The 111,011-nt window shown below is 69.7% G+C and carries 108 protein-coding genes, 1 tRNA gene, 1 pseudogene and 2 riboswitches (2 of these 112 cut by a window edge); of the genes and pseudogenes, 43 read left to right on the forward strand and 67 right to left on the reverse strand.

Going from position 1 to position 111,011, the window contains the following annotated elements; all coding sequences use genetic code 11:
* The 3 genes in view from ACVFYP_RS25825 to ACVFYP_RS25835 are tightly spaced (at most 9 nt apart) and all read right to left on the reverse strand, a layout consistent with a single transcriptional unit that may run on beyond the window.
* Positions 1-647 carry the 5' portion of an ABC transporter ATP-binding protein gene (locus ACVFYP_RS25825; RefSeq protein ID WP_499203055.1) on the reverse strand. The gene continues 136 nt to the left of window position 1, outside the view, so 647 of the gene's 783 nt are visible here — the first part of the coding sequence; it begins with the start codon at positions 645-647; its stop codon lies off the left edge, out of view.
* Positions 644-2,497 (reverse strand): ABC transporter permease, encoded by a 1,854-nt coding sequence (locus tag ACVFYP_RS25830; protein ID WP_499203056.1) that lies wholly within the window; start codon positions 2,495-2,497, stop codon positions 644-646. The genes ACVFYP_RS25825 and ACVFYP_RS25830 overlap by 4 nt, the downstream gene beginning before the upstream one ends.
* Before the next feature lie 9 nt (positions 2,498-2,506).
* The gene (locus ACVFYP_RS25835) at positions 2,507-3,730 is read right to left on the reverse strand and encodes an ABC transporter substrate-binding protein (RefSeq protein WP_499203057.1); all 1,224 of its coding nucleotides are present in this window, start codon (positions 3,728-3,730) and stop codon (positions 2,507-2,509) included.
* Positions 3,731-3,918: 188 nt separating this feature from the next.
* On the opposite strand from ACVFYP_RS25835, the gene ACVFYP_RS25840 reads away from it, so the two are divergent.
* A complete protein-coding gene (locus tag ACVFYP_RS25840; protein WP_499203058.1) occupies positions 3,919-4,395 on the forward strand; it encodes a DUF3830 family protein in 477 nt (158 codons plus the stop codon).
* A 22-nt stretch (positions 4,396-4,417) separates the two neighbouring features.
* On the opposite strand, the gene ACVFYP_RS25845 is transcribed toward ACVFYP_RS25840, so the two are convergent.
* From ACVFYP_RS25845 to ACVFYP_RS25870, 6 genes are all read right to left on the reverse strand, one after another.
* Complete coding sequence (locus tag ACVFYP_RS25845; RefSeq protein WP_499203059.1) at positions 4,418-5,386, reverse strand: succinylglutamate desuccinylase/aspartoacylase family protein; 969 nt, start codon at positions 5,384-5,386, stop codon at positions 4,418-4,420.
* Between the two features lie 143 nt (positions 5,387-5,529).
* Positions 5,530-6,558, reverse strand: a complete 1,029-nt coding sequence (locus ACVFYP_RS25850) for an ABC transporter ATP-binding protein (RefSeq protein ID WP_499203060.1) — start codon at positions 6,556-6,558, stop codon at positions 5,530-5,532.
* On the reverse strand, positions 6,555-7,340 hold the full coding sequence (locus ACVFYP_RS25855; RefSeq protein WP_499203061.1) for an ABC transporter permease: 786 nt from the start codon (positions 7,338-7,340) through the stop codon (positions 6,555-6,557). Before ACVFYP_RS25855 ends, ACVFYP_RS25850 begins: the two co-directional genes overlap by 4 nt.
* Entirely contained in the window at positions 7,337-8,155 is an 819-nt protein-coding gene (locus ACVFYP_RS25860; RefSeq protein ID WP_499203062.1) for an ABC transporter permease, read from the reverse strand. Before ACVFYP_RS25860 ends, ACVFYP_RS25855 begins: the two co-directional genes overlap by 4 nt.
* 4 nt (positions 8,156-8,159) lie before the next feature.
* On the reverse strand, positions 8,160-9,206 hold the full coding sequence (locus ACVFYP_RS25865) for an extracellular solute-binding protein (RefSeq protein WP_499203063.1): 1,047 nt from the start codon (positions 9,204-9,206) through the stop codon (positions 8,160-8,162).
* A gap of 86 nt (positions 9,207-9,292) precedes the next feature.
* Positions 9,293-10,330: an aromatic ring-hydroxylating dioxygenase subunit alpha gene (locus ACVFYP_RS25870; protein ID WP_499203064.1), complete on the reverse strand. Its 1,038-nt coding sequence runs from the start codon at positions 10,328-10,330 to the stop codon at positions 9,293-9,295.
* Positions 10,331-10,579: 249 nt separating this feature from the next.
* Here ACVFYP_RS25870 and ACVFYP_RS25875 point away from each other — a divergent pair, with 249 nt between their 5' ends.
* The gene (locus tag ACVFYP_RS25875) at positions 10,580-11,605 is read left to right on the forward strand and encodes an ABC transporter substrate-binding protein (protein WP_499203065.1); all 1,026 of its coding nucleotides are present in this window, start codon (positions 10,580-10,582) and stop codon (positions 11,603-11,605) included.
* A 114-nt stretch (positions 11,606-11,719) separates the two neighbouring features.
* Positions 11,720-11,926: a hypothetical protein gene (locus ACVFYP_RS25880; RefSeq protein ID WP_499203066.1), complete on the forward strand. Its 207-nt coding sequence runs from the start codon at positions 11,720-11,722 to the stop codon at positions 11,924-11,926.
* On the opposite strand, the gene ACVFYP_RS25885 is transcribed toward ACVFYP_RS25880, so the two are convergent.
* Positions 11,913-12,338: a hypothetical protein gene (locus ACVFYP_RS25885; RefSeq protein WP_499203067.1), complete on the reverse strand. Its 426-nt coding sequence runs from the start codon at positions 12,336-12,338 to the stop codon at positions 11,913-11,915. The two genes, ACVFYP_RS25880 and ACVFYP_RS25885, sit on opposite strands and share 14 nt — an antisense overlap.
* A 111-nt stretch (positions 12,339-12,449) precedes the next feature.
* Entirely contained in the window at positions 12,450-13,325 is an 876-nt protein-coding gene (locus tag ACVFYP_RS25890; protein ID WP_499203068.1) for a diacylglycerol/lipid kinase family protein, read from the reverse strand.
* A 216-nt stretch (positions 13,326-13,541) separates the two neighbouring features.
* Between ACVFYP_RS25890 and ACVFYP_RS25895 the strand changes: the two genes are divergently transcribed.
* From ACVFYP_RS25895 to ACVFYP_RS25925, 7 genes are all read left to right on the forward strand, one after another.
* Positions 13,542-14,390 carry a UDP-2,3-diacylglucosamine diphosphatase gene (locus ACVFYP_RS25895; protein ID WP_499203069.1) on the forward strand — a complete coding sequence of 283 codons (849 nt, stop codon included), beginning with the start codon at positions 13,542-13,544 and terminating at the stop codon, positions 14,388-14,390.
* A 127-nt stretch (positions 14,391-14,517) separates the two neighbouring features.
* Positions 14,518-15,552 carry a glycosyltransferase family 4 protein gene (locus tag ACVFYP_RS25900; protein WP_499203070.1) on the forward strand — a complete coding sequence of 345 codons (1,035 nt, stop codon included), beginning with the start codon at positions 14,518-14,520 and terminating at the stop codon, positions 15,550-15,552.
* Positions 15,553-15,643: 91 nt separating this feature from the next.
* The gene (locus ACVFYP_RS25905; protein ID WP_499203071.1) at positions 15,644-16,348 is read left to right on the forward strand and encodes a lysophospholipid acyltransferase family protein; all 705 of its coding nucleotides are present in this window, start codon (positions 15,644-15,646) and stop codon (positions 16,346-16,348) included.
* Positions 16,345-17,688, forward strand: a complete 1,344-nt coding sequence (locus ACVFYP_RS25910; RefSeq protein ID WP_499203072.1) for a 3-deoxy-D-manno-octulosonic acid transferase — start codon at positions 16,345-16,347, stop codon at positions 17,686-17,688. Before ACVFYP_RS25905 ends, ACVFYP_RS25910 begins: the two co-directional genes overlap by 4 nt.
* 97 nt (positions 17,689-17,785) lie before the next feature.
* Positions 17,786-18,772 (forward strand): tetraacyldisaccharide 4'-kinase, encoded by a 987-nt coding sequence (gene lpxK, locus ACVFYP_RS25915; RefSeq protein ID WP_499203073.1) that lies wholly within the window; start codon positions 17,786-17,788, stop codon positions 18,770-18,772.
* A gap of 64 nt (positions 18,773-18,836) precedes the next feature.
* Positions 18,837-19,865: an aromatic ring-hydroxylating dioxygenase subunit alpha gene (locus ACVFYP_RS25920; protein WP_499203074.1), complete on the forward strand. Its 1,029-nt coding sequence runs from the start codon at positions 18,837-18,839 to the stop codon at positions 19,863-19,865.
* A 17-nt stretch (positions 19,866-19,882) separates the two neighbouring features.
* The gene (locus ACVFYP_RS25925) at positions 19,883-20,905 is read left to right on the forward strand and encodes an ABC transporter substrate-binding protein (RefSeq protein ID WP_499203075.1); all 1,023 of its coding nucleotides are present in this window, start codon (positions 19,883-19,885) and stop codon (positions 20,903-20,905) included.
* A gap of 61 nt (positions 20,906-20,966) precedes the next feature.
* Here ACVFYP_RS25925 and ACVFYP_RS25930 read toward each other — a convergent pair whose 3' ends face one another.
* The 5 genes from ACVFYP_RS25930 to gcvT form a co-directional block, all read right to left on the reverse strand.
* Positions 20,967-21,980, reverse strand: coding sequence for an alpha/beta hydrolase (locus ACVFYP_RS25930; protein ID WP_499203076.1), 1,014 nt, complete (start codon positions 21,978-21,980; stop codon positions 20,967-20,969).
* A 68-nt stretch (positions 21,981-22,048) separates the two neighbouring features.
* Positions 22,049-22,534 carry a CinA family protein gene (locus tag ACVFYP_RS25935; protein WP_499203077.1) on the reverse strand — a complete coding sequence of 162 codons (486 nt, stop codon included), beginning with the start codon at positions 22,532-22,534 and terminating at the stop codon, positions 22,049-22,051.
* Positions 22,535-25,441: an aminomethyl-transferring glycine dehydrogenase gene (gene gcvP / locus ACVFYP_RS25940; protein ID WP_499203078.1), complete on the reverse strand. Its 2,907-nt coding sequence runs from the start codon at positions 25,439-25,441 to the stop codon at positions 22,535-22,537.
* A complete protein-coding gene (gene gcvH, locus ACVFYP_RS25945) occupies positions 25,438-25,815 on the reverse strand; it encodes a glycine cleavage system protein GcvH (protein ID WP_499203079.1) in 378 nt (125 codons plus the stop codon). Before gcvH ends, gcvP begins: the two co-directional genes overlap by 4 nt.
* A 14-nt stretch (positions 25,816-25,829) precedes the next feature.
* Positions 25,830-26,930 carry a glycine cleavage system aminomethyltransferase GcvT gene (gene gcvT / locus ACVFYP_RS25950; protein WP_499203080.1) on the reverse strand — a complete coding sequence of 367 codons (1,101 nt, stop codon included), beginning with the start codon at positions 26,928-26,930 and terminating at the stop codon, positions 25,830-25,832.
* A 47-nt stretch (positions 26,931-26,977) separates the two neighbouring features.
* Positions 26,978-27,090, reverse strand: a riboswitch (glycine riboswitch).
* A gap of 13 nt (positions 27,091-27,103) precedes the next feature.
* Positions 27,104-27,214: riboswitch (glycine riboswitch) on the reverse strand.
* A 105-nt stretch (positions 27,215-27,319) separates the two neighbouring features.
* On the opposite strand from gcvT, the gene ACVFYP_RS25955 reads away from it, so the two are divergent.
* Positions 27,320-28,456: a M20 family metallopeptidase gene (locus ACVFYP_RS25955; RefSeq protein ID WP_499203081.1), complete on the forward strand. Its 1,137-nt coding sequence runs from the start codon at positions 27,320-27,322 to the stop codon at positions 28,454-28,456.
* Positions 28,457-28,463: 7 nt separating this feature from the next.
* On the opposite strand, the gene ACVFYP_RS25960 is transcribed toward ACVFYP_RS25955, so the two are convergent.
* The 9 genes from ACVFYP_RS25960 to ACVFYP_RS26000 all read right to left on the reverse strand — a co-directional run bounded on the left by ACVFYP_RS25960 (position 28,464) and on the right by ACVFYP_RS26000 (position 38,496).
* Complete coding sequence (locus ACVFYP_RS25960) at positions 28,464-29,432, reverse strand: Bug family tripartite tricarboxylate transporter substrate binding protein (RefSeq protein ID WP_499203082.1); 969 nt, start codon at positions 29,430-29,432, stop codon at positions 28,464-28,466.
* A 147-nt stretch (positions 29,433-29,579) separates the two neighbouring features.
* Positions 29,580-31,058, reverse strand: a complete 1,479-nt coding sequence (locus ACVFYP_RS25965) for a mannitol dehydrogenase family protein (RefSeq protein ID WP_499203083.1) — start codon at positions 31,056-31,058, stop codon at positions 29,580-29,582.
* The gene (gene uxuA, locus ACVFYP_RS25970) at positions 31,055-32,233 is read right to left on the reverse strand and encodes a mannonate dehydratase (RefSeq protein WP_499203084.1); all 1,179 of its coding nucleotides are present in this window, start codon (positions 32,231-32,233) and stop codon (positions 31,055-31,057) included. Before uxuA ends, ACVFYP_RS25965 begins: the two co-directional genes overlap by 4 nt.
* A gap of 12 nt (positions 32,234-32,245) precedes the next feature.
* Positions 32,246-33,523 (reverse strand): TRAP transporter large permease, encoded by a 1,278-nt coding sequence (locus tag ACVFYP_RS25975; protein WP_499203085.1) that lies wholly within the window; start codon positions 33,521-33,523, stop codon positions 32,246-32,248.
* Positions 33,520-34,008, reverse strand: coding sequence for a TRAP transporter small permease (locus ACVFYP_RS25980; RefSeq protein ID WP_499203086.1), 489 nt, complete (start codon positions 34,006-34,008; stop codon positions 33,520-33,522). Before ACVFYP_RS25980 ends, ACVFYP_RS25975 begins: the two co-directional genes overlap by 4 nt.
* A gap of 4 nt (positions 34,009-34,012) precedes the next feature.
* Positions 34,013-34,987 carry a C4-dicarboxylate TRAP transporter substrate-binding protein gene (locus ACVFYP_RS25985; RefSeq protein ID WP_499203087.1) on the reverse strand — a complete coding sequence of 325 codons (975 nt, stop codon included), beginning with the start codon at positions 34,985-34,987 and terminating at the stop codon, positions 34,013-34,015.
* Positions 34,988-35,012: 25 nt separating this feature from the next.
* On the reverse strand, positions 35,013-35,729 hold the full coding sequence (locus tag ACVFYP_RS25990; protein WP_499203088.1) for a ribonuclease activity regulator RraA: 717 nt from the start codon (positions 35,727-35,729) through the stop codon (positions 35,013-35,015).
* A 13-nt stretch (positions 35,730-35,742) separates the two neighbouring features.
* Positions 35,743-37,485, reverse strand: a complete 1,743-nt coding sequence (araD, locus tag ACVFYP_RS25995; protein WP_499203089.1) for an L-arabinonate dehydratase — start codon at positions 37,483-37,485, stop codon at positions 35,743-35,745.
* 36 nt (positions 37,486-37,521) lie between these two features.
* Complete coding sequence (locus ACVFYP_RS26000) at positions 37,522-38,496, reverse strand: Bug family tripartite tricarboxylate transporter substrate binding protein (RefSeq protein WP_499203090.1); 975 nt, start codon at positions 38,494-38,496, stop codon at positions 37,522-37,524.
* 136 nt (positions 38,497-38,632) lie between these two features.
* On the opposite strand from ACVFYP_RS26000, the gene ACVFYP_RS26005 reads away from it, so the two are divergent.
* Positions 38,633-39,364 carry a GntR family transcriptional regulator gene (locus ACVFYP_RS26005; protein WP_499203091.1) on the forward strand — a complete coding sequence of 244 codons (732 nt, stop codon included), beginning with the start codon at positions 38,633-38,635 and terminating at the stop codon, positions 39,362-39,364.
* Positions 39,365-39,649: 285 nt separating this feature from the next.
* Here ACVFYP_RS26005 and ACVFYP_RS26010 read toward each other — a convergent pair whose 3' ends face one another.
* A complete protein-coding gene (locus tag ACVFYP_RS26010; RefSeq protein ID WP_499203092.1) occupies positions 39,650-40,558 on the reverse strand; it encodes a LysR family transcriptional regulator in 909 nt (302 codons plus the stop codon).
* A 181-nt stretch (positions 40,559-40,739) separates the two neighbouring features.
* A complete protein-coding gene (gene trxB, locus ACVFYP_RS26015) occupies positions 40,740-41,711 on the reverse strand; it encodes a thioredoxin-disulfide reductase (RefSeq protein ID WP_499203093.1) in 972 nt (323 codons plus the stop codon).
* A 189-nt stretch (positions 41,712-41,900) separates the two neighbouring features.
* Between trxB and ACVFYP_RS26020 the strand changes: the two genes are divergently transcribed.
* From ACVFYP_RS26020 to ACVFYP_RS26035, 4 genes are all read left to right on the forward strand, one after another.
* Positions 41,901-42,389 (forward strand): Lrp/AsnC family transcriptional regulator, encoded by a 489-nt coding sequence (locus ACVFYP_RS26020; RefSeq protein WP_499203094.1) that lies wholly within the window; start codon positions 41,901-41,903, stop codon positions 42,387-42,389.
* Entirely contained in the window at positions 42,389-43,711 is a 1,323-nt protein-coding gene (locus ACVFYP_RS26025) for a hypothetical protein (protein ID WP_499203095.1), read from the forward strand. Before ACVFYP_RS26020 ends, ACVFYP_RS26025 begins: the two co-directional genes overlap by 1 nt.
* Positions 43,712-43,819: 108 nt before the next feature.
* Positions 43,820-45,937, forward strand: a complete 2,118-nt coding sequence (locus ACVFYP_RS26030) for a TonB-dependent siderophore receptor (RefSeq protein ID WP_499203096.1) — start codon at positions 43,820-43,822, stop codon at positions 45,935-45,937.
* Positions 45,937-46,866 carry an alpha/beta hydrolase gene (locus ACVFYP_RS26035; protein WP_499203097.1) on the forward strand — a complete coding sequence of 310 codons (930 nt, stop codon included), beginning with the start codon at positions 45,937-45,939 and terminating at the stop codon, positions 46,864-46,866. Before ACVFYP_RS26030 ends, ACVFYP_RS26035 begins: the two co-directional genes overlap by 1 nt.
* Here ACVFYP_RS26035 and ACVFYP_RS26040 read toward each other — a convergent pair.
* From ACVFYP_RS26040 to ACVFYP_RS26055, 4 genes are read right to left on the reverse strand one after another with little or no spacing between them, the layout of a single operon-like run.
* Positions 46,861-47,223, reverse strand: coding sequence for a Rieske (2Fe-2S) protein (locus ACVFYP_RS26040; RefSeq protein ID WP_499203098.1), 363 nt, complete (start codon positions 47,221-47,223; stop codon positions 46,861-46,863). The two genes, ACVFYP_RS26035 and ACVFYP_RS26040, sit on opposite strands and share 6 nt — an antisense overlap.
* Positions 47,223-47,708, reverse strand: coding sequence for a GFA family protein (locus tag ACVFYP_RS26045; protein ID WP_499203099.1), 486 nt, complete (start codon positions 47,706-47,708; stop codon positions 47,223-47,225). Before ACVFYP_RS26045 ends, ACVFYP_RS26040 begins: the two co-directional genes overlap by 1 nt.
* Before the next feature lie 3 nt (positions 47,709-47,711).
* The gene (locus ACVFYP_RS26050) at positions 47,712-48,149 is read right to left on the reverse strand and encodes an EVE domain-containing protein (protein WP_499203100.1); all 438 of its coding nucleotides are present in this window, start codon (positions 48,147-48,149) and stop codon (positions 47,712-47,714) included.
* Positions 48,149-48,439: a YciI family protein gene (locus tag ACVFYP_RS26055; RefSeq protein ID WP_499203101.1), complete on the reverse strand. Its 291-nt coding sequence runs from the start codon at positions 48,437-48,439 to the stop codon at positions 48,149-48,151. The genes ACVFYP_RS26050 and ACVFYP_RS26055 overlap by 1 nt, the downstream gene beginning before the upstream one ends.
* A 168-nt stretch (positions 48,440-48,607) precedes the next feature.
* On the opposite strand from ACVFYP_RS26055, the gene ACVFYP_RS26060 reads away from it, so the two are divergent.
* From ACVFYP_RS26060 to ccmI, 7 genes are read left to right on the forward strand one after another with little or no spacing between them, the layout of a single operon-like run.
* A complete protein-coding gene (locus ACVFYP_RS26060; protein WP_499203238.1) occupies positions 48,608-49,342 on the forward strand; it encodes a heme ABC transporter permease in 735 nt (244 codons plus the stop codon).
* An 11-nt stretch (positions 49,343-49,353) separates the two neighbouring features.
* A complete protein-coding gene (gene ccmD, locus ACVFYP_RS26065; RefSeq protein ID WP_499203102.1) occupies positions 49,354-49,500 on the forward strand; it encodes a heme exporter protein CcmD in 147 nt (48 codons plus the stop codon).
* Complete coding sequence (gene ccmE, locus ACVFYP_RS26070) at positions 49,497-50,012, forward strand: cytochrome c maturation protein CcmE (RefSeq protein ID WP_499203103.1); 516 nt, start codon at positions 49,497-49,499, stop codon at positions 50,010-50,012. Before ccmD ends, ccmE begins: the two co-directional genes overlap by 4 nt.
* Entirely contained in the window at positions 50,009-51,982 is a 1,974-nt protein-coding gene (locus ACVFYP_RS26075; protein ID WP_499203104.1) for a heme lyase CcmF/NrfE family subunit, read from the forward strand. The genes ccmE and ACVFYP_RS26075 overlap by 4 nt, the downstream gene beginning before the upstream one ends.
* A complete protein-coding gene (locus ACVFYP_RS26080; protein ID WP_499203105.1) occupies positions 51,979-52,542 on the forward strand; it encodes a DsbE family thiol:disulfide interchange protein in 564 nt (187 codons plus the stop codon). Before ACVFYP_RS26075 ends, ACVFYP_RS26080 begins: the two co-directional genes overlap by 4 nt.
* On the forward strand, positions 52,539-53,024 hold the full coding sequence (locus ACVFYP_RS26085) for a cytochrome c-type biogenesis protein (protein WP_499203106.1): 486 nt from the start codon (positions 52,539-52,541) through the stop codon (positions 53,022-53,024). The genes ACVFYP_RS26080 and ACVFYP_RS26085 overlap by 4 nt, the downstream gene beginning before the upstream one ends.
* Positions 53,021-53,821 carry a c-type cytochrome biogenesis protein CcmI gene (gene ccmI / locus ACVFYP_RS26090; protein WP_499203107.1) on the forward strand — a complete coding sequence of 267 codons (801 nt, stop codon included), beginning with the start codon at positions 53,021-53,023 and terminating at the stop codon, positions 53,819-53,821. The genes ACVFYP_RS26085 and ccmI overlap by 4 nt, the downstream gene beginning before the upstream one ends.
* Before the next feature lie 271 nt (positions 53,822-54,092).
* Here the strand turns inward: ccmI and ACVFYP_RS26095 are convergent, their stop codons facing one another.
* Both ACVFYP_RS26095 and ACVFYP_RS26100 read right to left on the reverse strand, forming a co-directional pair.
* Positions 54,093-54,443: a DUF6968 family protein gene (locus ACVFYP_RS26095; RefSeq protein ID WP_216873967.1), complete on the reverse strand. Its 351-nt coding sequence runs from the start codon at positions 54,441-54,443 to the stop codon at positions 54,093-54,095.
* Positions 54,444-55,227: 784 nt separating this feature from the next.
* A tRNA-Ser gene (locus ACVFYP_RS26100) sits at positions 55,228-55,317 on the reverse strand.
* Between the two features lie 135 nt (positions 55,318-55,452).
* On the opposite strand from ACVFYP_RS26100, the gene ACVFYP_RS26105 reads away from it, so the two are divergent.
* Positions 55,453-55,776, forward strand: a complete 324-nt coding sequence (locus ACVFYP_RS26105; RefSeq protein WP_499203108.1) for a hypothetical protein — start codon at positions 55,453-55,455, stop codon at positions 55,774-55,776.
* Positions 55,777-55,810: 34 nt separating this feature from the next.
* Here ACVFYP_RS26105 and ACVFYP_RS26110 read toward each other — a convergent pair whose 3' ends face one another.
* The 22 genes from ACVFYP_RS26110 to ACVFYP_RS26215 all read right to left on the reverse strand — a co-directional run bounded on the left by ACVFYP_RS26110 (position 55,811) and on the right by ACVFYP_RS26215 (position 78,989).
* Entirely contained in the window at positions 55,811-57,523 is a 1,713-nt protein-coding gene (locus ACVFYP_RS26110; protein WP_499203109.1) for a hypothetical protein, read from the reverse strand.
* A complete protein-coding gene (locus tag ACVFYP_RS26115) occupies positions 57,514-58,605 on the reverse strand; it encodes a protein-glutamate methylesterase/protein-glutamine glutaminase (RefSeq protein WP_499203110.1) in 1,092 nt (363 codons plus the stop codon). The genes ACVFYP_RS26110 and ACVFYP_RS26115 overlap by 10 nt, the downstream gene beginning before the upstream one ends.
* Positions 58,602-59,450, reverse strand: coding sequence for a CheR family methyltransferase (locus ACVFYP_RS26120; RefSeq protein ID WP_499203111.1), 849 nt, complete (start codon positions 59,448-59,450; stop codon positions 58,602-58,604). The genes ACVFYP_RS26115 and ACVFYP_RS26120 overlap by 4 nt, the downstream gene beginning before the upstream one ends.
* 7 nt (positions 59,451-59,457) lie before the next feature.
* The gene (locus tag ACVFYP_RS26125) at positions 59,458-59,940 is read right to left on the reverse strand and encodes a chemotaxis protein CheW (protein WP_499203112.1); all 483 of its coding nucleotides are present in this window, start codon (positions 59,938-59,940) and stop codon (positions 59,458-59,460) included.
* 15 nt (positions 59,941-59,955) lie between these two features.
* A complete protein-coding gene (locus ACVFYP_RS26130) occupies positions 59,956-61,770 on the reverse strand; it encodes a methyl-accepting chemotaxis protein (RefSeq protein WP_499203113.1) in 1,815 nt (604 codons plus the stop codon).
* Between the two features lie 46 nt (positions 61,771-61,816).
* Entirely contained in the window at positions 61,817-63,514 is a 1,698-nt protein-coding gene (locus tag ACVFYP_RS26135) for a methyl-accepting chemotaxis protein (RefSeq protein WP_499203114.1), read from the reverse strand.
* A gap of 27 nt (positions 63,515-63,541) precedes the next feature.
* Positions 63,542-63,994 (reverse strand): chemotaxis protein CheW, encoded by a 453-nt coding sequence (locus ACVFYP_RS26140; protein ID WP_499203115.1) that lies wholly within the window; start codon positions 63,992-63,994, stop codon positions 63,542-63,544.
* Positions 63,991-65,973, reverse strand: coding sequence for a chemotaxis protein CheA (locus tag ACVFYP_RS26145; RefSeq protein WP_499203116.1), 1,983 nt, complete (start codon positions 65,971-65,973; stop codon positions 63,991-63,993). The genes ACVFYP_RS26140 and ACVFYP_RS26145 overlap by 4 nt, the downstream gene beginning before the upstream one ends.
* Positions 65,970-66,332 (reverse strand): response regulator, encoded by a 363-nt coding sequence (locus ACVFYP_RS26150; RefSeq protein ID WP_499203117.1) that lies wholly within the window; start codon positions 66,330-66,332, stop codon positions 65,970-65,972. Before ACVFYP_RS26150 ends, ACVFYP_RS26145 begins: the two co-directional genes overlap by 4 nt.
* Positions 66,329-66,643, reverse strand: a complete 315-nt coding sequence (locus ACVFYP_RS26155) for an STAS domain-containing protein (RefSeq protein ID WP_499203118.1) — start codon at positions 66,641-66,643, stop codon at positions 66,329-66,331. The genes ACVFYP_RS26150 and ACVFYP_RS26155 overlap by 4 nt, the downstream gene beginning before the upstream one ends.
* Before the next feature lie 134 nt (positions 66,644-66,777).
* A complete protein-coding gene (locus ACVFYP_RS26160; RefSeq protein ID WP_499203119.1) occupies positions 66,778-67,905 on the reverse strand; it encodes a patatin-like phospholipase family protein in 1,128 nt (375 codons plus the stop codon).
* Positions 67,906-68,057: 152 nt separating this feature from the next.
* On the reverse strand, positions 68,058-68,738 hold the full coding sequence (locus tag ACVFYP_RS26165) for a DUF2939 domain-containing protein (protein WP_499203120.1): 681 nt from the start codon (positions 68,736-68,738) through the stop codon (positions 68,058-68,060).
* 362 nt (positions 68,739-69,100) lie between these two features.
* Positions 69,101-69,718, reverse strand: a complete 618-nt coding sequence (locus ACVFYP_RS26170; protein ID WP_499203121.1) for an ABC-type transport auxiliary lipoprotein family protein — start codon at positions 69,716-69,718, stop codon at positions 69,101-69,103.
* Positions 69,715-70,731, reverse strand: coding sequence for an MlaD family protein (locus ACVFYP_RS26175; protein ID WP_499203122.1), 1,017 nt, complete (start codon positions 70,729-70,731; stop codon positions 69,715-69,717). The genes ACVFYP_RS26170 and ACVFYP_RS26175 overlap by 4 nt, the downstream gene beginning before the upstream one ends.
* Positions 70,731-71,465: an ABC transporter ATP-binding protein gene (locus ACVFYP_RS26180; protein WP_329959395.1), complete on the reverse strand. Its 735-nt coding sequence runs from the start codon at positions 71,463-71,465 to the stop codon at positions 70,731-70,733. Before ACVFYP_RS26180 ends, ACVFYP_RS26175 begins: the two co-directional genes overlap by 1 nt.
* A 53-nt stretch (positions 71,466-71,518) precedes the next feature.
* Entirely contained in the window at positions 71,519-72,610 is a 1,092-nt protein-coding gene (locus ACVFYP_RS26185; RefSeq protein ID WP_499203123.1) for an ABC transporter permease, read from the reverse strand.
* 99 nt (positions 72,611-72,709) lie between these two features.
* Positions 72,710-73,969: a flavin monoamine oxidase family protein gene (locus ACVFYP_RS26190; RefSeq protein WP_499203124.1), complete on the reverse strand. Its 1,260-nt coding sequence runs from the start codon at positions 73,967-73,969 to the stop codon at positions 72,710-72,712.
* Positions 73,970-73,995: 26 nt separating this feature from the next.
* Positions 73,996-74,742, reverse strand: coding sequence for a TrmH family RNA methyltransferase (locus ACVFYP_RS26195; RefSeq protein WP_499203125.1), 747 nt, complete (start codon positions 74,740-74,742; stop codon positions 73,996-73,998).
* A gap of 277 nt (positions 74,743-75,019) precedes the next feature.
* A complete protein-coding gene (locus ACVFYP_RS26200) occupies positions 75,020-76,030 on the reverse strand; it encodes an Ldh family oxidoreductase (protein WP_499203126.1) in 1,011 nt (336 codons plus the stop codon).
* A 20-nt stretch (positions 76,031-76,050) separates the two neighbouring features.
* Complete coding sequence (locus ACVFYP_RS26205) at positions 76,051-77,022, reverse strand: Bug family tripartite tricarboxylate transporter substrate binding protein (protein ID WP_499203127.1); 972 nt, start codon at positions 77,020-77,022, stop codon at positions 76,051-76,053.
* Between the two features lie 69 nt (positions 77,023-77,091).
* Positions 77,092-78,066, reverse strand: coding sequence for a Bug family tripartite tricarboxylate transporter substrate binding protein (locus ACVFYP_RS26210; protein ID WP_499203128.1), 975 nt, complete (start codon positions 78,064-78,066; stop codon positions 77,092-77,094).
* Positions 78,063-78,989 carry a methyltransferase domain-containing protein gene (locus tag ACVFYP_RS26215; protein WP_499203129.1) on the reverse strand — a complete coding sequence of 309 codons (927 nt, stop codon included), beginning with the start codon at positions 78,987-78,989 and terminating at the stop codon, positions 78,063-78,065. Before ACVFYP_RS26215 ends, ACVFYP_RS26210 begins: the two co-directional genes overlap by 4 nt.
* A 138-nt stretch (positions 78,990-79,127) precedes the next feature.
* On the opposite strand from ACVFYP_RS26215, the gene ACVFYP_RS26220 reads away from it, so the two are divergent.
* A complete protein-coding gene (locus tag ACVFYP_RS26220; protein WP_499203130.1) occupies positions 79,128-81,005 on the forward strand; it encodes an AI-2E family transporter in 1,878 nt (625 codons plus the stop codon).
* Between the two features lie 34 nt (positions 81,006-81,039).
* Here ACVFYP_RS26220 and ACVFYP_RS26225 read toward each other — a convergent pair whose 3' ends face one another.
* The 3 genes from ACVFYP_RS26225 to ACVFYP_RS26235 form a co-directional block, all read right to left on the reverse strand.
* A complete protein-coding gene (locus tag ACVFYP_RS26225; RefSeq protein ID WP_499203131.1) occupies positions 81,040-82,272 on the reverse strand; it encodes a hypothetical protein in 1,233 nt (410 codons plus the stop codon).
* On the reverse strand, positions 82,269-83,237 hold the full coding sequence (locus tag ACVFYP_RS26230; protein ID WP_499203132.1) for a metal ABC transporter solute-binding protein, Zn/Mn family: 969 nt from the start codon (positions 83,235-83,237) through the stop codon (positions 82,269-82,271). The genes ACVFYP_RS26225 and ACVFYP_RS26230 overlap by 4 nt, the downstream gene beginning before the upstream one ends.
* An 85-nt stretch (positions 83,238-83,322) precedes the next feature.
* Entirely contained in the window at positions 83,323-84,075 is a 753-nt protein-coding gene (locus tag ACVFYP_RS26235; RefSeq protein WP_499203133.1) for a hypothetical protein, read from the reverse strand.
* A 116-nt stretch (positions 84,076-84,191) separates the two neighbouring features.
* Between ACVFYP_RS26235 and pip the strand changes: the two genes are divergently transcribed.
* Positions 84,192-85,142 (forward strand): prolyl aminopeptidase, encoded by a 951-nt coding sequence (gene pip / locus ACVFYP_RS26240; RefSeq protein ID WP_499203134.1) that lies wholly within the window; start codon positions 84,192-84,194, stop codon positions 85,140-85,142.
* A 112-nt stretch (positions 85,143-85,254) separates the two neighbouring features.
* Here pip and ACVFYP_RS26245 read toward each other — a convergent pair whose 3' ends face one another.
* Complete coding sequence (locus tag ACVFYP_RS26245) at positions 85,255-85,881, reverse strand: HAD-IA family hydrolase (RefSeq protein WP_499203135.1); 627 nt, start codon at positions 85,879-85,881, stop codon at positions 85,255-85,257.
* Between the two features lie 108 nt (positions 85,882-85,989).
* On the opposite strand from ACVFYP_RS26245, the gene zapE reads away from it, so the two are divergent.
* Positions 85,990-87,153, forward strand: coding sequence for a cell division protein ZapE (gene zapE, locus ACVFYP_RS26250; RefSeq protein WP_499203136.1), 1,164 nt, complete (start codon positions 85,990-85,992; stop codon positions 87,151-87,153).
* A gap of 181 nt (positions 87,154-87,334) precedes the next feature.
* On the opposite strand, the gene ACVFYP_RS26255 is transcribed toward zapE, so the two are convergent.
* Positions 87,335-87,658, reverse strand: a complete 324-nt coding sequence (locus ACVFYP_RS26255) for a hypothetical protein (protein ID WP_499203137.1) — start codon at positions 87,656-87,658, stop codon at positions 87,335-87,337.
* Here ACVFYP_RS26255 and ACVFYP_RS26260 point away from each other — a divergent pair.
* The 9 genes and pseudogenes from ACVFYP_RS26260 (at position 87,645) to ACVFYP_RS26300 (ending at position 97,696) form a co-directional block, all read left to right on the forward strand.
* Complete coding sequence (locus ACVFYP_RS26260; RefSeq protein ID WP_499203138.1) at positions 87,645-87,848, forward strand: hypothetical protein; 204 nt, start codon at positions 87,645-87,647, stop codon at positions 87,846-87,848. The two genes, ACVFYP_RS26255 and ACVFYP_RS26260, sit on opposite strands and share 14 nt — an antisense overlap.
* 129 nt (positions 87,849-87,977) lie before the next feature.
* On the forward strand, positions 87,978-88,940 hold the full coding sequence (locus ACVFYP_RS26265; RefSeq protein ID WP_499203139.1) for a Bug family tripartite tricarboxylate transporter substrate binding protein: 963 nt from the start codon (positions 87,978-87,980) through the stop codon (positions 88,938-88,940).
* Positions 88,940-89,677, forward strand: coding sequence for a hypothetical protein (locus ACVFYP_RS26270; RefSeq protein ID WP_499203140.1), 738 nt, complete (start codon positions 88,940-88,942; stop codon positions 89,675-89,677). The genes ACVFYP_RS26265 and ACVFYP_RS26270 overlap by 1 nt, the downstream gene beginning before the upstream one ends.
* A 192-nt stretch (positions 89,678-89,869) precedes the next feature.
* Positions 89,870-90,823, forward strand: a complete 954-nt coding sequence (gene mdh / locus ACVFYP_RS26275; RefSeq protein ID WP_499203141.1) for a malate dehydrogenase — start codon at positions 89,870-89,872, stop codon at positions 90,821-90,823.
* 89 nt (positions 90,824-90,912) lie between these two features.
* A pseudogene (sucC, locus tag ACVFYP_RS26280) lies at positions 90,913-92,109 on the forward strand (ADP-forming succinate--CoA ligase subunit beta); the annotation flags it as partial.
* A gap of 4 nt (positions 92,110-92,113) precedes the next feature.
* On the forward strand, positions 92,114-93,010 hold the full coding sequence (gene sucD, locus ACVFYP_RS26285) for a succinate--CoA ligase subunit alpha (RefSeq protein WP_499203142.1): 897 nt from the start codon (positions 92,114-92,116) through the stop codon (positions 93,008-93,010).
* 115 nt (positions 93,011-93,125) lie between these two features.
* On the forward strand, positions 93,126-96,017 hold the full coding sequence (locus tag ACVFYP_RS26290) for a 2-oxoglutarate dehydrogenase E1 component (protein ID WP_499203143.1): 2,892 nt from the start codon (positions 93,126-93,128) through the stop codon (positions 96,015-96,017).
* Positions 96,018-96,048: 31 nt separating this feature from the next.
* Positions 96,049-97,287, forward strand: a complete 1,239-nt coding sequence (gene odhB, locus ACVFYP_RS26295) for a 2-oxoglutarate dehydrogenase complex dihydrolipoyllysine-residue succinyltransferase (RefSeq protein ID WP_499203144.1) — start codon at positions 96,049-96,051, stop codon at positions 97,285-97,287.
* 91 nt (positions 97,288-97,378) lie between these two features.
* Positions 97,379-97,696 (forward strand): hypothetical protein, encoded by a 318-nt coding sequence (locus ACVFYP_RS26300; RefSeq protein WP_499203145.1) that lies wholly within the window; start codon positions 97,379-97,381, stop codon positions 97,694-97,696.
* Positions 97,697-97,698: 2 nt separating this feature from the next.
* Here ACVFYP_RS26300 and ACVFYP_RS26305 read toward each other — a convergent pair whose 3' ends face one another.
* Entirely contained in the window at positions 97,699-98,670 is a 972-nt protein-coding gene (locus ACVFYP_RS26305; RefSeq protein ID WP_499203146.1) for a Bug family tripartite tricarboxylate transporter substrate binding protein, read from the reverse strand.
* 59 nt (positions 98,671-98,729) lie between these two features.
* Here ACVFYP_RS26305 and ACVFYP_RS26310 point away from each other — a divergent pair, with 59 nt between their 5' ends.
* Entirely contained in the window at positions 98,730-99,191 is a 462-nt protein-coding gene (locus ACVFYP_RS26310) for a DUF3237 domain-containing protein (protein ID WP_499203147.1), read from the forward strand.
* On the opposite strand, the gene ACVFYP_RS26315 is transcribed toward ACVFYP_RS26310, so the two are convergent.
* Positions 99,188-99,814 (reverse strand): TetR/AcrR family transcriptional regulator, encoded by a 627-nt coding sequence (locus tag ACVFYP_RS26315; protein ID WP_499203148.1) that lies wholly within the window; start codon positions 99,812-99,814, stop codon positions 99,188-99,190. The genes ACVFYP_RS26310 and ACVFYP_RS26315 overlap by 4 nt on opposite strands.
* A gap of 97 nt (positions 99,815-99,911) precedes the next feature.
* On the opposite strand from ACVFYP_RS26315, the gene ACVFYP_RS26320 reads away from it, so the two are divergent.
* Entirely contained in the window at positions 99,912-100,304 is a 393-nt protein-coding gene (locus ACVFYP_RS26320; RefSeq protein ID WP_499203149.1) for a RidA family protein, read from the forward strand.
* Between the two features lie 9 nt (positions 100,305-100,313).
* Here ACVFYP_RS26320 and ACVFYP_RS26325 read toward each other — a convergent pair whose 3' ends face one another.
* Both ACVFYP_RS26325 and ACVFYP_RS26330 read right to left on the reverse strand, forming a co-directional pair.
* Complete coding sequence (locus ACVFYP_RS26325) at positions 100,314-101,408, reverse strand: serine hydrolase domain-containing protein (protein WP_499203150.1); 1,095 nt, start codon at positions 101,406-101,408, stop codon at positions 100,314-100,316.
* An 8-nt stretch (positions 101,409-101,416) separates the two neighbouring features.
* Positions 101,417-102,304 carry an AraC family transcriptional regulator gene (locus ACVFYP_RS26330; protein ID WP_499203151.1) on the reverse strand — a complete coding sequence of 296 codons (888 nt, stop codon included), beginning with the start codon at positions 102,302-102,304 and terminating at the stop codon, positions 101,417-101,419.
* Positions 102,305-102,427: 123 nt separating this feature from the next.
* On the opposite strand from ACVFYP_RS26330, the gene lpdA reads away from it, so the two are divergent.
* Complete coding sequence (gene lpdA / locus ACVFYP_RS26335) at positions 102,428-103,819, forward strand: dihydrolipoyl dehydrogenase (protein ID WP_499203152.1); 1,392 nt, start codon at positions 102,428-102,430, stop codon at positions 103,817-103,819.
* 213 nt (positions 103,820-104,032) lie between these two features.
* Positions 104,033-105,091, forward strand: a complete 1,059-nt coding sequence (locus ACVFYP_RS26340; protein ID WP_499203239.1) for a DNA adenine methylase — start codon at positions 104,033-104,035, stop codon at positions 105,089-105,091.
* Here ACVFYP_RS26340 and ACVFYP_RS26345 read toward each other — a convergent pair.
* The 3 genes from ACVFYP_RS26345 to ACVFYP_RS26355 are packed head-to-tail and all read right to left on the reverse strand — an operon-like array spanning position 105,081 to position 108,120.
* Positions 105,081-106,556: an FGGY-family carbohydrate kinase gene (locus tag ACVFYP_RS26345; protein ID WP_499203153.1), complete on the reverse strand. Its 1,476-nt coding sequence runs from the start codon at positions 106,554-106,556 to the stop codon at positions 105,081-105,083. The two genes, ACVFYP_RS26340 and ACVFYP_RS26345, sit on opposite strands and share 11 nt — an antisense overlap.
* Complete coding sequence (locus tag ACVFYP_RS26350; RefSeq protein ID WP_499203154.1) at positions 106,553-107,341, reverse strand: BtpA/SgcQ family protein; 789 nt, start codon at positions 107,339-107,341, stop codon at positions 106,553-106,555. The genes ACVFYP_RS26345 and ACVFYP_RS26350 overlap by 4 nt, the downstream gene beginning before the upstream one ends.
* Before the next feature lie 11 nt (positions 107,342-107,352).
* Positions 107,353-108,120, reverse strand: a complete 768-nt coding sequence (locus tag ACVFYP_RS26355; protein ID WP_499203155.1) for an SDR family NAD(P)-dependent oxidoreductase — start codon at positions 108,118-108,120, stop codon at positions 107,353-107,355.
* Positions 108,121-108,206: 86 nt separating this feature from the next.
* Between ACVFYP_RS26355 and ACVFYP_RS26360 the strand changes: the two genes are divergently transcribed.
* The 3 genes from ACVFYP_RS26360 to ACVFYP_RS26370 form a co-directional block, all read left to right on the forward strand.
* Positions 108,207-109,241: a questin oxidase family protein gene (locus tag ACVFYP_RS26360; RefSeq protein ID WP_499203156.1), complete on the forward strand. Its 1,035-nt coding sequence runs from the start codon at positions 108,207-108,209 to the stop codon at positions 109,239-109,241.
* Between the two features lie 132 nt (positions 109,242-109,373).
* Positions 109,374-110,345, forward strand: coding sequence for a Bug family tripartite tricarboxylate transporter substrate binding protein (locus ACVFYP_RS26365; protein ID WP_499203157.1), 972 nt, complete (start codon positions 109,374-109,376; stop codon positions 110,343-110,345).
* A gap of 20 nt (positions 110,346-110,365) precedes the next feature.
* On the forward strand, positions 110,366-111,011 hold the 5' portion of the coding sequence (locus ACVFYP_RS26370; protein ID WP_499203158.1) for a class II aldolase/adducin family protein. The gene runs 149 nt beyond the window's last position; the window shows 646 of its 795 coding nt (coding positions 1-646); the start codon lies at positions 110,366-110,368; its stop codon lies beyond the right edge, outside the window.

Here is a 111,011-nt window from a genome sequence, read left to right on the forward strand (position 1 = left end):
AGGATGCGGTCGGCATGGGCGAAGACCGCGTCCATGTCATGTTCCGTGAACAGCACGCCGATGCCCTGGCCGCGGGCGATATCGGCGGTGAGCTGCATTAGGCTGGCGCGTTCGCGCGGCGCCATGCCGGCCGTGGGCTCATCCATCAGCAGCAGTTTCGGCGCTGCCGCGAGCGCGATGGCCAGTTCCACGCGCTTCACATCGCCATAGGCCAGTTCCCCGATCGGGCGATCCGCCGCCTCCGCCATGCCGACACGGTCGAGCAGCGCCACGGCCTGTTCGCGATACAGCGCTTCGGCGCGGGCCAGCACGTCTCGTGTGCGACCGTGATGCGCGATCAGCGCCATCTGCACATTGCCCGCCACGGTCATGGACAGGAAGGTCTGCGCCACTTGGAAGGTGCGGCCCACGCCCAGCTTGCAGACCAGCCGTGGCGGTTGGCCGGTGATATCCTGCCCGGCCAGCAGCACCCGCCCCGTATCCGGCCGCAGCTGGCCGCCCACCATGTTGAAGGTGGTGGATTTGCCGGCGCCATTCGGACCGATGATCGCCAGCATCTCCCCGGCCGCCAGCGCGAAGGAAACATCCTTCGCCGCGACGACGCCGCCGAACCGCTTGTTCAGCCCCTCCGCCGCCAGCAGCGTCATGCGCGCCTCCGCAGCGCGCCATAGGCGCCGGACAGGCCGCGCGGGAAGATCAGCACCAGGGCGATGATGGAGGCGCCGAGGAAGAACCGCCAATGGTCCGTCAGCGGCATGAAGAAGTCCTTGATCGTGTGGAAGGCCGCGGCGCCGGCGACGGCACCCATCACCGTCTGCATGCCACCCAGCAGCAGCATCGCCAGGAAGTCGATGGACATGGGGATGGAGAGCAGCGTCGGGTCGATCGAGCCCTTGGAGAAGGCATAGAGACCGCCCGCCAGCCCCGCCGCCGCGCCGGCCAGCGTGAAGGCCAGCCAGCGATGCATACGCACATCGATGCCGATGGCGTCCGACCGCTGTTCCGAATCCCGCGCCGCCCGCAGCGTGGCGCCGAAGGGCGCGTAGATCACATGGCGCAGCGCGGCGATGCCGAGGATGGCGCACGCGGCGACGAGATAATGAAACACCTCCCGCGAGCGCGCCCAGGCGCTGGGCCAGACGCCGACCACGCCATTGTCGCCGCCCGTCACCTCGACCCATTGGAAGCAGACGGCATAGGCGATCTGCGCGAAGGCCAGCGTCAGCATGGCCAGGTAGATGCCGGTCAGCCGCACGATGAAGAAGCCGAACAGCGCGGCGAAGGCGGCGCCAGCGAGTGGGGCCGCGATCAGCGCCGGTTCCATGGAAAACCCGCCGCGCGTCACCAGCAGCCCGGCCGCATAGGCGCCGAGGCCGAAATAGGCGGCATGGCCGAAGGAGACGATGCCGCCATTGCCGACAAGAAAATTCAGCGAGAAGGCTGCCAGCGCGAAGATCAGCACCTCCGTCACCACCTTCACCGTATAGGCGTCGCCGAAGACCGGCACGGCCAGAGTGGCGGCCAGCACCACGGCGAGGATCGCCTTCTCCCACACACCAAAGCGGGGCGTGGCCAGGATGCCCTCCGGCAGCGCCGCGCGGCCGGCCGCCGCTTCCGGCCGGCCGAGCAGCCCCCAGGGCTTCACCACCAGCACCACCGCCATCAGCAGGAACACCAGCACCAGCGTGATTTTTGGGAAGATCAGCACGCCGAAGGAATTCAACTGTCCGATCAGCACCGCCGCCAGGAAGGCACCGGGCACGCTGCCCATGCCGCCGATGACGGTGACGACGAAGGCCTCCGTGATGATCGACAGGTCCATCTGCGAATTGGCCGAGACACGCGGAATCTGCAAAGCGCCACCCAGGCCCGCGAGAAACGCGCCGAGGAACAGCGTGCCGGTGAAGAGCATCGCCTGGTTCACCCCCAGCGCGCCCACCATTTCCCGGTCCCGCGTCGCCGCGCGGATCAGGATGCCGAAGCGCGTCTTGTGCATCAGCAGCCAGAGCAGGCCGAGCACGGCCGGACCGACGCAGATCAGGAACAACTCATAGGCCGGAAAACGCTGGCCGAGAATCTCCACCCCATGCCGCAGGCCCGGCGCGCGCGGTCCGGGGATTTCCACCGGTCCCCACAGCCACAACACCGCATCCTGCACCATCAGCACCACGCCGAATGTGGCCAGAAGCTGGAACAACTCCGGCACCTTGTAGAGCCGCCGCAGCAGCAGCACCTCCATCACCACGCCCAGCACGCCCACCACCGCCGCCGAAATCAGCACGCCGCAAAAGAACAGCAGCGGCGAACGATCGAAGTCCAGAAGCCAGGGCACCACGGTCACCGCCATATAGGCGCCGAGCATGTAGAAGCTGCCATGCGCGAAATTGACGATGCGGGTGACGCCGAAAACCAGCGTCAGCCCTGATGCGATGACGAAAAGCGAGGAGGCGCTGGCCAGTCCCGACAGGGACTGGACCACAAGGAAACCGAAATCCATGCGCCGCGATCAGCTCCGCGGGCGCGCGGCGCGCACTTCGTCCTCGGGGAACAGGTAGTTGGCGCCATCGGCGTAGCGGGCATTGCGCATGGTGCCGGTGCGGCCACGCAGCGCCGTCTCGCCCACCCAGGTGCCCATGGTGCCCTGGTGGTCCAGCGCGCGCATGGTGACATTGCCGACGATGGTCTGCGTCGGCAGGTCGGCCAGCGCATCGACCAGCGCCTCCGTCTCCGTTGAATTCGCCTTGTTCAACAGGCTGGCGACCACCTGCGCGGTGACGTAGCCCAGCACGCTGCCCTTGCGCGGCGTGTCGTTGAAGCGGGCGCGATAGGCGGCGATGAAGGCTTTGTGCGACGCCTCCTCCACCTGTTCCCACGGATAGCCCGTGGTGATCCAGCCATCGGGGCATTCATCGCCCAGCGGCAGCATGTATTCCGGCTCCCCGGTCAGCAGGGACAGCACCAGGCGACGCTCGAACAGGCCGCGGGTATTGCCCTCCCGCACGAAGGCGGTCAGGTCCGGTCCGAAGAGCACGTTGAAGATGCCGTCCGGGCGCGCCTGCGCCAGCGCGCCCACCGTGGCGCCGGCATCGACGCGGCCGAGCGCCGGATATTGTTCCGCGACGATCTCGGCGCCCGGAATCGCGCTGCCGATCAGCTTCTTGAAGTTCGCCGCCGCCGACTGCCCGTATTCGTAGTTGGGCGCGACGATGGCCCAGCGCTTCGCGGTCTTGCCGCGCGCCGCCTCCACCACCATGCGGGTTTGCATGTAGGTGCCCGGCCGCAGCCGCCAAGTGTAGCGATTGCCCTGCGCCATGGTCAGCGCATCGGTCAGCGGCTCCGTCGCCAGGAACAGCTTTTTCCGTTGATTGGCGAAGTCGGACACCGCGAGGCCGACATTGGAGAGGAAGGTGCCGGCGAGGAAGGTGCAGCCCTCCCGGGTCAGCAGATCCTCCGCCACGCGCACCGCATCGCCAGGGGTCGATCCGTCGTCACGAAACACGAATTCCAGCGGTCGCCCGCCCATCACGCCGCCGGCCTGGTTGATCGCATCGGCCGCCAGCTGGATGGCGTTGCGATAGGGCACCGCGAAGGCGGCCATGCGGGAGTAGGAGTTCAGCTCCCCGATCTTGATCGGTGCGCCCTGCGCCGGCGCGGTGCCGGGCCGCAGGCCGGCGATCAGGCCCGTGCCCGCTGCCAGCGCCGTGCGCCGTGTGAACTTGAAATCAACCATACCAGGGACCCCCATCTCGTTGTCCGGCGGCATCCTCTCCCGGGTCGTCGTCCGGGTCCAGCGGCTTTCGCGCCCTAAGCCTGTGGCGGGTGGGTCCGGCGTTGCGCCACGATCCAAGGCGGCGCCCCGCAGTTGACCGACGCGGCGCGGCCGGATGATCCTGCGCCCCTGATCAGGAGTCCGCCCCGATGCCCCGCATGCTGCGTTTCACCTTCGTCGATGCCGGGGTTTCCGGCCGTGTCGAGCTGCACGAGACGCTCGCCGCCCGCACGGTCGAGGCCATCTGGGGCGCGCTCGCGACCCCGGTGCGCCAGCTGTCCTTCCACGCCATGTTCGCCGGCCCCGAAATCATGATCGGCCTGCCGCCGGAGAACCAGACCTTCGACCCGCGCAGCCTGCCGCCGGAGAACCAGACGGTTATCCCGACGCCGGGCGATGTGCTGTGGTTCTACCAGGCGCCGAACATGATGAAGGGCCTGGCCGACGAGTTCTGGGAGATCGGCATGTTCTACGGCGATGGCGGCCGCGTGTTTGGCCCGCTGGGCTGGACCCCGGTGACCATGTTCGGCCGCATGCTGCCGGAGGATCTGCCCCTGTTTGCCAAGGAATGCGCCGATATCCGGCTGCATGGTGCGAAGATGCTGGAGATCAAGCGGGAGGAATAGCGCCTCCCGCTCTGGGGGAGCGCTACTTGCGCTCCACTACCTCCACCACCTGGTCGCCGGCATAGAGCGGCATCCAGGGGCGACGGATGGAGCCGACCCAGGCGGATTTCGCGGGGCAGGTGATGGTCTCCACCACCTGGCCGGTCATGTCGACCATGTGGCCCATAACATCGCCCGCCGCCATGTCCTGGCCAGGCTCTACGCGGCAATCCCAGTAGCCGCCCTGGCTGCACTTCACATGCACCGCATTGCCGCCGTAGCGGATGTCTGTGGCCGTCGGCGGTGTGCCCGGGATCATGCCCAGCGCCTGCGCCGTGCCGGTCAGGGCGATGGCGAAATTGTCCAGATCCTCCTCCCGCACCCGCGCACCGCCGCCGGATTCCACGATCAGTGCCGGAATATTGTGGCGACGTGTGACGTTGGTGAGGAAGGTGCCCTCCATCCAGTCCTCCGTCGCGCCCCACTGATAGCGGCTGCCGACCTGCGCCGAGAGCTTTTGGGAGGCGAGCTGCGCGGGCGACGTGCCCTTCGCGTCGTGGATGACGTAGAAGGCGGTGATGGTCAGCTCCCCGCCGCTGTGCAGGTCGAGCACCGCGTCGCCGCCATGTTCCCCGGCCAGGGCCAGCAGCCGGTCGGCAAGCTGCTCGCCGACGCTGCCCTTGGGATTGCCCGGGAAGATGCGGTTGAGGTTGGTGCCGTCCTGCGGGATCAGCCGGCTGTGCATGCGCTGGCCGAGCGGATTGGCCACCATCAGCGCGGCGATGCTGCCCTTGAAGGTCTTGAGGTCCAGCCCGCGGATGAAGCGCGCCGCCGCGATCGGCCCGACATTCTCACCGCCATGGATCAGGCACTGGATGTACAGCCGCGGCCCCGGCAGCGCGCCGCGCGCGAGCATGACGGGCGACAGCAGCGGGCCGATCGGGTCGCTGGTGAGGGCGATGGTGCCGGTGGCGAGTTCGCCGGGGGCGGCTTCAGCGGTGCCGAACTTCATGGTGGGTCTCCTGGTCGTTGCCCCCACCCCGACCCTCCTCCGCAGAGCGGGGGAGGGGGAAGCGGCGGTCTGCTCTCTCCCCCGCACTTGCGGGGGGTTGCGGCACTGCCGCAACGCCGAAGGCTGGTCGGGGTGGGGGTTCTCTACTCCGCCGGCAGCGCCACCAAATCGCCGCGCGTCCAGCGCGCCGTCGCCCGCCCGCCCGTGCGAAACCGGTCGGCCAGCGCGGCCGGGCCTTCGACCAGCAATTGCCGCCCGCCGGCCAGCCGCAGCACGGCCTGGGTGCCGGTGCCCAGAAAACTCAGCAGCTCCACGGTACCGGAGACGGCATTCGGCCCCTCGGCCGGCGCGTCATCCAGCGTCACCCGCTCCGGCCGCAGCACCAGCGTGCCATCTGCCGCATCCAGCGGAATCCCATCCTCCGACCGCCCGTCGCGACTGACAAAGATGTTCGCGCGGCCGATGAAGGTGGCGACGAAACGGGTGGCCGGGCGCTCATAGACCTCGCGCGGCGTGCCGAGCTGTTCCAGCCTTCCCTTGTTCATCACCGCGATGCGGTCGGAGATCGCCATGGCCTCCGCCTGGTCATGGGTGACGAACAGCGTCGTCAGGCCGAGTTCCGTCTGCAAACGCCGCAGCTCGATCCGCGTGCCCTCCCGCAGCAGGGCGTCGAGATTGGAGAAGGGCTCGTCCAGCAGCACCACGGCCGGGTTGATGACCAAGGCGCGGCCGACGGCGACGCGCTGCTGCTGGCCGCCGGAAAGCTGTTTGGGAAGCCGCCCTTCCAGCCCCTGCAATTGCAGTAGGGAGACCATGCGGGCGACGCGCTCCGCGATCTCCGCCTTGCCGACGCCGCGCCGCTTCAGACCGAAGGCGATGTTCTCGGCGACGCTCAGATGCGGGAACAGGGCGTAGGATTGGAAGACCATGCCGGTGTCGCGCTGATGGGCGGGCATGGTGGTGATGTCCTTGCCGCGCAGCAGGATGCGGCCTTCGCTGGGCTCGATGAAGCCCGCCACCATGCGCAGGGTCGTTGTCTTGCCGCAGCCGGAGGGGCCGAGCAGCGCCACCAGCTCTCCGGCCGCGACGGTCAGGTCCATCCGCGCCACGGCGGTGGTGCTGCCGTAGCGGCGCGCCAGCCCGTCCAGCACCAGTTCCGCGCTGTTCGTCATCGGTTCGCATACATCTGTTGAGCCACCATCAGCAGCAGGGCCAGCAGGATGAGCATGGAGGAGACGGCTGCGACCGTCGGGTCCATCTGCATCTGCGCGGCGCCATAGAGAACGACAGTCAGCGGCGCGTCCCGGACCGAGCCCAGGAACAACGCCATCTCGACTTCGTCGAAGGAGAAGATGAAGGCCAGCGCGGCGGCGGCGATCAGCCCCGGTCGCAGCACCGGCAACGTCACCAGGAAGAACGCCTTGATGGGCGAAGCCCCCAGGTTGCGCGCCGCTTCCTCGATGGCCGGATCGACGCGCCGCAGAACAGGCAGCATGACCCGCAACACCATGGGGACGCCGACCAGCAGGTGGGAAATGACGAGGCGCATCATGCCCGGGGGCGCGATCGGGTTGGCGGCGAAGAACAGCGTCAGCGCCACCGCCAGCACCAGCGCCGGCAGCACCAGCGGGGACAGGAACAGCGCCTCCAGCAAGGTCGATCCGGGGAAGGCGAAGCGTGTCAGCGCCACGGCGGCGGCGGTGCCGATCACCAGGGACAGAGCGGCGACCATCAGCCCCAGCCGCATGCTGACGAAGAAGCCGTTCAGGTAGCGAGCGTCGTTCAGCGCCGCATGATACCAGCGCAGCGAAAAGCCCTGCGGCGGAAAGGCCAGGTAGCCGGTATCGCTGAAGGAGGCCGCGACGATCACCAGCAACGGCCCCAGCAGATAGATGAAGCCGAGCACCGCCATGCCCCGCAGCACCCAGCCGAGCGGTGTGCGCAGGCTGGTCATCGGTTCTTCTCCCCCAGCAGCTTGCCGTAGGTCAGCGCCACCGACAGCGAGATCACCAGCAGGATGGCGGCGATCGCCGCGGCGAAGGGCCAGTCCAGCAATTCCAGCGTCTGCTCATAGATCGTCACCGCCATGAAATGCGCCCGCGCGCCACCGATCAGGGAGGGCGTCGCGAAGGCGGAAACCGACAGCGAGAAGACCAGCAGCGACCCCGCCAGCACGCCGCCCCGCGCCAGCCGCAGCGTCACCAGCCACAGAGCCACGGCGGGCGAGGCGCCGAGATTCATCGCCGCATGTTCCAGGTCCCGGTCGACGCCGCGGATCACCGCATAGAGCGTGACGATCATGATCGGCAGCAGCACCTGCGCCAGCGCGATGACCACGCCCGCAAATGTGCCGATGAGCTGAAAATCCGGCGGCACCAGCCCCGTGCCCTGCAACAGGCGGGAGGCGACGCCGGAGCGGAAGAACAGCACCATCCAGGCGAAGCTGCGCACCACCGCACTCACCCAGAGCGGGAAGGTGGTCAGCAACAGCAAAAGCCCGGCCCAGCGCGTCTCCGCCCGCGCCAGCAGGAAGGCCAGCGGAAAGCCCAGCACCAGCGTCACCAACGTGACGCAGACGCCCAGCAGCAGGCTGTTGCCCAGCACGCCGAGGTAATAACTGTCGCCCAGGAAGCGCGAGAAGGTCGGCGGTCCGCCGAGGGATTGCAGGAACAGCCCGAGCTGCGGCCAGATGAACAGGGTGGCGAAGATCAGCGCCGCCGGGGCCAGCAGCCCGGCGGCGATCAACCCCCGCCGGGCGGTGTGCATCATTGGGTTAGCGCGCGATCTCGCGGTTGAAACGGTCGGTCCAGGCCGGACGGCTGGCATTGATGACATCCCGGTTCAGATCCGCCAGCTTGTCGGTCGGCGCCATGAAGGGCGCGACATCCGGCGGCAGTTGCGTCGCCGGGTTTACCGGCGCCCAGCCGATCTCCCGCGCGATGGCGGTTTGCACCTCCGGGTCCAGATGCCGGTTCAGAACGGCGGCCGCGATGTCGGCATTGCGCGACCGCTTGGCCACCGCGCCGGTCAGCAGCACGAAGGGCGCGCCTTCCTCCGGCACCGAATAGGCCACCGGAATGCCCATGGCGGAGCTGCGCATGGCGGAGGCGCCGTCATAGGGCATGATCCAGATATCGCCGGAGGCGAACAGCGTCTGCACCTCCGCCGCGGAGCGGAAGATATTGGCGCGGCCGGAGATGCGCTTCAGCGCGTCGAAGCCCGGGCCGATATTGCTCTCGCTGCCGCCAAAGGCGCGGGCCAGCATCACCAGGAAGTCGGTGCCATAGCCGTTGGTGATATGCGGGAAGGCGATATGACCCTCGAATTCCGGGCGGAAGAAGTCCTTGTAGCTGCGCGGCGGGTTCGCGACCTTGTCCGGGCGGTAGAGGATACCCTCCGTCACCAGGCCCCAGGCGATCCAATGCCCATCGGCATCCTTCAGACTGGCGGGCACATTGGCGAAATTCGACGCATCCGGCAGTTTCTGGGTCAGGTCGCCGGCCTTGGCCGCCACCTGCTGCCCGCCGGAGAACATGAACAGGTCGATCTGCGGCGCCTGAGCCTCGGCCCGCATGCGGGCGAAGGCATTGGCGGAGAGCAGCGGCGTCTGCGTGCCGCGCGCGCCGGTCTCCCGCGTCACCACGTCGAAGACCATGCGCTGGATCAGGTCCTGGCTCGGCCCGCCAAAGGCCGTCGCCACGATCTCCCGCCCCGCGAAGCGCTGCTGCGCCCGCGCCTGGCCGGCCAGCAGTGGCAGGGCGGCGGCCGCCAGAGCGGAACGCCGCGTCAGCGGGCGCGACAAATATCCATCACGCGGCATGGGCTGGTATCCTTGGATTGCGGATGTTGAATTGTCAGGACTATGCCGCCGCGACGCCGCGGCTCGCAAGCCCCGCGGAGGCGCCGTTAAACGGTCTCCGGCAGGCGCATTTCGGTCTCATGATGCTCCGCCAGCAGGGCGGACAGCCGGCGGCGCATTTCGATGCCGGGCTTGTCGGCGGGCATGTGCAGCTCCGCCCCCATCTCCAGCGGCACGTCGAAGGTCGTGGTTTCCAGCACCCCGCGATCCTCCTCCGTCACCGCGCGGTCGAAGGCGATCACCTTCTCCGCCGGCGCCTCGGCTTCCGTGTCGTTTCGAAGAACCCATTGACAGATCATGCTGTGCTGGTCGTCGGTCGGTGTCGCCCCGGTGCACAGGATGTGGGTCAGCCCGGTCGGGTAGTCGATGCGGCTGGCGCGGAAGAAGGGCAGGAACCAGCGGCCCTCGATCACCCGCACCGTGCGGTCGCTGTCGGACTTCACCAGCTCCTTGCTGATGCCGCGATTCGAGACCGGCGCCTCCGACCGCATGATGAAGCCCCAATCGGTGTGCTCGATGGTGGAAGGCGCCGGCTTCGGGTCCTCAGGGATGCCGAAGGTGGCCGCATGGACATAGGAGAAATGCGCCGTGTCAAAACTGTTTTCCATGATCCGCAGGCCGGAGACGGCCCAGGGTTCGTGGAATTCGTCGATGCGGCGGAAGGCGGGATCGGCGGCTTCCGGGATCTCCGGAATCGCCATCAGCGGCTCCTCCAGACAGACCCAGATCCAGCCATAGCGGCTGGCGGCATGATGCGCCTTCGCGCCGCCCTTCAGCCCGCGCAGCGGATCATGCGCCTGCGGCACCTTCACGCAGCGGCCATCGGCGCCATAGGCCCAGCCGTGATAGCCGCAGGCCAGCGCCGGGCCTTCCGGCACATCCCGGTCGAGGAAGCCGGTGGAGAGTTTTGCGCCGCGATGCGGGCAGCGATCCGCCAGCGCGGCCGGGGCTCCGCCCTTGCCGCGCCACAGCACGATGTCCTGGCCGAGCAGGCGGAAGGGCACCGGCTTGGCGGTATCCAGCGACGCCTCCGGCATCACCGGATACCAGAAACGACGCAGCACTTTTTGGCGCGTGGCCAGCATGGAGAAAGTCCGTGGGCATGCCTCGCCGGGGATGGCGGCGCGCCGGGCTTCGCAACCACTGTGCCAGGCGCTTTCGCAGGCGATCTGGGATCAATCCGGGAATTGCGCCCAAGAATGGGGCGGGGGCGCCCTCCAAAGCGGCAGAATCCCACGGCCAAAGCTCCCCAGGGCCGGCACAGCGGTTGCTTGGTGCGCTCGGCGAAGAAACAGCCGCGCTGAAGCGCGCGCGCGACAGGAGACTTCACCGATATGCCGACCCCCCGCCGTACCCTGCTCGCCGCCGCCGGAGGCCTGCTGGCCGCGCCGCGCCTCGCGCGCGCCCAGGCCGCGCTGACGCCGATCAAGTTCTCCCTGGACTGGGCCTTCCAGGGGCCGCAGGCGCCCTATCTGCTGGCGCTGGAGCGCGGCTATTTCCGCGAGGAAGGGCTGGACGTCACCATGGATCGCGGCTTTGGCGCCGGCGACGTGCCGGTGAAGGTGGCCAGCGGCGCCTATCAGTTCGGCGTCGGCGACGTCTCCGCCGTGATGCGCCTGCGCCTGACCCAGCCTGGCACGGACCTGATCTGCCCCTTCATGCTGGCCCAGGGCAGCCCGCTTTCCGCCATCACCCTCCGCCGCACCGGCATCCGCACGCCGAAGGACCTGGAGGGCAAGAAGCTCGCGGCGCCGGAAACCGATGGCGGCCGGCAGTTCTTCCCCGCTTTTGCCCGCGCCACCGGCATCGACCTGTCCAAGATCACCTGGATCACCGTCACGCCGCCGCTGCGGGAGCCCATGCTGGCGCGCGGCGATGCGGATGCCATCACGGGTTTCGAGACCTCCGGCGTGTTCAGCCTGCGCGCGCTGAACATTCCGCAGGCCGATATCGTGGTGATGCGCTATTCGAATTTCGGCGTGGCGCTACTCTCCACCGGCCTCCAGGTGCGCAAGTCCTACGCCGAGGCCAATCCGGCCATCGTCACCGGCATGATCCGGGCCATCATCCGCGGCCATGCCGATGCCTGGCGGGAGCCGGATGCGGCCATCGCCGCCCTGGTGAAGCGCGATCCGACCGCGCCGGCGGCGCTGGAGAAGGAGCGGCTGATCGCCAATTTCGAGTTCATCCGCACGCCGGAGGTGCTTTCGGGCGGCTATGGCAACCTGCCGACCGCGCGGGTCCAGGCCAGCATCGAGACCATCCGCACCGCCTTCAGCATCCCCGCGACGCTGGCGGCTGGCGATTTCTACACCCCGGCCTATCTGCCGCCCAGCGAGCAACTGCGCCTGCCGGCCTGACCCCGCGATCACTGGCGAAGGGGGGGCGGCGCGGCCGCCTCCCGTCTTCGTGCATGGATCATGGCGAAAAAGTGGCGCATCCTGCCTCATGACGCCACGATCGGGGGATCCGCCATGTTGATCGGCCTCAGCCTGTTGGCCGGTATCGCCGCCCTGTTTGCCATGGCCAGTGTCGCGCTGAGCCTGTTGCCGGCGCTCGGAATCGGATTGGCCGGGCTTGGCGCCGCGGCCGGCTTCGGCCTTCTGTCCCTGGTCGCCGGGCTTGGCGCCACCGGCATGGCTCTCGGCCAGGAACGGACGGATCGCCTCAGCCGGAGCTGAGGCGGCGCGCCAGCAAGGGTGCCAGCGCCGGGTCCAGGTAGCGAATTTCCTTTGGTGAGACCTCCGGCTCCGTCGCCACATCGCCGATCGTGATGGTCAGGCACAGGCTGGTGCCGACCAGTTCCAGCCGCTTGAGGCCACGTCGCGGCAGCGGGATTCGCCGCCGCCGGCAGGTCTGCAACAAGGTCGCCAGCAGATCCGGTGCCGGGAAGGTCCAGCCCAGCTGGGTCCCACGGCGCGGCGGATGCGGCATCAGCCGGCCCACCACCTCGCCGGAGCTGGCGGTCGCCATGTCCAGCCGCAGCCGCACAATGCCGGCCGTCCAGGCCGGATCGGCCAGGGTCATGCTGTCGCACAACGCCTCCAGCACCTCTTCCGGCGTGAACAGGATGTGACGGACTTCCTTGGGCATGGCGGTCCTGGGGTCCGAAAGGGGGATCGCCTCGGGCTGACCTTTGCGTGCCAGCCCGGTCCGCGCACCGCCAGGGTGACGGGTCGCTCCTGAAGGAAACGATAACGTCGGCTATCGCGGCAGCAGGATGCGCAGCGGGGCGGCCGCGTCCTCCACCCGCACCGGTAACAGGCCGACCGGGTCGCCATCCGCCTGCACCGGCACCGCCATACCCTGCAGCACCACTTGCCGCGCCGGGTGGATCACCACCCCTGGCAGGCGCGGCACCAGGCCCAGCGGTAGGGCGGCACCCGCCAGCAACGCCGCCGCCGCCCCGCCCTGGCGGAACAAAACCACCTGAAAGCCCGGCGCCGCGGGCTGCGCCTGGGGGGCCAGCAGGTGGCGCCCGGCATAGAGCCGACCCTTGGTGACGATGACGCTCGCCGCCGCCGCCGCCGTCTTGCCATCCAGCGCGGCCATGATCGGCGGGTAGGGATAGCGCGGTGCCTCCCGCAGCGCCTGCCAGACATAGGCCGCGCGGCCCAGCTGGCGCTTCAGCCGCAGATCCAGCGCGGTGACCACGGCCGCGTCGAACCCCGCGCCCAGCATCTGCACGAACAGGATCTGCCGCCCATCGGGGAAATGCGCCAGCCCGGGCCAGACCAGCCCGGCACGCCCCTGCGCCAGCACCTGGGCCGCGGCTTCCGGCGCGCGGTTCAGGCCGAGTTCCCAGGCCAGCACATTGGCGGTGCCGAGTGGCAGCAGGCCCAACGCGGCGGCGCTGCCCGAAATCCCCGCCGCCACCTCCGCGATCGTGCCATCGCCGCCGGCCGCGACCACCAGCGCGATGCCGCGCGCGGCCGCCTCGGCGGCGATCCGGCGCGCATCGCCGGGTCCCGCGGTTTCCGCCACCTCGGGCCGCACTCCAAGTCGGAGAAGGGCATCGAGCGCGCGCGAAAGGCGCCGTCGGCGGCCGGCACCGGCGGTGGGGTTGAAGACGATGAGCATGCGCCGCCCCTACCGCGCGCATGATGACACCACGCCGACACAACGCTGACGGTCGCGTGACATGCGCGCAGCGCATTCCCCGTCTACCTGCCACGCCGCAGAAGTCATTCAAGATTCACGTCGTGCGACGCCATCCCGCGTTACTGCGCGCTCGCGCAACGGAAACGTCGGCAACGCGTTCGCGGCGCGCGATGGATGAGGACGGGGCACAGACGGATGCACAACACAGAAACCCGGCGTCGCTACCGCACGGTCTTCCTCTCCGACATGCATCTCGGCACGCGCGGTTGCCGCGCCGATTTCCTGGCGGACTTCCTGCGCCGTGTGGAGTGCGACCAGCTCTATCTGGTTGGCGACATCATCGATGGCTGGCGCCTGCGCAAATCCTGGTACTGGGACGCGGATCATGACGAGGTGATCCGCCTGGTGCTGCGCCTGGCGCGCAACGGCACGGATGTCATCTACATCCCAGGCAACCACGACGAAATGTTCCGCGACTGGCTGGGGTTGGAGGTCGCCGGTGTGCGCCTGGCGAAGGAGGCGGTGCACCAGGCCGCGGATGGCCGTCGCTTCCTGGTCATCCATGGCGATGAATTCGACAGCGTGGTGCGCTACGCCAAGTTCCTCGCCCATCTCGGCGACTGGGCCTATGACACCGCGCTCGCCGCCAATCGCTGGTTCAACGCGCTGCGCCGCCGCTTCGGCTATCCCTATTGGTCGCTGTCGCAATGGCTGAAGCGCCAAGTGAAGGAAGCGGTGAAGGCGATCGACCGCTTCGAGGTGGCGCTGGCCCAGGAAGCCCGCCGGCGCGGGCTGGACGGCGTGGTCTGCGGCCATATCCACCATGCCGAGATGCGCGAAGTGCAGGGCGTGCTGTACATGAATGACGGCGACTGGGTGGAAAGCTGCACCGCGCTGGTCGAGCATGAGAATGGCCAGTTCGAACTGGTGGACTGGGCGCGGGAGAACCGGCTGAGCTTCTTCCGCGACGCGGCTTCGGCGACCGCCGCCACCCCCGCATCCGCTGTCGCGCCCGCCCCGGCGCCGGCACCGGAAACCGCGTGAACGCTTTTTCCACCTTCCGCCACGCGGCCATCTCAGGCATCGGGGGGACGCATGAGGTGCCTGCGGCGAAGGGGAACCATTGGACGCGCAGTCGGTTTGGGGGATGGGTGCGCTCGAGGAGACGGAGATGACGGCCGCGGCGGGTCCGCTACGCATCCTCGTCGTGTCCGACGCCTGGTTTCCGCAGGTGAATGGCGTGGTCCGGACCATGGCCACGGTGGTGGAGGAATTGACGCGCCTCGGTGACGTGGTGGAGGTGATCGGTCCCGACCGCTTCGCCACCATCCCGACCCCGGGCTATGCGGAAATCCGCCTGGCACTGGCGCCACGCCGCAAGTTGGCCCGCATGGCCGAGGCCTTCCGGCCGGATTCCGTGCATATCGCGACGGAGGGGCCGCTGGGCTGGGCGATGCGCGCCATCTGCCGGTCGCGAGGTTGGCGCTTCACCACCTCCTTCCACACCAAGTTTCCGGATTATCTCCACGCCCGCACCCGGATCCCGAAGGCCTGGTCCTGGGCGCTGATGCGGCATTTTCACGCGGCCGGCGCCGGTACGCTCTGCGCAACGCCGACCCTGGCGACGGAGCTGCGTCAGCGGGGTTTTGCCCATGTCGTGCCATGGTCACGCGGCGTCGATCTCGCGCGCTTCCAGCCGGCGGCGGCGGAGAATGGCGTGGCGGAGGACTGGGAGAACCTGCCGCGCCCCATCTTCCTCTGCGCCGGTCGTGTGGCGGTAGAGAAGAACCTCGAAGCCTTCCTCGCCCTCGACCTGCCCGGCAGCAAGGTGGTGGTGGGGGATGGGCCGCAGCGCGCCGCGCTGATGCGGCGCTTCCCCGACACGCATTTCACCGGATGGCGGGAGAATGGCGCGCTGGCACGGGCCTATGCGCGGGCCGATGTCTTCGTCTTCCCCTCGCTGACCGACACCTTCGGACTGGTACTGCTGGAGGCGCTGGCCAGCGGCACGCCGGTGGCGGCCTTCCCGGTGACCGGGCCACTGGATGTCATCGGCGACCATCCCGTGGGTGCGCTGGATGCCGATCTGCGCGCGGCCTGCCTGCGGGCGATGGCGTTGGACCGTGCTGCCTGCCGTGCCTATGCCGCGCAATTCTCCTGGGCCGCCTGCGCCCGGCGCTTTCGCGACAGCCTGGTCTTCTGTTGACGTCGGGCGGCTGAGCCCGAGGGAGCGGTGGTTTCCCGATTGCGTCAGGGCGTGCTACCGGCCTTGGCATGGCGTGTCTCCGACTCCGCCCATGATGCGCAAGCTGATCCGGCATCCGGCGGTCCAGGGGGGCCTGGCGCGGCTGCTCGGGCTGTACCTGTCTCTGGTGGTGCGGACCACGCGCTGGCAGCTTCTGGGTGCGGAGCCCGCCATGGCATTGGTGGCGCAAGGCCAGCCGCTGATCCTCGCCTTCTGGCATGAACGCCTGCCGCTGGTGCCGGCCCTGTTCCCGCTGGCGCGGGCCGCCGAGCCGCGCGCGGCGGCGCTGCGGCCGCGGGTGCTGGTCAGCCGGCACCGGGATGGCCGCTTCATCGGTGCTGCCGTCGCTCGCTTCGGCGTGGAGATGATCTACGGCTCCTCTCGTCGTGGCGGCGCGCCGGCGCTGGTCGGGCTGCTGCGGGCGCTGCGCCAGGGGCATCCCGTCATCATCACGCCGGACGGCCCGCGCGGGCCGCGCCGGCAGGCCGCGCCGGGCGTGGCGCAGCTTGCCGCCGTCTCTGGCGTGGCGGTGGTGCCAGTGGGCGCGGCCAGCACGGCGCATCGCCGCCTCGGCTCCTGGGACCGCATGATGCTGCCGCTGCCCTTCGGCCGTGGCGTCCTGGTCTGCGGCGCGCCTATCACCGTGCCGCGCGACGCGGCGGAGGCGGCGCTGCCCGCTATAGCCGCCGCACTGACCGCGGCTTGCGCCGAGGCCGATCGCATCTGCGGCGTCACGGAGCCGGCGGCGCGCCGATGACCCTGCCGATCCTGGCCTGGCGCCTCGCCACCCTGCTGGCCGCGCCGCTGCTGAACGGCCACCTCGCCCGCCGCGCCAAGCGTGGCAAGGAGGTGCCGGCCCGGCTGCCGGAACGCCGCGGCCTGGGCGCCGCCCGCCCGTCCGGCCCGCTGCTGTGGCTACACGCGGCCAGCGTGGGGGAGGCGCTGTCTACCTTGCCCTTGCTGGAGGCGCTGCTGGCCCGCCAGCCGGGTCTACGCCTGCTGGTCACCACCGGCACGGTGACGGGGGCGGAGGCGCTGCGCCGCCGCCTGCCGCCGGCCCTGACCCGGCCGGATGCAGAGGGCTTCCCGCGCATCGCCCATCGCTTCCTGCCGCTGGACGTGCCGGGCTGGGTGGCGCGCTTCCTGGATGATTGGCGCCCGGATGCCGGGGCGCTGGTGGAAAGCGAGCTCTGGCCCAATCTGCTCGGCGCCGCCCGAGCCCGCCGCCTGCCGCTGGCGCTGCTGAACGGGCGGATGAGCCCGCGATCCTTCGCCCGCTGGCGCCATTTTCCGCGCAGCGCCGCCTGGATCCTGGGCAGCTTCGGCCTGGTGCTGGCGCGGTCGGAGGGGGATCGGGCGCGGCTGGCGGCGCTGGGGGCGAGGGATGCGCTGTGCTGGGGCGACCTGAAGGCCTTCGCGCCGCCGCTGCCGGCGGATGATGCGGTGCTGGCGGAGTTGCGCGAGGCCATGGGCGACCGCCCCGTCTTCCTCGCCGCCTCGACCCATCCGGGGGAGGAGGCGCTGGTGCTGGCCGCCCATGCGCTGCTGGCGCCGGCCTGGCCGGACCTGCTGACGGTGCTGGTGCCCCGCCACCCGGAACGCGGCGCGGCCATGGCCGATCAGGCGGCGCGGCAGGGGCTGGGCGTGGCGCGCCGGGCGGCGGGCGGGGCGCCGACGGCGGATGTCGCCGTCTACGTGGCGGATACGCTCGGCGAGCTGGGCCTGTTCTACCGGCTGGCCGATGTCGCGCTGATCGGCGGCAGCCTGGTGCCGCATGGCGGCCAGAACCCGCTGGAGGCGGCGCGGCTCGGCTGCCCGATCCTGCTCGGCCCGCACACCTTCAACTTCGAGGAGCCGGTGGCGCGGCTGCTGGCGGCGGGCGGCGCGGCCCAGATGGCCGCCACGGCGGGGGCGCTGGCGGAGCAGGTGGCGGCCATGCTATCCGATAGGCCCCGGCGCCAGGCGATGGCCGCCGCCGCCGCCCAGGTGGCGGCCGGCCAGGAAGGTCTGCCAGGGGAAGTGGCCGCGGCTTTGCTGAAGCTGCTGCCGGATGGCAAGGGGTCCCCGCCCGGTCCGGGTGGACAGGATCCGGCATAGAAGTGGGGCCGCCCCTGCGGGCGGTCCTTGGCGCGGGGGCTGCTTCGCGACCCCCGCATCGGCGAACGGGTGAACGGAACCGGATGGTCAAGGCCTGATGCGAGCACCCGCCTTCTGGGCGGGCGGCGGCGGTGTGATGCCGCTGCTGCTGTCCCCCTTCTCCGCGCTCTATGCGCAGGCCACGGCGCGGCGCATGGCGCGGCCCGGCTGGCAGGCGCCCGTGCCGGTGATCTGCTGCGGCAATGCCACCGCCGGCGGCGCGGGCAAGACCACCGTGGCGCTGGATCTCGGCCGGCGGCTGGCGGATCGCGGTGTCGCGGCGCATTTCCTGCTGCGCGGCTATGGCGGCACCACCAAGGGGACGCTGCGGGTCGACCCCGCCACGCATGACAGCACCATGGTGGGGGATGAGGCGCTGCTGCTGGCGGATGTGCGCCCCACCTGGGTCTCCGCCGATCGTGTCGCCGGCGCCCAGGCCGCCGTGGCCGCCAATGCCCGCTGCATCGTCATGGATGACGGGCTGCAGAATCCGGGCCTGGCCAAGGACCTGTCGCTGCTGGTGATCGATGGCGGCTTCGGCTTCGGCAATGGCCGCATCATTCCCGCCGGCCCGCTGCGCGAACCGGTGGCTGCCGCCGCCGCGCGCTGCCAGGCCGCGGTGCTGATCGGCGAGGATGAGACCGGCGCGCTGGACATGCTGCCGCCGGGGCTGCGCGTGCTGCATGCCAAGCTGGTGCCGGGGCCGGAGGCGGCGATGCTGCGCGGCCAGCCGGTCTACGCCTTCTGCGGCATCGCCAACCCCCGGAAATTCTTCACCACCTTGCAGGAAGCCGGCGCCGTGCTGGCGGGCCGCGAGGCCTTCGGCGACCACTACCAATACGATGCCGAGGAAATCCAGGACCTGCTGAAGCAGGCGGAGGCCGCCCGCGCCTTGCCGGTGACCACGCGCAAGGATTTCGTGCGCATCCCGCCGCAATTCCGCTCCCGCGTCACGGTGGTGACGGTGGGGCTGGAATGGGCCGAGTCGGCGCAGATCGAGAGCCTGCTGGACCCGATCGCGGGGCGCGTGCCGATCCCCGCCTAGGCTGCGTCAACCACTGGCATGCAGGTTGCATCTCCCTGACCCGGTAACGGGCTGGGAGACCCCCATGAAGATCGGTGATGCCGCCGTGTTCCGCCGCTTCTGGTACGTGGCGATGCCTGTCGAAAAGCTGGATGAGGGACCGCAGCCCTTCGCCCTGTTCGGGGAGGAGATGGTGCTGTGGCGCGCGGCCGATGGAACCGTCTCCGCACTGGAGGATGCCTGCTGCCATCGCTCTGCGCGGTTGTCGCTGGGCGAGCTGCACGGCGATTCCCTCGCCTGCCCCTATCACGGCTGGGAATTCAACGCCGCCGGCCAGTGCACGCTGATCCCGCAGCGGCCGGAAGTGGCGCCGCCCGCCAGCGCGCGGGTGAAATCCTACCACGTCGCGGAGCGCTACGGCTTCGTCTGGGTGGCGGTGGAGGACCCGCTGATGGGCATCCCGGAACTGCCGGAGGCCGATGACGGTGGCTACCGCGTCATCCAGGAATTCCACGAGGCCTGGGACATGTCGCTGTTCCGCCTCGTCGACAACTGGTTCGACCTCGCCCATGTCGCCTTCGTCCATCGCGGCACCCAGGGCGACATCAAGCAGCCGGTGCCGCCGCCGGAGGATATCGAGGAATTCGACTTCGGCCTGATCTCCCGCGCCACCGTGCCCATCGCCAATCGCAGCGAGGGCAAGAGCTACACGGGCATCGACAGCGACACGACGGTGCGGAAGCGCGTCGCCACCTGGTGGGCGCCGAACTGCCGCAAGCTGCACATCACCTATCCCAACGGGCTGCAGCACATCATCTTCACCACGGCGACGCCGCTGGGCGACAAGCGCATCCTGTTCACCCAGTTCTGCATCAGGAATGACAGCGAGGCGGATATCCCCGCCGCCGCCGCCATCGCCTTCGACCGCCGCGTGACCACCGAGGACAAGATCATCCTCGAAGCCACGCGCGCCGATGTGCCGATCATGCCGGGCGAGACGCCCGAACAGGGCATGCCGCAGGACCGCGCCGGCAACCTCGCGCGCAAGAAGCTGCGCGCCATCGTCGAGACCTATTCCGCCCCGGCGCGCATGCCGGAACTCGCAACCACCTGAGACAGGGACATCCGCATATGCTCACGCGACGTGGCGCCCTCGGCGCCGGCCTGGCCACCGCGGCCCTGATCTCGGGGCGCGATGCCCGGGCCCAGGGCCGCATCTGCCGCTTCAGCCTGGACTGGGCGATCAGCGGCTCCACCGCCTTCGCCCAGGTGGCGGAACGCGGCGGCTTCTTTCGCGAGGAGGGGGTGGATATCCGCCTCTCGCGCGGCTTCGGCTCCGGCCGCGTGCCGATCGATGTCGGCGGCGGCGCCTATGACATGGGCTTTGGCGATTTTTCCTCCATGGCGAAGTTCGCGGCGGAGAATCTCTCGGTCGGCATGATGTGCGTGCTGATGGTCTTTGACGGGCTGCCGCTGGTCGCCGTCTCCCGTGCCGATGGGCCGATCCGCACGCCGAAGGATCTGGAGGGCAAGCGCATCGCCGCGCCGGAGGGTGATGCGGGCCGGCAGATCTTCCCAGTGTTTGCCGAGGCCGCCGGCTTCGATGCGGCCAAGGTGCAATGGATCAGCGTGACGCCGCCGCTGCGCGAGCCGATGCTGATCCGCGGCCAGGCCGATGCCATCACCGGCTTCGTCAGCTCCACCGTCATCAGCCTGAAGGGGCTCGGCATGACGGAGGCGCAGCAGCGCATCATGCGCTACCGGGACTACGGCGTGCCGCTCTATTCCAACTGCATCATGACGACGCGCGCCTATGCCGAGGCCAACCCGGCTGTGGTGCGCGGCGTGGTGCGCGCCATGGCGCGCGGCGTGCAATCCATGGTCGCCGATCCGGCCGGCTCCGCCGTCGCGGTGAAGGCGACGGAGCCCCTGGTGGACCAGGCGCTGGAGGAGGAGCGGGCGCGGCTGGTGAATGCCGAGCTCATCATGACCGACCATGTGAAGCAGCACGGCCTGTCCGCCATGGACCCGACCCGCCTGGCCCGGTCCCTCGACATCCTGGAGAAGGTTTATGCGTTTCCGCGCCGGCCCTCGCCGGAGGAGCTCTACACCAGCGCCTATCTGCCGGGCGCCGCCGACTTGAAGCTGAGCTGACCACTTCTCCCTCCCCCGCTTTCGCGGGGGAGGGTCGGGGTTGGGGCCAGGCGGCCCAGCGCTACCGCCAAAGCCCCTTCGCCGCCAGCCAATCCTGCACCAGCGCCGCCACCTGGTCGCTGTTGCGGTCCATCATCAGCATGTGGCTGTTGCCCGGAATGCCGCGGCTCGGCAGGTCCACATCCTCCACCGCGCCACCGGCGGCCTGGATCGCTGTGGCGAAGGCGCGGGCGTTGCGGCGAATGACGGACCAGCGCGGGTCCTGCTCGACATAATCGCCATAGACCAGCAACTGCGGCACATCCTTCAGCTTCGCCGCCTCCGCCACATCGCCGGTGCCGGCGGGCTCGATCAGGACCAGCGCGCGGAACAGGTCCGGCCGCCGCTGTGCCACCTGCCAGGCGAAAGCGCCGCCCTGGCTGTGCGCGATGACCACCGAAGGCCCAACGCGCTCCAGCAGCGCGATATAGGCCGCGATCACATCGTCATCGGTGCCGAGGTAACGCGCGACGACCTGCCGCGTGAAGGCCTCGTAGTGGTCGGTTGGGAACTGGTTGCCCGCCAAAACGCTGCGCGTGGCGTAGGACCCGGCGCCGGTGCCGATGCGAAAGCGCTCCCAGGGGTTTTGCGCCGGCAGGTGCAGCGGCGGGGCGTAGATTTCGGGCACCATGGCGGCGCCGCTGCGGCCGCGTTCTACCGCATCCGTCACATAGGTGGCCCAGCCGCGTCGCAGGAAGAACTCGTCCCAGCCTGGCCGGCCATCCGGCGTGGTTTCCCAGGTGACGCCGGTCAGGTAGGCGCCGTGCCACAGCATCAGCGGCGCCGCGCCGCGCTGCGGGGCGGGCACCATGAAGCGGGCATACATCTGCCCCACCATGTGAACGCCGTTCGGGTCGATGCGCAGCGGCGCGCTGCCCACGGTCGGCAGGTATTCGCGGACGGGGCGGCCCGAAAGCTCCACCTGGCGTCCACCGACATGGAAGGAGCCGAAACGCTCCAGCGCGATCGGCTGCGCCTGGGCGACGCCGCCGAGGCCGAGACAGGCCGCGACCAGCGCGGCACCCCATTTGGTCATGACATTTCCTCCTGCCGGGACCAGCGCCCGGCCTGGAGGCAATCCTATATCGCGGGACGCCGTCGCGCCTACCGCCCCTCAAGTGTCTTTTCGAACAGGTCGAGCAGCGCCGCGCCGAAAGCCCGCATATTGGCGGCACGGTCACCATGCCCGGTTTCCAGCGTCGCCACGGCTTCCACCGGTCCGCTGACGGCCAGGCAGCTATGCCCCGCCGCATCGCCATAGCGATTGCCCGTGGGGCCGGAGGCGCCGGTCTCCGCGATGCCCCAGACCGTGCCGAAGCGCGCACGCAGCGTGCGCGCCAGCAGCATCGCATAGGGCTCGGAGGAGGAGCGCATCCCCGCCATGTCGGCGGCGGTGATCCCCAAAAGCTGTTCCCGCGCGGTCGCCGTATAGACCACGGCGCCGCCGAGGAAATACGCGCTGGCCCCCGGCACCGCGAGCAGGCTGGCCGAGACCAGCCCGCCGGCGGAGCTTTCGGCCACCGCCACGGTCTCGCGGCGCGCCTTCAACAGCGCGCCGACCGCCTCGCCCTTGGCGAAGAGATCGTCCACCTACTCGGCCGCCTGGGCGTAGGCTTCCAGCGGCGCGCAGGTGCAGACCAGGTTGCGGTCGCCATGCACATTGTCCACCCGCTTCACCGGGGGCCAGTATTTCTGGCGCGCCACATAGGGCAGGGGGAAGGCGGCCTGTTCGCGCGTGTAGGGGTGCGACCAGTCGCTGGCCATCACCTCGGCGGCGGTGTGCGGCGCGTTCTTCAGCGGGTTGTCGGCGCGGTCCATGCGGCCCTGCTCGATGGCGCGGATTTCGCCGCGGATCGCGACCATGGCGGCGATGAAGCGATCCAACTCGCCCGTCGTCTCCGACTCGGTCGGCTCCACCATCAGCGTGCCCGTCACCGGCCAGGACATGGTAGGCGCGTGGAAGCCGTAATCCTGCAGACGCTTGGCGATATCCTCGACCGAGGCGCCACCATTCTGCTGAAAGCCGCGGCAATCCAGGATGCATTCATGGGCGACCATGCCCTGGCTGCCACGATACAGCACCGGGTAATGCTCGGACAATCTGGTCGCGATGTAGTTGGCGTTGAGGATCGCCACCTGCGTCGCGCGCTTCAGCCCATCCGGCCCCATCATGCGGATATAGGCATAGGAGATCGGCAGGATCGATGCGCTGCCGAAGGGCGCCGCCGCCACCGGCCCATGCGACGTGGCCCCTGGCCCCGCCTCCGCCAGCATCGGATGCGCCGGAAGATAGGGCGCCAGATGCGCGGCGACGCCGATCGGGCCGACGCCCGGGCCGCCGCCGCCATGCGGGATGCAGAAGGTCTTGTGCAGGTTCAGGTGGCAGACATCGGCGCCGATGGCGGCCGGGCTGGTCAGCCCGACCTGCGCATTCATATTGGCGCCGTCCATATAGACTTGCCCGCCCTTCTCATGGATCAGGGCGCAGATTTCCCGGATGGCTTCCTCGAAGACGCCATGCGTGGACGGGTAGGTGACCATCAGCGCGGCGAGCTTCTCCGCATGCTGCTCCGCCTTGGCGCGCAGGTCATCCAGATCGACATTGCCGTCCCGGTCGCAGCCCACCACCACCACCTTCATGCCCGCCATCACGGCGGAGGCCGGGTTGGTGCCATGGGCGGAGGACGGGATCAGGCAGATGTCGCGATGCAGGTCGCCACGCGCCCGGTGCCAGGACCGGATCGCCAGCAGGCCCGCATATTCACCCGCGCTGCCCGCATTCGGCTGCAAGGACACGGCCGCGAAGCCGGTGACGGCGCAGAGCCAGCTCTCCAGCCGCCGGATCATCTCCAGATAGCCGGTCGCCTGATCCACCGGCACGAAGGGGTGGATGTTGCCGAAACCGGGGAAGGTGACGGGGATCATCTCCGCCGTCGCGTTCAGCTTCATCGTGCAGGACCCCAGCGGGATCATGCTGCGGTTCAGCGCGACGTCCTTGTCCTCCAGCCGCTTCAGGTAGCGCAGCATGGCGTGTTCCGCGTGATGGCTGCGGAACACCTCCGCCGTCAGCACCGCGCTGCTGCGCGCCAGGGCGGCGGGGAAGCCACCCTCGGGCATGATGCCATCCAGCTTCGGCGCGGCCTGGCCGCCGGCCTCCGCGATGGCATCGACCAGCGCCAGCAGATCCTCGCGCGTGACCGTCTCGTCCAGCGCGATGCCGACGCCGCCACCCTCATGCCGGGCGAGGTTGAAGCCGCGCTTCAAGGCGCCGGCGATCAGCGCCTCCGCCTTGCCGCCGGCCTCGATGCAGATGGTGTCGAAGAAGTCGGCATGGCGCAGCGCGAAGCCGGCGCGCTTCGCCGCCCCCGCCAGCAGCCGCGCCTGCAGCGCCACGCGCTTGGCGATTCGGGCAAGGCCTTCCGGCCCGTGCCACACGGCATACATGCTGGCCATGACGGCCAGCAGCACCTGGGCTGTGCAGATATTGCTCGTCGCCTTCTCGCGCCGGATATGCTGTTCGCGCGTCTGCAAGGCGAGGCGCATGGCCGGCTGGCCGGCGGCATCCAGCGAGACGCCGACGAGGCGCCCGGGCATCAGCCGCTTATGCGCATCCTTCACCGCCATATAGCCGGCATGCGGCCCGCCAAAGCCCATCGGCACGCCAAAGCGCTGCGTGGAGCCGACGACGACATCGGCGCCCATCTCGCCCGGCGGCGTCAGCAGCACCAGCGACAGCGGATCGGCGGCGACGATGGCCAGGCCACCGGCTTCATGCACCGCCGCGATTTCCCGCGTCAGGTCGCGGATTTCGCCGGTGGTGCCGGGATAGTTCAGCAGCAGCGCGAAGGGCTTCTGGGCCCGCACCGTCGCGATGATCTCGGCGGGCTTCGTCACCAGCACGCGGAAGCCCAGCGGCTCCGCACGGCCCGCCACCACGGCGCGCGTCTGCGGATGCACATCGGCTGCGATGACGATGGTGTCGGACTTGCCGCGCGTCGCGGCATGGGCCAGCGCCATCGCCTCCGCCGCCGCCGTGCCCTCATCGAGCAGGGAGGCATTGGCCACCGGCAGGCCGGCGAGGTCGGTCACCATGGTCTGGAAGTTCAGCAGCGCTTCCAGCCGGCCCTGCGCCAGTTCGGCCTGATACGGCGTATAGGCCGTGTACCAGCCAGGATTCTCCAGCACGTTCCGCAAAATGACCGGCGGCGTCAGCGTGCCGTGATAGCCGATGCCGATCAGCGACTTGATGTCGGCGCGGTTCTTCGCAGCCAGGGCGCGCAGCTCACCAATGGTCTCCGCTTCCGTCGCCGCGGGCGGCAGCGGCAAGGGCGCGCTGCTGCGGATGGCGGCGGGCACGGTGCGGGCGGCCAGCGCTTCCAGACTCTCGGCGCCCACCACCTTCAGCATGGTGGTGATTTCCGAGTCGGAGGGGCCGATGTGGCGGCGGGCGAATTCGCCCTTGTCCTCCAGCGCGGCGAGGTCGGCGATGGCGCTCATGCCAGGCCGTCCACGAAGGCGGCGTAGGCGGCCTCATCCATCAGCGCGGCCACGGCGGCGGCATCGATGGCGGTCAGCTTGAAGAACCAGCCCTCCCCGGTCGGGTCGGAATTGATCAGCGCGGGATTCTCGCCCAGCGCCGCATTGCTCTCGCTGATGCGGCCAGCGAGGGGGGCGTAGACGTCAGAGGCCGCCTTCACGCTCTCGACCACCGCGCAGGCTTCGCCTTCCGTGACTTCGCGGCCGGCTTCCGGCAGATCGACGAAGACCACATCGCCCAGCGCGTTCTGCGCGTGGTCGGTGATGCCGACGGTGGCGATATCGCCCTCCAGCCGCACCCATTCATGATCCTTGGTGAAACGAAGCTCGGCCATGTCTCGGGACCTTTTCAGCGCGCGTAGCGGTGGGGGATGAAGGGCAGGGCGGCGACGCGGCCGGGCAGGGCCTTGCCGCGCACCATCAGATCGAGTGCCGTGCCATCGGCCGCCGCGCCGCGCGCGACATAGCCCATGGCGACGGGGGCATTGGCGGAGGGGCCGAAGCCGCCGGAGGTGATTTCGCCGACCACCGCGCCACCGGCCTGCACCGGCGTGTGGCCACGGGCGGGTTGGCGCCCTTCCGGCTGGATGCCGACACGCAAACGCGCCGGCCCACTATCGAGTTCGGCCCGGCAGCGCTCGGCCCCCCGAAAGTCCCAGGCCATGCGGCGGCGCTTGCCCATGGTCCAGACCAGATTGGCTTCGACCGGGCTGGTCGTCTCATCCAGGTCGTTGCCGTAGAGGCAGAGCCCGGCCTCCAGCCGCAGCGAATCGCGCGCGCCGAGGCCGGCGGGCTGCACGCCCGGCAGGGCCAGCAGCGCCTTGGCCAGCATGTCGGCCTGTTCGGCCGGGACGGAGATTTCCACGCCATCCTCGCCGGTATAGCCGCTACGGCTGACCAGACAGTTCACGCCGGCGATGCTGTGCTCGGCAAAATCCATGAACTTCATGGCGGCGATGCCGGGCGCCAGCGTGGCGAGCGCGGCCACCGCCTGCGGCCCCTGCAAGGCGATCAGCGCCCGGTCCGGCAGCGGCCGCAGCGTGACGCCAGCGGGCAGCACCGCCTCGATCGCCGGAATGTCCAGATGCTTGCGGGAGGCGTTGAGCACCAGGAACAGCCGGTCGCCGCGATTGGCGACCATGAAGTCATCGAGGATGCCGCCGGTCTCCGTCATCAGCACGCCGTAGCGCTGCCGGCCGGGCTTCAGCCCCTGCACATCGGCCGGCGTCAGCTTTTCAAGGGCCGCGGCGGCGCCATCCCCGAGAAGCTCGGCCTGGCCCATATGGGAGACGTCGAACAGGCCCGCGCTCGCCCGCGTATGCAGATGTTCCGCCATAATGCCGGCGGGGTATTGCACCGGCATGGCATAGCCGGCGAAGGGCACCATGCGCCCGCCCAGTTCCCGGTGCAGCGATGCGAGCGGGGTCTCCAACAGTTCGGAATCGGCCACGGTGCCCCCAAAGGCTTCCCACCGCCGAAATGGCGCCGGGTGTTCCGTGACCCCCCTCTGTCCGGTGACCTGAGAGATTCGGCCTGGTCCTTTGCGGACCGCGCCTTACTCCGTCGGTGCCGCCCCCCGTTCGAAGGGCGAGCTTTCCAGAGACCCGTCGCCACCTTTCGGCGACATCCCACGCGGCCCTTTTGCCTGAGCGTTTCCGGGGGCCGGTTGCGCCTTCGGCGGCGGCCCGCCAGCCCCTTGGGGGCCACCGTACCGCTCTCTCCCGCGTGGTTCAGACGGGAGAGGCTCCTATGCCCGAGCGGACCCGCCCGTGCAACGGCGGTCTTGCCGAAGACTCCGCGCGACCTGATGGTGTCGGGCCGGAACGACATGGGGAAACGATGCAGGAATTGACCGAAGCGGCGCTGCTGGCCGCCCTGCGCGGCTGGGTGGAGATCGAAAGCCCGACCCAGGATGTCGCCGCGGTGAACCGCATGGCCGACCATGTGGAGGCGAAGCTGCGGGCCATCGGCGCCCGAATCGAGCGCATTCCCGGCACGGATGGCTATGCCGACATCCTGATCGGCCGGATCGAGGGCGAGGAACCCGGCCCCGGCCTGCTGCTGCTCGGCCATATCGACACGGTGCATCCGGTCGGTACCCTGGCGGGCAGGCTGCCCTTCCGGGTGGAGGGCGACCGCGCCTATGGCCCCGGCATCTATGACATGAAGGGCGGCAATGCGATGGCGCTGGCCGCGCTGGAACATATCCACGCCCAGGGCCGCCGGCCGCGCCTGCCGGTCAGCTTCATGATGATTCCGGATGAGGAGGCGGGCAGCCCCTCCTCCCGCGCCGCGATCGAGGCGGAGGCGCTGCGCCACACGGCGGTGCTGGTGGCCGAACCCTCCGGCGAGGGCGGCAAGCTGACCGTCGGCCGCCACGGCATCGCGCGCTACCACCTGCGCACCATCGGCCGCCCTGCCCATGCCGGCGCCACCCATGCGGAGGGCCGTTCCGCCATCCGCGAAATGGCCCGCCAGGTGCTAGCGATCGAGGCGCTGACCGATTACGCGCGGAACTTCTACGTCAATATCGGCACCATCTCCGGCGGCACGCATGAGAACATGGTGCCGGTGGAATGCCGCGCCATCTGCTACGCCCTGGTGCCCACGGCGGTGGAGGCGGCGGAGCTGCGCGACGCCCTTTTCGCGCTGCGTCCGCACGACCCGGATGTGGTGCTGGAGGTGGTGCCCGGCCTGTCCCGCCCACCCTTCGCCAAGACCGCGGCCGGCCAGGCGCTGTACGACCAGGCCGTGGCCCTGGCCGCCGATGGCCCCTTCCCGGTACTGGGGGAACGTGTGGCCGGCGGCGGCAGCGACGGCAATTTTACGGGTGCGCTGGGCGTGCCGACGCTGGACGGACTTGGCGTGATCGGCGGCGGGCCGCACAGTTTTGGCGAATACATCCTGACCGGCTGCCTGGTGCCACGCACCAGGCTGTTCGTACGGCTGTTCGAGACGCTGGGGCCGGTCGCGTAGGCGGCGCCTATTCGGCGCGGATTCCCGCCTCGGCGATCAGCTTCTCCCATTTCGCTGTCTCCGCCGCGATGAAGCGACCGGCATCGGCCGGGTTGCGCTCGGCGGCCGGCGGCACTTCCACGCCGAGCTCCGCCAGCCGGGACTGCACGGCGGCCTCGCCGAGCGCGGTCCAGATGGACTCCGACATCGCCGCGATCATCGGCGCCGGCGTGCCGGCGGGGGCCAGGACCGCGTTCCAGGTGGTGGCGGCGAAGCCCGGAACCGTCTCCGCCACCGTGGGCAGGTCGGGCAAGGCGGAGGAACGGCGCGGGCCGGTGGTGGCGATGCCGCGCAGCGTGCCGCCGCGCACCTGCGCCGCGCCGGTGGCGACGCTGTCCATCACCAGGGCGATGCGCCCGGCCATCAGGTCCACCACCGCCGGCGCGGTGCCGCGATAGGGGATGTGCTCTGCCTGCACGCCCGTCATGCTTTTCAGCAGCTCCACCCCGAGATGGGAGGACCCGCCGGCGCCGCTGCTGCCATAGGCATGCTGGCCGGCGCGCAGGAAGTCCAGCAGCCCCGCCATGTCCCGCACCGGGCTGCCTGGCGGCACCATGATGACCTGCGGCACCACGCCCACCAGCGCCACCGGGGTGAAATCCGCGCCGGGGTCGAAGGTCAGGCGGGCGCCGTGCAGGGCGCGGTGGACGGCATGGACCACCGTGGTGAACAGCAGCGTGCTGCCATCCTTGGGCGCACGGGCCACCGCCTCCGTCCCGATCAGCGCGCCGCCGCCGGCTCGGTTCTCCACCACCACCCGCTGCGGCAGGGCGTTCGACATCCGCTCCGCCATCAGCCGCGCGACTGTGTCGGTCGGGCCGCCCGCGGCATAGGGCACCACCAGCCTCACGGGCCGGTCGGGCCAGGTCTGGGCCAGGCTGGGGCGGGCCAGCAGCGGCAGAGCGAGGCCACCCAGAAGGGCGCGGCGATGGAACATGGCGAATCTTCCCCTTGGTGCGCCGCCTTTCCGGCGGCTTCTTTCGGCATCAGGCGGGTCGCCGCCTGCGCCGGGGCGCGGCGGGACCGCCTGGTGGCACGATCATCCCAAGTCGGGCAGGCGTCCAGAGCCTGTCGGCCGGTCGCCTTATGGCCCCCGCAGCGCCCCGATGGCGGCGCGGCTGCCGCCCTCGATCAGGCGGCGGAGCGCATCTTCCACCGCCCGTTGAAAGGTCGGCTGGCGCGGCAGGTCGTCGCCGAAAATCGCGGAGATGGCGAATAGTCGCTGGACCACGGCCGCGGACTCCGCCGGGCCGGGCGCGCAGGCCAGCCGCAGTCTCGGCAGCAGCGGATCGCGGACATCGATGGCCGCGCCCGCCTCATCCACCCCCATCACATAGCGCATCCAGGCCGCCACGCTGAGCGCCAGATGGTCGATCGGCTGCCCGGCCGCCAGGGCGTGCCGCACCGTGTCCAGCAGCCGCTGCGGCAGCTTCTGGCTGCCATCCATCGCGATCTGCCAGGTCCGGTGCCGCAGCGCCCGGTTGCGGAAGCGGCCCACAAGACGCGTGCAATAATCGGCGAGATCGACGCCGGGGGGCGCAGCGACATGCGGCCGGATCTCGCGCCACAGCCCGTCCAGGAAGCCGGCGAAGGCCGGGTCGTTGGCGGCATCGGCCACCGTCTCATGCCCCGCCAGATAGCCCAGATAGGCCAGCGCCGAATGGGCCCCGTTCAACAGGCGCAGCTTCATCACCTCGAAAGGCGCCACATCGGCCGTGAAGCTGGCGCCGCCGATCGCCCAGTCCGGGCGGCCGCTGGGGAAATGATCCTCGATCACCCATTGGCAGAAGCGCTCGCCCAGCACCGGCCAGGCATCCTGAAGGCCCAGCGCGGACTCGATGCCGGCGCGGTCCTCGGCGGTGGTGGCGGGCACGATGCGGTCCACCATGGTGCAGGGAAAGGCCACGGACTCCGCAACCCAGGCGCCTAGTTCCGGGTCGCGCAGCGTGGCGAGGCGGGCGGTGATGGCCCGCGCCGTGGCGCCATTGGCCGGCAGGTTGTCGCAGGACAGGACGGTGAAGGGCGGCGTGCCGGCGGCACGGCGACGGCGCAGCGCCTCCACCAGAAAGCCGGGGGCGGAGCGTGGGCTGTGTGGCGCCGCCAGGTCGTGGCGGATATCGGGATGCGCCTCATCCAGCGCGCCGCTGGCGGGGTCGTGGCAATAGCCTTTTTCGGTGACGGTCAGGGAAACGATGCGGGTCGCAGGCGCCGCCAGCGCGGCGAGCAACGCCTCCGGGTCCTCCGGCGCCACATGCAGCCCGCGCAGGGCGCCGATGACCTGAAGCTGCTGGGCCTTGTCCTCGCGCAGCGCGAAGGTGAACAGCCCGTCCTGCGGCGCCAGCGCATCGCGCGTCTCCGGGCTGCGCAGGCTGGCGGCGACGATGCCCCAATCCCGCGCGCCGGCGGCCAGAACCGCTTCCGTCATCACCGCCTGATGGGCGCGATGGAAGGCGCCGAGGCCGAGATGAACGATGCCCGGCGTCACCGCCGCGCGGTCGTAGCCCGGCCTTGCCACCGCGCCCGGCAGCAGGTGCAGCGTCGCCTCGGACAGGCGCGGGCTCATGCGGCCCGGTGTCGCAGCCCGGCGATCACGCCACGCAGCTCCGCCAGCCCTCGCAGCCGGCCGATCAGCGGATAGCCGGGATGGGTGGGGCGCCCGACATCGGAGAGCAGCAGATGGCCGTGATCGGGACGGAAGGGAATGCTGGCATCGGCGCGGCCTTCGGCCTTGCGTCGTGATTCTTCCGCCAGGAAGGCATCCAGCACCGCCGGCATGTCGACATCCCCGTCGAGATGCTCAGCCTCGTGGAAGGAGCCATCGGCTTCCTTGCGGACATTGCGCAGATGCAGGAAGGCGACATGCGGCGCCAAAGCGCGCGCCATCGCCGGCAGGTCGTTGTCCAGCCCGGCGCCGAGCGAGCCGGTGCAGAAGGTGATGCCATTGGCCGGGGAGGGGACGGCGGCCACCACATCGGCCAGGTCCCGATGGGTGGAGACGATGCGCGGCAGGCCCAGGATCGGCCGGGGCGGGTCGTCGGGATGGATGCAGAGCGTGATGCCCGCCTCCTCCGCCGCCGGCACAACCTCCGTCAGGAAACGTGTCAGATTGGCTTTCAGCGCGGCGGCGTCGATGCCGGCATAGCTGGCCAGCATGCGGCGCAGGCCGGGGATGTCGTAGCGGTCATAGGCGCCAGGCAGCCCCGCCATCACGGAGGCGAGCAGATTCGCCGTTTCCGTTTCCCCAGCCGCGGCGAACCAGCGTATCGCGGCCTCCAGCACCGCGGGGGGGTGGTCCGCCTCCGCATTCGGGCGGCGCAGCATCAATACGTCGAAGGCGGCCTGCCGCACCGCATCGAAGCGCAGCGCCACGGCACCGCTCGGCATCAGGAAGGCGAGGTCGGTACGGGTCCAGTCGAGGACGGGCATGAAATTGTAGCAGACCGTGCGGATACCGGCGCGGCCCAGGTTGCGCAGCGATTCGCGATAGTTGGCGAAGATCCGTGGCAGGTCGCCGGTACCGCGCTTCACATCCTCATGCACCGGCAGGCTTTCCACCACGCTCCAGCGCATGCCGCCATCGGCGATCACCTGCTGGCGTTCGCGGATGGCATCCAGCGGCCAGACCTCGCCATAGGGGATGTCATGCAGCGCGGTGACGATGCCGGTGGCGCCGGTCTGGCGGATTTCGGCCAGCCAGATGTCATCCAGCGGACCGAACCAGCGCCAGGTCTCCTCCATGCCCGCTTTCCCTCAGAAGACCAGATTGGGCAGGAACAGCACCAGCCCGGGCCAGAACACCATCAGCACGATCAGCGCGATGACGGCGCCGAGGAAGGGCAGGGCCTCCCGCGTATATTCGTCCATCGGGCAGTCGAGCATGCCGCAGACCGTGTACATGGCAACCCCAACCGGCGGTGTCATGCCGCCCAGCGTCACCGTGGTCATCATCACCATGCCGAAATGCACGGGGTCGATGCCGAGCCGGGTGACGACGGGGACCAGGATCGGAGTCAGCAGAAGCGTGACGACGGTGGATTCCAGGAACATGCCGAGGAAGGCCAGGAAGGCCACCAGCAGCAGCATCAGCACCTGCGGGTTGGAGGACAGGCCGGCGAGGAAGGCGGTGGCGTCCTGCGGCACACGCTCCAGGGTGATCATGTAGCCGATCATGGCGGAGAACATGATGATCAGCATGATCATGCCGGTATCGGTCAGGCTGTGCCGCAGCGCCGCGACCACCTTGGCGAAGGTCAGTTCCCGGTAGACGACGGTGCCGATAACCACCGCATAAGCCACGGCGAAGGCACCGGCCTCGGAGGGGGTGAAGATGCCGTAGCGGATGCCGACGATCAGGAAGACCGGGAAGGCCAGCGCCCATTTGCTCTCCCACACGGAAACCACCACCTCCTTCGCCGAAGGAAGGGTGGTGCGTTCCGGCGCATAGCCGCGGCGCGTGGCGACGATCCAGGCCGTGACCATCAGGAACAACGTCATCAGGATGCCCGGCACCAGCCCGGCGACGAACAGCCGCCCGATCGAGACATTGCCGAGGAAGCCGTAGAGGATCAGCCCGATGCTGGGCGGGATGGTCGCGGTGATCAGCGACCCCACGGCGATGGCCGCGCAGGTGAAGCCGCGCGAATAGCCGCGGGCCAGCATCGAGGGGCCGAGGATGCGCGCCTCCATCGCCGCATCGGCCACGGCGGAGCCGGAGACGCCGCCCATCAGCGCCGACAGCGCGATGGCCACCTGCGCCAGCCCGCCGCGGATCCAGCCGGCCAGCACGCTGGCCAGCTTGATGAGTCGTTCCGTGATACCGGATTCGTTCATCAGATGCCCGGCCAGCACGAACAAGGGCACGGCGAGCAGCGGGAAGGACTGCGTCGCGGAGACAATCCGCTGCACCGCGATGCCGGGTGGCATCGGCCCGAAGATGTAGAACAGGAAAGCGGCGCTGCCGATCGCGAAGGCCACCGGCATGCCCAGGAACATCAGGACGAAGAACGCCCCGCTGACGATTGCTGTCACAGGACCATCCCATCCACTCCGCCGGTCGTGATCGCCTGCCGGCCCATCAGCCCGCGCAGCAGCCGCACCACGGTGGTCAGCAGCATCAGCGCCGCCCCCACCGGAATCGCCGCCGTCACCCAGCCATAGGATAGCGGCGTGTCGCCGAGTTCCCGTTCCAGGTTCAGCAGCGTCAGCTCCGTCCCCAGCCAGACCAGCGCCGCCAGGAAGGCGGCGATCAGCACCAGCCAGGCATAGGCCAGCAGGCGCCGGACGGAGGCGGGGAAGGCGCGCACCAGAATGTCGATCTCAATGTGCTGCCAACGCTTCAGCGCCACATCGGCACCGAGCACCGCGGTCCAGGCGAATAGCAGCTGCGCTGCATCCACCGCCCAGATCAGCGGCACGCCGAGGGTGCGGGTGACGGCGCCCAGCAGCACCAGCAGACAGACGCCGGCGAAGAGGACGATGCCCACCGTCTCCTCCGCCTTTTCCAGTGCGCGCATGTCCTCAGCCCGCCAGCACGGCTTCAACCTCACGGCGCACCGCCGTGTAGTTCAGCTTGTCATAGACCACCTTCGTCGCCTCCCGGAACGGCGCCAGGTCCGGCGTGGTGACGGTGAGGCCCTGCGCCTTCAGCCGCGTCTCGAAATCCTCCAGCGAGGCGAGCGTGGCCTGGGACCCGGTATCGCCGCCCTTCACTGCCTCCTCGCGCAGGATGGCGCGCAGATCGGCCGGCTGACGGTCGAACCAGATTCGGGACCCGATCAACCCGGTGATCAGATTGATGTGGGAGGTCTTGGTGATGAAGCGCACCACCTCATACAGCCGCGAGCCCCAGAGCGCCGGGTACTGCGCCTCTGCCGCGTCGATCGCGCGCAGCTGCAGGGCGGAATAGACCTCCGTCCAGGGCAGCGGCGTGGGCGTCGCGCCCATGGCGCGGATCGTTTCCAGCCAGACCGGCGCGCCCGGCGTGCGCAGGCGCAGGCCGTTGAGATCCGCGGGAGCGGAGATGGCGCGATTGGTCAGCAGGTGGCGGTCGCCCTGGAACCAGTTGAAGGACAGCACCTGGTGGCCGGAGGCCGTGCGCAGCCGGTCCGCCCAGCGGTCGAACAGCGGCGAGATGGCGAGCTTACGGAGTTCCGGAAACCCGTTGGCGATATAGGGCGCCCCCAGAATGCCGAATTCGCGCACAAAGGGGGCGAGGCGGCCGCCATCGACCACCACGGCCACGCCGGCGCCGGCGCGTGCCTGTTCCAGCACATCCTCATCCGAGCCGAGCTGGGAGGAGGGATAGAGCCGCACCTGCATGCGGCCGCCGCTGCGCGATTCGACGCCCTGCTTGAAGGCCTCCAGGCCCTTGAACAGCGGATCATCCGCCGTCAGCGCCGAGTTCACGTTCAGCGTCGCGGCCTGGGCGAGAGCGGGGCGCGCGAGGAAAGGCGTGGCGAGCGTGGCGGTGAGGGCAAGGCGACGGGTGATCATGGCGGTCTCCTCCTGTTTCTTGTTGTCAGACGCCCCGGTTCTGGCGCCAGGTCGCGAATTCGGTGAGGCTGGCGGGATCGGTCGCCGGGTACAGCCCGACAAGGCTGCGGCCCTCCGCCACCTTGGCCGCGGCGAAATCCTCATAGGCGGTCATCTCGGTCGCTTCCGCCGCGATCTCCTCTGCCAGATGCGCGGGGATGACGATGACGCCATCGGCATCGCCGAGAATCACGTCGCCCGGGAACACCGGCGCATCGCCGCAGGCGATCGGCACATCGATATCGACCGCCTGGTTCAGCGTGAGATTGGTCGGCGCTGAGGGGCGCTGATGGTAGGCGGGGATGCCCAGCGCGGCGATCTCGGCGGAATCGCGAAACCCGCCATCGCTCACCACGCCGGCGACGCCACGCGCCTTCAGCCGGCCCACCAGGATGGCGCCGGCGGAGGCGGCGCGCGCATCCTTGCGGCTGTCGAAAACCAGCACCTTGCCAGCCGGGCAATTCTCCACCGCGCGGCGCTGCGGATGGGTGGGATCGCGGAACACGTCGAGGGTGTTCAGATCCTCCCGCGCCGGGATGTAGCGCACGGTCACCGCCTCCCCGACCATGCTTTCCGTCACCGGATGCAGCGGCAGCACGCCCTGGATCATCTGGCCGCGCAGGCCGCGCTTGAACAGGATGGTGGCGACGGTGGCGGTGCTGACCTTGCGCAGCAGGTCGCGGGTCTTTTCGCTGAGTGCCATGATGGCGTGTCCTTCAGTAGATGACCGGCTCGGGCACGGGGGCGCCGAAATCGGTTCGCAGAAAGTCGAAGTCGCAGCCTTCATTGGCCTGCTGCACATGCTTGGTGAAGGCGTAGCCATAGCCACGCTCGAAGCGTGGCGGCGGCGGGGTCCAGGCGGCGCGACGGCGCGCCAACTCTTCCTCGGAGACACGCATGTTGATGCTGCGCGCGTCCACGTCGACCTCGACGATGTCCCCGGTCTGCAGCAAAGCGAGCGGGCCGCCGACGAAACTCTCGGGCGCCACGTGCAGCACGCAGGCGCCGTAGCTGGTGCCGGACATGCGCGCATCGGACAGGCGCAGCATGTCGCGATGGCCTTCCTTCAGCAGCCGCTTCGGCATCGGCAGCATGCCCCATTCCGGCATGCCCGGCCCGCCCTGCGGCCCGGCGTTGCGCAGCACCAGCACATGGTCCGGCGTGATGTCGAGCGTCTCGTCATCCACCGCCTTCTTCATGCTGGGATAGTCGTCGAAGACCAGCGCCGGGCCGCTGTGCTTCAGGAATTTCTGGTCCATCGCCGCTGGCTTGATGACGCAGCCATCCGGCGCGAGGTTCCCCTTCAGCACCGCCAGCGACCCCTCGCCATAGATCGGATTGTCGAGCGGCCTGATCACGTCGTCATTGTAGACTTTGGCGCCCGCGATGTTCTCGCCGAGCGTGCGGCCGGAAACGGTCAGGCAGTCCAGGTGCAGATGCTCGCGCATCCGCTCCATCAGCCCCAGAATGCCGCCGGCGTAGAAGAAGTCTTCCATCAGATAGGTGCTGCCGGAGGGGCGGACATTGCCGATCACGGGCACCACGCGGCTGGCACGTTCGAAATCATCGAGGCCGACGTCGTGGCCGGCGCGGCGCGCCATGGCGATCAGGTGGATGATCGCATTGGTGGAACAGCCCATCGCCATGGCAACGCTGATGGCATTGAGAAAAGCCTTGTGGGTCTGGATGCGCTTCGGCGTCAGATCCTCCCACACCATCTCCACGATGCGCCGTCCGCTTTCGGAACACAGGCGGATATGCCCCGCATCGGCGGCGAGGATGGAAGACCCGCCCGGGAGCACCATGCCGACCGATTCCGCGATCGCCGTCATGGTGCTCGCCGTGCCCATGGTCATGCAGGTGCCGTGGCTGCGCGCGATGCCGGCCTCGACACCGAGCCAGTCCTGCTGCGTGATCTTCCCTGCGCGCAGCTCGTCCCAGTATTTCCAACTGTCGGAGCCGGAGCCCAAAACCTTGCCGCCCCAGTTGCCGCGCAGCATCGGGCCGGCGGGCACGAAGATCGCGGGAATGTCCATGCTGGTGGCGCCGAGCAGCAGGCCCGGCGTGGTCTTGTCGCAGCCGCCCATCAGGATGGCGCCGTCGATCGGATGGCTGCGCAGCAGTTCCTCCGTCTCCATCGCCAGCATGTTGCGGTAGAGCATGGTGGTGGGCTTCACTAGGCTCTCGGAGAGCGACAGCGCCGGCAGCTCCACCGGGAATCCGCCGGCCATCAGCACGCCGCGCTTCACATCCTCTGCCCGCTGCCGCAGATGCGTGTGGCAGGGGTTCAGGTCGGACCAGGTATTGACGATGGCGATGACCGGCCGGCCCTGCCATTCCTCCGGCGCGTAGCCCATCTGCATGGTGCGGGACCGGTGGCCGAAGGAACGCAGATCGGCCGGCCCGAACCAGCGGGCGCTGCGCAATTCCTCAGGCGTCTTGCGGGGCGTGTCAGTCATCATGGCTCCGGAAAAGCGTCTCGATCGGGAAGGCTGTCAGTCGATCTGGATGCGCGCGCGCTGCGCCACGTCGCGCCAGCGTGTGGTCTCGCTGGCCACGAAATCGCGGAAGGCATCCGGCGTGGTGCCGGATGCGGTGATGCCGAGGTCGCGGAAGCGGTTGGCGACCGAAGGCTGTGCCAACGCCGCGACTGATTCGCGATGCAGCCGCAGGATGATCTCCGCCGGCACCGCGGCGGGTGCGAAGAAGCCGTTCCAGGACAGGCTCTCGAAGCCCGGCACCGTGTCCGCCACCGCCGGCAGGTCCGGCGCGGCGGGGGAGCGTTGCAGCGAGGTGACGCCGAGGATGCGCAGCTTGCCCTCCCGCGCCAGCGGTAGGACGGAGGAGAGGTTGTCGAAGGCCATCGGCAATTCGCCGCTCATCAGGGCGGTGGCGACCCCCGCGCTGCCGCGATAGGGCACGTGCTCCAGCTCCGTCCCCGTCAACTGGCCGAACAGCGCGCCGGCGAGATGCACGGAGGTGCCGACGCCGGAAGTTCCGAAGGCAATGTCGCGCGGCGGCCGGCTGCGCAGCAGCGTCACCAGCTCCTGCACCGTATGGGCGGGGAAATTCGCCGTCACCGCCAGCGCGTTGGGCTGCGCCGAAAGCTGCGTGATCGGCGCGAAATCGCGCAGATTGTCATAGGGCAGGCGCGGATAGATCGCCGGGTTGATGGCGTGGCTGCTGATGGTGCCGAGGCAGATGGTGTGGCCATCCGGCGTGGCACGGGCGCAGGCCTCGGCGCCGATATTGCCGCCGGCGCCTGGCCGGTTCTCGATGACAACGGGCTGGCCGAGCGTCTTCGACATCTCGGCGCCGACCAACCGGGCGACGGTATCGGACGTGCCGGCGGCGAAGGGGACGATGACGCGGATCGGCTGGCTCGGCCAGGCGCGGCCCTGTGCGAAAGCGGGCAGGGCGGTCAGCGAGACGCAGGCGGCCAGGATCAGGCGGCGCGTATGACGATGCATGGGCGTTTCCTTTGTCCTGCGCAGCCTCGCTCAGCACCGGGCTCGCATTCAGACACTGGTATCTGATATGTTAGATTGAGAGGCGTCAATATCGAATCTGGCCGCTGCGGCGACGTCTGGTAAAGGAACGGCTGCGATGAACTCCTTTCTCCCAGATGCCCCGGGCCTGGAGCCCGAACTCGCGGCGCTGTCCCCCGTCGGTCCGCGCCGGACCGCCGCGGATATCGCCTATGAACGGCTGCGCGCGGCGCTGATCTCCCTGGCCCTGCCACCAGGTGCGGTGGTGTCCCGCATCGCCATCGCCCAGCGGCTGGGCATCAGCCAGACCCCGGTGCGGGAGGCGTTGATCCGCCTTCAGGCGGAACATCTGATCGATGTGGTGCCGCAATCCGCCACGCGCGTGTCCCGCATCGATATCGCCCATGCGCGGGAGGCGCAGTTCCTGCGGTTGGCGCTGGAGCTGGAGGTGGTGCGCCGCCTGACCCGCGCGCCCACGCCGGGGCTGGCGGCGGCGCTGTCCGACGAACTCGCGCGCATGGCGAGCCTGGTGCCGGCCGCCGCCGACGCCGCGACCTTCGCCGAGGCCGACGAGGCCTTCCACGCCGTGCTGTTCACCGCCGCCGGTGTGCCAGGCCTGCGGGAGCTGGTGCGCAGCCGCAGCGGCCATTTGGACCGCCTGCGCTGCCTGCATCTGCCGGAGCCGGGCAAGACGACCGCCGTGCTGCGCGAGCATGAGGCGCTGGTCGCCGCGATCCTCGACGGAGATCAGGCAGGGGCCGAGGCGAGGCTGCGCGCCCATCTCTCCGGCACCTTCGCGGAGGCTGATCGCCTGCGCGCAACACATCCGCAGTTCTTCGTCGAGGGATAGCCTCCCGCCGCCCGAGGGTGCGAACCGGCGGGCCAAAAAAAAGGCCGCCAACCCGTTGGGGTAGCGGCCTAAGTCAAACAGGGAGGCTTCACGTCTGGGAGACGAAGGGGTTCGGGAGACCCGAATGACCCTGATCCAGCGTCGCCGCCGGAACACCCCCTACATAGTGTGCGCTGCGGCAAAAGGGTTGGGTGAAAAAGCGCTAGCCGCCATGCGGTGCGCGCATGGAACCCTTAATACAACCCCGCTATTCACAGATCTCAATCGAACGATCGCAATTGGCGATCACCCGGCCTGTTGCAGCCGTGCCGGCCCCGCCAGCTCCGCCACCAGGAAGTCGCGGAATACCGCCACGCGCTTCGAATGGCGCAGCTCCTCCGGATAGACGAAATAGGCTTCGATCCGCGGCGACTTCAGCTCCGGCAGAACCTGCACCAGCCCATCCAGCTCCTCCCCCATGTAATCGGGCAGGGCGGCGAGGCCGAGGCCGCTGCGCACGGCGGCCAGGATGCCGGGCAGGCTGTTCATCTCCAGCACCGCGCGGCGGGTGGAGCCGGGGCGTCGCCCGGCCTCCTGCAGCCAGTTCACGCTTTCCACCGGCGGGCGGTAATCGCCGTAGACGATCATGCGATGCGCATCGAGGTCCTCGGCCCGCATCGGCATGCCGGCGGTCTTCAGGTAGTCGGGCGCCCCGCAGACGCGCCAGCCGAAATTGCCCAGATTGCGCTGGATCAGGTCCGGCTGCCGCGGCGGATGCAGGCGGATGGCCACATCGGCCTCCCGCATCGCCAGGTCCAGGTCGGCATCGTCGAGCACGATGGTCAGCGTCACATCCGGATGCATCTGCATGAAGCGGCGCAGACGAGGGGCGAGCCAGATGCTGCCGAAGCCGGTGGTGGTGGTGACCTTCAGCCGGCCGGTCGGCCGTTCCCGGCTTTCGGTGAGCAGCGCCTCCGTCATCGCCAGCTTGGCGAAAACCTCCCGCACCGCGCGGTTCAGGGTCTCGCCCTGTTCGGTCAGGATCAGGCCGCGAGCGTGACGGTGGAACAGGGGGACCTGCAACGCCTCCTCCAGCGCCTGGATCTGGCGGGAGACGGCGGATTGGGAGAGGTTCAGCGTCTCCCCGGCATGGGTGAAGGAACCCGCCTCGGCGACGGCGTGGAAAACGCGCAGCTTGTCCCAATCCAACGGCATGCCTGCGCCCGATTCCCTGTGTCAGTTCCCGGCGCCCTCTCGCGGGGCCGATTCGTCCAGCAAGCTGCCATGCCAAGACTAAGTTTGAGTAGCATGCCGATGACAGCTCGGGCGTTTTTTTCCCAGGCTTACGTCCTCAAGGCGCAAAAATGCCTGTGACGCTCCGTCCAGCCCCGGCGGATCAGGCCGCCTCGACCTCCACGGCCGGCAGATGCGCCAGGAACTTCTCCGCCTCCAGCGCCGCCATGCAGCCGGTACCGGCGGCGGTGACGGCCTGGCGGTAGATCTTGTCCTGCACGTCGCCGGCGGCGAAGACGCCCGGGATGGTGGTCTGGGTGGTGCCGGGGGTGGTGCGGATATAGCCCTCCTCATCCATGCCAAGCTGGCCCTTGAACAGCGCCGTTGCCGGGTCGTGCCCGATCGCCACGAACAGGCCGTGCACCGGCAGGTCCCGCATCTCGCCGGTCTTCAGGTTGCGCAGCGCCAGCGCGCGGGCGACCGCCACGCGGCCGCTGTCATCGGCCAGCACGCGGTCCACCGCCGTGTCCCAGATGACGGAGACATTCGGCCGCTCGAACAGCCGCTGCTGCAGAATCTTCTCCGACCGCAGGCTGTCGCGGCGATGGATCAGCGTGACGTGGCGGGCGAGGTTGGACAGGTACAGCGCCTCCTCCGTCGCGGAATTGCCGCCGCCGACCACGGCCACATCCTTGCCGCGATAGAAGAAGCCGTCGCAGGTGGCGCAGGCGGAGACGCCGAAGCCGGACAGCTCCTTCTCCCCCGGAATGCCCAGCCAGCGGGCCTGTGCGCCGGTGGCGATGACCATCGCCTCCGCCTCATAGACCCGGCCCGAATCGCCGGTGCAGCGGAAGGGACGGCGGCTGAGATCGACGGCGGTGATGACATCCTGCACCACCTCCGCCCCCACATGGGTGGCCTGGGCCTGCATCTGCTCCATCAGCCAGGGGCCCTGGATCGGCTCGGCGAAGCCCGGGAAATTCTCGACCTCGGTGGTGATGGTCAACTGGCCGCCCGGCTGCAACCCGGCCACCACCAGCGGCCGCAGCCCGGCGCGGGCAGCATAGATGGCGGCGGTGTAGCCGGCGGGGCCGGCACCGAGGATCAGCAGGCGGGTGGCGATTGTCTGGGACACGGGATTGATCCGGCTGGAGGCAAAGCGTTGCGCTGCATATCGGCTGTGCCGGCCAAATGCTCAAGCCGCAGGCAGTTCGCCGGGGCGAACACGGCGGATATGGGTGTCTTTTGATGGAGTGCGTCTTGTGGAACGGCGATGTCGAAAGGATATTGCGTCGCGAACCCCAGCCGGGACATGACAGCCTGTATGACCGAGGACCTTTCACCCGATATCGACGAGGTGGACCGCCAGATCCTGGCGGAGCTGCAAGCCGATGGCCGGATGACCAATGTCGAGCTGGCCCGCCGCGTCGGCCTCTCCGCCCCGCCCTGCCTGCGCCGCGTGCGCCGGCTGGAGGAGCAGGGCGTGATCCGCGGCTACCATGCCGACCTGGACCCGCAGGTGCTGGGCTGGGAGATCACCTTCTTCGCCCTGGTCGGGCTGGAGACGCAGAAGCAGTCGGTGTTGCAGGCCTTCGAGCAGATGGTCTGCGAATGGCCGGAAGTGCGCGAATGCCACATGATCCGCGGCGGCGGCGACTTCATGCTGCGGCTGGTGGCGCGCGACACGGCGCATGAGAACGCCCTGACCGGGCGGCTGACCGGCGCGCCCCATGTGCTGCGGGTGCAGACCTTGCAGACCATCCACACCACCAAGGACGTCTCGGGCGTGCCGGTGGAGGGTACGCCTGCGTGATGCGGGCTGGCCGGGCCGCCCTGGTCGCGGCCATCGCCCTGTTCCTCGTCGGGCCTGGCCTTGCCGCCGAACCGCCCGCGCCCGCGGAATGCCCGCCCGGCCTGGCGGAGAGCACCACCTGCCTGCGCGGCCGTGACGCGAACGGTGCCTGGCTGCTGATTGCCCGGCCGGCCGCGTGGAATGGTGGCCTCGTCACCCACATCTTCGGCGGCCCGCGCATGGCCCCGCCGGCGCGCGACACCACCGACGAAGACCTGCTCCGCTACACCGAATTCCTCGACCAGGGCTGGGCCTGGGTCTCCACCAGCCGTCGCCGCGAAGGTTTTGGCATCCGCCGCGCCGGGGAGGATACGCTGGAGGCCCGCCGCATCGCCGAACAGGTGCTGGGGCCGATCCGCTTCAGCCTGCTGCACGGCCAGTCCTGGGGCGCCGCGGTCGCTGCCAAGGCGATCGAGACCCTGAACGAGCCCGGCCCGGACGGCACGCGCCCCTGGCAGGCCGCGCTGCTGACCTCCGGCGTGCTCGCCGGACCCAGCCGCGCCTATGACATGCGGGTCGACCTGCGCGCCGCCTACCAGGCCATCTGCGGCACACACCCCCGCGCCGATGAGCCGCAATACCCCGTCACCCTCGGTCTGGCCCAAGGTGCCGCGATGACGCGGGAGGAGCTGATGGACCGCTACCTGGCCTGCACCGGCGCCGACCGCGCGGCGGAGGACCGCAGCCCGGCCCAGCGCCGCGCCCTGGCCGACCTCACCGCCGCCAGCCGCATCCCCGAATGGGCCATCCCCGGCCACCTGGCCTGGGCCACCACCCTTTTCGCCAATATCGCCTGGCAGATGACGGACGGGCGCAGCGCCTTCGGCAATGCCCATGTCCGCTACAGCGGCACTTCCGACGATGCCGGTCTCAACGCCCGCATCCCCCGCATCACTCCGGACCCCGGCGCCCTCGCGCGTCTGGCCGCCGATGGCGATCCGACGGGCCAGATCGCCATCCCGGTCCTGACCCTGCACGGTATCGAGGACAGCACCGCCTTCGTCGAACACCAGGCCGCCTATCGCGCCACGCTGGAACAAGCAGGCACCGACCACCTGCTGTTGCAGGTCTTCACCGAGGAAATGGAGCATTCCAAGCTCTCCGGCCCGATCTACGCCGCGAGCGCCGCCGCCCTGCGCCAATGGGCCGAAACCCGTCGCCGCCCCAATCCGAGCGACATCCGCGGCCGCTGCGACAGCCTGGCCAGCCGCGCCACCGGCGTGTGCCGCATCCTGCCCGACTACCAGCCCCAGCCCTGGACCAGCCGCGTCAATCCACGCTGAAAGGGTGGGGCAGCGTTCCATTGCCGATGGACATCATGTCAGGCTTCTGTGTTGATAGTGAGAGGCATTCGCAATAAACCTCCAGCCAAATTCGCGCTGGAACCCAGAATGCCTCACCCCTTCCGCCCTCGTCCGCCACGCTACGCCGCGACCCTGGCCCTGATGTTCGCCTTGCCGGGGGCCGCCCTGGCCCAGAGCGTGCCGGCGGCTGAAGAAGGTCCTGCCCAGCCCAGCGCCACCCTGCCGCGCATCGGCGTCTCCGCCCCCGGCGACCGGCCGCTCGGCGCCACCTCCAGCACCGCGGCCACCAAGACCGACACGCGGATCATCGAAAGCCCGCAATCCGTCTCCGTCGTCACCCGCGACCTGATCGAGGCGACCGGCGCGCAGAGCCTGCCGGAGGCGGTGCGCTACAATGCCGGCATCACCACCGGCGTCTTCGGCTTCGACCCGCGCTTCGACCAGATCTACATCCGCGGCTTCGCGGCGACCACGCTGGGCGACTACCGCGACGGGATGCGGCAGAGTTTCAGCCCCGGGCTGATCGGCTTCCGCACGGAACCCTATGGGCTGGACCGGCTGGTGATCCTGCGCGGCCCCTCCTCCGTGCTCTACGGCCAGGCGCCGGCCGGTGGGCTGATCGATCGCGTAAGCCGCATGCCCTCCGCCACACCTTCGAATGAGGTGGCGGTCTCGGTCGGCAATCATTCGCGCTACCAGACGGAATTCGACAGCACCGGTCCGATCGCCGGCGATCCGCGCTTCCAGTACCGGGTGACCGGCGTTGTGCGGGACAGCGATTCGGAAATCCCGCGTGGCCGCGACGACCGCTTCTACCTGGCCCCGGCCCTGACCTGGCGGCCGACCGAGAACACCAGCCTGACCATCCTCTCCTCCATCCTGGATGACCGCGGCGTGGCGAGCGCCGGCTACTACACGCGGCCCGATGGCACGCCGACCAATATCCGCACCGACGACCCGAATTTCGCCCGCTTCGACCAGCGCCAGTACCAGATCGGCTATCGCCTGGACCACCGGGTGTCGGAGGCGCTGTCGCTGCGGCAGAACCTGCGCTACGGCCAGGCGACGCTGACCTCCGCCTATCTCTACGGCACCGGCACCAGCGCCGATGGCCTCACCGTCTCCCGCGCCAGCGCCTTCCTTGAGGAGAGCCTGGAGAATGTCACCGTCGACAATCAGGCGGAGCTGCGCTTCGCCACCGGGCCGCTGCGCCACACGCTGCTGGCGGGGCTCGACTATCAGTACACCACCTCCGACTTCAACATCGGCTATGGCGCCGCGCCGTCGCTGAACCTCGCCAACCCGGTCTATGGCATCTTCGTGCCGCGCGCCGCCTTCTCCACCCGCAGCACACAGACCCAGCACCAGATCGGCGTTTATGCGCAGGACCAGATCCGGTTCGGCGAACGCTGGGTGCTGACCATGGGCGCGCGGCAGGACTGGACGGAGACGGAATCCGAAAACCGCGTGACCGGCACGGCCACCACCCAGACGCCGAACGCCTTCACCGGGCGCATGGGGCTGGTGCATCTGTTTCCCAATGGCATCGCGCCTTACGTGAACTATGCCGAGAGCTTCCTGCCGACGCTCGGTGTGGACCGGCTGGGCACGCCCTTCGTGCCGACCGAGGCGACGCAGATCGAGGCCGGGTTGCGCTACCAGCCACCGGGCACGGAGCACATGTTCACCGCCTCCGGCTTCGAGATCACCGTGCAGAACGGCACGACGACGGACCCGGTGAACCGCAACTTCTCCGTCCAGACCGGCGAGCAACGCTCCCGCGGCGTGGAGCTGGAGGCGCAGTTCGCGGTGAACAACCAGCTGCGCGTACTGGCCTCCGCCACCTGGCAGGATGTGGAGGTGACGAAGAGCAATGGTGCCGACCTCGGCAAGCGGCCGGTCGGCATCCCGGAAGTCCTGGCAACGCTCTGGGCCGATTACCGCATGCCGGAGGGGCCGCTTTCTGGCGTCAGTTTCGGCGGCGGCATTCGCTACAACGGACCGAGCTACCGGGACACGGCCAATACCGCGGAGAATAGCGACTATGTCATGCTCGATGCGGCGGTGCGCTACGATATCGGCCGGTGGCGCCTGTCGCTGAACGGCACCAATCTGACGGATCGCGAGGCCTATAACTGCCAGCCGGGCATCTGCTACCACGTCGCCGGGCGCACGGTGCTGGCGCGGCTGGGCTATCGCTTCTGATGCTCACACGACGCGTGGGTTTCGGGCTGCTCGGCGCCCTGGCAGCGCTGGCCCTGGCGCGGGCGCAGGCGGAGCAGCCGATGGTTCTGCCCGGCACCGTGCAGTTCGACCTGGCGCCGCGCGCCGGCGGCCCGCCTTGGCGCATCTTCCTGCACCGCCCCGCCGGCCCGGCGCCGGAGGCCGGCTGGCCGGTGCTGTATCTGCTGGACGCCAATGCAGTGATGGGCATCGCAGTCGATGCGCTGCGGGTGCAGGCCGGCTATCCGGCCGGCACCGGGATAGCCAATGCCGTGCTGGTCGGCATCGGCTATCCGACCGAGGCGCCCTATGACAGCGTCCGCCGGTCCTGGGATTATTCCCCGCCCCCCGGCCGCAGCTTCCCGCCGCATACGCCCGGCGGGCCGGAGGTGCGCACCGGCGGGGCCGACCTGTTCCTGGAATTCATCGAGGCGGAGCTGAAGCCCGCCATCGCCGCCCGCGCCCCGATCGACCCGGCGCGGCAGGCGATCTTCGGCCATTCCTTCGGAGGGCTGTTCGTGCTGCACGCCCTGTTCACGCGGCCCCAGGCCTTCGCCGCCTGGATCGCCATCAGCCCCACGATCTACTGGGAGGATGCGGCGCTGCTCGCCACCGAACGACGCTTTGCCGCCCTGCCGGCCGCCGAGCGCGGCAACCCGCGGCTATATATGGCGGTGGGCGAATACGAGACGCGCCTCGCCCCCTTCCAGCAATCCCGTCCCGATGCCGAGGCGCGGCAGGCACGGCTCGATCGGGGCCGGCACATGGCTTACGCGCGGGAGATGGCGGCGCGGCTCGCCGCCCTGCCGATGGAGGCGCGGGCCGAGGAACTGCCGGAGGAGACGCATATGTCCGTGCTGCCGCTGGCCATCAACCGCGCTTTGCGTTTCGCGCTGGGGCCGCGCCTATAGCCCCGCCTCGGCCGGCACGATCACCCGCCCCGCGGCATCGACCCGCGCCGGCACTGCCTCCAGGCTCTCGCCATAGCAGGGGCCGGAGGTGCATTCGCCATCCTCGATCCGGAACCGCGCGCCATGGGCCGCGCAGATGATGGCGCTGCGCTTGGCGTCCAGGAAGCGGTGCGGCGCCGGGTCCAGCGGCAGGCCGACATGCGGGCAGGAATTCACATAGACAAAGATTTTTGGGCCCCGCCGCACCGCGAACAGCCCGGTAAAGGCGCCGGCCACCGGGCCGAATCCGCGGCTTTCGCCGTCCGGGATGTCCTCCAGAAAGCACAGCACCCGTTCATCGGCCGCCACGTCGCTCATTACTTTTCCAGCCCCAGCCGCGCATGCCAGTCGGCGATGCTTTCCTTCGGATAGTCCTTGTGGCGCCGGTCACCCTTGGCGAAGCAGGGCTCCACCCAATTCGCCTTGGAGCCGAGCAGCAGGTGGGTGTGTTCCGGCGGCACCGGCAGTTTGGTGTCGATGGCTGAGGCGAAGGGGTGCACCAGCTCCGGCCAGCGCGGGTCGAACAGCCACAGCGCGCTGCCGCATTCGCCGCAGAAATGCCGCTGGCCAGGGCTTTTGCGGGCGCGCTGGCCCGGTTCGCGCAGCCGGGCCTGGTAGACCTTCAGGTGCTTGGCACCCCGCACCTTCAGCGTCGCCGCATCGCCGGACAGGTTGATGGCGAAGCCGCCACCCCCCTGGGTCTTGCGGCAGATGGAGCAGTAGCAGCGCTGATAGGGGTAGGGATGCGCGCTTTCCAGGCGGAAGCGGACCTTTTGGCAGTGGCAGGAACCTTCCAGCCGCATCCCCTACTTCCCCTTCCAGCCGCCGAGCTTGCACAGCTTCTTCCAGTGCTCGGCCGAGACCGGCATGACCGAAAGCCGCGACATCCGCACCAGGGCCAGTTCGGCAAAACCCGGATCGGCCTTGATCTCGGCCAGCGTCACCGGCTTCGGCATCGGCCCCAGCGCCTTCATGTCGACGCAGACCCAGCTGCCCTTGGTGCCGGGTTCCACGCTGGGATCGGGATAGGCCTCCTTCGCCACCTCCACCACACCGACAATCTCCTTGCCGATGTTGGAGTGGTAGAAGAAGGCCAGGTCGCCCTTCTTCATGGCGGCGAGGTTCGCCTTGGCCATGTGGTTGCGCACCCCGGTCCAAGGCTCGATGCCGTTCGCCACCTGCTGGTCCCAGGAAAAGGCGTCCGGCTCCGACTTCACCAGCCAGTACTGGCGGGAAGCGGCCATCACACCATCGCCCCGTCCTTGAAGACCATGCGGAAGGGACGGATCGTCACCGTCTCGAACAGGCCGGCCTTGGCATAGGGGTCGCCGGCGGCCAGGGCCTCGGCTTCCGCCTGGTCGGCGGCTTCCACCACCAGCAGGCTGCCGCAGGGCTTGCCCTCGGCGTCCAGCACCGGGCCGACCACCACGAAGCCGGCCATCTTGGACTTCAGGTATTCCAGATGCGTCGGCCGGGTGGCCAGGCGCAGTTCCAGGGAATTCGGCTTGTCGGTGCAGCTGATGGCGAACAGCATGAAGTCTCTCCCGGCCAGGATCGGCAGAAAGGACGTAACGCCCTCCGGCTCCGGCTTCAATCCGGCGCGAAGCCGCCCTAGTGTAGGGATGTGGACGCCAGAACCCTGACACCGCCCGCCAAGCCGGGCCCGCAGACCGCCCAGTCCGGCGCTTCCGGTGCGCGGTCCCTGCATCGCTTCGCCAATCCCGGGCGCTTCCTGCGGATGACCGGGCGGCTCATGCCCTGGCTCTGGGCGGCCGCGCTGGGCGTCACGGCCTGGGGCACCATCTGGGCGCTGGGCTTCGCGCCGGCGGATTGGCAGCAAGGCGAAACGGTCCGGATCATGTTCGTCCATGTGCCGATGGCCTGGCTGGCCATGGGCGGTTATCTCGGCCTGGGCATCCTGTCCCTGATGTCGCTGATCTGGCGGCACCCGCTGGCGGATCTGGCGGCGCGGGAGCTGTCGCCGGTCGGCGCCGCGGTCACCGCGCTCTGCCTCGCCACCGGCAGCCTCTGGGGCAAGCCGATGTGGGGCACCTGGTGGGTCTGGGATGCGCGGCTGACCAGCGTGCTTGTGCTGTTCTTCCTCTGGCTCGGCCATGCCGCGCTGGTGCGCGCCTTCGACGAGGCGGAACGCGGCGCCCGGGCTGGCGCCATCCTGGCCCTGGTCGGGCTGGTGAACCTGCCGATCGTGAAATTCTCCGTCGACTGGTGGAACACGCTGCACCAGCCGGCCAGCGTCACCCGGCTGGATGCGCCGGGCATGCATGTCTCCATGCTGTATCCGTTGCTGGTCTGCGCCATCGGCTTTTCGCTGATCTTCGGCGCGGTGGTGCTGGCGCGGACGCGGGCCGCGGTGATGGAACGCCGCATCCGGGCGCTGGAAACGGCCCGTGCCCGCCGCGCCGATGTGCCAGCCTAGGGGCTTGATCCATGACAATGCACTGGGCCCATATCGCGCTATCCTGGGGCGGCACCCTGGTGGTTTTCGCCGTGCTCGCCATCTCGGCGGTGCTGCGGCAACGCCAGGCGGTGGCGAAGCTGAAGCGCCTCGATCCCCGGGGTGAGAGAGAGACATGACCCGCAAGCGCCGGCGCCTCTGGATTCTGCTGCTCTGCGCCATCGGGGTGGGCAGCGCCACCGCGCTGACCCTGACGGCCTTCCAGGACAATATCGTCTTCTTCCGCTCCCCCTCCGACATCATGGCGGAACGGCCGACGCCCGAGCGCAGCTTTCGGCTCGGCGGGCTGGTCGAGGCGGGCAGCGTGGTGCGGGAGGAAGGGCGAACCGGGGAGCGGCCGACCGTGCGCTTCCGGGTGACCGATGGCGCCCATGCCATTCCGGTGACCTATCAGGGTGTGCTGCCGGACCTGTTCCGGGAAGGGCAGGGCGTGGTCACCGCCGGGCGCTACGGGCTGGACGGCCAGTTCCGCGCGACAGAGGTGCTGGCCCGGCATGACGAGACCTATATGCCGCCCGAGGTCGCGGATGCGCTGAAGCGCGCCGGCCATTGGCAGCCCGAACAGGGCACGCCACCGCCGGCCGCCACCTGGAACACCTTGTCCCCCGGCCGGGTGGATCGCGGCTCATGATCGCGGAACTTGGTCATTTCGCCCTGGCGCTGGCCCTTGTGCTGGCGTTGGCCCAAGCGATCCTGCCGCTGCTGGGGGCGGAGATGCGCAATGGCCGGATGATGGCCGTCGGCGCGCCGCTGGCGCTGGGCCAGTGCCTGGCCATCGCGGCGGCCTTTGGCTGCCTGATGTATTCCTACGCCATCAACGACACGACCGTGGCGAATGTCGTGCAGAACAGCCATTCGGCCAAGCCGATGCTGTACAAGATCACCGGCACATGGGGGAATCACGAGGGCTCCCTGCTGCTCTGGATCATGATTTTGGGTTTTTGTGGCGCCGCGGTTTCGGCCTTCGGGCGGGAATTGCCGACCGCTTTGCGGGCGCGGGTGCTGGGCGTGCTGGGGCTGATCTCGGTGGGCTTCCTCGCCTTCACGATCCGGACGTCGAACCCGTTTGAGAGAATCTGGCCGCCGGCGCCGGATGGGCAGGGGCTGAACCCGATCCTGCAGGATATCGGGCTGGCGATGCATCCGCCGCTGCTCTACCTCGGCTATGTCGGCTATGCTGTCACCTTCGCCTTCGCCATCGCCGCCCTGATCGAGGGCCGGGTGGACGCCGCCTGGGGCCGCTGGGTGCGGCCCTGGTCGCTGGCGGCCTGGTCCTTCCTGACGCTCGGCATCGCGCTGGGGTCCTGGTGGGCCTATTACGAGCTGGGCTGGGGCGGCTACTGGTTCTGGGACCCGGTCGAGAACGCCTCGCTTCTGCCCTGGCTGATCGGCACCGCGCTGCTGCATTCCGCCATCGTGGTGGAGAAGCGGGAGGCGCTGAAGACCTGGACCATCCTGCTGGCCATCATCGCCTTCGGCATGTCCCTGCTCGGCACCTTCCTGGTGCGCTCGGGCGTGCTGAATTCCGTGCACTCCTTCGCCAATGACCCGGAGCGCGGGCTGTTCATCCTCGGCCTGCTGATGTTCTACCTCGCCGGCGCCTTCCTGCTGTTCGCCTTCCGGGCGCGGGCGATGATCCCCACGGGGGTCTTCGCGCCGGTGTCGCGCGAAGGCGCGATCGTGCTGAACAACCTGCTGGTCTGTTCGATCACGGCGGTGGTCTTCGTCGGCACGCTTTGGCCGCTGTTCGCGGATGCGCTGTTCGGCAGCAAGGTCTCGGTGGGACCGCCCTTCTTCAATTCCGCCAGCTTCCCGCTGGTAGTGCCGCTGCTGCTGGCCATGGCGGCGGGGCCGCTGATGCCCTGGAAGCGGGCGCAGTTTTTTCCCGTTGTGATGAAGCTGTGGTGGTGCGCGGTGATCGCCTTCGCGGCCTTCTTCCTGGTGTTGCTGCTGTCGGGCCAGCGCGTGCTGCCGGCGGTGGGCTTCGCCTTCGCCGCCTGGGTCATCGGGGCGGCCTTCGCCGATATCGCCGACCGCACCGCCCTGTTCCGCACCAACCCTCGCAATGCCTGGAACCGTGCCAAGGGCCTGCCGCGCGCGGCCTGGGGGGCTGCCATCGCCCATGCCGGCATCGGCATCACCGCCGCCGGCATTGCCGGGATGGGCCTGGCGCAGGAACGCCTCGCCTCCATGGCACCGGGCGAATCGGTGACGCTGGCCGGCTATGAATGGCGTCTGGATGCCATCCGCGACGAGGTCGGGCCGAACTGGACCGCCCGCCGCGCCCAGATCACCCTGCTGCGCGACGGGGCGGAGGTGCGGGTGATGCGCCCGGCCCGGCGCTACTTCCCCGTCGCCCGCATGAACACGACGGAGGTCGCGATCCATACCAATCTGATTGCCGACCTCTATGCGGTGGTGGGGGAGGAGGAGGCCGCGACCGGCCGCGCCGTGATCCGCCTGCACTACAATTTCCTGGCTCCCTGGATCTGGCTCGGTGCCGCCGTCATGGCGCTGGGTGGCGGCTTGTCGCTCGCCGATCGCCGGGTCCGCGTTTCCGCCCCCAACCGTGCGGCCGCGCGCGCGGCGGCGCCGGCATGACGCCGCTCGCCCGCCGGCTGCTGCTGACCACCCCCTTCATCGCCGCGGCGCTGGGGGGCGTGGGCTTCTATACGGCGCTGCAGCGCCAGCGCACGGGCGCCTACAACCCGCGCGGCGTGCCCTCCGCCCTCATTGGCCAGCGGCCGCCGGATTTTGCCTTGCCCGAGCTGCCGGAGAGCGGCGTGGCCAGCTTCGGTGCCGCCGATCTGCGCGGGCTTGGCCGGCCGGTGCTGGTGAATTTCTGGGCGAGCTGGTGCGTGCCCTGCATCATCGAGCATCCGCAGCTGATGAAGCTGTCCCGCGAGGGCGTGCCGGTGTTCGGCATCGCCTATAAGGACAAGGCGCCCGACAGCCTCCAGTTCATCCGCCGTCACGGCAATCCTTTCCACCGCCTGGCCCAGGATGTGCCGGGCCGCGTCGCGATCGACTGGGGCGTCTATGGGGTGCCGGAGAGCTACCTGCTCGACGCTCAGGGCGTGATCCGCTGGCGCTATGCCGGCCCGATCACCGATGAGGTGTTGGAACAGGACCTGCGCATCCTGCTGCGCCGCCACGCATGACGTTGTCCCGCTTCGCCTGTCTGCTGCTGCTGTTGGCGCCCTTCTCGGCCTTCGCGCTGTCGAACCCCGCCGACATGCTGCCTGATCCGGCGCAGGAGGCGCGGGCTCGGGCGCTGGGCTACGAAATCCGCTGCATGGTCTGCCAGAATCAGTCGATCGAGGACAGCGAGGTCGGCCTGGCCCGCGACCTTCGTCTGCTGGTGCGGGAACGCATCACCGCCGGCGACAGCGACGCCGAGGTGAAGTCCTTCCTGCATGCCCGCTACGGCGATTTCGTGCTGCTGCGGCCGCCCTTCGCCTGGAACACGCTGATCCTCTGGGCGACGCCGCTGGTGGCGCTGCTGGCGGGCTTCGGGCTGATCCTGCTGGCCCGCCGCGGCAGCACCGCGCCACCACTCGCCGCGCCGCTGAGCGCGGAGGAACAGCGACGCCTCGCCGCGATCGAGGCGGGGATCGAGAACAGGGACGGAACCAAGGCGTGATCTGGCTTCTGCTCGGCGGGCTGGCGGTGCTGGCCCTGGCGCCGCTCGCCTATGCGCTGATCCGCCCCGCCCGGCTGCGCGGTCGCGCCGAGGCGGACCTTGCCTTGTACCAGTCCCAGCTCGCGGAACTGGCGCGGGAGGCGGAGTCGGGTCGCCTCGACCCGGCGCAGTATCACGCCGCGAAGCTGGAGGTGCAGCGCCGCATTCTGGCGGCGCCGGGCGCCGCCGATGCCTCCGATATCCGGCCCGGCCGCACCCCCGCACTGCTCGCCGCGCTGATCTTCCTGCTGCCGGCCGCGGCGCTGGGCCTCTATCTGGTGCGCGGCACGCCCGACATGCCGGCGGTGCCCTTCGTCGAGCGCCAGCGCATGGCGGAGGCCGAGGACCGGATGCTGGAGACGCTGCGCAGCCGCGTCGCCGCCCTCGACCCGGCCAGCGATGTCGGCCGGCAGGGCCGTATCCTGCTCGGCAATGCCGAACGATCCCGCGGCCGGCTGGCCGAGGCCGCCGCCGCCTATCGCACCGCGCTGGAGGCCCGCTTCGACAGCGAGCTGGCCGGCGACCTGGCGGAGCTGGAGATCGAGCGCGGCGAGACGGATGCCGCTGCCGCGCTGATCGCCCGCGCCCTCGGTTCATCGCCGCAGGAGCCGCGCCTGCGCTTTCTGTCCGGCCTCGCCGAGGCCCGGGCCGGACGCGCCGAGAATGCCCGCCGCATCTGGCAGGCCTTGCTGGCCGAGGCGCCGCCGGAAGCGCCCTGGCGCCGCGTGGTCGAAAGCCAGTTGCAGACGCTGCCCTGACTCGATGGCGATCAGCGCGGGCACGCTCGACCCGCGCGGGTAATTCCGTCTTGCTGATGAACTGCGCTTCCGCCGCGCCCAGCAGCTGATGGCCGATGGGCACGCGGATGCCCGACGCCTTGTTCAGGCGAGCAGAACTGGGAAGCTTCGCGGAGACATGGGCGGGATCGGAAAATCAGCTGGCGGTGCGAGACGAGCCGGAAATCGACGGTCTCTGCAAACCTATCGGCCCGCTGTCGGATGCCGGGGCGACCCGACAGACGGCGATGGATCACTTCGGCCCGCTGACCTCTCCTTCGGAGCGTATCGGTGGCGAGGGCAGCCCGAAATCCTTGAAGTCCCCAAACCAGGACAACCTGCCCTGCGCGTTCTCTGCACAAATCTCCACGTCAACGGAAATGCAGTAGATCGCGTTCACCAGCGCCTGCATGGCATCCTCACCGCCAAATCGCCCCCTGCGGTTTGTCAGCGGTCCGACAATTTCATAGGCGCAGAACCAGGATCTACCCTCTGGCGCAAGCTTCGGGCGGCCAATCCTGACGTGGAACTGTGGCTTGCCATCTACCTCCATGACCCTGGAGGCGATGATTTCCGTGAGATCGTCCGCTGGAATGCCAACCATCTTGAGCTACTCCCGATTACGAGCGGTGGGATGTAGGCACCGCGACCACATTGCGCATAACGTTCCATGGCGCTGGCCCAGCAAGACCGCCTCACACCGGGTGTGGCCATGGCATCGCAGACCTTTGATCGCGCACAAGCTGCCCGTCGCATGCAGCGCTTCTTCTGTAGGCAACGGCGATGTAGCGGTCCGCCTCGCCGCCTTCGGCGATGGCTACATCCAGATCTTCGTTGTCCCCGCCCCGGGGATCAGCGCGCGTGTGGGCAGAGACGGTCACGGGTTTGCCGTCTACCGTTCTGACGTAGCTCCGCACATTTACAATGCCGGCCTCGCTCCCGATGCCACGACGTGTCGACGCGCTGCGTGAGGGTGGGTCGGTACCGAGAAGCGGTCTTCTGGCGAGCGCTGGGGAGCTTTGGGTAGCTGCCGCGCGGTCTGGAATTGCAACAGATGACAGCCCGCCCATGAGAGGTCTCCGTGTTCGAAGACGCATCCTGCATCATAGGAAAATAGTCAAGAACAAAATTAGAACTCTGCATCTGTGCAAATGCTATGGCCTCCCCCAACGCTTGCCGCACAAGGGCCAAGGTAGACAGCCCAAACCCGATCACTGCCGGTTGGGCTGCCTAGGGTATTCGTCATGAGCAAACTAGCCACTGTGACCCTCATGAGCGAAGGAGGGGCGCTCAGTTGGATGGCTTTGCGTAGGTTCCTGCTCGGCTTCGCCGCGAGGCTGCGCGAGCCTGAGCGAAAAGCAGCGTAGCGGTGCGAACCAGAGCGAAACTGGCGGACGAGGTGGGATTCGAACCCACGAGACGCTTTCACGTCTACACACTTTCCAGGCGTGCGCCATCGACCACTCGGCCACCCGTCCTGCGCAAGGCGGGGTATTTACCAGAGACGCCGCGCGCCGCAACCCCGCCACTGAAACCGATTTTGCGACCCACTGTTGCCAGCCGCCCCGCCGCGCGCCCATAGCCTCGGGGACGGACAACGGAGGCGTGGTGGCATGGACAAGGATGAACTGACCCGCTGGGCCCTGGCGAATGGCTGGCAGATGCTGGCCGGCTACCCCAGCCTGACCAAGCCCCGTTCGCCGAAGGAGGCGATCGTGCGGCTGGTGCTGAAGACCACCGTGGTGCATGTCGAGGTCAAGAAACCCGCCGGGAAGTGGGAAAAAATGACCGGCGCCGCCTATGGCGACATCCAGCCGGACCCGGATACCGGCCTGCCCATCGGCCTCGGGCTGGACAGCATCACCGGCTTCACCATGCTGATGCAGGAGAACCGGGATCGCCAGGTCTTCGCCCGCATGACCGGCGGCGCGCCCTGACGGCGCGGCGCCCCGTCCTCCGCCCCGGCGGCGTTCAGAACAGAATGTCGTCCAGCGCGGCCTCCGCCACCACAGGTTCCTCCAGCTCCGCGCCGAAGTCGCGGGCGATCTCTCGCTCCCGCGCCATGGTGTAGGGCACGGCGTTCACCAGACCGAGGCGTTCGCGCAGCAGCTCGGCGCTGGCCATCGGCGCTTCCGGCGACGGCAAAGCCTCCACCTCCGCCGCCACATCGTCCAGCAGCCCGGAAAGCGACCCGGCGCCGTCCAGGCCGGCCGATATGCCGGTCAGCACATCGGCGACTTGGCTGCCATCCTGCCGCAGCCGTGCGATCGCGTCATCCATGTCGCCGCCGGCCGCCTGCAGGCCGGCAAGGCCCTGCTGCATGGCCGCCAGGGTGGCTTCCAGGGTGCCGGCCTGGCCCGCGCCGCCGGCCGCCATGATGCTGTCGCCCGCCGCCAGGGCCGCCTCCAGCGCCACCGACAGCGCTGCCACGCCTTCCGCCATCTGCCAGGCATGGCTGCGCAATTCGCGCGTGATCGCCGCCAGGGCGCGGCCCTTCTCGCCGAGCCGGGCGCATTTGAAGGCGGCGTTCAGCCCGGCCAGGCGCATATCCGTCTCGATCTCGCGGATCGCGGCGAGGCCGGCCAGCAGCCCGCGCACCATGTCGTCGATTCCGGCCATTGCGACATCCACCTGCCGCCGCCGCGCATGGCATTCGCCCAGCAGCGCCGTCGCCTCATGCAGATCGCGCTGCATGGTGGTGAGGAAGGAGCCATCCCCCTTGCCGCCGAACACCGTCTCCCCGGTCCCGACCATGCCATGCGCCTGCTCCCCAAGCCGCGCCAGGGCGGCGGAGATGCGGACGATCTCGGCGGACAGGGCTTCGCCCGTGTCGCGCAGCTGCGCCGCCTGCATCGCGGCCGCGCGTGCGGCCAGGGCGTCGCGTTCCGGCGGTTCCAGCCCGACGCACCAGGGCAGGGGGGCGCCACCCAGCCCCTCCGCCAGCAGGCCGAGCGCATCCACCACATGTTCAATCCGCTGACGCGTCGCATCGCCGACCTGCAGGGCCGAGACGGTATCGCCGACCGCGCCGACGATGGACTGCCCCCGTTCCTGGACCGCGGCGGCCGCCTGCATGGCCTGCCGGCGCCGGGTCGCGACGTGGCCGAGGCTGGTCGTGATCCGCTCCGCCACCCCACCCAGCAAGGCGCCATGCTGGCGGGTGAAATCGGCCTGGGCGGCGGAGACGCGGCGCAACTCCGTCAGTGCCGCCGCATGCGACTGTTCATAGCGCCGCACCGCACCGGCCGAGATCTCCATCAGCGCACGGATCTCCTCTGCGAAGCTGCTGAGGTCGCGGCTGGTGTCGATGATGCTGCTGCTGGAAATGGCGGAGTTCACCGACAGCACCGACAGGCCGCGATTGACCCGCGCCAGCGCCCCGATGCAGGTGCCGACCTCGCCGAGCTTGACGTTCAGGACCGATAAGGCCGCCCCTTCCTGCCGCAGTTGCTCCGCCAGCACCCGCATCGCGCCGGCGGCCTCGCCCAGCATGGCGGCGGCGGCGCCGACCGCCTCCCCATCCAGTGTCTGCCGCAGCCCTTCGAAGCTGGCATTGATGTCATTCAGCCGCGTCACCGCCTGGCCCAGCCGGTCGCCGGCGGCGAGAATCTCCGCATCGACCGGCGCGAAGGCTTCGTCCAGCCGGTGGCGCAGCGCGCGCAGTGCGGGAATTCTCAGGGCCATTGGCGGATATCCGCAATGGAGATGGGGATGCGGTCCAGCGGGATGATGCGTTCCGCCCCGCCCAGCGCGATCGCTTCCTTCGGCATGCCGAAGACGACGCAGCTTTCCTCATCCTGGGCGAAGGTGGTGGCGCCGGCCTTGCGCATCTCCAGTAGCCCGCGCGCGCCGTCGTCGCCCATGCCGGTCATGATGAAGCCCACGGCGTTGGGCCCGGCATATTGCGCGGCGGAACGGAACAGCACATCGACGGAGGGGCGGTGGCGGGACACCAGTGGGCCGTCCTTGATGGCCACGCAATATCGCGCGCCGCTGCGATGCAGCAGCATATGGCGATTGCCGGGGGCGATCAGCGCGCGGCCCGGCAGCACCGCATCGCCATCCTCGGCTTCCTTCACATCGATCCGGCACAGCCCGTCCAGGCGGCGGGCGAAGGCGGCGGTAAAGCGTTCCGGCATGTGCTGGACGATGACGATGCCGGGGCAGTCCACCGGCAGCGCTGTCAGCACCGCGGCCAGGGATTCCGTGCCGCCGGTGGAAGCCCCGATGCAGACAACCCGATCCGTCGTGCGCACCATGGCGCGGCTGGTGGGCGGCGGCAGCACCGCATCCGCGGTCAGCTTGCGTTCCACCGTGCGTGAGGGCAGATGCGCCGCCTGCCGCCCCGGCCGCACGCGCGACGCGGCGCGTATCGCGTCACAGACGCGCACGGCGGATTCCTTCAGGAACTGCGCGCTGTCCACGCGCGGCTTGGCGATGACCTCCACCGCGCCGGCATCCAGCGCCTGCAACAGCGTCTCCGACCGGCCTTCCGCGAGGGAGGAGCAGATGACCACCGGGATCGGCCGCTGCGCCATGATGCGGCGCAGGAAGGTGATGCCATCCATGCGCGGCATCTCGATGTCCAGGATCATGACATCCGGCACTTCCTGCTGGATGCGCTGCGCGGCGACGAAAGGGTCGGAGGCCGTGCCCATCAGCTCGATATCCGGCGCCTCCTCGATGATACGGCTGAGCGCGGCGCGGACAGCGGCGCTGTCATCGACGACGAGCACACGGATGGGGCGGCCAGACAGGCGCGTCATGCACCTTCCTCCTCGCGCTGCCAGATGGTGGAGACGACGGGGCGCATCCCGGACAGGCCATTGCCGGCCGCGGTTTCCGAATGGCCGACCAGCAGGAAGCCGCCGGGACGCAGATGGCTGCACAGCCGCGTGAGCACCGCATGCTGCGTCGGCCGGTCGAAATAGATCAGCACGTTGCGACAGAAGATCACGTCCACGTCGTGATCGACCGGATAGCGCGCATCCATCAGGTTCAGATGGCGAAAGCTGGTCACGGCGCGCAGTTCCGGTGCGATCCGCAACTCACGGCGCGACGGATCGCGATGCCGCAGCGTGTAGCGGCGGCGCATCTCCATCGGCACCGGATGCAGCAGATCCTCGGGATAGATGGCGCGCCGCGCCGTTTCCACCACCTGGGTCGAGATGTCGGTGCCGAGGATGTGGAAGCTGAAGCTGGGCGTGGTGCTGTGGGCCATCTCCGCCAGCACCATGGCGATGGTATAGGCCTCCGCGCCCGTGGAGCTGGCGGCGCTCCAGATCTTCAGCTTCCGGTCGGAACGGCTGCGGCCCTGCAGCAGCCGCGGCACCGCCTGCTGTTCCAGGAAGGTGAAATGCTCCGGCTCGCGGAAGAAGTCGGTCTTGTTGGTGGTGACCAGATCGACGACGTGCTGGTATTCCGTCTCCAGCAGCCCGTCCTCGAACAAGGCCTTGCAATAGGCATCGACCCCGCCGAGGCCGAGGCTGCGCGCGCGCTTGCGCAGCCGGCCTTCCACCATGGTGCGCTTGGCCCCGGGCAGGCGGATGCCGACCTGCTGCTCGATCAACCCGGCGACCTGCCGGAAGCGACGGTCGCTCAACTCGTCCATGGAATCCTCAGGCGGCCATTGGGGTTTCGGCGACGTCCAGCGCCCCCGGCGCCTCCGTGCCGATCAGGCGCGCGATGTCGAGCACGATGACGAAGCCGCCGGCGCGGCGGCCGATGCCGCGGATGCAGTCGGATCGCCAGGGGCGGCCGATCTCCGGTGCCGGCTCCGAACGGTCCTCGTCCAGTGCCGTCACCTCGAACACGCGGTCCACCACCAGGCCCAGGCGCAGCGGGCGCCCGGACAAGGTGAGTTCCAGCACCAGGATGCGCGTGCCCTGGCTGGTCTGCGCGGGTGGCAGGCCGAGCATGCTGCGCAGATCGACCACCGCCACGCTCTGCCCGCGCACATCGGTCAGGCCGAGCAGGCTGGCCGGCGCATGCGGCAGGCGCGCGATGGGGCGCAGGTCCAGGATTTCCTGAACATTGGCGACGGGGATGGCGAAGACCTCCTCCCCGACGCCAAGCGTGATGTACTGACCGTGATCCGCCATGCCTGCCTCCGCCCTTCAGTGACGCTGGAATTCGGTGTCGAGCTGGTCGGCGGCGCCGGCCAGGTCGATGGCGAAGCCACCGCCATTCATCTTGCCATTGGCGTGCTTCACCGGCTTCTCCGGCGCACGCTTCGGGGCGGGCTTCATCATCGGCTTGGGCCGTGAGAAGTTGACCGGGCGTGCGGCCTGGATCGGCGCGGCGGGCTGGGCGTGGTGCGAGTCGGAGCCCAGGCGGAAATAGGCGATGGTGGATTGCAGCACCTCGGCCTGGGCGGAGAGTTCCTCCGAGGTGGCGGAGACCTCCTCCGAAGCGCTGGCGTTCTGCTGCGTCACCTTGTCCAGCTGCTGGATCGCCTGGTTGATCTGGCTGGCGCCGATATCCTGTTCGCGGCAGGCCGCCGTGATCTCCTCCACCAGCTCCGCCGTGCGCTTGATGTCGGGCACCAGCCGCAGCAGCATCTCGCCGGCTTCCTGCGCCGTCTTCAGCGTGTTGGAGGACAGCGTGCTGATCTCCCCCGCCGCCGCCTGGCTGCGTTCCGCCAGCTTCCGCACTTCGGAGGCGACGACCGCGAAGCCCTTGCCGTGTTCGCCGGCGCGCGCCGCTTCCACCGCCGCGTTCAGCGCCAGCAGGTCGGTCTGGCGGGCGATTTCCTGCACGATGTTGATCTTCTCGGCGATCGACTGCATAGCCGACACCGCCTGACCCACTGCATCGCCGCTGCGCTGCGCATCGAGCGCCGACTGCCGCGCGATCTTCTCGGTGGTCCCGGCATTCTCGGCGTTCTGCTTGATGTTCGCCGCCATCTCCTCCATCGAGGAGGACGCCTCTTCGGCCGAGGAGGCCTGTTCCGTCGCGCCCTGGGCGAGCTGTTCGGCGCTGGAGGACAGTTCCTGGCTGCCGGAGGCGACGTTCTGCGCCGCCGTCACGGCTTCGGAGACCACGCCGCGCAGCTTCTCCAGCATCCGCTCCAGCGCGATGCCCATCGTGTCCTTGTCGGACAGGCGCTTCGCCTGCACCGCCAGGTTGCCGCTGGCGATCTCCTCCGCCACCGCGGCGGTGGCCTTCAGGCCCTCCGTCATGCGGGCCATGGAGTCGATCAGGTCCTTGATCTCGTCATTGGTCGAGACCTTGGCCTCCGCCGTCAGGTCGCCGATGGCGACGGCATTGGCCACGCCGACCGCCAGGGCCAGGCCGCGGCTGATCGACAGGGCAATGTACAGCGCCGCGCCAATGGCGATCAGCAGCGCCACGCCGGCGATGGACAGCAGCAGGGTGCGCGCCTGCTCATAGGCGGAAGCCGCCTCCGCCTGCGCCGCGCGCGCCGCCGCCTGGTTCAGGGACACGATCTCGCCGAGGCGATCCATCGCCTCCGTCACGTGGCGGCGGCCGGCGGAGGTGGACAGAACGACGGCTTGGCTATTGTTGCCCGCACGCACCAGGTCGCGAATCTGGTCCTGCACCTGGATGTACTGCTGCAGCGCGGTGCGCGCGGCGACCCAGCGCGGGCGTCCGGCTTCCGACGCACGCTGCGTCGCGTCGTCCATGGACTGCGCCAGTGCCTGGCGCCGCTGTTCCATCTCGGTCGCGAACTGGTCGATCGTCGCGCGCTCGGTGGAAACCAGCAGGTTCTTCTCCGCCCGCACCAGCAGCGCCATGTCCGTCTGCGCCGTCTGCGACCGCTGCACGCGCGGCACGGCGCCGTTCAGCACATCCTCCAGGGTGGTGTTCAGCGCGCCGAGGCTGCTGATGCCCAGCCCCACCATGCCTGCCATCAGCAGGATGACGAAGCCGAAGGCGGCAAAGAGTTTTGCCTTGACCGTGATACGCATGGTCCAAATCATCCTGTCTCAAGCGGGTTGGATGGAAACGGAGAGCTCAGTGGCGCTGGAAGTCCGCGTCGAGCGGATCGTGGGCGCCGTTCAGGTCCAGGGCGAAGCCGCCATTCAGCTTGCCGTTTGTTGCTGTGCGCGTCGGGCGGGCCGCTGCCTGTCGCGCCGAGGGCTTTGCGAAATCCGCCACGCGCGCCACGCGGATCGGCCGTGGGGGCGTCGCGACATGGGGCGCCGGCTTCGGCCTTTCCTCCACATCCAGGCGGAAGTAGGAAATCGTGGATTGCAGCACCTCGGCCTGGGTGGAGAGCTCCTCCGAGGTGGCGGAGACCTCCTCCGAAGCGCTGGCGTTCTGCTGCGTCACCTTGTCGAGCTGCTGGATCGCCTGGTTGATCTGGCTGGCGCCGATATCCTGTTCGCGGCAGGCCGCCGTGATCTCCTCCACCAGCTCCGCCGTGCGCCTGATGTCGGGCACCAGCCGGACCAGCATCTCGCCCGCTTCCTGCGCCGTCCGCAGCGTGTTGGAGGACAGCGTGCTGATCTCCCCCGCCGCCGCCTGGCTGCGTTCCGCCAGCTTCCGGACCTCGGAGGCGACGACCGCGAAGCCGCGCCCATGTTCGCCGGCACGCGCCGCTTCCACCGCCGCGTTCAGCGCCAGCAGGTCTGTCTGGCGGGCGATTTCCTGCACGATGTTGATCTTCTCGGCGATCGTCTGCATCGCCGCCACGGCCTGGCCCACCGCATCGCCGCTGCGCTGCGCATCGAGCGCCGACTGCCGCGCGATCTTCTCGGTTGTGCCGGCATTCTCGGCGGTCTGCTTGATGTTCGACGCCATCTCCTCCATCGAGGAGGACGCTTCCTCGGTCGAGGAGGCCTGTTCCGTCGCGCCCTGGGCGAGCTGTTCGGCGCTGGAGGAGAGCTGCTGGCTGCCGGAGGCGACGTTCTGCGCCGCCGTCATCGCCTCCGTCACCACACCGCGCAGCCCCTGCGTCATGCGTTCCATGGCGGAGATCAGATCCTTGATCTCGTCGTTGGAGCGCACCTCCGCATGGCGTGTCAGGTCGCCGCCCGCGATGGCATCCGCCAGGGACACGGCCTTGGACAGGCCACGGCTGATGGACAGGGCGATCCAGACCGCGGCCAGCAGCCCGACCAGAAGGGCCACCGACGCCAGGGCGATCAGCAGCAGACGGGACTGGTGGTAGGTCGCGGCGGAATGCGCGCGCGATTCGCGCATGTCGGCCTGGTCTTCGGTGACCGCTTCGGTCAGATGCCGGATCGCCTCGGCGATGTGCCGCTGCGCGACCCCGGTCGAAACGGCCTCCGCCTCCGCGACCGCACCGCCCCGCACCAGATCGCGCATCTGATTCTGCAGGGGAACGTAGCTTTGCAGCGCGGCGCGCGCGCCGACCCAGTGAGGCTTCTCGCTCTCCGGCACCACCGCCAGGGCGTCATCCAGGGCGCGCAGCATCACCTGCTGGCGCTGCTGCATCTCGGCCACGAACTGGTCGGCGGCACCGCGCCCGGCCCCGACAAGCATGTTCTTCTCGGCCTGGACCAGCAGGCCCAGTTCGATCTGCGCCGCCATGGCGCGCTGCACGCGCGGCACCGGTCCGTCCAGCACCTCCTCAAGCTCGGCGTCGAGCGCGCCGAGGCTGTTGATGCCAAGTGCGCCCATGCCGGCCATCAGCAGCAGCACAAAACTAAAAGCGGCGAAAAGCTTCGCCTTGACTGTGATGCGCATGGCAGCGCTCCTTCGCGACTTGAACGATCAGTGCAGGATGCAGGCGAGGTCGGGCAGGATGATGAGGTCGCCGCCGCGCATCCCCACGCCGCGAATGAACTCGGGCCGCCAGCGCATGCCGATGCGCGGCGCGCTCTCCATCTCCGCGGTGGCGAGCTGCGTCACCTCATGCACCCGGTCGGCCAGGATGCCGACCGGCGTCGCCTCGCCCTCCAGATCCAGCTCCAGCACGATGATCCGCGTATCGGCGGTCGGTGGTGTGGCCGGCATGCCGAACTGCAAGCGCAGATCGGCCAGGGGCACGATGCGGCCGCGCACATTGACGACGCCGCGGACGAAGTGCCGCGCCCCCGGAACATCGGTGACGGGCACAAGGTCCAGGATTTCCCGCACCGCCGCGGCCTCGATGGCGAAGGTCTCGCCGCCGATGCTCAGCGTCAGCACATCGAGCATGGTGGTGGTTAGGGTATTGGACATCATGCGGCCTGCCGTGAGCGGTTGCGCTGCTCCTCCTCCTCCGCCTGGCCGATTTCCAGCAGCTGGGCGACGTCGAGGATGAGGGCGACGCTGCCATCGCCGAGGATGGTGGCGCCGGAGAAGGTCTTCACATCGGCATGCAGCCGCGACAGCGACTTGATCACCGTCTGGTGGCTGCCGAGGATCTGGTCCACGACCAGGCCGAGCCGCTGTTCACCGGCGGAGATGATGACCACCTTCTGGTGTGGATCAGCCGGCGTGGCGCAGTGCATCATCTCCCGCAGCCGCAGGAAGGGCACGAGCGCGCCGCGGATGGTCAGCAGGCTGTAGCCGCCGGAGCGCGCCTGTTCGCCCAATGGCAGCTCGACGCATTCCTCGACGGCGGACAGCGGAATGACGTAGCGGCCGTTGCCGACACGCACCAGCAGCCCCTCGATGATCGCCAGCGTCAGCGGCAGGCGCAGTGTCACCTCGGTGCCCTGTCCCGGACGGCTCGCGATCTCGATGCCGCCGCGCAGCTGTTCGATGGTGCGCTTCACCACATCCATGCCGACACCACGGCCGGAGATGGCGGAAATTTCCTTCGCCGTGGAGAAGCCCGGCTGGAACAGCAGCTGGTGCGTCTCGCTTTCGCTGAGGCGTGCGTCGGCGGTGATCAGCCCCTGCTCCAGCGCCTTGGCGCGAATGCGCTCCGCATCCAGGCCCTTGCCATCGTCGCTGATGGTCACGAGCACTTCCGCCCCCGCATGCCGCGCGGCGAGGTGAATGGTGCCGGCGCCCGTCTTGCCGGCGGCAATGCGATCTTCCGGCCCTTCGAGGCCATGGTCGATGGCGTTGCGGATGAGATGGACCAGCGGATCGGCCAGACGCTCGATCATCGTCTTGTCGAGCTCGGTTTCCTCACCGCTCGTCACCAGCTCCACCTGCTTGCCCAGGTCGCGTGACAGGTCGTGCAGCAGGCGGCGGAAGCGGCCGAACAGGGAACCGATGGGCAGCATGCGAATGCCCATGGTGGTGTCGCGCAGCTCGGAGACCAGGCGGCCGATTTCCTCCGCCACCGTGGTCAGGCCGGCATCGCCGCCCGTGGCAAGCTGGCTGAGTCGCGCCTGGGCGATCACTAGCTCACCCACCCGGTCCATCAGCTCATCCAGCCGTTCGGCCTGCACGCGCAGGCTGCCGCCGACTCGCCCGATCTCCGGGTCTCCGCGGCGACGATCGGCCACGGGTGCGCCGCCAGAGGGTGCCACGGCTGCGGCGACGGGGCGTTCGGCGACGGCATCAGGGGCCGGCGTGACGACTTCCGCCGCGGCCAATGATGTGATCTCGATCTTCGCGTCGTCGCTGACGAAGATGAAAACTTCCTCGATCGCGGCGCGGGGATGTTCAGTACGGAGCACAACGTCCCAGCCCAGATGACAGCTCTCGGGATCGAGCTCGTCCAGCGGCGGCACGGCATCGGTCAGCGCGGTGACCTGCACGCTGCCCAGGCCGCGCAATTCGTCCAGCATCAGCAGCGGATTGGCGCCGTTCACCAGCGCCTCCGCCCCCAGATGGAAGCGCACGCGCCATTCCTGCGTCGCGCTGGCCGGAGCCTCGGCCACAGACCCATTCTCCACCGCCGCGCGCAAGGCCCGCAGCAGAGCCTCGCCATGCGCCGTGTCGGCGGATTGCGGCCGTTCGATCAGCGCGCGGATATGGTCGCGCGCTTCCAGCGCGGCGGCGACGAGCGCGGGGCTGCAGGCGCTGACGCCGCGACGCACCCGGTCAAAGGCGGTTTCGAAGTCGTGGACGAAGGCCGCCACGGCGTCGAAGCCGAACATGGCGCCGGAGCCCTTGATGGTGTGCAGCGCCCGGAAGGCGGTGTCCACCAGGCTGCGGTCATCGGGTTGGCGATCCAGTTCGAGCAGCGATTGCTCCAACTGTTCCAGCAATTCGCTGGCTTCCTGGCGGAAGACCTCCGCGGCTTCGGTCTGGTTGCTCATCCCAGCACCTTGCGGACAACGCTCAGCAGCTGATCCTGCTGGAAGGGTTTCGTGATCCAGCCCGTCGCGCCGGCCAGCTTCGCTTCCTGTTTGCGCGCGGCATCCGATTCCGTGGTCAGGAAGATGATCGGCACGCCCTTGTAGGCGGGCAGCTTCCGTACCTCCCGGATGAAGGTCATGCCGTCCATGACAGGCATGTTGAGATCGGTGACGATCATGCTGACCTGCGCGGCCTTGGCCTGCTTCAGCCCCTCCGCACCATTCTCCGCCTCGACCACCTTGTAGCCGGAGCCGGAGAGGGTGAGGCGCACCATCTGCCGGATGCTCGCCGAATCATCGACGGTGAGAACGCTTTTCATGCTGCACTCCGTTCCTGCATCGCCCAGTCGCGAAAGCCGCCTTCGGCCAGTATCTCGGCCAAGCGAGGCGGCAGCGGCTGCGCCAGGCGCAGCGTGGTTTCCTGGCGGGTGGCGAGGAGCCGGGCTGATTCCAGAAGCTGGAGGAAGGCGACGTCGAAAGCCGTGCCCTCGCTGCAGTCCAGCGTCATGGGCGCGGCGCCGTCCATGGCGGCGAGCACGACGTCTCTCAGTTGCTGAATGGTTCCGATCGTCAGCGGCCCGGACAGGCGGATGACGGCCGGCTCTTGCCTCGTCTCAGCGACGACTTGCATCTGCGCGCTCGCACCTTCGTGATGCGGCGATTGTAGGGAGGGAGTGGTGAGTGTTTGGTGAAGGCGACGACTGCGGCGCGCGCGAATGGCGCGAGCGTACTATCCTTCGACGACCCTGGTGTCCGGCCTGACGGTCAGGGCTGCGGCATGCGGGATCGGACCCGCTCGGGGATCTTCGGGCCGGCCAGTGCCTGCATGTCCAGGGTGGATCGCAGGCCGATGGCGCCACGATGTTCCGACAGCCACCGATCCGCGGCCTGGTGACCCAGGTCGCGCATCTCCTGCAGGAAGCTCCAGCTCGGGTCCTGGCGGCTTCCGACCTCCAATTCCCGGAAGGCTTCCTCCGCGCCGATCATATGCAGGCGGGCATCGCGCAGGCGGGTGAGCATGGCGTTCAGATTCTGCGCATCGTCCAGCTCCCGCTGCGCGAAGGCGACCGATCGCAATTCCTGCCGCAGGGCCGCGCCGAAGGTCAGCTCGTTGGTGCGATCCAGCAGACCGGCCGCATCGGTCGGCGGCGCGGCGGGGCGGTCGACGGGGGTGGTGCGGACAATGAGGATATCGGCCGGCGCGCCCGATTCGATCAGCGCCCGGATCGGCGGATTGCAGGCATAGCCACCATCCCAATAGGCCTCGCCGTCGATCTCCACGGCTGGAAACAGTTGTGGCAGGCAGGCCGAGGCCAGCAGGACCTGGGCCGTCACCTCCCCATCCACAAACAGCCGCGCCTCGCCCGTGCGCACGCGCGTGGTGGCGACGACGAGTTGCGGCGCTTCGGGCCGTCCGAAGGCCGTCGTATCCAGAAGCCCATCCAGGACCTTCACCAGCGGGTTCAGCCCCAACGGGTTCATCTGCCGCTGCGACAGGCCCATGGTATTGGCGCGCATCGCATTGATCATCGGCGCCATCAGCCCGGTGAAGGGCGAGAGCCAGGGCGCGGCGTTGGTATCCGGCGATCCGGAGGCGACGGCCACCCGCCGCCAGAAGGCTTCGAGCAGTCGCTTCGCCTCGGCCCGGCCACCGGTCGCCAGGCCCTGCACCAGGAAGGCCGCGTTCATCGCCCCGGCGCTCGCGCCGCTCACCACATCGATGGCCAGGCGCGGCTCATCCAGCAGTTGGTCCAGCACCCCCCAGGCGAAGGCGCCCAGCGACCCGCCGCCTTGAAGCGCGAGCGCGATCGGAACGTCCTGCGCATCGGAGGGTGCCCGGGACAGACCCCCGCTTCCGACGTCGCCCGTGGGGGCGAGGCTGGCCTGCGACATGGCGGTGATCCTACTCGGCACGACCCAGCACAAGGAATTCATGCTGCGATGCAGCATTTAAGCGCAAGGGGAATAGGAGAGTTCCATGCGCGCCCGGCGCGGCCGGCGTGCCAGGCCGCGCCGGTTCGCGTCGCTGGCCAGGCAGGCCGCTTCTAGCGCAGCCCGGTCAGGCGCATCGCCGGGGCGGGCGGCACGGCCGCGCGGTCTTCCATGCGCACGCCCGTGACCTGCCAGCGCGGCGTCAGACCCGCGCTGGTCAACTCGATCTGCAGCGCCATGGGCGCGACATGGCCGCCCAGCGGCATTTCGAAGCGGGTCAGGCCGATGGGCAGGGTGCGGCTCAGCGCCTCCCCGGCGGCGCCGGGGCGGACACCGCGGGCGCGGGCCACTTCCGCCAGCGCGCCAGGTTGGGACCACGCCTCGGTCATCTCGGCGCTCATTCCGGCCAGATAGGCCCGGGCCTGCGGGCCGTGACCTTCCGCGATGGTCGCCTGCAACGCCTGGCGCACGGCGCCCTGCAAGGCCGATGTGTCCAGGTGGCGCGCCATCGTCGCATGGTCGCGGCTGTCGATCGCCTGGACCAACTGCCAGGCGGTGACATAGGGGGCGCTGAACCAGGCGGCGGCGAGCAGCGGCAGGATGGCGAGGGCGGCGCCGATCCGGCGGGCGCCCGAGGCGGGCCGCGCCGGCGCCTCTTCGATCACCGGCCGTGCCGGCAGGGGGGCAGACATCGGGGCAGGCGTGACATGCGGGGCCTGGCCCGGGTTGCGGGCGTCGTACTCCGCCCAGACATCATCCCAATCCGCCACTGCATTGACTTGCCGTGCGCTCACGTCACGCCTCGCTCGGAATAGTTGTGTTGCCGGCTCCTCCAGCACAAAAGACAACCTTAAGTTGCGTAGCAACCCGTGAGACGTCCTCATCCGAGACTGGCGGCGGCAGCCTTGGGGGTTGCCGCCGTATCTGGACGAGGGAGATGAATCTTGTCCGCTCTCCGCTTTCCGAGAATACGGGCCGAGTCATGGGAAAAAGATTAACGGGAGATGCGGTTTCGTCGTTTTTATGAGATCGACCGCTATTTTCGTATCAGCGCCGCAAAACCCATGCCGGACGCCAAGCGACCGGGGCAATTATCAACAGATCGTGAGTCTTGATCGTGCTATCCGCACGGTGGCGCGCAGCAAATTCCGAAGGGTCAGCGAAACCCGCCAGCGCCGACCATCGGGGCCAGAGCCGTCTCCAGCCGCCCCAAGGCGAGACCCAGCGCCATCGCCATCGCCTGCGCCAAGGCGGGGGCTTCCGCCTCCGCCGCCAGCGGCGCCACCGCCGAAACCTCCAGCGTCTCGATGACGCGGGAGGCCAGGCGCTCCTCCCGCAGCAGCAGGCCGGACAGGGCGGCACGGGCCTGCCCGGCGCTGGGCACGGCCTCCAGCATCGTCAGCTGCATCTCCAGCACCAGATCGGCATCGGCGCGGCTGCCCTGCGGGATGACGGCGCTGAACAGGCCGGAGCCTTGCAGCCAGGCGCGCAGCGCCGAATCGGCCAGATCGGCGGGCGGCGCCAGCCACTCCTCATAGGTCAGGATCTCGTAGGACCCATCCGGCCGTAGCCGGCGCAGCCCCAGATCCTGCAAGCCGGGCACAGCCCGCACCCGCCGCACCAGCAGCACAGGTGCCCGTGGCGCCGCGGTCCTGCTCTCCGCCCGGCGGGGGCTTAGCGGGTAGCGACGCACCGGCACATTGGGCCGGTCCGGCAATATGGAGCAGCCCCCCGCCAGAAGTGGCAAAGCGGCAATCAGGGCGCGGCGGTTCATCGGCGGCGATCCGGCGTGGGGGGCGCGCCGAACAGCAATTGCGAGGGGGAGGATCGCAGCTGTTCGGCGGTGGCCCGCAGGTTGGCGGTGGTGGCACGCAGGTCGATCAGGATGGGCAGAAGCTCGGCCTGCACATCCACCGTCGTCTCCCGCGCCGCGCGCATGGTCCGTTCCATCCCCTCCACCGCGCCGGGCAGGCGCTGCGCCACCCGGCGCAGCTCCGCCGCGGCGCCGGCGGCATTCGCCATGGCGCTGCGGATTTCGGGGCCGCCCAGCACGGCGCGGGCGTCGGTCGCGGCGGCGCGGAATTCGGCCACCGCGCCGGCTAGGTCGCCGTCCTGCACGGCCTGGCGCAGCAGCGCCATGGTGGTCGCGGCCTCACGCAGGATCTGCGCCAGGTCGCCATCACCGGTCTGGCGGTTCAGGTTGGAAAGCAGCCCCGCCACGTCCTGGGTGATCTGGTCCACCGGAATATCGGCCAGGCGCTGCATCAGCGCCTCCGCCGCATTGGTCACCTGGGCGACGGTGGAGGGTATGCCCGGAATCACAGCGTAGCGTGGCTGCCAGGGTGGGGCGATGGCGGGGAAGCGCTGGGCTTGGACGAAATCCAGCTCCAGGTAGTTCACGCCGGTGATGCCCTGGGCGGTGATCCGCGCCCGCAGACCGCGCCGGACCGCCTCCTCCAGGTCGGGCGTCTCGCCCACCTGGGTCAGGTCGAGCGCGAAGCGCAGGAACACCCGCTGGAACCCCGCGGAGTAGGAGATACCCTCCGGCCGCGGATACTCCGCCGCCACCAGTCCGATCTGCGTCACCCGTCCGATCGCCACGCCGCGGTAGCGGACCGGGGCGCCGACATCGAGGCCCTGCACCGATTCGTCGAAATAGCTCTCGAACACCTGGGTCGCCTGCAACCCGCGCCCACCGGCCAGGAACAGCACGAAGCCGATCGCCAGCACGATGCCGACGATGACCAGCGCGCCGACCCGGGCATAGAGTGTCTTGCTACTGGCCATCACAAAGCCTCCCGCAGGAAGAAGGCCCGGACGGTCGGGTGGGTGCCGTGGTCGCGCAGCTCGCGCGGGTCGCCCTCCGCGATCATCCCCTTGGCCTCCTTGTCCAGCATGATGCAGCGGTCGCCGATGGCCAGGATGGAGGCCAGTTCGTGCGTCACCACCACAAAGGTTGTCCCGAGTGAACGCGACAGGTCGCGGATCAGCGCATCCAGCCCCGCCGAGGTGATCGGATCGAGCCCCGCCGAGGGTTCGTCCAGGAACAGGATGGGCGGATCGAGCGCCAGCGCCCGGGCGATGCCGGCGCGCTTCAGCATGCCGCCCGAAATCTCCGACGGCAGTTGGTCCGCCGCCGCCGAAAGCCCGACCAGGCCGAGCTTGGCGCGCGCCACCTCCCGCCTTGCCTCGGCCGGCAGGGTGGTGTGCTCGGCGAGCGGCATCTCGACATTCTCCAGCAGGGTCTGCGACCCGAACATGGCGCCCTGCTGCCACATCACCCCGATGCGCTTCAGCAGGTCGAGCCGCGCCGCGCCCTCCGTCGCCCAGATATCGGTGTCCAGGATATCCACCTTGCCCTCGGCCGGGGGCACCAGCCCGATCATCAGCTTCAACAGGGTGGACTTGCCGCAACCGGAGCCGCCGAGGATGACGAAGACCTCGCCCCGCTTCACCTCGAAGCTGACATGGCGGAACAGCGTATTGGTGCCGAAGCGCGCGGTCAGATCGGTGGCGGTGATGACCGGGGGGCCGAAGACCGGCTTGGTCTTTTCCGGCAGGCGCTGGGTCTCGCTCACAGGCCCAGCCTTTCGAACAGCACGGCAAAGCCGCCATCCAGCAACACGATGGCGACGATGCCGCCCACCACCGCCGCCGTCGCCGCATCGCCCACCGCGCGCGGCCCGCGCCCGGCGCCAAGGCCCGCGCGGCAGCCGATGATAGCGATGGCGAGCCCGAAGACCGCCGCCTTGAACAGCCCGCCCAGCAGGTCCTTCAGGCTGACGAAATTGATCAATTGCTGCGCCACCGTGGTCATCTGGAAGCCCAGGATGCGCATGATCAGCGCCATGCCCGCCAGCCCCGCGAGCGTCAGCACCAGCGACAGCACCGGCATCACCAGCATCCCTGCCAGCACCCGGGGAAGTACCAGCAGCGCCATCGGGTCAATGCCCATGATGCGGAGCGCCGCCACTTCCTCATTCACGCTCATCGTGCCGAGCTCGGCGGCATAGGCCGACCCGGTCCGCCCGGCCAGCACCACGCCGGCCATCAGCGGCCCCAGCTCCCGCAACAGGGAGATGCCGACCAGGCTGGGCACGAAGATCTCCGCGCCGAACTGGCGCAGCGGAATGGCGGATTGGAAGGCCAGGATCACGCCGAGCAGCGCGCCCAGCAGCGTCGCCAGCCCGAAGGCGCGGGTGCCGGCTTCATCCAGGTGGCGCAGCAATTCGCGCCCGCGCAGCCGCCAGGGGCGGATCAGCGTGCCGAGCGCGATCACCAGCACCTCCCCCAGGAAGGCGAGCCAGTCCACCACATTGCGCAGCGCGTTCACCACCCGCCGCCCGACGCCGGACAGGGGGGAGAAGCGATAGGGCACAGCCTTCGGCCTGGGCGCCGCCAGCGCGTCCCGCACCCGGTCCAGCACCGCCACCACGCCGGGGGCGGCACCCTCGATCCGGTTGCCCTCAGTCGCGCCCTGGGCGGTGAGAAGCAGCGTGGCGCCGGTGGTATCCACCGCTTCCACCTGCGCCAGATCGAGCACCAGCGGGGTGCCGGGCTTGCGCGCTTCCGCCATCAGCCTCGGCCAGAGCGCCGCCGCCGCCGGCGTGTCGACGCGCCCGGACAGCGCCAGGATGCGCGCGCCATCAGCCTCCCGCAGTGTCAAGCTTTCGGCCAGGTCCCTGTCTCCATTCCGCGCGCCGCGACCCGGCCCAAGGACCGCATCGGGGCGTAACGTCGTTGCTGCCAGTCCGGTTGCATTGCCTCAACCGATGGCGGCCAGGGCCGCGCTTGCCGCGGCTTCTCCGGCATACCAGGCCCCGGCCACGGTGCCGGCCAGGCGCGTGTGGCAGGCCTCCCCGGCCAGGCAGAGCCGCCCTCCGGCCAGAGGCGCGGCCAGGATCTGCCGAGCGCCCGCCCGGCCCACGCAGGCAAAGCTATACACGCCACGCGACCAGGGGTCGCGTTGCCAGCTGGTTACGATCGGGTCGAAATGTAACGCGGCGGCGGCCTGGGCGCCAAAACGATGCGTCACCTCCGCCCGCATGAAGGATTCCAGCGCCGCGTCACCCTCCGCCTCCAGCGCCGCCGCGGCATCGCCGCCGACATGGCAGGACAGCAGGTCGCGGCCGAAGGGGCGGGCGGATATCGCCACCAGTGGTTCCCCCGGCGCGACCTGTCGGTCGATCGAGCTGAAAGGCGGTAGGCCGAGCGCCGTGGCGCCCCGGAATCCCACCTTGGCGACGCTGCCCAGCGGCAGGTCGGCGGCGGCCTGCAAGACCTCGGCTGGCAGTGGCGGGTCGAAGCGCAGTGTCTCCGCCGCGAGCAGGCTGGTGGGCAGGGTGACGATGACGGCGCCGGCGCGAATGGTGCCGAAGGGACCCTCCGCCACCGCCTGGCCGCCGCCCCAGGCGAGGCGGGTGACCGGCGCCGAAAGCCGGATCGGCAGCCCCTCCGCCAGCCGGGCCAGCAGCGTGCCGAGGCCGTCCTCCACCACCCGGTTGCCGCCATCCAGCGCATTGGCGGTGAAATCCACCAGGCTGATGCGCTCGGGCGGGGCGGCGGAGATGATATCGGCCTCCCAGGCGCTCACGGTCGCGTCCCAGGCGCCGCCGCGCGGCAGCGCATCCGCCAGGCTGCAATCGCCAGGCTCGGCAGCGCGGGCGGCCAGGGCGGCCGTGGCGCGATCCCAGGCCTGGTCGTAATCGGCCAACTCGGCCGGCGTCGCCAGGCGGTCGCCGACATAGCTGTGTTCCCGGCGCAGCGCGTCGGAATCGGCCAGCGCCATGCCGAGCGATCCGGCCAGCGCCACCAGCGGATTGTCCTCCACATTGTGCAGCCAGGCGGCGCCGTGGTCGAAGGGCAGGCCCAGACGATGGTCGGTGAGCACCCGCCCACCGGGCCGATCCCGCGCTTCCAACACCAGCACGCTGCGCCCGGCCGCCAGCACGGCCCGCGCGGCGGCGATGCCGGCGGCGCCGGCACCGATCACCAGCACATCGGGGTTCTGGGGGAGATGCGTCATGGCCGGGTGGTAACGCGGCGCAACCGTCACCCCGCCAGGGCGTGCAGCAGCACGGCGGCGGCGACCGAGACGTTCAGGCTCTCCACCTTGCCGCTGCCGGGCAGGGTCACCCGATGGGTGCAGGCGGCGGCGGTCAGGCCGGGCAGGCCCAACTCCTCATTCCCAAGCGCCAGCAGGAAAGGCTTGTTGCGCGGCAGGTCCTGCGGCGCCATGCCGCCGGCGGCCACGGCCGCCACCGTGGTGAAGCGAGGGGCGAGGGCGCGCAGGGAGACCGAGGGATTGGTCAGGCGCATCACCGTCAGATGCTCCAGCCCCCCTTCGGCGATGCGATAGGCCGCATCCGAAAGCCCGGCCTGGCGCGGATCGTCGGACAGCAGCATGCCGGTGCAGCCGAAGAAGGCGGCGGAACGGGCGATGGCGCCGAGGTTGTGCGGATTGCCGATGCCGTCCAGCAGCGGCAGGACCTTCGCGCCCAGCAGCGCCTGGGGGAAGGGACCGGCGCCGAGCTCCGCCACCGGGCGCGGCACGGCGATGGCCACGACGCCGCCGTGATGTTCGGTCCGGGCGATGCGCACCAGCTCCTCCGGCGTCACTTCCCGGTAGGGGCGGCGGCCGCGGGCCATCACGGCGCAGATCGGCCCGACCTCTCGCCGCCGGCTGGCGGTATAGAACAGGCGCAGCACGTCATCCGGCCGCGTCGCGAAGGCCGCGATGGCGGCGGCGGGGCCGCAGAGCCGGTCGAGGTCGGAATCCCGCCAGCCGCGTTCCGGCATCTGGCCGCGGCGATCCTCCGGCCCCTGGTTCAGGCGTCCGTCGTAGCTGCCGCCCGTGGCATCGCCTCGTTCTGACCCAGAAATGTGAAACTCTCCTCGCGCACCGCCGCGGCGGCATCATCATATAGGAATGGCAGGAGGGCGTATCACCGCCCGCGCGCCATCGGCCGGGCCTCATGCAGCAAGGCGCGGGAAAACACCACAGCCGGCCACAGGGAGCCAGTCAGCCCATGTTCCATGGGTGACGGCGAAGCGGCGATGCGCGGTGGCGATGATGCTACCCGGCTTCGGACGCCAGCGCCCGCAACTGCGCCAGCAACGGCGCCGGCACCTCCACCCCCTCCACCCCGGCACGGGCGGCGAGGCTGGCGCGGCGGCTGCCGGGCAGGCGCACGCCGGGGTCGCCCTGCATGGCGGCCAGCAGGAATTCCAGCCGCTCGGCGAAACCCTCCGCCCCGCCCAAAGCGCCGGGGTCGATGGCCAGCAGGGCATGGCCGAGGCGGGGGCGGTTGCCTTCCTCGGCGAAGAAGCTGTCGGCCTCGAAGCCGAAGGCGGCGCCGGTCAGGGCGCAGCACAGCAGCTCCACCACCAGCGCCAGCAGCGCGCCCTTGGTGCCGCCCATGGCGAGCATGGCGCCATCCAGCGCCGCCTGGGGATCGGTGGTCGGATTGCCATCGGCGTCCAGCGCCCAGCCGAGCGGGATTTTCTTGCCGGCCTTGGCCGCCAGCATGATCTTGCCGCGCGCCACCTCCGACAGGGCCATGTCGATCACCAGCGGGTCGGCGCCCTGGCGAGGGAAGGCGGCGGCGATGGGGTTGGTGCCCATCAGCGGCCGCTTGCCGCCCGGCACCGGCATGGCGGCCGGCGAATTGGTGAAGGCCAGCGCCACAAATCCCTGCCGCGCCAGCGCCGCCACCGTCAGGCCCATGGCGCCGGCATGGTTGCTGTTGGTGACGCCGATGAAGGCGACGCCCTGCGCCCGCGCGCGCCTGGCGGCCTCCGCCACCGCCAGGTCCAACGCGGGATAGGCGAGGCCGTGCCCGGCATCGATCAGCGCGGTTCCGCCACGCTGCGCCACCACCATGGGCACCGCCGCGCCATCGGCCCGGCCCCCGGCCAGGAAGCCGGCATATTGCGGCACCCGCGACAGGCCATGTCCGCCCTGGCCCTCCGCCTCCGCCGCCACCAGCGCGACGGCGGTCAGCCGGGCCATCTCGGCATTGGCGCCGGCCGCCGAAAGCGCGGCGGCGGCGAGGGTTTGGGCGTCAGCCAGGCTCAGTCGGGGCATCGGGGGTTCATCCGGTGGTTTCACGCATCGGGCTTGATCCCGGCTTCGGTGACAAGGGAGGCCCAGCGATCCGTCTCGCGCCGCACGAACTCCGTGGACCGGGCGCGATCCCAGCCGAGCACCTGAAAGCCCCCCTCCTGCGCGCGCTGGGTGGTGAGGGGGTCGTGGATCGCCGCCTGCACGTCGCGTTCCAGCCGCGCCAGGATGGCCTCCGGCACCGCCGCATTGGTCAGCACGGCGGTCCAGTTGGTGATCTCGAGCTCGGGCAGCCCGGCCTCCCGCACCGTCGGCACCTCCGGCACCAGCGGGTGGCGCTCGGCGCTGGTCACGGCCAGCGCCCGCAGCCGGCCGCCGCGGATCTGCGCCAGGCATTCCGGCAGGTTGGAGACCATCATGTCCAGATTGCCGGCGGCGAGATCGGTGACGGAGGGCGCGCCGCCGCGATAGGGCACATGCACGATCCGCTCGCCGGCCCGGCTCACCCGCCGAAACAGCTCCAGCCCCAGATGCGGCGGCGATCCGGTGCCGGAGGAGCCGACATTCAGCGTCCGCTCCCGCGCCTGCGCCACCAGCGCGGCCAGGTCCCGTGCCGGGTTGCGTTCCGCATTCACCACCACCGCCAGGGGCAGGGAGCCGAGCACCGAGAGCACGGCGAAATCGCGCCGGAAGTCATAGGGCGCATTGGGGAACAGCGTGGCGTTCACCGCATGGGTCAGAGTGATGGCCAACAGCGTATGCCCATCCGGCGGGGATTTGGCGGCGGCGTCGGCGCCGATCAGCGCATTGCCGCCGGCGCGGTTGTCGATGACCACCGGCCGGCCCCAGCCCTCGCCCAGCTTCTGGGCGACCAGGCGCGCCATGATGTCGGTCAGCCCGCCGGGCGGGAAGGGCACGATGTAGCGGCCGTTGCGATCCGGGAAGGCCAGAGCGGGGACCGGCAAGGGCAGCAGGCTGGCGGCGGCGAGGCAGAGCGCCGTGCGGCGTCGGAACATGGAACCTCCCATTGCGTCTTGTCGCGCAAGGGGAGAGTGCCAGGGTGCGTGCCGCGCGCGTAAGGAAAATCAGCCGGCGAGGCGAATGCCCATCTCGCGGATCAACGGCCCCCAACTGGCGCGTTCGGCCGTCAGCATGGCGTCGAACTCCGCCGGGCCGCTGGCCATGGTGCCGATGCCACCCGCCGCGAGACGGGATTGCACCGCCGGTTCCGCCAGCGCCATGGCCAGAGCGGCGGCCAGCCGGTCCACCGCCGGCTGTGGCGTCGCGGCGGGCACCACCAGACCCTGCCAGGCCTCCACCACATAGCCGTCCATTCCCGCCTCCACCGCCGTCGGCACCTCCGGCAAGGCGGGAAAGCGCTGGGCGGAGCCGATGGCCAGGGCGCGCAGCTTGCCCTCGCGCAGCTGGGGCAGGGCGGCGGCGGTGTCGAGCATGGCGAAGCCGATGCGCCCGGCCATCAGGTCGGTCAGCACCGCGCCACCGCCGCGATAGGGAATATGCGTCGCATCGACCGCTCCGGCCTGGCGCAGCAGCCGCGCTCCGGCCAGGTGCTGCGGCGATCCGACGCCTGAGGAGCCATAGCTCAGCCCCGTCAGGCCGCGCAGCCCGGCCAGGTCGCGCAGCGCGCTGTCCGCCGGCACCAGCGCCAGAAGCTGGAACCGCGCCAGCCCGCCGATGGCCCGGAAATCCCGCGCCGGGTCATAGGGCAGGCGGTCATGCAGGAAGGGGTTGAAGACCAGGATGCCGTTGTCGCCCGTGAACAGCGTGTGGCCATCCGGCGCCGCGCGGGCCGCCAATTCGCTGGCCAGCAGCGCGCCGCCGCCGGGCCGGTTCTCCACCACCACCGGCTGGCCCAACGTGCCGGCCATGGATTGCGCCAGCAGCCGGGCGATGAGGTCCGAGCCTCCGCCGGGCGGATAGCCGAGGATCCAGCGCAGCGGCCGTTCCGGCGACCAGGTGGATTGCGCGCCCAGTTGCGCCCGCGCCGCCGTCGCGATCAGCAGGGCAGGGGCGGCGAGCAGCGGGCGGCGTCGGATCATGTCGGTCGCACCTCGATGGCGGCGTGGCAGATTCGGTCATCCTCCGGCGCCCGGTCCAGCGCCGGATGCGCACCGCCCGGGGGCAGCATCGGCAGCGGCCAGACCAGGCGGTGCGGCGTGGTGGCGGCGAAGCCGGCGGCCTGGAAGGCGGCGAGGAATTGCGACAGGCCGAGCTGGTTGCAGTAGAGCCCGGCCCGCGCCACCGCCGGCCCCTCCCAGAACCCCGGCCCGAAGGCCAGGTGGCGCAGCCGGCCGCCGAGATGGTCGTGGAAATCCACCGCATGCAGGCCGACCCCGCCCGGTGCCGCGACGCGCCGCAGCGCCGCCAGCAGCGGGGCGAGATCCGCTTTGCGCACATGTTCCAGCGCGACTTCGGAGAAGGTGAGGTCCACCGACCCCGCCGGCACCTCCGCCAGCCGCGCCGGTCCGCCGACCAGCAGCCGGGCGCCGCAGGCGGCGAGCACATCCTCCCGGCTCGCGCAGGCGGAAAGGTCCGGTGGGGTCAGGCCGGCCGCGCGGGCGGCTTCCGCCGCGGCGCGATAGGGGGCGAGGTCGCGCGGCGCCGCATCCTCCACATCCAGATACCAGATCGGGCCGAGGCCCAGTGCGGCCGCGATCGGCGCGCGCAGCACCATGGCGCCGGGCCCGACCTCCAGAAGCGTGCGTGGCGCGCGGCTCGTGAGGCTGCGGAAGCGTTCCACGCGCCAGCGCAGCGGGTCGACCAGCCGGCCCGGCTCCAGCGCATCGAAGGAATGCCGGCGCAGGCCGAGCCGGCGCCAGGCGGCGGCCGGCACCGGCAGGGCGCCCAGCACCAGCTTCACGCCGAGCTTCAGCCACCAGGGTGCCCGCGCGCCGCTGGCATAGCCGGGGGGGACAGGCGTGTCCCGCGGCGTGTCGGAGATCGCATCGGTCTGGGCTGGCATCTTGGTTCCGCTTGGGTCGCGCGGAGGCTACCGGAAAGCGCCGTGGGGCGGAAACCGGGGGCGGGCGCGATTTACCGGCGAACTGGACCGGTGCGACGGCGTTCCGGATGCGAGCCTAGCCCCCAAGGACCCATCCGCATGCCTGAATTCCCGTCCGCCGCGCATCGCGGCGTCCGTGCCGCTGGGGTCCCGCAAAGCGGCGCGGCCGTCGCCCAGGCGGCGCTGGTCGTCGTCGCGGTCCTGTATTTCGCGCGAGAACTGCTGGTGCCGCTGGCGCTGGCGGTGCTGCTGTCCTTCGTGCTGGCGCCGATCGCCCGGGCGCTGCGGCGCTTCGGCATTCCGCGCGTGGCCGGCGTGCTGGCGGCGGTGCTGTCGGCGGTGGCGGTGATTGGCTTCCTCGGCCTGATCATGGGCCGCCAATTGGCCGAGTTGGCCGGCGATATCCCCATCTATCAATATGAACTGTCCCGCAAATTCGCCTCCCTGAACGCCAGCGGCGGGCTGCTGGAGCGGGCGCAGGAGATGCTGCGCGGCCTGGCGGCGGGGGCGGAGCGTGCCGCACCCTCCGGCCCGCCGATGGTGGGTGGGGAGGCGGTGCGGCCGCTGCCGGTGGAAGTCCGGCTGCCCGATCCGAAGCCCTTTGAACTGCTGCAAAGCGTGCTGGAGCCGCTGCTCTACCCGCTGGCCACCTTCGGCATCGTCGTCGTGCTGGTGATCTTCGTGCTGCTGTACCGTGAGGATCTGCGCGACCGGGTGATCCGGCTGGTTGGCGCTGGCGATCTGCATCGCACCATGGCGGCGATGGATGACGCGGCCTATCGCCTGTCGCGCTTCTTCCTGGCGCAGACCGCAATGAACGCCGCCTATGGCGTCTTCATCACCGTGGCGCTGATGCTGATCGGCGTGCCGCAGCCCATGCTGTGGGGCATTGTCGCCGGGCTGATGCGCTTCGTGCCCTTCGTCGGCACCATCGTCGCCATCGCCTTCCCGCTGCTGCTGGCGCTGGCCGTCGATCCGGGCTGGTCCATTCCGCTAATGGTCCTGGTGCTGTTCGGCATCAGCGAGGCGCTGATGGGCCAGGTCTTCGAACCGCTGGTCTTCGGCCATTCGACCGGCCTGTCCCCGATCGCGGTGATCGCCGCCGCCACCTTCTGGACCTGGCTCTGGGGCCCGATCGGCCTGCTGCTGGCGGTGCCGCTGACGGTCTGCCTGGTGGTGCTGGGGCGCCATGTGGAACGCTTCGAGTTCCTGGAGGTGGCGCTGGGCGACCGGCCACCCTTGGACCCGCCCGAAACCTTCTACCAGCGCGCCTTGGCCGGCGATGCCGATGCGCTGGAGGAGCAGGCGGAGGCCGTGCTGCGGGAGAAGCGCCTGTCCGACTACTACGACACGGTGGCGCTGCCGGCCCTGGCGCTGGCCCAGGGCGACACCCAGCGGGGCAGCTTCGCGCCGGAACGGCTGGCGGCACTGCGCAGTTGCATCGGCACGCTGGTGGAGGATCTGGAGGAGGAGGCGGAGGACGACCTGCCGCCCGATCCGCCGATCGCCGAGCCGGACCACACCGACAACCCCCCCGCCCCGCTGGTGCCGGTGCCGCCGGACAGTCTGGTGCCGCCCGGCTCCGTGATCTGCATGGCCGGCCGCGGCCCCTTCGACACGGCCGCCGCCGGCATGCTGGCGCAGGTGCTGCGCAAGCGCGGCATCGGCGCCGTGGCCGCGCCGGTGGAGCTGGTGCGCGGTGGCGACCTCACCGGCTTCCCACCGGAGGTGGTGCGCCAGGCCTGGCTCTGCACGGTGGAGGGTGGTTCCTCCTCCGCCGCCGCGCGCTACCTGCTGCGCCGCCTGCGCCGCCGTTTCCCGGATGCGAAGGTGGCGGCGATGGTGGTGGGTGGTCAGGAAGGGCGGTTGCCCGAGGCGATGCACAGCGAGGGCGCGGCGGCGGTGGAAGGCCGGGTGGCCGATGTCGCCCGCGCCGCGCTGCGCCTGGCGGCACCGTCTCTGTCGGGCGGCAAATAGGGGGCGGGGCTTCGCGCCCCAGCCCCGTCCGGCCTCAGAAGCCGCGCCAGCCGACCCGCACCAGCACGGCGTGGCTGGTGCCGAGGCCCTCCGCCTCCTCCCGCGCATAGCGGCCATATTGGTAGCCGGCATCGATGGTGAAGTTGTGCGGCAGGTCGGTGCCGATGGAGGCTTCCAAGTAGTTCTCCGTCGGCAGCGCCTCCACGCTGCGCTTCCGCTGGTCGCGCTGCCAGGCCAGCGTGCCGCGCCATTCGCCGATGCGGTGCTGGACGCCCAGCGTGGTGAAGGTGCGGCGTTCGCGGATGCTGGTATCGAGCATCGTCTCGACCTCGTCGCCGGTATCGGGGTCGAAGCCCAGCAGCGTGATCTCGGTGCGCGGCCGCGCGGCGGCGTTGCGGAACTGCACGCCCTCGGCGAAGAACAGCGTGCGCTGGGCGGCGGACCAGCGCTGTTCGTAGCGCAGGCCGACCGTGTAGCCCCATTCGCGGGCCGTGCCGTCATCCCCGGCGCCGCGCGTCAGCACACCCAGGTGGTAGGACAGGCCCGGCGCCCATTCGAAGCCGTCGCCATCCAGCGCCAGCACGGCATTGTCCATCTGCCCGGTATTGCCGGGGCCGCCCTGGGCGCGGGTGTTGCGGTTGAAGCGCTCATAGGCCTCATCGCAGCAGCGCCGGCGCGTCAGGAAGGTGGAGGACAGGAAGGTCCGGTCCAGGGTGAAGATGGCGGCGGAGATGTCGTGCTCGCCGAAGACAGGGTCGGACAGGAAAGTGCGGGTGGCGGCAACCCCCAGGCTGTCCGTGATGGCATTCACCTCATGCGCGCGGATGCGGGTCAGGATGCCCGGAAAATCGTGATGGCCGCGGCCGAAGGGGGCGACGAAGCGGCCGGCCTGGAGCGTGGTGTCCGCATCCGGCTTCCATTCCAGATACAGCGCTTCCATGAAGGCGGACTGGCGGCGGAAGAAGGTGGTGCCGCCATCCGGCGTGCCGCCCAGCGCATCGCCCTCCCCGATCGGTTCGAAGGCCAGCACGCCCTGGATCGAGAAGCCCGGCGCCAGATGCAGCCCGGCGGCGAGTTCGCCATAGAGATAGGTGCTGGTGCCGCGCCGCGCGGCGTCCGATGCGCTGGTGGTGCCCACCGTGTAGAGGCCGATATCGACCTCCTGCGCCAGATGCGGGCGGAAGCCGGTGGCGCTCTCCTGGGCGGCGGCGGCCAGGGGGGCGGCCAGGGGGAAGAAGGCAGCCAGCGCCGCGAGAAGCGGCCTCATGCCGCACCTCGCATCGCCTGGACCAGCAGGCCGACATTGTGCCGGAACATGCCCTCATAGGTGGGCGCGGGGCCATCGGGCTGCGACAGCGCGTCGGCGAACAGCCGGCCGCGCACCCGCACCCCCGCCTCCTCCGCCAGGCGCGTCAGTGTGGAGGGGTTGCCCATGTTTTCCAGGAATACGGCGGTGATGCCTTCCGCCCGGATCTGGCGGATCAGCCTGGCGACCTCCGCCGCGCTGGGCTCGGCCTCGGTGGAAATGCCCTGGGGGGCGAGGAAGGCCACGCCATAGGCGGCGCCGAAATAGCCGAAGGCGTCATGGCTGGTGACCACCTTGCGGCGGGCTTCCGGCACGGCGGCGATCTGCGCCCGCACCCAGCCATCCAGCGCTTCCAGCCGCGCGACATAGGCGGCGGTGCCGGTACGGATCGCCTCCGCCTGGGTGGGCAGGGCGGCTTCCAGCGCGGTGCCGATGGTGCGGGCGTATTGGGCGCCGAAGCGCAGATCCTGCCAGGCATGCGGATCCGGCACCTGGCGCGGCCCGACCGAATGGTTCTGGCGCCGCCCGGCGCCGCCATGGCTGTGGCCGCCATGGTCGTGGCCACCGCCCTCCATCATCCGCGGCGTGATGCCCTGGGTCGCGGTGGCGACGGCGCCGCGATAGCCGGCGGAGCGCGTCATGCGGTCCATCCAGCCGTCGAAGCCGAGGCCGTTGCGCACCACCAGCGTCGCATCGCGCACCGCCTGGGCGTCGGAAGGGCGGGGGGAGAAGCTGTGCGCATCCACATTCGGCCCGGCGATGCTGCGCAGCCGCACTCGGTCGCCCGCGATCTGCGCGACCATGTCGCCGAGGATGGAGAAGGAGGCGACGACCAGCGGAGACTGCGTGCCTTGCGCAATGCCGCGTGTGGCGGCGAGGCCCGGCAGCAACAGGGCGGGTAATGCGAGGAGGGAACGCCGGCGCATGGCGTGAGGACCTTGGAATGTTATATTGTAACTCTATGCGGCAAAGACAGTGCCGGCAAGCCGGGCGCCCTGACGAAGGCGCGGGTCAGCCCCGCCGGAACAACCGCCGCAGCCACCCCCAAAGACCCTCACCCTTGGGCGCGATGCGATGATGCGTCACATGCGGACGGCGGGAGGGCGGCGGCAGGGCGGAGGCGACGGTGTGCCGCCCGGTGTCCTGCGCCTGGATCAGACGCCGTTCCAGCGCCAGGACCTGCGCCACCGCCTCCGGCGGTTGGGACAGCGCCAAAGCCTCCACCGTCGCGCTGGCATCGCCCCAGGCCTCGGCCCGGCGCAGCGCGTCGATCACCCGCACGGTCTGCTCGGCATCCAGCTGCGGGCCGCCGCGCCACAGCGCCACTGCATCCAGCCGCCAGGCACGGGCCATGTCCGGCCGGCCGAGATCATCGGCCACCCAGGCAGCCTGCAACGTGGCCTCGGCCGCCGCATGCAGCGCGCCGGTCTCCTCCAGCACCAGGGCCCAGGCCAGGAAACGGCGGGCGAGGGGGGGCGTGCCGGATTCCGCCAGAAGGGCGCGGAAGGGCGCGGCGCGCACCGCCTCCGCCGCCGCCGGATGGGCGCGGGTGATGTCAGGCGCGGCATAGCCGCAGCCGGGACATTGCTGCAGCCAGCGCACCATGGTGGAGCGCACAGGCTCCCCAGGCCGCAGATCGAGATCCGGCGCCTGTTCGGGCGGCGCGGGGCGGAAGGGTGCATGCCGGCTCTCCGTGCCGCAGACGCCGCAGCGGAGCGCGCTGGCGGTGGCGGAGCGGGATCCGGCCGAAGGGGTCTCGGCCATCTTCCCAAACTAGGGACGAACAGCGCCCGGGCGAAGGGTGCACAGGCCGGATTCCGCATCGAGATGCGCAACAAGGCTTATGGACTCGGGGCGGGTCGGCCCCTTAAAGGGCAAATATGCCCCGCGGCGACCTTTTCCCCGATATCGCCCCCTATGAGACCGGCCTGCTGCCGCTCTCGGCGGGGCACGTCATGTACTGGGAGCAGGTCGGCAATCCGCGCGGCCAGCCGGCCCTGTTCCTGCATGGCGGCCCCGGCGCCGGGGCGGGCGCCATCCACCGTCGCTTCTTCGACCCGCATCACTGGCGCGTGGTGATCTTCGACCAGCGCGGCGCCGGCCGGTCCCGGCCGCTGGGCGAACTGCGGGACAACACGACGCCGCATCTGGTCGAGGATATCGAGGCGCTGCGCCGCTTCCTCGGCATCGAGAAATGGCTGCTCTTCGGCGGGTCCTGGGGCAGCACCCTGGCGCTGGCCTATGCCCAGGCGCATCCGGACCGGGTGGCGGGCTGTGTGCTGCGCGGCGTCTTCCTCGGCCGGGCGAGCGAGGTGGAGTGGTTTCTCTACGGCCTGCGCCGCGTCTTCCCCGATGCCTGGGCCGCCTTCGCCGAACATGTGCCACCCGCCGAGCGCGGCGACCTGCTGACCGCCTATCTCAAGCGGTTGTGTGACCCCGACCCCATGGTGCACGGCCCGGCGGCGCGGGCCTGGAGCCTGTATGAAGGCTCCTGCTCCACCCTGCTGCCGAGCCCGGAGACGGTGGCGAGCTTCGCCCAGGACCGCAGCGCGCTCGGCCTGGCCCGGATCGAGGCACATTATTTCCGCCACGACCTGTTCCTGCCGCCCGGTGGGCTTCTGGGGAACATGGAGAAGATCGCGCATATCCCGGCGGAGATCGTGCAGGGCCGCTACGACATGGTCTGCCCCTGCGACACCGCCTTCGAACTGGCGGCCGCCTGGGGGCGGGCGCGGCTGACGGTGATTCCGGATGCTGGGCATTCGGCGCTGGAGCCGGGGGTGCGGACGGCGCTGGTCAGCGCGGTGGAGCGGTTTCGGCGGCGGGGTTAGAGCATTTTCAAGCCTTGCGGCTTCGCAAGGCGACTCGGAAAATGCGCCAAAACAATGAGCTAGGGCCGTTTCACCGTCTACGCTTCCGGTGAAACGGCTCTAGCGGCCGTACCTACAGATGTCGCGGCAGTTCGTGCAGCCCGGCGATGCTGCGCACGCCGTCCGGCAGCCAGGGCGCGGACTCCGGCACCAACGCCACCACCTGCATCCCCGCCGCCAACGCCGCCTGCACCCCCGGCTCACTGTCCTCCACCACCAGGCAGTGTGCGGGCGCGGTGCCCATGGCGGCGGCGGCGTGCAGGAACAGGCCGGGTTCGGGCTTCCAGGACCCGACCTCATAGGCGCTGAAGATCCGCCCTTCGAAATGCGGCAGCAGGCCGGTGATCGTCAGGCTCAGCTCGGTCTTGGCGCGGGGTGCGTTGGAGGCGACGCAGAAGGGCAGGTGCAGCGCCTCCACCAGCGCCGTCGCGCCCGCCATCTCCCGCAGCCCGGCGCGCAGTGCCTCCGCCGTGCGGTCGCGCAGGCGGTGTTCGAAATCGGCGGCCAGGGGGCGGCCGAGCATCGCGCTGGCCTCCGCCATGGCCAGGGCCAGGCGCTTGCCGCGAAAGGCGTGCAGCGTCTGTTCCGCCGTCATCGCCAGCCCGGCTTCCACCAGCGCCTCGGCGAAGACCACGGCGCCGAGCGTTTCGCTGTCCACCAGCGTGCCGTCGCAATCGAAGATGATGGCCTGGATGGTCATGCGGGAGTCTCCGATGCGGCGCGCGGCAAGCTGCGGAAGCGCGAAGGGCGCGTCAATCCGATCGGCCAGGGAATTGCCGGGCGCCGCCGGTCGCGGTATCGCGCCCGGATGAATGATCGGCCGCATCCCGCCGGCGGAGGTCCGCTGCCCACCTATCGTGCCCGCCTGGCGGAGGGCGCGCTGGCCGCCGACCCGGCCCAGGCGCGGGCGGTGGAGGTGTTGCAGGACCTCTGGCGCCGCACCCAGGGCTACGACCCGCATCCGGAGGAGCCCGAGAAGGGCGGCTTCTTCGCCCGCTTCACCCGCCGCAAGCCGGTGGCGGCGGAGGAGGCACCGGCCGGCACGCCGATGGGCCTTTACCTGGTGGGGGAGGTCGGCCGCGGCAAATCCATGCTGATGGACCTGTTCTTCGAAACGGCGGATGTGGCCCGCAAGCGGCGCATCCACTTCCATCAGTTCATGCAGGACGTGCACCGGCGCATCCATGCCTGGAAGAAGCAGCATGGCGACACGACCGATCCGATCCCGCCGCTGGCCGACGCGCTGACGGCGGAGGCCGCGCTGCTGTGCTTCGACGAATTCCAGGTGCATGACATCGCCGATGCGATGATCCTGGGCCGGCTGTTCCAGGCGCTGTTCGCCCGCGGCACCGTCGTCGTCGCCACCTCCAACACCGCGCCGGCGGATCTGTTCAAGGGCCGGCCCGGGCGTGACGCCTTCCTGCCCTTCATCGGCCTGATCTCCCGCCGGCTGGAGGTGCTGACCCTGGAAGCCGCGCGGGATTACCGGCGCGACCGCGTTCGTGCCCTGCCGACCTGGCATGTGCCGGCGGATGAGCGGGCGACCCGCGCCCTGGATGCCGCCTTCGAGGAATTGACCGGGGAACGGCATGGCCAGCCGGCCCGCCTGAGCCTGCTGGGCCGCAGCCTGGAAGTGCCGCAGGCCGCACGGGGCGTGGCGCGCTTCGATTTCGAGGCGCTCTGCGGCCAGCCGCTTGGCCCGGCCGATTACTTGGCCATCGCGACCCACTTCCACACTCTGGTGCTGGACGGCATCCCGCGCCTGGGGCCGGAGAATTTCGACCGCGCCCGGCGCTTCATCACGCTGGTCGATGCGCTGTATGAACATCGGGTGAAACTTCTGGCCAGTGCTCAGGCGGTTCCGGACCGGCTGCATGAGGAAGGTCATAATGCTGCCATGTTTGCCCGGACGGCGAGCCGGCTGAACGAGATGCAAAGCCAGGATTGGCTTGGGTTGCAGCACCTCACGTAACATCCAGAAATGCGCGTTGACAGGCCACGGGTCCGTCAGTCTAGTAACGCGCATGGGAGAGCCCCTGTCGGGGTTCGGGGGATGACACGAGTCTGCTTGGGGCGGGCTCGTGAAGACCGGGGGAATTTTATCGCATGCGGCTGATCCTGCTCGCCCTGCTATCCGTGCTTGTCCTCGCGCCTCAGCCGGCTGATGCCGCCCGACGGGACGATCGAAGCGGAGCGACGGCGAGCAGAACCAACGCCGCGGCCAATCCCGCGACCCGCGCCTCCACCCGCGCCACGCCGCGGACCGCCACCCGCAGCACCGCCGCCCGGCCGAGCCGGACCACGGCCCGCGCCACCACGGCGCGCCGCACCACCACCAGCGCCGCGCGCACGACGACCCGCAGCGCGGCCACCCGCAGCGCCAGCCGCACCACGACGCGGACCGCGACTCGCAGCGCCGCCACCCGCCAGCAGGCAACGCGCAGCCGCACCGCCAACCGGCAGGTGACGGTCCGCACCGCCCGCCAGGGCACCGTGGTGCGCGGCGCCGCCGCCGCCACCATCTCCGGCCGCAGCGCCGGCCGTGGCATCTCGGGCTGGCAGGCAGGCCTGCCGGCAGTGACCATGGCGCAGCGTGATTGCCCGGCCGGCACCTTCGCCACCCTGGCGCGCGGCCATGCCGACATCGTCCGCTGCATGCCGCTCTGACGGCAGCCAGACTGCCGGGCTTCTCGAAGGGCGCCTCACGGCGCCCTTTTTTATGGGCGATTTGACCGGACAACTGTCTTGTCAGGCGGAAAAATCTGGCACCAGACTGGTGGCGGAGGAAACGCCACAATGCAAAGACGTCATCTGCTGGCGGCGGCGGGGGCACTTGCGGCGCCCCGGCTGGCCAGCGCCCAGGCCTGGCCCGCGCGCCCGATCCGCCTGATCATCCCCTATCCGCCCGGCGGCGGCACCGACACGCTCGCCCGGCCCTGGGCGGAGCGGATGCGCCAGAAGCTGGGCCAGCCGCTGGTGGTGGAAAATCGCGGCGGCGCGGCCACCAATATCGGTATGGAGGCGGCTTCCCGCGCGGCGCCGGATGGCTACACCCTGGTCGTCAACGCCGACAACATCGCCTATTTCCCCTTCCTCTACAGCCGCTTGCCCTACCAGCTGCAGCGGGATTTCACCCCCATCGGCTATATGGCGGAAACGCCGCTGGTGGTGGCCGCCAACCCCAATGTGCCGGCGCGCAAGCTGCGGGAGTTCGTCGCGCTGTGCCGCGCCAACCCCGAGAAATACGCCTTCGCCAACCCCTCCATCGGCTCGCCCCATCACATGGGCTTCGAACTTCTGGCGCGGGAGGCTGGCATCAAGCTGGTGCAGGCGGAGTATCGCGGCGGCGGCCCGGCGATGAACGATGTGCTGGCGGGCCACGTCCATCTCGGCGTCTTCAGCCTGGGCTCCGTAACGCAGCATTTCGCCGCCGGCACGCTGCGGCCCCTGGCGGTGCTCTCCACCCGGCGATCCGCCGCGGCGCCCGATGTGCCGACCACCGCCGAGGAAGGCCTGCCCCGCGTGGTAAACGCGCTGCGCTTCCTGTTCTTCGCCCCGGCCAACACGCCGCGGGAGATCGTGGCGGCGCTGGAGGAGGCGAGCCGGGAAAGCCTGGCCGACCCCGCGCTGCGCGACCAGCTCACCCGCGTCGGCTTCGAGATCATCGCAACCGGCCCCGACGAGGCCCGGGCCATGCTCCAGGCCGAGCATGACCGCTGGGCCGAGATCCTTCCCTCCCTCAATCTGAGGCTCGACTGATGGCAACCCGACTCGATATTCCCGGCGATGCCGCCCGGGTGGTGCAGGCTGTGCAGGCCGGCGGGGTGGCGCTGATCCCGATGGATGTCGGCTATGCCGGCATCGGCGGCTGCCAGGACGCCCTGATGCGCTTCTTCCGCGCCAAGGGCCGCGGCGCCCATAAGCGCAACGCCATGCTGGGCAACCTCGACCTGCATGACGAGCTGCACCTGCTGGGCGCCCGCGGCAAGGATATGGTGCGCTGCCTGGTGCAGGATTACGACCTGCCGGTGGCCGTGGTCGCCGGATTCCGGGAGCAGCACCCGCTGCTGCGGGCCCTTGGCGAGGAGGCGCTGGCCGCCAGCACGGATGGCGGCACACTCGCCATGTTGTTGAATGCCGGCAATTTTCTGGGCGAGGTGACGCGCCAGGCGACAGAAGTGAACCAGCCGCTGTTCGGCAGTTCCGCCAACCTGACCGGCACCGGCACCCGCTTCCGCGCCACCGATGTGCAGCCGGAGATCCGGGCGGTGGCGGAGGTGATCGTCGATTACGGGCTGCAGAAATTCCACCGCTACCGCCGCAGCTCCACCATGATCGACTTCCGGACCATGGACGTGGTTCGCATCGGCTCCTGCTACGAGGTGATCGCGGATGTGCTGCAGCGCCATTTCGGCGTGGAGCTGCCGGCCGATCCGGGGCTGGAGGCGTTGCCCTCCGGCCATTTGCGGGAGGCGCAGCGCAGCTACGCGGCCTGAGGCCCCGGCGGGGAGCGTTTTCACCGGGGGCGAGGCCGCGCCCCCGGCAGTCCCGGCAAAAACTGCGCCAAAGGCGCAAAGCCAATGCCTTGCCCGTCTAGCGGGGCGGGAGTAGGAAGCCACGCAGGGCGCGGCCGCAGGGTCGCCGCCCATAAATCCCTGCGAAGTTTCCACGAAGGCAAGGACCGCTGCATGGCCCGCAAGAAGATCGCGCTCATTGGCGCCGGCAACATCGGCGGCACGCTCGCCCATCTCATCGGCCTGAAGGAGCTGGGCGACGTCGTCATGTTCGACGTCTTCCCGGGCGTCGCCGCCGGCAAGGCGCTGGACATCATGCAGTCCGGCCCGGTCGATGGCTTCGACAGCCACATGGTCGGCACGGGCGACTACAGCGCCATCGAGGGTGCGGACGTCGTCATCGTCACCGCCGGCTTCCCGCGCATGCCGGGCATGAGCCGCGACGACCTGCTGACCAAGAATGCCGGCGTGATCGGCCAGGTGGCGGAGGGCATCAAGACCTACGCCCCGAACGCCTTCGTGATCTGCATCACCAACCCGCTCGACGTCATGGTCTGGGTGCTGCAGCAGCGCTCCGGCCTGCCGGCGGAGAAGGTGGTCGGCATGGCCGGCGTGCTGGATTCCAGCCGCTTCCGCCTGTTCCTGGCCCAGGAATTCGGCGTGTCGGTCGAGGATGTGACGGCCTTCGTGCTCGGCGGCCATGGCGACACGATGGTGCCGCTGACCCGCTACTCCACCGTCGCCGGCGTGCCGGTGCCCGACCTGATCAAGATGGGCTGGACGACGCAGGAGAAGATCGACGCGATCGTCGCCCGTACCGCCAATGGCGGCGGCGAGATCGTGAAGCTGCTGGAGCGCGGCTCCGCCTTCTACGCCCCGGCGGCCTCGGCCATCGCGATGGCGGAAAGCTACCTGCTGGACAAGAAGCGCGTCCTGCCCTGCGCCGTGAAGCTGAACGGCGAATATGGCCAGGACGACTTCTATGTCGGTGTGCCGGTCGTCATCGGCGCCGGCGGCGTCGAGAAGATCATGGAAGTCGAGTTCACGGCCGAGGAAAAGGCCGCCTTCGACAAGTCCTGCGACGCGGTGAAGAAGCTGATCGCGGACTTCAAGGCGCTCGGCGTCTGAGACCGCCCGCCGGCGGCCCCAATGCCTTGAAGGCGTTGGGCCGACGGCCTGTCTGACGCCCCTCGGGGCGCCCTGCCTGCCGGAGACATCGGATGAACATCCACGAATACCAGGCCAAGGAATTGCTGCGCCGCTACGGCGTGGCGGTGCTCGAGGGCCATGTGGCCTGGACGGCGGATGAGGCTGTCGAAGCGGCGAAGAAGCTGCCCGGCCCCGTCTATGTCGTGAAGTCCCAGATCCATGCCGGCGGCCGCGGCGCCGGCCGCTTTACCAATGACCCGAACGGCAAGGGCGGCGTCCGCGTCGTCAAGTCGATCGAGGCGGTCAAGGAAGCGGCCGAGGCGATGCTCGGCAATGTCCTGGTCACCAAGCAGACCGGCGAGCAGGGCAAGCTGGTCTCCCGGGTGTTCGTGGAAGATGGCTGCGACATCAAGCGGGAGCTGTATCTCGGCCTGCTGATCGACCGCGAGACCAGCCGCGTCACCGTGATGGCCTCGACCGAGGGCGGCATGGAGATCGAGGAGGTCGCTCACGACCACCCCGAGAAGATCCTGAAGGTCGCCATCGACCCCGCCTCAGGCATCTTCCCCTACCACGCCCGTAAGCTGGCCTTCGGCCTCGGCCTTGAGGGCAAGCAGGTCGCCGCGTTCCAAAAATTCGTGCTGGCGCTGTACGGGGCGTTCCTGGAACTGGACTGCGCCATCGTCGAGATCAACCCGCTGGTCGTGACCGGCAAGGGCGACATCGTCGCGCTGGACGCCAAGGTGTCCTTCGACGAGAGCGCGCTGTTCCGCCACAAGGACCTCGAGGCCCTGCGCGATGACAGCGAGATGGACCCGAAGGAACTCGACGCGGTCAAGAACGACCTGAACTATGTGGCGCTCGATGGCGAGATCGGCTGCATGGTGAACGGCGCCGGCCTGGCGATGGCCACCATGGACATCATCAAGCTGTACGGTTCCTCGCCCGCCAACTTCCTCGACGTCGGCGGCACCGCCAATGCGGCGCGGGTGACAGAGGCCTTCCGGATCATCACCTCCGACGTCAACGTCAAGGCGATCCTGGTGAACATCTTCGGCGGCATCGCCAAGTGCGACATGATCGCCAATGGCATCGTGGAAGCCAGCAAGAACCTGAAGCTGTCGGTGCCGCTGGTGGTGCGGCTCGAGGGCACGAATGTCGACCTCGGCAAGAAGATCCTCGCCGAATCCGGGCTCGCCATCATCGCGGCCGACAACCTCGCGGATGCGGCCCAGAAGGTCGTGGCCGCGGTCAAGGGAGCCTAAGACCATGGCCGTTCTGATCGACGCCAAGACCCGCGTGATGACCCAGGGCTTCACCGGCGCCCAGGGCACCTTCCATGCCAGCCAGGGCATCGCCTATGGCAGCACCTATGTCGGCGGCACGACCCCCGGCAAGGGCGGCACCATGCACCCCGAGCTGAACCTGCCGGTGTTCAACACCGTGGTGGAATGCCGGGACGCGACGGGCGCGAATGCCACCGTCATCTACGTACCCGCCCCCTTCGCGGCGGATGCGATCCTGGAGGCGATCGACGCCGAGATCCCGCTGATCATCTGCATCACGGAGGGCATTCCGGTGCTCGACATGGTGAAGGTGAAGCGGGCGCTGGCCGGCTCCAAGTCGCTGCTGGTCGGGCCGAACTGCCCGGGCGTGATCACGCCGGATGCCTGCAAGATCGGCATCATGCCGGGCCATATCCATCGTCGCGGCTCGGTCGGCATCGTCAGCCGCTCCGGCACCCTGACCTATGAGGCGGTGGCGCAGACCACGGCGGCCGGCCTCGGCCAGTCCAGCTGCGTCGGCATCGGCGGCGACCCGGTCAAGGGCATGGACTTCATCGACGTCCTGAAGCTGTTCCTGGCCGATGACGAGACCCAGTCCATCATCATGATCGGCGAGATCGGCGGCCAATCCGAGGTGATCGGCGCCGAATACCTGGCCGAGCACAATTTCGGACCGGGCAAGCCGAACAAGCCGGTTGTCGGCTTCATCGCCGGCGCCACGGCGCCTCCGGGCCGCCGCATGGGCCATGCCGGCGCGGTGATCTCGGGCGGCAACGACACGGCCGCGGCGAAGATGGAAGCGATGGCCAAGGCCGGCATCATGGTCGCCGACAGCCCCGCCGCTTTGGGGTCGACCATGGTAAAGGCGCTCAAGAAGTAACGTAACGGTCACCAGGGTCGCGTCAGGCTCCTGGCTGGGGGCCTGACGTTGGCGGCCCCGGCGACCTATGTTGTGGCGGCCCGCCGGCAGAAGGCTGGGCGCAACGGAGACGGAAATGGCCGGAGTGGATGTCCTCGCAAGTGCGATGTCGGGCGCGAATGCGACCTACCTCGCCGACCTCTATGCCCGCTGGGCGGAGAAGCCGGACAGCGTCGATCCCTCCTTCGCTGAGCTGTTCGGGGCGCTGAATGACGAGGCGCGGGCTGTGCTGACCGATGCGGTCGGCGCCAGCTGGGCGCCGCGCATCCGGGGCGCCTTCGGGCCGGAACCGGAAGCCCCGGCGCCGAAGAAGGGCGACAAGGCCGCCCCGGCAGCCGCCGCGGGCAATACTGTGGACAAGGCCGCGGCGCAGCGGGCGGTGCTGGATTCGATCCGCGCCCTGATGCTGATCCGCAGCTACCGCGTGCGCGGCCATCTGGAAGCGCAGCTCGATCCGCTCGGCTTGCAGAAGCCGAAGCCGCATCCCGAGCTGGACCCCAAGACCTACGGTTTTGCGGAAGCCGACCTGGATCGGCCGATCTTCCTGGATTTCGTGCTCGGCCGCGAATACGCGACGCTTCGCGAAATCCTGGCCATCTGCCGCGCGAGCTACTGCGGCTCGATCGGCACCGAGTTCATGCACATCCAGGATCCTGAGCAAAAGTCCTGGATTCAGCGGCGGATCGAGGGTGCGCCCTGGGTCAAGGCCTTCGATACCCCCGCCAAGCGCCAGATTTTGCAGCAGCTTACGGAAGCCGAGGGCTTCGAGGCCTTCTGCGCCAAGAAATACGCCACCACCAAGCGCTTCGGTCTGGAGGGTGGTGAATCCACCATCCCGGCCATCCAGTCGGTCATCGAGGTCGCGGCCAGCCAGGGCGTGAACGAGGTGACGATCGGCATGGCCCATCGCGGCCGGCTGAACGTGCTGGTGAATGTCGTGAAGAAGCCCTTCACCGCGGTGTTCAGCGAATTCAAGGGCAGCTCCGCCCATCCGGACGACGTCCAGGGCTCGGGCGACGTGAAGTACCATCTGGGCACCTCGACCGATGTCGAGATCGCCGGCCGGATGGTGCATCTGTCCTTGCAGCCCAACCCCAGCCACCTGGAAGCGGTGGACCCGGTGGTGGTCGGCAAGGTGCGCGCGCGCCAGGACATGGCGGGCGACACCAAGACGCGCCGCAGCGTCATGGGCATCACCCTGCATGGCGACGCCGCCTTCGCGGGCCAGGGCCTGGTGTACGAGACGCTGGCGATGAGCCAGCTCATCGGCTACCGCACCGGCGGCACCATCCACATCGTCACCAACAACCAGATCGGCTTCACCACCGTCCCGGCGCATGCCTATTCTGGGCTGTACTGCACCGACGTGGCGAAGAGCATCCAGGTGCCGATCCTGCATGTGAATGGCGACGACGCCGAAGCGGTGGTGTTCTGCGCCCGCATGGCGGCGGAATTCCGTATGCAGTTCGGCGCCGACTTCGTGCTCGACATCGTCTGCTATCGCCGCCACGGCCATAACGAGACGGACGAGCCGGCCTTCACCCAGCCGCTGATGTACGGCCGCATCCGCGAGATGAAGACCACCCGCACCCTCTATGCCGAGAAGCTGGCCCGCGAGGGCTCGGTCCCGGCTGATGAGTCGAAGGCGGTTCTGGATGCCTTCAACGCCCAGCTGGAGGAAGCCTTCCAGGCCGCCTCCTCCTTCAAGCCGAACAAGGCGGACTGGCTGGAAGGCCATTGGTCCGGCCTGAAGTCGGTCGCGGTGGGCGAGGAAGTCGAGAAGCTGCACGAGACCGCCGTCAGCCTGGAGACGCTGCGCGAGGTCGGCGGCGTGCTGTCCCGCGTCCCGGCGGATTTCGGCGCCAATCCGAAGATCCTGCGCCAGCTCGAAGCCAAGAAGCAGGCGATCGAGACCGGCGAGGGCATCGACTGGGCGACGGGTGAGGCCCTGGCCTTCGGCACCCTGCTGCTGGAAGGCCACCGCGTCCGCCTCTCGGGCGAGGATGTGCAGCGTGGCACCTTCAGCCATCGCCACGCCTATCTGATCGACCAGAAGACCCAGGCGGAATACGTTCCGCTGAACAACCTGCGGGCCGACCAGCCGAAGTTCGAGGCCTTCAACAGCCTTCTGTCCGAATTCGGCGTGCTGGGCTTCGAATACGGCTACACCCTGGCCGACCCGCGCACCCTGGTGCTGTGGGAGGCGCAGTTCGGCGACTTCGCCAATGGCGCCCAGGTCATCATCGACCAGTTCATCGCATCCGCCGAGACCAAGTGGCTGCGCATGTCCGGCCTGGTGATGCTGCTACCGCATGGCTATGAGGGCCAGGGGCCGGAGCATTCCTCCGCGCGCCTTGAGCGCTACCTGCAACTCTGCGCCGAGCGCAACATGCGGGTCGGCAATCTGACGACGCCCGCCAATTACTACCACGCGCTGCGCCGCCAGCTGAAGGCGAACTACCGCAAGCCGCTGGTGCTGATGACGCCGAAGTCGCTGCTGCGGCACAAGCTGGCGGTCTCCTCTCTGGCCGATTTCGGCCCCGGCAGCGCCTTCCAGTACATCATCCCGGAGACCGACGCCCTGGTGGCGGAGGATCAGGTGAAGCGCGTCGTGCTCTGCACCGGCAAGGTCTATTACGACCTGCTGGCGGAGCGGCGGGAGAAGGGCGTGAAGGACGTGGCGATCATCCGCGTCGAACAGCTCTACCCCTTCGCCAAGACGACGCTGGCGAAGGTGCTCGCGCCCTATCGCAACGCCGACGTGGTCTGGTGCCAGGAGGAGCCCGAGAATATGGGCGCCTGGACCTTCATCGACCGCAAGGTCGAAGGCGTGTTGCGCGAGATCGAGATCAAGGCGAAGCGCCCGACCTATGTCGGCCGCATCGAAGCGGCGAGCCCGGCCACGGGCCTTGCCAAGGTTCACCAGCAGCAGCAGGAAACCCTGGTGCGCGAGGCGCTCGGCCTTTGATGAGCGCTCCACAGGGCAGAAGGCAGGACAGATGACCGATATCGTGGTGCCCCCGCTCGGGGAAAGCGTCTCCTCCGCCACTGTGGCGCGGTGGCTGAAGAAGGCCGGCGAAGCCGTGGCGATGGATGAGCCGCTGGTGGAGCTGGAGACCGACAAGGTCACGGTTGAGGTCAATGCCGCCGTTGCCGGCGTGCTGGAAAGCATCAGCGCGGATGAGGGTGCGGAGGTTGAGGCCGGCGCCGTGATCGGCAGCATCGCCGAGGGCGCGGGCGCCAAGCCCGCCTCCACTGGCACGCCGACCGCGCCGAAGCCGGCCGCGGCCGCCCCGGCGCAGCCCAAGACCGAAGCGCCGCAGCCCGCTCCGGGCCCGGTGGCGCGCCCGGCCGAAGGTGCGGCCAATGGTCCTGCCGCCACCAAGGCGATGGCCGATGCCGGCGTGACGCAGGCGCAGGTTGGCGCTGGCACCGGCAAGGATGGCCGCGTGACCAAGGGCGACGTGCTCGCCTTCCTTTCCAAGCCCGCCGCCGCCCCGGCCCCGGCCGCAGCCCCCAAGGCGGCGCGTGCCCCGGGTGCCGGTGAGGAGCGGGTGAAGATGACCCGCCTGCGCCAGACCATCGCGCGCCGGCTGAAGGAAGCCCAGAACACCGCCGCCATGCTGACCACCTTCAACGAGGTGGATATGGGCGCGGCGATGGCGCTGCGCGCCGAATACAAGGACGTCTTCGAGAAGAAGCACGGCGTGAAGCTCGGCTTCATGTCCTTCTTCGTGAAGGCCTGCGTCGCGGCGCTGAAGGAATTCCCGGCGGTGAACGCCGAGATCGACGGCGACGAGATCATCTACAAGCACGCCGTCCATATGGGCATCGCGGTGGGCGGCCCCTCCGGCCTCGTCGTGCCTGTGGTGCGGGATGCGGACCAGATGAGCTTCGCCGAGATCGAGAAGACCATCGGTTCCTACGGCAAGAAGGCGCGTGACGGCGCGCTGAAGCTGGAGGAGCTGACCGGCGGCAGCTTCACCATCACCAATGGCGGCATCTACGGCAGCCTGATGTCCACGCCGATCCTGAACCCGCCGCAGTCCGGCATCCTGGGCATGCACAAGATCCAGGAGCGGCCGATGGCCGTGGGCGGCAAGGTCGAGATCCGGCCGATGATGTACATCGCCTTGAGCTACGACCACCGCATCGTCGACGGCAAGGAAGCGGTCAGCTTCCTGGTGCGCGTGAAGGAAAGCATCGAGGACCCGCGCCGGCTGATGCTGGACCTCTGAGGCACGGCTAAACCCCCCACCCCGGCCCTCACCCGTTTACGGGGGAGGGCCGGGGTGGGGGCCAGCGACCTCCCCTATGCCGAGGCGCCTCATGCTGATCCTCGCCTTCGGCTTCCTCGCCCTCTGCGCCGCCCTCGAATACCGCGCCCGCGGCGAGCCGGCGCTGCGCCCCGAACCCCGCACCGACCGCATCTGGCGCGGCCTTGGCACGCTGGCCGGGCTGATCTCGGCCATCGGACCGCTGGTGGTGATGGCCCGGATCGACGTGGCGCAGGGCGCGGGCGCCTATCTGCTGGGCGCCGCCTTCGCCTTCGCCGGCGGTTTCACGCCGGAACGCTGGTGGGGCATGACCTCCATGGCCGCCGGCGTGTTCGGGCTCGGGCTGCTTGGCGGCGCGCTGCTGCGATAGCGCTACTCGATGGCGCGGAAGCCGGTGGCGCGCACCACCTCCGCCCAGCGTGTCGTCTCCGCCTGCATCATCCGTGCGAAATCCACGCGGCCATTGCCGGCGGGCCGGAAGCCGGTCTCGGCCAGGCGGGCGCGCAGCGGCGGCGCGGTCAGCACGCGCAGCACCCCTTCCTCCAGCGCCGCCAGCACCGGCGCGGGCGTCGCCGCCGGGGCCACCAGGCCGAACCAGGCGTGGAAGGCCAGGCCCGGGCGGCGCAACTCCGTCACCGTGGGGACGTCCGGCAGCAGCGGCGCGCGCGCCGGCCCGGTGACGGCCAGCGCCTTCAGCCGCCCCGCCTGCACATGCGGCGCGACCAGGGCGATGGTGCCGAACATGCCCTGCACATCGCCGCCCAGGATCGCGGCCATGGCGTCGCCGGTGGCGCGGAAATGCACCGCCTCCGCCCGCAGCCCGGCATCCGCGGCCAGCATGGCGGCGCCGAAATGGCCGGGCGTGCCGGCGCCGAAGGTGCCCATGAAGACCTGCGGCCGCGACTTGCCCCAGGCGACGTAGCTGTCGAGATCGGCGACCGGCAGGCTGGCCGGGACCACGAAGGCGAAGTCGATCGCCGCGACCTCCGCCACCGCGGCGAAATCGCGCGCCGGATCGTAGGGCAGGCGCGCATAGGTGCTGGGCGCCATGGCAAGCTGGCCGACCTCCCCGAACAGCAGCGTGGTGCCATCGGGCGCGGCGCGGGCCACCTCCTGCGCCGCGATGGCGCCGGCGGCGCCGGGCTTGTTGTCCACCACCACGCCGGCCGGCCAGGCCTCGCGCAGTGCCTCCGCCAGCAGGCGCCCGACCACATCCGGGCCGCTGCCCGGCGGGAAGCCGAGCACCAGGCGGATCGGCCGTTCGGGCAGGGCGGCGCGGGCGGAGAAGGGCAGCAGGGCGGCGGTGGCCAGCAAGGCGCGGCGCGGCAGGTGCATATGGCGCATGGACGGGTCCTCCTTGATTGTTATGTTGCATAATAAGCAAGACTGGGGACGCATCGGCAATGGAAAGCGCGGCACTGGCTTCCGAATTCGTGGCGCTGGCGGAGGTGGCGGTGGGCCCGCCGGTCTCGCTTGGCGCCGGGCCGCTGGGGGAACGGCGCATCGTGCCGATTCTGGGTGGGCGCATCGAAGGGCCGCGGCTTTCGGGCGAGGTGCTGCCCGGCGGCGCCGACTTCCAGCTCATCCGCCCCGATGGCGTGGCGGAGATCGAGGCGCGCTACACGCTGCGCCTGGCCGATGGCGCGCTGGTGCAGGTGACCAATCGCGGCCTGCGCCATGCGGCGCCGGAGGATATGGCGCGGCTGCTGCGTGGCGAGCCGGTGCCGCCCGGGCGGGTCTATTTCCGCACCGCCCCGGCCTTCGAGACAGCGGCCCCGGCGCATATGTGGCTCACCCGAAGTCTGTTCGTCGGCCTGGGCGAAAGGCGGCCCGAGGCGGTGTTGATCCGGGTCTTCGCGGTTTAACCGTCACCCTCCGCCCGGCGCAGCAGGCCGGTGGCGAGGCTGCGGAAGGCCTGCACGGATTTCGCCAGCACAACAGGCGCGTCCTGCGCCGCGGCGATCCACAGCGCGGCGCTGAGCGCGGCGCCGTTCAGCAGCCGGGCCGCCGCCTCGGCATCCAGGCGCTGGACAATGCCCTGGTCGATCAGCCCCTGGATGGTCTGCGTGGTGGTGCGCAGGCAGGCATTCTGGCTTGGCCAGCCCGACGGGTCGCCGAGCACGGCTGGACCATCCAGCAGCATGATTCGCTGGATTTCCGGCTCCAGCGCCATCTCGATATAGGCCACCGATTCATCGAGCAGCCCCTGCCAGGCATTCGGCGCCCGGTCCCGCACCTCCGCCAGGCGGGTCGCCATCTCGGCGTCGATCTGGTCCACCACCGCCTGAAGCAGCCCGGTTTTGTCGCCAAAGTGGTGGTACAACGCGCCGCGCGTCAGCCCGGCCTCCGCCGTCAGCTCATCCATCGAGGCCGCCGCATAGCCCTGCGTGGCGAAGGCCCTTCGGGCGGCGTGGATCAGCCGGGCGCGCGTTTCCTCCACCATCTGCGCCCGCCGTCGCGCCACCACCGGCACCTCCGCAATTGACATACGCCGCGTATGTCCTCAGTTGGACATACGGCGCGTATATCTTTCGCGCGCCATCACCGCAATGCGGGCCGGTCCCGCCATCTGGATGGAACGACACATGACCACACGCGAAGCGATCTTCCCCGCCGGCCGCCAGGCCCTTTATGAGACCAACCGCTATTCGGCGGCGATCCGCTCCGGCGATCTGCTGTTCGTCTCGGGCCAGGTCGGCAGCCGCGAGGATGGCTCGGCGGAGCCGGACTTCGCCCGTCAGGTCGCCCAGGCCTTCGCCAATCTCGCGGCGGTGCTGAAGGCGGCCGGTTGCGGCTTCCAGGATGTGGTGGATGTCACCACCTTCCACACCGACCCCGAACGTCAGCTGGAGACGGTGGCGGCCGAGCGGCTGAAGGCCTTTGGCGGCCCGCCCTACCCGAACTGGACCGCTGTGGGCGTGACCTGGCTTTCCGGCTATGAGTTCGAGATCAAGGTTATCGCCCGCATCCCCGGTTGAACCGGACGCCTATCGCAGCAGGTTGGCCAGCACGATCTCCCGCCACACGCGCGTGGGCGCCACCCAGGCGTCCGGCGCATTGTAGCGGCTGGCGAAGATCGCCAGCGTCAGCCCCGCCGCCGGCATGATCCAGATCCGCTGTCCGCCATTGCCGAAGCCGCCGAACCAGGGCTGCGGTGGGCCCGCGCCCGGGGCGTCGCGGCCGATGAACCAATGCCGGCCATAATGCAGCCCGTCGCCGGTGGCGATCACCGGCCGCGTCGAGGCGGCGATCCAGTCGCGCGGCACCACCTGCCTGCCCTCCACCGCCCCGCTTTGCCGCACCATCTCGCCAATTCGTGCCAGGTCGCGCAGGGTCAGCCGAAGGCCCGAGGCGGCGGATTCCTCGCCCGCTGCCCGGCCGTGCCATTCGAACTGCGCAATGCCGAGCGGGCCGAACAGCGCCTCCCGCGCATAATTCGGCAGGGACTGGCCGCTGCCGCGCGTGATCAACGCGCCGAGCACCGACGTGGCGCCGCCGCTATAGGTCCAGCGCTGGCCCGGCGGCGTCGCCACCGGCTGTTCCAGCACGTAGCGCAGCCGCGACCGGGCTTGCTCCATCGCGATCTCGCTGTTGAGCGCATTCAGATAGGACCCGCTCTCGTCCCAGCGCAGCCCCATGGTCATGGACAGCGCGTGCTCCACCCGCATCCCGGACCGCGCGGGATCGGCGGTGAGGTCGGCGAATTCGGGGAAGTTCGGATAGAGCGGCGCCTCCGGCGGCGGCACCTGGCCGCGCGACAGCGCGATGCCATAGAGCAGGCCGACGATGCTTTTGGTGACGGAGCGCAGATCGTGCAGCACCTCCGGCCCCATCGCCACCTGGCCGATCGGCCGGCCCCAGGCCTCGTCCGGGCCATCGTCGTAGCGTTCCAGCAGGATGCGCCCGTCCCGCGCCAGCAACACGCCGTGCAGCCCGCGCAGCAGGCCCGACCGGATGCCGAAATCCAGCCGCTCCGCCAGATCAGCCACGAAGCCGCCCTCCGCCGGCGTCGCACGGCCCCACGGGGCCTGGGCGGCGGCGGGCGTGGCGAGGCTGGCGGCGAGCAGCGCGCGGCGGGGCATGGCACGGATCACGTGGCGGACATGCCGCGGGGCCGCAACGGCAGCATCACCGCCGTCAGCCATTCGCTGGGTGGCAGGCCCCGGCAGTCGTTCAGGTAATCCTCCCGCACCGGCTCATCCGCCGGTTCCTCGCCACTGGAAGGCAGCCAGTCGCGGTACAGCCAGGTGTAGGCGCGTTCCAGCTCGGCATAGGGGCCCTTGAACAGCAGCACGGCGAAGCGGTTGGCGGGCAGATCGCGGATCGTCACACCCTCCGACCCTTCCACGCCCTCTGGTACGCCCTCTGGCACCACAATGCCGGCCTCGGCGCGCAGGTCCTTCTCCGCCACGCTGCTGGGGTCGTCATGATACAGGCCAAGGAAGCGGGGCGCCGGACCGACCAGGCCGCGCGCGGCGGCCCAGGCCTTGATGCGGTCGAAGGCGGTGCCGATGGCGTTGTAGGCACCGCGATGCGTCACGCAGGCCAGCCGCAGTGGCGGTTCCTGGCGGATTTCGATCGGGAACATGGCGGGCTCCTCGGGCGGGTGCGGGGGCAGGCGGTGACCGATGCCGCCGGAATCGCGATAGGCGGCGGGCGGGATGCCATAGGCGGCGCGGAAGGCGCGGGTGAAGGCGGCGGCGGAGCCATAGCCGCTGGCCTTGGCCACCGCGGCGACGGACAGCCCGCCGCGCGCCAGCAGCCCGGCGGCACGGGACAGACGCTCCCGCGCCAGGGTCTCGGCCGGCGTTTCGCCGGTGATTTCTCGGTAGATGCGGTGGAAGTGATAGGGGCTGAAGGCAGCCGCCCCCGCCAGCTCCTCCAGCCCCGGATTGCGGGCCGGATCGGCGGCGATCAGGGCGATCGCGCGGGCGATGCGCTTGCCATAATCCCGTTGGGTGAGAAGTTTCGTCGCCATCCGCGAATCCTTTTGCATCTCCATCCTGCCTGATGCCGGCTTGATCGCGCTTGCGATCTTGCCGCGACTTGCACCCTGCGGGACGCGGGCTATGGTCCGCGCAGCATTCGCAGGATCACCTTCATGTCCGAGAGCTTCGACCTTATCGTCATCGGCGCCGGCCCCGGCGGCTATGTCTGCGCCATTCGCGCGGCGCAGCTCGGCATGAAGGTGGCCTGCGTGGAAAAGCGGGCGACACTTGGCGGCACCTGCCTCAATGTCGGTTGCATCCCCTCCAAGGCGCTGCTGCACTCCTCCGAGCATTACGAGGAAACCAAGCACAAGCTGGCCGATCACGGCGTGATCGTGGAAGGCGTGAAGATCGACCTGGCGCGCATGCAGGCGCGCAAGGGCGAGGTCGTCTCCGCCAACGTCAAGGGCGTGGAGTTCCTGTTCAAGAAGAACAAGGTGACCTGGCTGAAGGGCGAGGCGACCATCCCCGCTCCGGGCCAGGTCAGCGTCGCCGGCACCACCTATGCCGCCAAGAACATCGTGATCGCGACGGGCAGCGAGAGCATCCCGCTGCCGGGCGTCGAGGTGGATGAGAAGCAGATCGTCACCTCCACCGGCGGGCTGGAGCTGGAGAAGGTGCCGGGCCACCTTGTCGTCATCGGCGGCGGCTATATCGGGCTCGAGCTTGGCAGCGTCTGGCGCCGGCTTGGCGCCGAGGTGACGGTGGTGGAGTTCCTCGACCGTCTGGTGCCGACCATGGACAGCGAAGTGGGCAAGCAGTTCGAACGGGTCCTCGGCAAGCAGGGCATCAAGACGAAGCTGAAGACCAAGGTCACCGGCGCCAGCAAGGACAAGGACGGCGTGACCCTGACGCTGGAGCCGGCGGCGGGCGGCGCGGCGGAGACGCTGAAGGCCGATGTGGTGCTGGTCGCCATCGGGCGCCGCGCCTTCACCGGCGGGCTCGGCCTGAAGGAAATCGGCGTGGCACTGGATGAGCGCGGCCGCGTCGTGACCGACGCGCATTACGCCACCAATGTCCCCGGCATCTTCGCCATCGGCGACGCGATCGTCGGCCCGATGCTCGCCCATAAGGCGGAGGAGGAGGGCGTGGCCATGGCCGAGATCCTCGCCGGCCAGCATGGCCATGTGAACTACAACGCCATTCCGGGCGTGGTCTACACCTGGCCGGAGGTCGCCAGCATCGGCGAGACCGAGGAGCAGTTGAAGGCCCGCGGCGTCGCCTACAAGGTCGGCAAGTTCCCCTTCACCGCCAATGCCCGCGCCCGCGCCATGGGCGACATCGACGGCTTCGTGAAGATCCTGGCCGACAAGACCACCGACCGTGTGCTCGGCGCGCATATCATGGGCGCCGATGCCGGCACGCTGATCGCCGAGATCGCCGTCGCCATGGAATTCGGTGCCAGCGCCGAGGACGTGGCCCGCACCTGCCACGCCCACCCCTCCCTGAACGAGGCCGTGAAGGAAGCCGCCTTGGCTGTCGACGGCCGCGCTTTGCATATTTAATTGCCCTCAAGCGGCGGGCGGCGGCTCCGCCGCCTTGCCTTCGCGCCGGTGCACTGTTGCGCCCGGCCGCATTGATGGTTTGGGCGCGTGCCGCATTCGCGGCCTCGGCGCGCTGAAGTGCGCGCGCCGCCTTCTCTGCCATTCCAGCCGTAGTCCGATTGGCAAGGTCGCCGGCCCGCCAGGCAACCCGGGAGCGGCAGCCTGATAAAATACCTGGGGTCGAAGAAGGCGCTGCTGGGGGCGATCCTGGGGGCGGTGGGGGCTGCGGCGGGGGAACGGGCCGTTGTGGCGGATCTGTTTTCGGGGTCCGCCCGGGTGGCGCATGCGTTGAAGGCCTCCGGCTGGCGGGTGCTGGCGAATGATGAGTTGCGCTTTGCTGCGACCCTGGCGCGCGGCGTGGTGCAGGCCGATCTGGAGGTCTGGGGGGAGCGGGCGCGCAAGATTCTGGCGGAGCTGTCGCATCTGCCGCCCGACCCCGGCTGGTTCACCGAGACCTATGCCGTCCAGGCCCGCTATCTGCATCCGGTGAACGCCGCGCGGCTGGAGGCGATGCGCCAGGCGATCGCGCGGCTGGAGCCGGAGCCGGAGCTGGAGGCGGTGCTGCTGACCGCCCTGGTGCAGGCGGCGGACCGGGTGGATAACAGCCCCGGCCATCAGATGTCCTTCCTGCGGGAATTGGCGCCGCGCGCCCTGAAGCCGCTGGCGCTGCGCCTGCCGGAATTGCTGCCCCGCCCCGCCGCCGGCCCCTGTCTGGCACTGGGGGAGGATGCGGTGGGGCTGGCCGGTTCCGTCGATTGCGAGGTCGCCTATCTCGACCCGCCCTATGACCAGCACGCCTATCTCGCCAACTACCATCTGTGGGAGACGCTGGTCCGCTGGGATCGGCCGGAGGTCTATGGCCGGGCGCGGAAGCGCCTGGATTGCCGTAGCCATCGCAGCGCCTTCAACACCCGCGCCGGCATCGGCCCGGCCTTTGCCCAGCTTGTGGCGGCGCTGCGGGCGCCGACCCTGATCGTGTCCTTCGGGGCGGAGGGCTTTCTGGACCGCGCGACGCTGGAGCGGATGCTGGCGGGGCGCGGCTTCCTGCAGGTGCTGGAGGTACCGCATCGCCGCTATGCCGGCACGCGGCTCGGCATCCATAACGGCCGGGGGGAGAAGGTCGGCACGCCCGGCCCGGCCGGGACGGTGGAGCGGCTGTATGTCACCAGCCAGCGGCGGCTCGACCTGCCGCGCGGCCAGGATTGGCGGGTGGTGGACTGCGCTACCAGCTGAGCCGGGGGTAGAGCGGCTTCAGCGACAGGTACAGGTCCTTCCAGACCGGGAAGGCGGCGTCGTAGGTGGCGTTCGCCGCCGGGTTCGGCACCACCACGCGCCCGGGCCGGACGAAGCGCGGCATCTGCTGCCAGTCGGGCAGGGCATCGATGCCCATGGCGGCGACATAGGCGGCGCCGAGGCAGGAGCCGGGATGGCCTTCCAGCAGGTGCAACTCCATCCCCAGCACATCCGCCGCCACCTGCATCCAGACGGCGCTGCGCGTGCCGCCGTCGGAGGCGATGAGGCGGGTGACAGGGTAGCCGATCTGCCGCGCCACCTCGACATGGTGGCGGAAGCCGAAGGCCACCGCTTCCAGCGCCGCGCGCCAGATATGGCCCGGCGCGTGATGCAGGCCGAGGCCGACCAGCGTGCCGCGCGCGGCGGGGTCGTGGATCGGCGTCTTCTCCCCGAGGAAATAGGGCAGCAGCAGCAGCCCCGCGGCGCCGGGCGGGGCTTCGGCCGCCAGCGCATCCAGCGCCGCATGGTCGCGGCCGAGCAGGGCGGCGAGCCAGTTCAGCACCGCGCCGCTGCTGGCCATGCAGCCATTCGGCAGGAACAGCCCGGGCGCCAGGTGGTAGTCCAGGAACAGCCGCGCATCGGGGATCGGCCGGTCGGTCGCCAGCAGGATGTCGCCGGCGCCGCCGAACTTGATCAGCGCATCGCCAGGCCGCGCGATGCCGGCGGCGAAGGCGGAGGCGACATGGTCCGCCGCGCCCGCCACCACCGGCGTGCCCGCCGCCAGGCCGGTGAAGGCGGCGGCTTGCGTCGTCACATGGCCCACCACCTCATGCCCCGCGCGCAAAGGCGGCAGTTGGGCGCGGGTGATGCCGGCGAGGGCGATCAGGTCATCGGCCAGTGCATCGGTCGCCAGATCGACGAAGCCCGATTCCAGCGCGCAGTTGCGCTCAAGCGAAGCGACACCTGTCAGGCGGCGAGTGATCTCGTCATAGCTGCCGAGCACGGTGTGGATGCGGGCGAAGATCTCCGGCTCGTGTCGCGCCAGCCAGCGCAGGCGCGGCGCCAGAAGCTGCTGGTTGATGCCATTGCCGGTGCGTACCAGAAATTTTTCGGAATCCACCTCGGCGGCAATCTCGGCGACCTGGGCGCCGCAGCGGCCGTCGGATTGCTGGATGGCACGGCGCATGGGGTGGCCCTCGGCGTCCAGCAGCACCATCGCCGGCACCATGCCGCTGACGCCGATGGCCTGCACATCGCCTGGCGCTACCCCGGATTGCGCCAGCAGCGCGCGGCAGACGGTGGCTGTGTTGCGCCACCATTCCTCCGGGTCTTCCTCCGCCCAGCCGGGATGCGGCGCGTGCAGCGTGGTGGGCGCATCGGCCAGCGCCAACACGCGCCCGCCCGTCTCCACCAAGATGCCGATGGTGGAGGTGGTGCCGATGTCCAGGCCGAGTACGATGCTCATCGAAAGCCGCGGACGTGGTCCATAAAGCGCTTCACGCGTGCGCCATCGACCGGCGCCCAGGTGTCGCCACCCTGCTTGAAATGCGTGCCGACGACGCAGCCATCGGCGGTGGCCAGGATGTCCTGCACCGTGTCAAGCCTTACGCCGGTATTGGCGAAGACCGGTGTGGCGCCGACCGCCTGCTTGGCGCGCTGCAATTCGGAAAGCTGCACACCCTCGCCGGTCATGCCGCCGGAAACGCAGACCACATCGGCGAGGGAGGAGAACACTGCCGATTTCGCCCGGGTCTCGATCGGCCGCGTGTCCATCGGCGCGGCGAATTCCGCATTGATGTTGAACAGCAGCGTCAGGTCCTGGCGCCCGAGCCGTGCCCGTTCCTCCAGCGCCGCCGCCGCATCTGGCGCCCAGAGTCCCATGTCGGAGGCATAGACGCCGGTGAAGATTTCGCGCGCGAAGCTGGCGCCGGTGGCGGCCGCGAGCTGCACGGTGGCGACGGGGTCCCAGAGGTAGTTCACGCCGAAGGGGACCGACAGCTCCGCCTTCAGCTCTCCTACCAGCGCCGCCATGGCCGCGAGGCCGGCGGGCGCGGCCTTGGTGCGATAGGGGCGGTCACCCTCATTGCCGAACATCACGGCGTCGACACCGCCCGCCTGCAAGGCCGCGATGTCGCGCTTCGCCGCATCGCGGATCTTGGCCATGCCGCCGGCGGTGTCGTAGGCGGAGGCGCCGGGCAGGGGCAGGAAATGCACCATCGCCACGATGGGTTTGTTCAGGCTGAGCAGCACGGTAGGGCCTTTCAAGTCGTGTAGACGCCGCCGGTGACGTTCACCGCCTGGCCGGTCATGAAGCGCGCCAGGTCGCTGTGCAGGAAGACGACAACGCGGGAAACGTCCTCCGGCACTTCCAGCCGGCCGAGCGGTGTCAGCGCAATGTATTCGGCGATCACCGCCTCCGGCGTCATGCCGCGCAGCGCCGCCTCCCATTCCACTTCGCGGTCCTGCATGCCGGTCTTCACGAAGCCGGGGCAGACGCAATTGGCGCGGATGCCGCTGGCGGCGACTTCCCGTGCCAGGCCCTGGGTGAAGCCGACCACGGCGAATTTGCTGGCCGAGTAATGCGCCAGCAGCGGCGCGCCGATCTTGGCGGCCAGCGAGGCGGTGTTGACGATGCTGCCCTTGGTGCCGCGCGGCAGCCAGCGCCGCAGCGCCGCGCGGTTGGTCAGGAAGACGCCCTTGGCATTCACATTCATGTTGAAATCCCAGTCCTGCTCAGTGAGGTCCGGGACGCGCCGCATGGTGGAAACGCCGGCATTGGCGCAGAGGCAGTCGATCGGCCCGATCGCTGCCTCCGCCGCATCGAAGGTCGCTTCCGTGGCGGCGGCATCGGTCACGTCCAAAGGCAGGGCCATCGCCGCCGGGCCGATGGCCTGGGCCACCCGCGCCGCGGCGGCACCATCCAGATCGGTCACCGCCACCTGGGCGCCGGCCTCCGCCAGCGCCACGGCGATGGCCGCGCCGATGCCGGTGCCCGCGCCCGTCACCAGCGCGCGGCGACCCTGTAACAAGCCTGAACCCATGCTGGACCTCCGCCACCGATGGCGGGAGGATGCACCAGGCGCGCCCGTTCGGGCACCCCATCGGAGACCGCGGCATGAGCGACACGACCCTGCTGGAGGCGCCCGACGCTCTGACCGAGGCGCGTGGCCTGAGCGCCGAATATGGTGGGGCCTTCGCCAATCACACGCCGATGGTGCTCTGGGCGCAGCGGCAATTGGGCGGCGGGGAGGCGGCGGCACGGCGCTTCCTGTCCAACTACATCCAGGAATTGAAGCTGGGGCCTATGGCGCCGGCGGATGGCGAAATCCGGCGCGAGGACTGGACCGCGCGGCTGGGCGACCGGCGGGCGGAGGCCGCCTATCGGGCCTTCTTCCTGGCGGAGCTGGAACGGCTGGGCGATGCGCGGGCCTTGCAGCGCCTTTATCTGCCCCGGCTGCTGCCCGGCATCGCCGCCTCCGCCCTGCATGCGCTGATGCGCCTGGCCTATGCGACGTTGTCGGAGGAGGAGGCGGAGGTCGCCACGGCGTTGGGGTACTGGGCCACCACCTATCTCCCGCTGGGCGAGGGGATCAGTGCCGCGCCCATCACCGACCGGCCCGCCGGCGTCTTGCTGGAAGTCGGCGCGCAGCCTGCGCTGAAGGCGATGGAATTCGATGACGGGCTGCTGTGGCACGCCATGCGCCGCACCGCCGCCATGCCGGAATTCGCGGCCGTGCATGACTGGCTGGCGGTGGGGCCGGACACGATTCCGAAGATGGCGAAGGACTCCCTGCTGCTCTTCGCCGGCACGCTCGATTTCTGCGCCCTGCATGCGCTGACCGGCACGCATTGGCTGCGCCTGATCCTGCCGGTGCTGGACCCGGCCGACCAGCAGCGCGCCATCCGCTTCTTCTGGCAGGCCATCGCCTCGGTCTATCCCAAGATGGGCTGCCCGCTGCCGCTGGATGAGGCGGCGGCGGAGGCTCTGCGCCGGCTGCCGGTGCCCGACTGGCCGGAGATCACCGCCGCCGCCTGCGCTTCCGACGACGAGCACGACGTCTCGCTCACCTATTCGGCGCTGTGCGAGGAGGCGCATTGGGGCGACCGGCTGTACCGCGTGCTGGCGGCACGGCGGCTGGGGCTGGCGTGACAGATTTGGCGTGACAGATGCAAAATAGGAAACACCCCGCTCATTCTTTCCATTTGTCGCATGAGAGCGCCCGGCGCATTCTGCCGGGCTGAAACGGGCGGCGGCACGATCGCCCGTCGGGAGAACGTGACCATGACCATCTCGCGGCGCGCTGCGCTGGCCCTTCCCTTTCTGACGCTTGCCGCGCCGGGCGCGCGGGCGCAGGAGGCCTGGCCGAGCCGACCGGTGCGCTTCATCGTTTCCTTCACCCCCGGCGGCACCACCGACATCATCGCCCGTCTGGTCGGCGCCTCACTGACCGAGATGTGGGGCCAGTCCGTCGTCATCGAGAATCGGCCCGGTGCCGGCGGCAATATCGGCAGCGAGCATGTCGCCCGCTCCGCGCCCGATGGCTACACGCTGCTGGTGGGCTCGGTCGGGCCGCTGGCCGTGAATCAGTCGCTGGTCAAGAACATGCCCTATGACACGCTGCGCGACTTCGCGCCGGTGACGCTGCTGGCGGGCGTGCCGAACATCCTGGTGGTGCCGGCGGCCTCGCCCATCCGCGACGTGGCGGGGCTGGTGGCGGAGGCGAAGCGCCGGCCCGGCGCGCTCAGCTATGGCTCCACCGGCGTTGGCACCTCCGCGCATCTGTCCGGCGTGATGCTGGACCACATGGCGGGCATCCAGACGCTGCATGTGCCCTATCGCGGCGCCGTCGCGCTGAACGATCTGCTGGCCGGGCGGGTGAACTTCATGTTCGCCACCATCCCCTCCGTCATGGGGCATATCCGCGACGGGCGGCTGCGGCCGCTGGCTGTGTCCTCCGTCGAAAGGTCGCGCTCCAATCCGGATGTGCCGAGCATGGTGGAGTTGGGCTACCGCGAATTCGACGCCTCCTCCTGGTTCGGGATGGTGGCGCCGGCGGGCACGCCGCAGCCCGTCATCGACAAGATCGTCACCGATGTGCATGCCGTGTTGCAGCAGCCACGCATCGCGCAATCCATGATCGAACAGGGCGCCGACCCGGTCGGCAACGGCCCTGATGCCTTCCGCACCTTCCTGGCGCATGAGATCACCCGCTGGCGTGAGATCGTGCGCATCGCGGGTGCCCTGCCTGAGTGACCTGACCGGAGATCAAGCCCATGCCCGACAGTCCCGACCGCTTCATCATCCCCTCGCTCCGCGACCGCGTCTCGCCGGAGGAATGGCAGGCCCGCATCGACCTCGCCGCCTGCTACCGCCTGATCGACCTCTACGGCATGTCCGACATGGCGGCGAACCACATTTCTGTTCGTGTGCCGGGCGAGGACAATGCGTTTCTCATCAACGCCTACGGGATGCTCTATGAGGAGATCACCGCCTCGTCGCTCGTGAAGATCGACGTGAAGGGCAATGTGCTCATGCGCCCGGAATTCCCCAACCAGCTGGGCTACGGCGTGAACCGCGCCGGCTTCGTCATCCACGGCGCGATCCATGAGGCGAGCCACGAGATCGCCTGCGTCATCCACACCCATACCTGGCCGGGCATGGCGGTATCCTCGCTGGAATGCGGGCTGCTGCCGATGAACCAGACCTCCATGCGCTTCGCCAAGATCGGCTACCACGACTATGAAGGCGTGGTGCTGGACCTGGAGATGCAGGAACGCCTGGTGCGCGACCTGGGCGACAACAACGCGCTGATCCTGCGCAATCACGGGCTGCTGACCGTCGGCAAGACGGTGGGCGAGGCCTTCAACGCCATGCACCGGCTGGAACTGTCCTGCCGCGCGCAGCTCGCCGCCCAGGCCA

This window comes from Roseomonas sp. F4 (assembly GCF_053891155.1).

Coding starts and splice junctions, on each gene's coding strand:
- ACVFYP_RS25960 (WP_499203082.1), bottom strand. CDS start 29,432: ATGTTCCATCGCCGCGCCCTTCTGGGTGGCCTCGCTCTGCCGCTGCTG.
- ACVFYP_RS25865 (WP_499203063.1), bottom strand. CDS start 9,206: ATGCCGCGTGATGGATATTTGTCGCGCCCGCTGACGCGGCGTTCCGCT.
- ACVFYP_RS26330 (WP_499203151.1), bottom strand. CDS start 102,304: ATGGCGACGAAACTTCTCACCCAACGGGATTATGGCAAGCGCATCGCC.
- ACVFYP_RS26360 (WP_499203156.1), top strand. CDS start 108,207: ATGAGCGACACGACCCTGCTGGAGGCGCCCGACGCTCTGACCGAGGCG.
- lpxK (WP_499203073.1), top strand. CDS start 17,786: ATGCGAGCACCCGCCTTCTGGGCGGGCGGCGGCGGTGTGATGCCGCTG.
- ACVFYP_RS26205 (WP_499203127.1), bottom strand. CDS start 77,022: ATGTTCCGACGCCGCACGGCGCTCTGCCTCGCCGCCGCCAGCCTGCTG.
- ACVFYP_RS25895 (WP_499203069.1), top strand. CDS start 13,542: ATGCACAACACAGAAACCCGGCGTCGCTACCGCACGGTCTTCCTCTCC.
- ACVFYP_RS26080 (WP_499203105.1), top strand. CDS start 51,979: ATGACGCCGCTCGCCCGCCGGCTGCTGCTGACCACCCCCTTCATCGCC.
- ccmE (WP_499203103.1), top strand. CDS start 49,497: ATGACCCGCAAGCGCCGGCGCCTCTGGATTCTGCTGCTCTGCGCCATC.
- araD (WP_499203089.1), bottom strand. CDS start 37,485: ATGACTGACACGCCCCGCAAGACGCCTGAGGAATTGCGCAGCGCCCGC.
- ACVFYP_RS25905 (WP_499203071.1), top strand. CDS start 15,644: ATGATGCGCAAGCTGATCCGGCATCCGGCGGTCCAGGGGGGCCTGGCG.
- ACVFYP_RS26200 (WP_499203126.1), bottom strand. CDS start 76,030: ATGCCCCGACTGAGCCTGGCTGACGCCCAAACCCTCGCCGCCGCCGCG.
- ACVFYP_RS25930 (WP_499203076.1), bottom strand. CDS start 21,980: ATGACCAAATGGGGTGCCGCGCTGGTCGCGGCCTGTCTCGGCCTCGGC.
- ACVFYP_RS26050 (WP_499203100.1), bottom strand. CDS start 48,149: ATGGCCGCTTCCCGCCAGTACTGGCTGGTGAAGTCGGAGCCGGACGCC.
- ACVFYP_RS26075 (WP_499203104.1), top strand. CDS start 50,009: ATGATCGCGGAACTTGGTCATTTCGCCCTGGCGCTGGCCCTTGTGCTG.
- ACVFYP_RS26025 (WP_499203095.1), top strand. CDS start 42,389: ATGCGGGCTGGCCGGGCCGCCCTGGTCGCGGCCATCGCCCTGTTCCTC.
- ACVFYP_RS26145 (WP_499203116.1), bottom strand. CDS start 65,973: ATGAGCAACCAGACCGAAGCCGCGGAGGTCTTCCGCCAGGAAGCCAGC.
- ACVFYP_RS26155 (WP_499203118.1), bottom strand. CDS start 66,643: ATGCAAGTCGTCGCTGAGACGAGGCAAGAGCCGGCCGTCATCCGCCTG.
- ACVFYP_RS26020 (WP_499203094.1), top strand. CDS start 41,901: ATGACCGAGGACCTTTCACCCGATATCGACGAGGTGGACCGCCAGATC.
- ACVFYP_RS26320 (WP_499203149.1), top strand. CDS start 99,912: ATGACCACACGCGAAGCGATCTTCCCCGCCGGCCGCCAGGCCCTTTAT.
- odhB (WP_499203144.1), top strand. CDS start 96,049: ATGACCGATATCGTGGTGCCCCCGCTCGGGGAAAGCGTCTCCTCCGCC.
- ACVFYP_RS26040 (WP_499203098.1), bottom strand. CDS start 47,223: ATGAGCGACGTGGCGGCCGATGAACGGGTGCTGTGCTTTCTGGAGGAC.
- ACVFYP_RS25860 (WP_499203062.1), bottom strand. CDS start 8,155: ATGATGCACACCGCCCGGCGGGGGTTGATCGCCGCCGGGCTGCTGGCC.
- ACVFYP_RS26095 (WP_216873967.1), bottom strand. CDS start 54,443: ATGGTTGGCATTCCAGCGGACGATCTCACGGAAATCATCGCCTCCAGG.
- zapE (WP_499203136.1), top strand. CDS start 85,990: ATGAATGATCGGCCGCATCCCGCCGGCGGAGGTCCGCTGCCCACCTAT.
- lpdA (WP_499203152.1), top strand. CDS start 102,428: ATGTCCGAGAGCTTCGACCTTATCGTCATCGGCGCCGGCCCCGGCGGC.
- ACVFYP_RS26190 (WP_499203124.1), bottom strand. CDS start 73,969: ATGACGCATCTCCCCCAGAACCCCGATGTGCTGGTGATCGGTGCCGGC.
- ACVFYP_RS26300 (WP_499203145.1), top strand. CDS start 97,379: ATGCTGATCCTCGCCTTCGGCTTCCTCGCCCTCTGCGCCGCCCTCGAA.
- ACVFYP_RS26010 (WP_499203092.1), bottom strand. CDS start 40,558: ATGCCGTTGGATTGGGACAAGCTGCGCGTTTTCCACGCCGTCGCCGAG.
- ACVFYP_RS25880 (WP_499203066.1), top strand. CDS start 11,720: ATGTTGATCGGCCTCAGCCTGTTGGCCGGTATCGCCGCCCTGTTTGCC.
- ACVFYP_RS25910 (WP_499203072.1), top strand. CDS start 16,345: ATGACCCTGCCGATCCTGGCCTGGCGCCTCGCCACCCTGCTGGCCGCG.
- ACVFYP_RS25980 (WP_499203086.1), bottom strand. CDS start 34,008: ATGCGCGCACTGGAAAAGGCGGAGGAGACGGTGGGCATCGTCCTCTTC.
- ACVFYP_RS26115 (WP_499203110.1), bottom strand. CDS start 58,605: ATGACGCGCCTGTCTGGCCGCCCCATCCGTGTGCTCGTCGTCGATGAC.
- ACVFYP_RS25840 (WP_499203058.1), top strand. CDS start 3,919: ATGCCCCGCATGCTGCGTTTCACCTTCGTCGATGCCGGGGTTTCCGGC.
- ACVFYP_RS25890 (WP_499203068.1), bottom strand. CDS start 13,325: ATGCTCATCGTCTTCAACCCCACCGCCGGTGCCGGCCGCCGACGGCGC.
- ACVFYP_RS26345 (WP_499203153.1), bottom strand. CDS start 106,556: ATGAGCATCGTACTCGGCCTGGACATCGGCACCACCTCCACCATCGGC.
- ACVFYP_RS26055 (WP_499203101.1), bottom strand. CDS start 48,439: ATGCTGTTCGCCATCAGCTGCACCGACAAGCCGAATTCCCTGGAACTG.
- ACVFYP_RS26140 (WP_499203115.1), bottom strand. CDS start 63,994: ATGATGTCCAATACCCTAACCACCACCATGCTCGATGTGCTGACGCTG.
- ACVFYP_RS26305 (WP_499203146.1), bottom strand. CDS start 98,670: ATGCGCCATATGCACCTGCCGCGCCGCGCCTTGCTGGCCACCGCCGCC.
- ACVFYP_RS26175 (WP_499203122.1), bottom strand. CDS start 70,731: ATGGCCAGTAGCAAGACACTCTATGCCCGGGTCGGCGCGCTGGTCATC.
- uxuA (WP_499203084.1), bottom strand. CDS start 32,233: ATGGAGGAGACCTGGCGCTGGTTCGGTCCGCTGGATGACATCTGGCTG.
- ACVFYP_RS26030 (WP_499203096.1), top strand. CDS start 43,820: ATGCCTCACCCCTTCCGCCCTCGTCCGCCACGCTACGCCGCGACCCTG.
- ACVFYP_RS26005 (WP_499203091.1), top strand. CDS start 38,633: ATGAACTCCTTTCTCCCAGATGCCCCGGGCCTGGAGCCCGAACTCGCG.
- ACVFYP_RS26130 (WP_499203113.1), bottom strand. CDS start 61,770: ATGCGTATCACGGTCAAGGCAAAACTCTTTGCCGCCTTCGGCTTCGTC.
- ACVFYP_RS26310 (WP_499203147.1), top strand. CDS start 98,730: ATGGAAAGCGCGGCACTGGCTTCCGAATTCGTGGCGCTGGCGGAGGTG.
- ACVFYP_RS26325 (WP_499203150.1), bottom strand. CDS start 101,408: ATGCCCCGCCGCGCGCTGCTCGCCGCCAGCCTCGCCACGCCCGCCGCC.
- gcvH (WP_499203079.1), bottom strand. CDS start 25,815: ATGGCCGAGCTTCGTTTCACCAAGGATCATGAATGGGTGCGGCTGGAG.
- ACVFYP_RS26160 (WP_499203119.1), bottom strand. CDS start 67,905: ATGTCGCAGGCCAGCCTCGCCCCCACGGGCGACGTCGGAAGCGGGGGT.
- ACVFYP_RS26150 (WP_499203117.1), bottom strand. CDS start 66,332: ATGAAAAGCGTTCTCACCGTCGATGATTCGGCGAGCATCCGGCAGATG.
- ACVFYP_RS26220 (WP_499203130.1), top strand. CDS start 79,128: ATGCCTGAATTCCCGTCCGCCGCGCATCGCGGCGTCCGTGCCGCTGGG.
- sucD (WP_499203142.1), top strand. CDS start 92,114: ATGGCCGTTCTGATCGACGCCAAGACCCGCGTGATGACCCAGGGCTTC.
- ACVFYP_RS25870 (WP_499203064.1), bottom strand. CDS start 10,330: ATGCTGGCCACGCGCCAAAAAGTGCTGCGTCGTTTCTGGTATCCGGTG.
- ACVFYP_RS25885 (WP_499203067.1), bottom strand. CDS start 12,338: ATGCCCAAGGAAGTCCGTCACATCCTGTTCACGCCGGAAGAGGTGCTG.
- ACVFYP_RS26195 (WP_499203125.1), bottom strand. CDS start 74,742: ATGCCGGAACGCGGCTGGCGGGATTCCGACCTCGACCGGCTCTGCGGC.
- ACVFYP_RS25900 (WP_499203070.1), top strand. CDS start 14,518: ATGACGGCCGCGGCGGGTCCGCTACGCATCCTCGTCGTGTCCGACGCC.
- ACVFYP_RS25985 (WP_499203087.1), bottom strand. CDS start 34,987: ATGATCACCCGTCGCCTTGCCCTCACCGCCACGCTCGCCACGCCTTTC.
- ACVFYP_RS26085 (WP_499203106.1), top strand. CDS start 52,539: ATGACGTTGTCCCGCTTCGCCTGTCTGCTGCTGCTGTTGGCGCCCTTC.
- ACVFYP_RS25925 (WP_499203075.1), top strand. CDS start 19,883: ATGCTCACGCGACGTGGCGCCCTCGGCGCCGGCCTGGCCACCGCGGCC.
- mdh (WP_499203141.1), top strand. CDS start 89,870: ATGGCCCGCAAGAAGATCGCGCTCATTGGCGCCGGCAACATCGGCGGC.
- ACVFYP_RS26270 (WP_499203140.1), top strand. CDS start 88,940: ATGGCAACCCGACTCGATATTCCCGGCGATGCCGCCCGGGTGGTGCAG.
- ACVFYP_RS25965 (WP_499203083.1), bottom strand. CDS start 31,058: ATGAGCCCGCGCCTGTCCGAGGCGACGCTGCACCTGCTGCCGGGCGCG.
- ACVFYP_RS26265 (WP_499203139.1), top strand. CDS start 87,978: ATGCAAAGACGTCATCTGCTGGCGGCGGCGGGGGCACTTGCGGCGCCC.
- ACVFYP_RS26225 (WP_499203131.1), bottom strand. CDS start 82,272: ATGAGGCCGCTTCTCGCGGCGCTGGCTGCCTTCTTCCCCCTGGCCGCC.
- ACVFYP_RS25845 (WP_499203059.1), bottom strand. CDS start 5,386: ATGAAGTTCGGCACCGCTGAAGCCGCCCCCGGCGAACTCGCCACCGGC.
- ACVFYP_RS25830 (WP_499203056.1), bottom strand. CDS start 2,497: ATGGATTTCGGTTTCCTTGTGGTCCAGTCCCTGTCGGGACTGGCCAGC.
- ACVFYP_RS25990 (WP_499203088.1), bottom strand. CDS start 35,729: ATGGCACTCAGCGAAAAGACCCGCGACCTGCTGCGCAAGGTCAGCACC.
- ACVFYP_RS26045 (WP_499203099.1), bottom strand. CDS start 47,708: ATGCGGCTGGAAGGTTCCTGCCACTGCCAAAAGGTCCGCTTCCGCCTG.
- ACVFYP_RS26110 (WP_499203109.1), bottom strand. CDS start 57,523: ATGGCCCTGAGAATTCCCGCACTGCGCGCGCTGCGCCACCGGCTGGAC.
- ACVFYP_RS26235 (WP_499203133.1), bottom strand. CDS start 84,075: ATGGCCGAGACCCCTTCGGCCGGATCCCGCTCCGCCACCGCCAGCGCG.
- ACVFYP_RS25850 (WP_499203060.1), bottom strand. CDS start 6,558: ATGACGAACAGCGCGGAACTGGTGCTGGACGGGCTGGCGCGCCGCTAC.
- ACVFYP_RS26120 (WP_499203111.1), bottom strand. CDS start 59,450: ATGGACGAGTTGAGCGACCGTCGCTTCCGGCAGGTCGCCGGGTTGATC.
- ACVFYP_RS25835 (WP_499203057.1), bottom strand. CDS start 3,730: ATGGTTGATTTCAAGTTCACACGGCGCACGGCGCTGGCAGCGGGCACG.
- ACVFYP_RS25920 (WP_499203074.1), top strand. CDS start 18,837: ATGAAGATCGGTGATGCCGCCGTGTTCCGCCGCTTCTGGTACGTGGCG.
- pip (WP_499203134.1), top strand. CDS start 84,192: ATGCCCCGCGGCGACCTTTTCCCCGATATCGCCCCCTATGAGACCGGC.
- ACVFYP_RS26290 (WP_499203143.1), top strand. CDS start 93,126: ATGGCCGGAGTGGATGTCCTCGCAAGTGCGATGTCGGGCGCGAATGCG.
- ACVFYP_RS26125 (WP_499203112.1), bottom strand. CDS start 59,940: ATGGCGGATCACGGTCAGTACATCACGCTTGGCGTCGGGGAGGAGGTC.
- ACVFYP_RS25955 (WP_499203081.1), top strand. CDS start 27,320: ATGCAGGAATTGACCGAAGCGGCGCTGCTGGCCGCCCTGCGCGGCTGG.
- ACVFYP_RS26000 (WP_499203090.1), bottom strand. CDS start 38,496: ATGCATCGTCATACGCGCCGCCTGATCCTGGCCGCCTGCGTCTCGCTG.
- ACVFYP_RS25875 (WP_499203065.1), top strand. CDS start 10,580: ATGCCGACCCCCCGCCGTACCCTGCTCGCCGCCGCCGGAGGCCTGCTG.
- ACVFYP_RS26365 (WP_499203157.1), top strand. CDS start 109,374: ATGACCATCTCGCGGCGCGCTGCGCTGGCCCTTCCCTTTCTGACGCTT.
- ACVFYP_RS26135 (WP_499203114.1), bottom strand. CDS start 63,514: ATGCGCATCACAGTCAAGGCGAAGCTTTTCGCCGCTTTTAGTTTTGTG.
- ACVFYP_RS26315 (WP_499203148.1), bottom strand. CDS start 99,814: ATGTCAATTGCGGAGGTGCCGGTGGTGGCGCGACGGCGGGCGCAGATG.
- ACVFYP_RS26230 (WP_499203132.1), bottom strand. CDS start 83,237: ATGCGCCGGCGTTCCCTCCTCGCATTACCCGCCCTGTTGCTGCCGGGC.
- ccmD (WP_499203102.1), top strand. CDS start 49,354: ATGACAATGCACTGGGCCCATATCGCGCTATCCTGGGGCGGCACCCTG.
- ACVFYP_RS25855 (WP_499203061.1), bottom strand. CDS start 7,340: ATGACCAGCCTGCGCACACCGCTCGGCTGGGTGCTGCGGGGCATGGCG.
- ACVFYP_RS26210 (WP_499203128.1), bottom strand. CDS start 78,066: ATGATCCGACGCCGCCCGCTGCTCGCCGCCCCTGCCCTGCTGATCGCG.
- gcvP (WP_499203078.1), bottom strand. CDS start 25,441: ATGAGCGCCATCGCCGACCTCGCCGCGCTGGAGGACAAGGGCGAATTC.
- ACVFYP_RS26215 (WP_499203129.1), bottom strand. CDS start 78,989: ATGCCAGCCCAGACCGATGCGATCTCCGACACGCCGCGGGACACGCCT.
- ACVFYP_RS26170 (WP_499203121.1), bottom strand. CDS start 69,718: ATGAACCGCCGCGCCCTGATTGCCGCTTTGCCACTTCTGGCGGGGGGC.
- ACVFYP_RS26105 (WP_499203108.1), top strand. CDS start 55,453: ATGGACAAGGATGAACTGACCCGCTGGGCCCTGGCGAATGGCTGGCAG.
- ACVFYP_RS26245 (WP_499203135.1), bottom strand. CDS start 85,881: ATGACCATCCAGGCCATCATCTTCGATTGCGACGGCACGCTGGTGGAC.
- ACVFYP_RS26035 (WP_499203097.1), top strand. CDS start 45,937: ATGCTCACACGACGCGTGGGTTTCGGGCTGCTCGGCGCCCTGGCAGCG.